107 protein-coding genes (2 of these 107 only partly in view) are annotated in these 109,372 nt (G+C 70.4%); 60 read left to right on the top strand and 47 right to left on the bottom strand.

Features of this window, described 5'->3' with window-relative positions:
• Positions 1-621: the 3' portion of a metallophosphoesterase gene (locus ABIC63_RS06835; RefSeq protein WP_354319176.1), read on the top strand. The gene continues 564 nt to the left of window position 1, outside the view; only the last 621 of its 1,185 coding nucleotides appear in the window; its start codon lies beyond the left edge, outside the window; it ends in the stop codon at positions 619-621.
• Here the strand turns inward: ABIC63_RS06835 and ABIC63_RS06830 are convergent.
• The 5 genes from ABIC63_RS06830 to ABIC63_RS06810 form a co-directional block, all read right to left on the bottom strand.
• Positions 596-2,155, bottom strand: coding sequence for a UdgX family uracil-DNA binding protein (locus ABIC63_RS06830; RefSeq protein ID WP_354319175.1), 1,560 nt, complete (start codon positions 2,153-2,155; stop codon positions 596-598). The two genes, ABIC63_RS06835 and ABIC63_RS06830, sit on opposite strands and share 26 nt — an antisense overlap.
• A 166-nt stretch (positions 2,156-2,321) precedes the next feature.
• A complete protein-coding gene (locus tag ABIC63_RS06825) occupies positions 2,322-3,605 on the bottom strand; it encodes a putative DNA modification/repair radical SAM protein (RefSeq protein ID WP_354319174.1) in 1,284 nt (427 codons plus the stop codon).
• A gap of 50 nt (positions 3,606-3,655) precedes the next feature.
• Positions 3,656-4,633 (bottom strand): lysylphosphatidylglycerol synthase domain-containing protein, encoded by a 978-nt coding sequence (locus ABIC63_RS06820; protein WP_354319173.1) that lies wholly within the window; start codon positions 4,631-4,633, stop codon positions 3,656-3,658.
• Between the two features lie 5 nt (positions 4,634-4,638).
• A complete protein-coding gene (gene clsB, locus ABIC63_RS06815) occupies positions 4,639-5,928 on the bottom strand; it encodes a cardiolipin synthase ClsB (protein WP_294366069.1) in 1,290 nt (429 codons plus the stop codon).
• Positions 5,929-5,955: 27 nt separating this feature from the next.
• Positions 5,956-6,738, bottom strand: a complete 783-nt coding sequence (locus tag ABIC63_RS06810; protein WP_354319172.1) for an endonuclease/exonuclease/phosphatase family protein — start codon at positions 6,736-6,738, stop codon at positions 5,956-5,958.
• A gap of 263 nt (positions 6,739-7,001) precedes the next feature.
• Between ABIC63_RS06810 and ABIC63_RS06805 the strand changes: the two genes are divergently transcribed.
• Positions 7,002-7,421, top strand: coding sequence for a hypothetical protein (locus ABIC63_RS06805; RefSeq protein ID WP_017757197.1), 420 nt, complete (start codon positions 7,002-7,004; stop codon positions 7,419-7,421).
• A gap of 87 nt (positions 7,422-7,508) precedes the next feature.
• Here ABIC63_RS06805 and ABIC63_RS06800 read toward each other — a convergent pair whose 3' ends face one another.
• Complete coding sequence (locus tag ABIC63_RS06800; protein WP_294366075.1) at positions 7,509-8,039, bottom strand: Spy/CpxP family protein refolding chaperone; 531 nt, start codon at positions 8,037-8,039, stop codon at positions 7,509-7,511.
• Between the two features lie 191 nt (positions 8,040-8,230).
• Positions 8,231-9,310 carry a flavodoxin family protein gene (locus ABIC63_RS06795; RefSeq protein ID WP_354319171.1) on the bottom strand — a complete coding sequence of 360 codons (1,080 nt, stop codon included), beginning with the start codon at positions 9,308-9,310 and terminating at the stop codon, positions 8,231-8,233.
• A 257-nt stretch (positions 9,311-9,567) separates the two neighbouring features.
• On the opposite strand from ABIC63_RS06795, the gene ABIC63_RS06790 reads away from it, so the two are divergent.
• The gene (locus ABIC63_RS06790) at positions 9,568-11,439 is read left to right on the top strand and encodes an adenylate/guanylate cyclase domain-containing protein (RefSeq protein ID WP_354319170.1); all 1,872 of its coding nucleotides are present in this window, start codon (positions 9,568-9,570) and stop codon (positions 11,437-11,439) included.
• A 66-nt stretch (positions 11,440-11,505) separates the two neighbouring features.
• On the top strand, positions 11,506-12,705 hold the full coding sequence (ubiM, locus tag ABIC63_RS06785) for a 5-demethoxyubiquinol-8 5-hydroxylase UbiM (RefSeq protein WP_354319169.1): 1,200 nt from the start codon (positions 11,506-11,508) through the stop codon (positions 12,703-12,705).
• Between the two features lie 126 nt (positions 12,706-12,831).
• On the opposite strand, the gene ABIC63_RS06780 is transcribed toward ubiM, so the two are convergent.
• Positions 12,832-13,335 (bottom strand): hemerythrin domain-containing protein, encoded by a 504-nt coding sequence (locus tag ABIC63_RS06780; protein WP_294366082.1) that lies wholly within the window; start codon positions 13,333-13,335, stop codon positions 12,832-12,834.
• A gap of 144 nt (positions 13,336-13,479) precedes the next feature.
• Positions 13,480-13,791, bottom strand: a complete 312-nt coding sequence (locus tag ABIC63_RS06775) for a plasmid stabilization protein (protein WP_354319168.1) — start codon at positions 13,789-13,791, stop codon at positions 13,480-13,482.
• Between the two features lie 144 nt (positions 13,792-13,935).
• On the opposite strand from ABIC63_RS06775, the gene ABIC63_RS06770 reads away from it, so the two are divergent.
• From ABIC63_RS06770 to ABIC63_RS06760, 3 genes are all read left to right on the top strand, one after another.
• A complete protein-coding gene (locus tag ABIC63_RS06770; RefSeq protein WP_114801701.1) occupies positions 13,936-14,340 on the top strand; it encodes a phage holin family protein in 405 nt (134 codons plus the stop codon).
• Positions 14,341-14,571: 231 nt separating this feature from the next.
• Entirely contained in the window at positions 14,572-15,339 is a 768-nt protein-coding gene (locus ABIC63_RS06765) for a hypothetical protein (protein WP_354319167.1), read from the top strand.
• A gap of 39 nt (positions 15,340-15,378) precedes the next feature.
• Entirely contained in the window at positions 15,379-16,176 is a 798-nt protein-coding gene (locus ABIC63_RS06760) for a hypothetical protein (RefSeq protein ID WP_354319166.1), read from the top strand.
• Between the two features lie 14 nt (positions 16,177-16,190).
• Here ABIC63_RS06760 and ABIC63_RS06755 read toward each other — a convergent pair whose 3' ends face one another.
• Together ABIC63_RS06755 and ABIC63_RS06750 are read right to left on the bottom strand one after the other, a co-directional pair.
• Entirely contained in the window at positions 16,191-17,417 is a 1,227-nt protein-coding gene (locus tag ABIC63_RS06755) for an MFS transporter (protein WP_354319165.1), read from the bottom strand.
• A gap of 82 nt (positions 17,418-17,499) precedes the next feature.
• Entirely contained in the window at positions 17,500-19,551 is a 2,052-nt protein-coding gene (locus tag ABIC63_RS06750) for an acetoacetate--CoA ligase (protein WP_354319164.1), read from the bottom strand.
• 159 nt (positions 19,552-19,710) lie between these two features.
• Here ABIC63_RS06750 and ABIC63_RS06745 point away from each other — a divergent pair, with 159 nt between their 5' ends.
• From ABIC63_RS06745 to fahA, 7 genes are all read left to right on the top strand, one after another.
• Positions 19,711-20,451, top strand: a complete 741-nt coding sequence (locus ABIC63_RS06745; protein ID WP_354319163.1) for a TetR/AcrR family transcriptional regulator — start codon at positions 19,711-19,713, stop codon at positions 20,449-20,451.
• A complete protein-coding gene (locus ABIC63_RS06740; RefSeq protein WP_354319209.1) occupies positions 20,448-21,395 on the top strand; it encodes an ABC transporter substrate-binding protein in 948 nt (315 codons plus the stop codon). Before ABIC63_RS06745 ends, ABIC63_RS06740 begins: the two co-directional genes overlap by 4 nt.
• Before the next feature lie 45 nt (positions 21,396-21,440).
• Positions 21,441-22,250 (top strand): ABC transporter ATP-binding protein, encoded by an 810-nt coding sequence (locus tag ABIC63_RS06735; RefSeq protein ID WP_294366764.1) that lies wholly within the window; start codon positions 21,441-21,443, stop codon positions 22,248-22,250.
• Complete coding sequence (locus tag ABIC63_RS06730) at positions 22,243-23,118, top strand: ABC transporter permease (RefSeq protein ID WP_354319162.1); 876 nt, start codon at positions 22,243-22,245, stop codon at positions 23,116-23,118. Before ABIC63_RS06735 ends, ABIC63_RS06730 begins: the two co-directional genes overlap by 8 nt.
• Complete coding sequence (locus tag ABIC63_RS06725) at positions 23,115-23,891, top strand: ABC transporter permease (RefSeq protein ID WP_354319161.1); 777 nt, start codon at positions 23,115-23,117, stop codon at positions 23,889-23,891. The genes ABIC63_RS06730 and ABIC63_RS06725 overlap by 4 nt, the downstream gene beginning before the upstream one ends.
• 150 nt (positions 23,892-24,041) lie before the next feature.
• Positions 24,042-24,848: a cyclase family protein gene (locus tag ABIC63_RS06720; protein WP_017760699.1), complete on the top strand. Its 807-nt coding sequence runs from the start codon at positions 24,042-24,044 to the stop codon at positions 24,846-24,848.
• A gap of 12 nt (positions 24,849-24,860) precedes the next feature.
• Positions 24,861-26,183 (top strand): fumarylacetoacetase, encoded by a 1,323-nt coding sequence (fahA, locus tag ABIC63_RS06715; protein WP_354319160.1) that lies wholly within the window; start codon positions 24,861-24,863, stop codon positions 26,181-26,183.
• Positions 26,184-26,266: 83 nt separating this feature from the next.
• Here fahA and ABIC63_RS06710 read toward each other — a convergent pair whose 3' ends face one another.
• The 5 genes from ABIC63_RS06710 to boxC all read right to left on the bottom strand — a co-directional run bounded on the left by ABIC63_RS06710 (position 26,267) and on the right by boxC (position 31,843).
• Entirely contained in the window at positions 26,267-26,701 is a 435-nt protein-coding gene (locus ABIC63_RS06710) for a MaoC family dehydratase (RefSeq protein ID WP_354319159.1), read from the bottom strand.
• Between the two features lie 16 nt (positions 26,702-26,717).
• Positions 26,718-27,077 carry a cupin domain-containing protein gene (locus tag ABIC63_RS06705; protein WP_294366105.1) on the bottom strand — a complete coding sequence of 120 codons (360 nt, stop codon included), beginning with the start codon at positions 27,075-27,077 and terminating at the stop codon, positions 26,718-26,720.
• A 123-nt stretch (positions 27,078-27,200) separates the two neighbouring features.
• Positions 27,201-28,481 carry a benzoyl-CoA 2,3-epoxidase subunit BoxA gene (gene boxA / locus ABIC63_RS06700; RefSeq protein WP_354319158.1) on the bottom strand — a complete coding sequence of 427 codons (1,281 nt, stop codon included), beginning with the start codon at positions 28,479-28,481 and terminating at the stop codon, positions 27,201-27,203.
• A gap of 105 nt (positions 28,482-28,586) precedes the next feature.
• Positions 28,587-30,014, bottom strand: coding sequence for a benzoyl-CoA 2,3-epoxidase subunit BoxB (gene boxB / locus ABIC63_RS06695; RefSeq protein WP_354319157.1), 1,428 nt, complete (start codon positions 30,012-30,014; stop codon positions 28,587-28,589).
• Between the two features lie 140 nt (positions 30,015-30,154).
• Positions 30,155-31,843, bottom strand: a complete 1,689-nt coding sequence (gene boxC, locus ABIC63_RS06690) for a 2,3-epoxybenzoyl-CoA dihydrolase (protein ID WP_354319156.1) — start codon at positions 31,841-31,843, stop codon at positions 30,155-30,157.
• A gap of 295 nt (positions 31,844-32,138) precedes the next feature.
• Here boxC and ABIC63_RS06685 point away from each other — a divergent pair, with 295 nt between their 5' ends.
• Both ABIC63_RS06685 and ABIC63_RS06680 read left to right on the top strand, forming a co-directional pair.
• Positions 32,139-32,402, top strand: coding sequence for an AbrB/MazE/SpoVT family DNA-binding domain-containing protein (locus ABIC63_RS06685; protein WP_502935850.1), 264 nt, complete (start codon positions 32,139-32,141; stop codon positions 32,400-32,402).
• Positions 32,396-32,716: a type II toxin-antitoxin system PemK/MazF family toxin gene (locus ABIC63_RS06680; protein WP_294366767.1), complete on the top strand. Its 321-nt coding sequence runs from the start codon at positions 32,396-32,398 to the stop codon at positions 32,714-32,716. The genes ABIC63_RS06685 and ABIC63_RS06680 overlap by 7 nt, the downstream gene beginning before the upstream one ends.
• A gap of 38 nt (positions 32,717-32,754) precedes the next feature.
• Here ABIC63_RS06680 and ABIC63_RS06675 read toward each other — a convergent pair whose 3' ends face one another.
• On the bottom strand, positions 32,755-33,717 hold the full coding sequence (locus ABIC63_RS06675; protein ID WP_354319155.1) for a helix-turn-helix transcriptional regulator: 963 nt from the start codon (positions 33,715-33,717) through the stop codon (positions 32,755-32,757).
• Positions 33,718-33,959: 242 nt separating this feature from the next.
• Here ABIC63_RS06675 and ABIC63_RS06670 point away from each other — a divergent pair, with 242 nt between their 5' ends.
• The 9 genes from ABIC63_RS06670 to ABIC63_RS06630 all read left to right on the top strand — a co-directional run bounded on the left by ABIC63_RS06670 (position 33,960) and on the right by ABIC63_RS06630 (position 43,419).
• Positions 33,960-34,433 carry a DUF4863 family protein gene (locus ABIC63_RS06670; RefSeq protein WP_354319154.1) on the top strand — a complete coding sequence of 158 codons (474 nt, stop codon included), beginning with the start codon at positions 33,960-33,962 and terminating at the stop codon, positions 34,431-34,433.
• Positions 34,434-34,436: 3 nt separating this feature from the next.
• Positions 34,437-35,990: a 3,4-dehydroadipyl-CoA semialdehyde dehydrogenase gene (locus ABIC63_RS06665; protein ID WP_354319153.1), complete on the top strand. Its 1,554-nt coding sequence runs from the start codon at positions 34,437-34,439 to the stop codon at positions 35,988-35,990.
• Between the two features lie 92 nt (positions 35,991-36,082).
• A complete protein-coding gene (locus tag ABIC63_RS06660) occupies positions 36,083-37,633 on the top strand; it encodes a benzoate-CoA ligase family protein (protein ID WP_354319152.1) in 1,551 nt (516 codons plus the stop codon).
• A gap of 157 nt (positions 37,634-37,790) precedes the next feature.
• Complete coding sequence (locus ABIC63_RS06655; RefSeq protein ID WP_354319151.1) at positions 37,791-38,612, top strand: alpha/beta fold hydrolase; 822 nt, start codon at positions 37,791-37,793, stop codon at positions 38,610-38,612.
• Positions 38,613-38,677: 65 nt separating this feature from the next.
• Positions 38,678-39,847 carry an ABC transporter substrate-binding protein gene (locus tag ABIC63_RS06650; RefSeq protein ID WP_354319150.1) on the top strand — a complete coding sequence of 390 codons (1,170 nt, stop codon included), beginning with the start codon at positions 38,678-38,680 and terminating at the stop codon, positions 39,845-39,847.
• A 192-nt stretch (positions 39,848-40,039) separates the two neighbouring features.
• Positions 40,040-40,912, top strand: coding sequence for a branched-chain amino acid ABC transporter permease (locus tag ABIC63_RS06645; protein WP_294366123.1), 873 nt, complete (start codon positions 40,040-40,042; stop codon positions 40,910-40,912).
• A 20-nt stretch (positions 40,913-40,932) separates the two neighbouring features.
• On the top strand, positions 40,933-41,940 hold the full coding sequence (locus tag ABIC63_RS06640; RefSeq protein WP_502935849.1) for a branched-chain amino acid ABC transporter permease: 1,008 nt from the start codon (positions 40,933-40,935) through the stop codon (positions 41,938-41,940).
• Positions 41,937-42,701 carry an ABC transporter ATP-binding protein gene (locus tag ABIC63_RS06635; protein WP_354319148.1) on the top strand — a complete coding sequence of 255 codons (765 nt, stop codon included), beginning with the start codon at positions 41,937-41,939 and terminating at the stop codon, positions 42,699-42,701. Before ABIC63_RS06640 ends, ABIC63_RS06635 begins: the two co-directional genes overlap by 4 nt.
• A 16-nt stretch (positions 42,702-42,717) precedes the next feature.
• Positions 42,718-43,419 (top strand): ABC transporter ATP-binding protein, encoded by a 702-nt coding sequence (locus ABIC63_RS06630; protein ID WP_354319147.1) that lies wholly within the window; start codon positions 42,718-42,720, stop codon positions 43,417-43,419.
• 18 nt (positions 43,420-43,437) lie between these two features.
• Here the strand turns inward: ABIC63_RS06630 and ABIC63_RS06625 are convergent, their stop codons facing one another.
• A complete protein-coding gene (locus tag ABIC63_RS06625; protein WP_354319146.1) occupies positions 43,438-44,217 on the bottom strand; it encodes a Crp/Fnr family transcriptional regulator in 780 nt (259 codons plus the stop codon).
• Positions 44,218-44,288: 71 nt separating this feature from the next.
• Between ABIC63_RS06625 and ABIC63_RS06620 the strand changes: the two genes are divergently transcribed.
• Genes ABIC63_RS06620 through ABIC63_RS06605 form a run of 4 tightly spaced genes read left to right on the top strand, consistent with a single transcriptional unit; the run spans position 44,289 to position 49,247 of the window.
• Positions 44,289-45,230, top strand: a complete 942-nt coding sequence (locus tag ABIC63_RS06620) for a beta-keto acid cleavage family enzyme (RefSeq protein WP_354319145.1) — start codon at positions 44,289-44,291, stop codon at positions 45,228-45,230.
• Between the two features lie 26 nt (positions 45,231-45,256).
• Entirely contained in the window at positions 45,257-46,465 is a 1,209-nt protein-coding gene (locus ABIC63_RS06615) for an ABC transporter substrate-binding protein (protein WP_354319144.1), read from the top strand.
• Positions 46,462-47,409 carry a 3-hydroxyacyl-CoA dehydrogenase NAD-binding domain-containing protein gene (locus ABIC63_RS06610; RefSeq protein ID WP_354319143.1) on the top strand — a complete coding sequence of 316 codons (948 nt, stop codon included), beginning with the start codon at positions 46,462-46,464 and terminating at the stop codon, positions 47,407-47,409. The genes ABIC63_RS06615 and ABIC63_RS06610 overlap by 4 nt, the downstream gene beginning before the upstream one ends.
• Before the next feature lie 32 nt (positions 47,410-47,441).
• Positions 47,442-49,247 (top strand): feruloyl-CoA synthase, encoded by a 1,806-nt coding sequence (locus ABIC63_RS06605; RefSeq protein ID WP_354319142.1) that lies wholly within the window; start codon positions 47,442-47,444, stop codon positions 49,245-49,247.
• Between the two features lie 46 nt (positions 49,248-49,293).
• Here the strand turns inward: ABIC63_RS06605 and ABIC63_RS06600 are convergent, their stop codons facing one another.
• The 3 genes from ABIC63_RS06600 to ABIC63_RS06590 form a co-directional block, all read right to left on the bottom strand.
• Positions 49,294-51,615: a N,N-dimethylformamidase beta subunit family domain-containing protein gene (locus ABIC63_RS06600; protein WP_354319141.1), complete on the bottom strand. Its 2,322-nt coding sequence runs from the start codon at positions 51,613-51,615 to the stop codon at positions 49,294-49,296.
• Positions 51,612-52,589 (bottom strand): tripartite tricarboxylate transporter substrate-binding protein, encoded by a 978-nt coding sequence (locus ABIC63_RS06595; RefSeq protein WP_354319140.1) that lies wholly within the window; start codon positions 52,587-52,589, stop codon positions 51,612-51,614. Before ABIC63_RS06595 ends, ABIC63_RS06600 begins: the two co-directional genes overlap by 4 nt.
• Before the next feature lie 135 nt (positions 52,590-52,724).
• Positions 52,725-54,158, bottom strand: coding sequence for an aminotransferase family protein (locus ABIC63_RS06590; RefSeq protein ID WP_354319139.1), 1,434 nt, complete (start codon positions 54,156-54,158; stop codon positions 52,725-52,727).
• 73 nt (positions 54,159-54,231) lie between these two features.
• Here ABIC63_RS06590 and ABIC63_RS06585 point away from each other — a divergent pair, with 73 nt between their 5' ends.
• Both ABIC63_RS06585 and ABIC63_RS06580 read left to right on the top strand, forming a co-directional pair.
• Positions 54,232-55,149, top strand: a complete 918-nt coding sequence (locus tag ABIC63_RS06585) for a LysR family transcriptional regulator (RefSeq protein ID WP_294366145.1) — start codon at positions 54,232-54,234, stop codon at positions 55,147-55,149.
• Positions 55,150-55,267: 118 nt separating this feature from the next.
• Positions 55,268-55,981, top strand: a complete 714-nt coding sequence (locus ABIC63_RS06580; protein WP_294366147.1) for a glutathione S-transferase N-terminal domain-containing protein — start codon at positions 55,268-55,270, stop codon at positions 55,979-55,981.
• A 4-nt stretch (positions 55,982-55,985) separates the two neighbouring features.
• On the opposite strand, the gene ABIC63_RS06575 is transcribed toward ABIC63_RS06580, so the two are convergent.
• Positions 55,986-56,318: a hypothetical protein gene (locus tag ABIC63_RS06575; RefSeq protein ID WP_294366149.1), complete on the bottom strand. Its 333-nt coding sequence runs from the start codon at positions 56,316-56,318 to the stop codon at positions 55,986-55,988.
• A gap of 248 nt (positions 56,319-56,566) precedes the next feature.
• On the opposite strand from ABIC63_RS06575, the gene ABIC63_RS06570 reads away from it, so the two are divergent.
• The 6 genes from ABIC63_RS06570 (at position 56,567) to phaP (ending at position 60,971) form a co-directional block, all read left to right on the top strand.
• Entirely contained in the window at positions 56,567-56,989 is a 423-nt protein-coding gene (locus tag ABIC63_RS06570; protein WP_076505104.1) for a PaaI family thioesterase, read from the top strand.
• 58 nt (positions 56,990-57,047) lie between these two features.
• Positions 57,048-58,340, top strand: coding sequence for a solute carrier family 23 protein (locus ABIC63_RS06565; RefSeq protein WP_354319138.1), 1,293 nt, complete (start codon positions 57,048-57,050; stop codon positions 58,338-58,340).
• Positions 58,341-58,452: 112 nt separating this feature from the next.
• On the top strand, positions 58,453-59,199 hold the full coding sequence (minC, locus tag ABIC63_RS06560) for a septum site-determining protein MinC (protein ID WP_354319137.1): 747 nt from the start codon (positions 58,453-58,455) through the stop codon (positions 59,197-59,199).
• 74 nt (positions 59,200-59,273) lie between these two features.
• Positions 59,274-60,086 carry a septum site-determining protein MinD gene (gene minD / locus ABIC63_RS06555; RefSeq protein ID WP_294366158.1) on the top strand — a complete coding sequence of 271 codons (813 nt, stop codon included), beginning with the start codon at positions 59,274-59,276 and terminating at the stop codon, positions 60,084-60,086.
• A gap of 5 nt (positions 60,087-60,091) precedes the next feature.
• On the top strand, positions 60,092-60,376 hold the full coding sequence (gene minE, locus ABIC63_RS06550; protein WP_017759337.1) for a cell division topological specificity factor MinE: 285 nt from the start codon (positions 60,092-60,094) through the stop codon (positions 60,374-60,376).
• A gap of 76 nt (positions 60,377-60,452) precedes the next feature.
• On the top strand, positions 60,453-60,971 hold the full coding sequence (gene phaP / locus ABIC63_RS06545) for a TIGR01841 family phasin (RefSeq protein WP_354319136.1): 519 nt from the start codon (positions 60,453-60,455) through the stop codon (positions 60,969-60,971).
• Positions 60,972-61,210: 239 nt separating this feature from the next.
• Here phaP and ABIC63_RS06540 read toward each other — a convergent pair whose 3' ends face one another.
• Positions 61,211-62,104, bottom strand: a complete 894-nt coding sequence (locus tag ABIC63_RS06540) for a transporter substrate-binding domain-containing protein (RefSeq protein ID WP_354319135.1) — start codon at positions 62,102-62,104, stop codon at positions 61,211-61,213.
• Between the two features lie 305 nt (positions 62,105-62,409).
• Here ABIC63_RS06540 and ABIC63_RS06535 point away from each other — a divergent pair, with 305 nt between their 5' ends.
• Entirely contained in the window at positions 62,410-63,648 is a 1,239-nt protein-coding gene (locus ABIC63_RS06535) for a D-amino acid dehydrogenase (RefSeq protein WP_354319134.1), read from the top strand.
• Between the two features lie 73 nt (positions 63,649-63,721).
• On the opposite strand, the gene ABIC63_RS06530 is transcribed toward ABIC63_RS06535, so the two are convergent.
• The 3 genes from ABIC63_RS06530 to ABIC63_RS06520 form a co-directional block, all read right to left on the bottom strand.
• Positions 63,722-64,462 (bottom strand): OmpW/AlkL family protein, encoded by a 741-nt coding sequence (locus ABIC63_RS06530; RefSeq protein ID WP_354319133.1) that lies wholly within the window; start codon positions 64,460-64,462, stop codon positions 63,722-63,724.
• Between the two features lie 84 nt (positions 64,463-64,546).
• Entirely contained in the window at positions 64,547-65,461 is a 915-nt protein-coding gene (locus ABIC63_RS06525) for a LysR family transcriptional regulator (RefSeq protein WP_354319132.1), read from the bottom strand.
• Positions 65,462-65,470: 9 nt separating this feature from the next.
• A complete protein-coding gene (locus ABIC63_RS06520) occupies positions 65,471-66,055 on the bottom strand; it encodes a cob(I)yrinic acid a,c-diamide adenosyltransferase (RefSeq protein ID WP_294366164.1) in 585 nt (194 codons plus the stop codon).
• 80 nt (positions 66,056-66,135) lie between these two features.
• On the opposite strand from ABIC63_RS06520, the gene ABIC63_RS06515 reads away from it, so the two are divergent.
• A complete protein-coding gene (locus ABIC63_RS06515) occupies positions 66,136-67,560 on the top strand; it encodes an FAD-binding oxidoreductase (RefSeq protein ID WP_294366167.1) in 1,425 nt (474 codons plus the stop codon).
• A gap of 81 nt (positions 67,561-67,641) precedes the next feature.
• Here the strand turns inward: ABIC63_RS06515 and ABIC63_RS06510 are convergent, their stop codons facing one another.
• From ABIC63_RS06510 to ABIC63_RS06460, 11 genes are all read right to left on the bottom strand, one after another.
• Positions 67,642-68,526 carry a CsgG/HfaB family protein gene (locus ABIC63_RS06510; RefSeq protein ID WP_354319131.1) on the bottom strand — a complete coding sequence of 295 codons (885 nt, stop codon included), beginning with the start codon at positions 68,524-68,526 and terminating at the stop codon, positions 67,642-67,644.
• A 143-nt stretch (positions 68,527-68,669) separates the two neighbouring features.
• A complete protein-coding gene (locus ABIC63_RS06505; protein ID WP_354319130.1) occupies positions 68,670-69,638 on the bottom strand; it encodes a ParB/RepB/Spo0J family partition protein in 969 nt (322 codons plus the stop codon).
• Positions 69,638-70,216, bottom strand: a complete 579-nt coding sequence (locus tag ABIC63_RS06500; RefSeq protein WP_294366172.1) for an RBBP9/YdeN family alpha/beta hydrolase — start codon at positions 70,214-70,216, stop codon at positions 69,638-69,640. The genes ABIC63_RS06505 and ABIC63_RS06500 overlap by 1 nt, the downstream gene beginning before the upstream one ends.
• A 20-nt stretch (positions 70,217-70,236) precedes the next feature.
• A complete protein-coding gene (locus ABIC63_RS06495) occupies positions 70,237-71,130 on the bottom strand; it encodes a ParA family protein (RefSeq protein WP_294366174.1) in 894 nt (297 codons plus the stop codon).
• A 39-nt stretch (positions 71,131-71,169) separates the two neighbouring features.
• Positions 71,170-71,784, bottom strand: a complete 615-nt coding sequence (locus ABIC63_RS06490; RefSeq protein WP_114801741.1) for a LysE family transporter — start codon at positions 71,782-71,784, stop codon at positions 71,170-71,172.
• 81 nt (positions 71,785-71,865) lie between these two features.
• Positions 71,866-72,519 carry a 16S rRNA (guanine(527)-N(7))-methyltransferase RsmG gene (gene rsmG, locus ABIC63_RS06485; RefSeq protein ID WP_354319129.1) on the bottom strand — a complete coding sequence of 218 codons (654 nt, stop codon included), beginning with the start codon at positions 72,517-72,519 and terminating at the stop codon, positions 71,866-71,868.
• Positions 72,516-74,462 (bottom strand): tRNA uridine-5-carboxymethylaminomethyl(34) synthesis enzyme MnmG, encoded by a 1,947-nt coding sequence (gene mnmG / locus ABIC63_RS06480; RefSeq protein WP_354319128.1) that lies wholly within the window; start codon positions 74,460-74,462, stop codon positions 72,516-72,518. The genes rsmG and mnmG overlap by 4 nt, the downstream gene beginning before the upstream one ends.
• A gap of 35 nt (positions 74,463-74,497) precedes the next feature.
• Complete coding sequence (locus ABIC63_RS06475) at positions 74,498-74,917, bottom strand: type II toxin-antitoxin system VapC family toxin (protein WP_294366180.1); 420 nt, start codon at positions 74,915-74,917, stop codon at positions 74,498-74,500.
• 3 nt (positions 74,918-74,920) lie between these two features.
• On the bottom strand, positions 74,921-75,172 hold the full coding sequence (locus ABIC63_RS06470) for a type II toxin-antitoxin system Phd/YefM family antitoxin (protein ID WP_017760147.1): 252 nt from the start codon (positions 75,170-75,172) through the stop codon (positions 74,921-74,923).
• A 154-nt stretch (positions 75,173-75,326) separates the two neighbouring features.
• Entirely contained in the window at positions 75,327-75,512 is a 186-nt protein-coding gene (locus tag ABIC63_RS06465; protein ID WP_294366182.1) for a hypothetical protein, read from the bottom strand.
• A 5-nt stretch (positions 75,513-75,517) separates the two neighbouring features.
• Positions 75,518-75,703 (bottom strand): DUF1328 family protein, encoded by a 186-nt coding sequence (locus ABIC63_RS06460; RefSeq protein WP_114801744.1) that lies wholly within the window; start codon positions 75,701-75,703, stop codon positions 75,518-75,520.
• A 229-nt stretch (positions 75,704-75,932) separates the two neighbouring features.
• On the opposite strand from ABIC63_RS06460, the gene gstA reads away from it, so the two are divergent.
• Together gstA and ABIC63_RS06450 are read left to right on the top strand one after the other, a co-directional pair.
• Positions 75,933-76,541 (top strand): glutathione transferase GstA, encoded by a 609-nt coding sequence (gene gstA, locus ABIC63_RS06455; protein ID WP_294366183.1) that lies wholly within the window; start codon positions 75,933-75,935, stop codon positions 76,539-76,541.
• 177 nt (positions 76,542-76,718) lie between these two features.
• Positions 76,719-77,828, top strand: a complete 1,110-nt coding sequence (locus ABIC63_RS06450; protein ID WP_354319127.1) for an alkene reductase — start codon at positions 76,719-76,721, stop codon at positions 77,826-77,828.
• Positions 77,829-77,897: 69 nt separating this feature from the next.
• On the opposite strand, the gene ABIC63_RS06445 is transcribed toward ABIC63_RS06450, so the two are convergent.
• The gene (locus tag ABIC63_RS06445; RefSeq protein ID WP_354319126.1) at positions 77,898-80,180 is read right to left on the bottom strand and encodes a heavy metal translocating P-type ATPase; all 2,283 of its coding nucleotides are present in this window, start codon (positions 80,178-80,180) and stop codon (positions 77,898-77,900) included.
• A gap of 178 nt (positions 80,181-80,358) precedes the next feature.
• On the opposite strand from ABIC63_RS06445, the gene ABIC63_RS06440 reads away from it, so the two are divergent.
• From ABIC63_RS06440 to ABIC63_RS06415, 6 genes are all read left to right on the top strand, one after another.
• The gene (locus ABIC63_RS06440; protein ID WP_294366188.1) at positions 80,359-80,565 is read left to right on the top strand and encodes a heavy-metal-associated domain-containing protein; all 207 of its coding nucleotides are present in this window, start codon (positions 80,359-80,361) and stop codon (positions 80,563-80,565) included.
• A 31-nt stretch (positions 80,566-80,596) separates the two neighbouring features.
• Complete coding sequence (cueR, locus tag ABIC63_RS06435; protein WP_294366190.1) at positions 80,597-81,043, top strand: Cu(I)-responsive transcriptional regulator; 447 nt, start codon at positions 80,597-80,599, stop codon at positions 81,041-81,043.
• Positions 81,044-82,212: 1,169 nt separating this feature from the next.
• Entirely contained in the window at positions 82,213-83,016 is an 804-nt protein-coding gene (creB, locus tag ABIC63_RS06430) for a two-component system response regulator CreB (RefSeq protein ID WP_294366192.1), read from the top strand.
• On the top strand, positions 83,013-84,560 hold the full coding sequence (creC, locus tag ABIC63_RS06425) for a two-component system sensor histidine kinase CreC (RefSeq protein ID WP_354319125.1): 1,548 nt from the start codon (positions 83,013-83,015) through the stop codon (positions 84,558-84,560). Before creB ends, creC begins: the two co-directional genes overlap by 4 nt.
• Positions 84,561-84,621: 61 nt before the next feature.
• On the top strand, positions 84,622-85,011 hold the full coding sequence (locus ABIC63_RS06420; protein ID WP_294366195.1) for a nuclear transport factor 2 family protein: 390 nt from the start codon (positions 84,622-84,624) through the stop codon (positions 85,009-85,011).
• 93 nt (positions 85,012-85,104) lie between these two features.
• A complete protein-coding gene (locus tag ABIC63_RS06415; RefSeq protein ID WP_043118541.1) occupies positions 85,105-85,383 on the top strand; it encodes a DUF2798 domain-containing protein in 279 nt (92 codons plus the stop codon).
• Between the two features lie 69 nt (positions 85,384-85,452).
• On the opposite strand, the gene ABIC63_RS06410 is transcribed toward ABIC63_RS06415, so the two are convergent.
• Positions 85,453-87,906 (bottom strand): penicillin-binding protein 1A, encoded by a 2,454-nt coding sequence (locus tag ABIC63_RS06410; RefSeq protein ID WP_354319124.1) that lies wholly within the window; start codon positions 87,904-87,906, stop codon positions 85,453-85,455.
• Between the two features lie 344 nt (positions 87,907-88,250).
• On the opposite strand from ABIC63_RS06410, the gene ABIC63_RS06405 reads away from it, so the two are divergent.
• The 6 genes from ABIC63_RS06405 to proC all read left to right on the top strand — a co-directional run bounded on the left by ABIC63_RS06405 (position 88,251) and on the right by proC (position 94,817).
• Positions 88,251-90,317, top strand: a complete 2,067-nt coding sequence (locus ABIC63_RS06405) for a VIT and vWA domain-containing protein (RefSeq protein ID WP_354319123.1) — start codon at positions 88,251-88,253, stop codon at positions 90,315-90,317.
• Between the two features lie 17 nt (positions 90,318-90,334).
• A complete protein-coding gene (gene xrtQa / locus ABIC63_RS06400; RefSeq protein WP_354319122.1) occupies positions 90,335-91,219 on the top strand; it encodes an exosortase Q in 885 nt (294 codons plus the stop codon).
• A complete protein-coding gene (gene xrtQb, locus ABIC63_RS06395) occupies positions 91,206-91,784 on the top strand; it encodes an exosortase Q subunit 2 (RefSeq protein WP_354319121.1) in 579 nt (192 codons plus the stop codon). The genes xrtQa and xrtQb overlap by 14 nt, the downstream gene beginning before the upstream one ends.
• Positions 91,785-91,811: 27 nt before the next feature.
• On the top strand, positions 91,812-93,092 hold the full coding sequence (locus ABIC63_RS06390) for a biosynthetic peptidoglycan transglycosylase (RefSeq protein WP_294366208.1): 1,281 nt from the start codon (positions 91,812-91,814) through the stop codon (positions 93,090-93,092).
• Positions 93,093-93,327: 235 nt separating this feature from the next.
• Complete coding sequence (locus ABIC63_RS06385) at positions 93,328-93,681, top strand: alpha/beta hydrolase (RefSeq protein WP_114801753.1); 354 nt, start codon at positions 93,328-93,330, stop codon at positions 93,679-93,681.
• A gap of 320 nt (positions 93,682-94,001) precedes the next feature.
• Positions 94,002-94,817, top strand: coding sequence for a pyrroline-5-carboxylate reductase (proC, locus tag ABIC63_RS06380; protein ID WP_354319119.1), 816 nt, complete (start codon positions 94,002-94,004; stop codon positions 94,815-94,817).
• A gap of 96 nt (positions 94,818-94,913) precedes the next feature.
• On the opposite strand, the gene ABIC63_RS06375 is transcribed toward proC, so the two are convergent.
• A complete protein-coding gene (locus ABIC63_RS06375) occupies positions 94,914-95,714 on the bottom strand; it encodes an alpha/beta fold hydrolase (RefSeq protein ID WP_354319117.1) in 801 nt (266 codons plus the stop codon).
• Between the two features lie 25 nt (positions 95,715-95,739).
• Positions 95,740-96,723 carry a Bug family tripartite tricarboxylate transporter substrate binding protein gene (locus ABIC63_RS06370; protein ID WP_354319116.1) on the bottom strand — a complete coding sequence of 328 codons (984 nt, stop codon included), beginning with the start codon at positions 96,721-96,723 and terminating at the stop codon, positions 95,740-95,742.
• Between the two features lie 125 nt (positions 96,724-96,848).
• On the opposite strand from ABIC63_RS06370, the gene ABIC63_RS06365 reads away from it, so the two are divergent.
• Positions 96,849-97,829 carry a LysR family transcriptional regulator gene (locus ABIC63_RS06365; RefSeq protein WP_354319115.1) on the top strand — a complete coding sequence of 327 codons (981 nt, stop codon included), beginning with the start codon at positions 96,849-96,851 and terminating at the stop codon, positions 97,827-97,829.
• Between the two features lie 18 nt (positions 97,830-97,847).
• Here the strand turns inward: ABIC63_RS06365 and ABIC63_RS06360 are convergent, their stop codons facing one another.
• Entirely contained in the window at positions 97,848-98,747 is a 900-nt protein-coding gene (locus ABIC63_RS06360) for a LysR substrate-binding domain-containing protein (protein WP_354319114.1), read from the bottom strand.
• Between the two features lie 207 nt (positions 98,748-98,954).
• Between ABIC63_RS06360 and ABIC63_RS06355 the strand changes: the two genes are divergently transcribed.
• Positions 98,955-100,154: an acyl-CoA dehydrogenase gene (locus ABIC63_RS06355; RefSeq protein WP_294366222.1), complete on the top strand. Its 1,200-nt coding sequence runs from the start codon at positions 98,955-98,957 to the stop codon at positions 100,152-100,154.
• Between the two features lie 2 nt (positions 100,155-100,156).
• Entirely contained in the window at positions 100,157-101,395 is a 1,239-nt protein-coding gene (locus ABIC63_RS06350; RefSeq protein WP_354319113.1) for a CaiB/BaiF CoA transferase family protein, read from the top strand.
• On the opposite strand, the gene ABIC63_RS06345 is transcribed toward ABIC63_RS06350, so the two are convergent.
• Genes ABIC63_RS06345 through ABIC63_RS06335 form a run of 3 tightly spaced genes read right to left on the bottom strand, consistent with a single transcriptional unit; the run spans position 101,396 to position 104,525 of the window.
• Positions 101,396-102,292, bottom strand: a complete 897-nt coding sequence (locus ABIC63_RS06345; RefSeq protein WP_294366226.1) for a DMT family transporter — start codon at positions 102,290-102,292, stop codon at positions 101,396-101,398.
• Positions 102,293-102,338: 46 nt separating this feature from the next.
• Complete coding sequence (locus tag ABIC63_RS06340) at positions 102,339-102,809, bottom strand: CopD family protein (protein WP_294366228.1); 471 nt, start codon at positions 102,807-102,809, stop codon at positions 102,339-102,341.
• A 57-nt stretch (positions 102,810-102,866) separates the two neighbouring features.
• Positions 102,867-104,525 (bottom strand): hypothetical protein, encoded by a 1,659-nt coding sequence (locus ABIC63_RS06335; protein WP_354319112.1) that lies wholly within the window; start codon positions 104,523-104,525, stop codon positions 102,867-102,869.
• A 176-nt stretch (positions 104,526-104,701) separates the two neighbouring features.
• Here ABIC63_RS06335 and bla point away from each other — a divergent pair, with 176 nt between their 5' ends.
• Both bla and ABIC63_RS06325 read left to right on the top strand, forming a co-directional pair.
• On the top strand, positions 104,702-105,631 hold the full coding sequence (gene bla / locus ABIC63_RS06330) for a class A beta-lactamase (RefSeq protein WP_354319111.1): 930 nt from the start codon (positions 104,702-104,704) through the stop codon (positions 105,629-105,631).
• A 154-nt stretch (positions 105,632-105,785) separates the two neighbouring features.
• On the top strand, positions 105,786-106,211 hold the full coding sequence (locus ABIC63_RS06325; RefSeq protein WP_295530645.1) for a DUF1330 domain-containing protein: 426 nt from the start codon (positions 105,786-105,788) through the stop codon (positions 106,209-106,211).
• Between the two features lie 9 nt (positions 106,212-106,220).
• Here the strand turns inward: ABIC63_RS06325 and ABIC63_RS06320 are convergent, their stop codons facing one another.
• Positions 106,221-106,511 carry a hypothetical protein gene (locus ABIC63_RS06320; RefSeq protein ID WP_294366238.1) on the bottom strand — a complete coding sequence of 97 codons (291 nt, stop codon included), beginning with the start codon at positions 106,509-106,511 and terminating at the stop codon, positions 106,221-106,223.
• Positions 106,512-106,625: 114 nt separating this feature from the next.
• Between ABIC63_RS06320 and ABIC63_RS06315 the strand changes: the two genes are divergently transcribed.
• Positions 106,626-107,528 (top strand): LysR family transcriptional regulator, encoded by a 903-nt coding sequence (locus tag ABIC63_RS06315; protein WP_354319110.1) that lies wholly within the window; start codon positions 106,626-106,628, stop codon positions 107,526-107,528.
• Between the two features lie 68 nt (positions 107,529-107,596).
• Here the strand turns inward: ABIC63_RS06315 and ABIC63_RS06310 are convergent, their stop codons facing one another.
• Positions 107,597-108,775, bottom strand: coding sequence for a citrate synthase (locus ABIC63_RS06310; protein WP_354319109.1), 1,179 nt, complete (start codon positions 108,773-108,775; stop codon positions 107,597-107,599).
• An 86-nt stretch (positions 108,776-108,861) separates the two neighbouring features.
• Between ABIC63_RS06310 and ABIC63_RS06305 the strand changes: the two genes are divergently transcribed.
• Positions 108,862-109,372 carry the 5' portion of a citrate synthase/methylcitrate synthase gene (locus ABIC63_RS06305; RefSeq protein WP_354319108.1) on the top strand. Its footprint extends 620 nt past the window's final position, so only the first 511 of its 1,131 coding nucleotides appear in the window; it begins with the start codon at positions 108,862-108,864; the stop codon falls past the right edge of the window.

The raw sequence follows: 109,372 nt of genomic DNA, 5'->3' as shown, positions 1-109,372 counted from the left end.
GCCATCACCGGCGACCTGGTCGACGGCTCGGTGGACGAGCTGCGCGCGCATGTGGCACCGCTCGCACGGCTGCGGGCGCGCCACGGCACCTTCGTGGTGACCGGCAACCACGAGTACTACGCCGGCGCCCATGCCTGGATCGACGAACTGCGCCGCCTGGGCCTGAAGGTGCTGCTGAACGAGCATGTCGTACTGCAGACGCGCAGCGTGCACGGCGCGCAGACCGACGAGGAGATCCTCGACAGCGCGTTGCTGGTGGCCGGCGTGACCGACTACACCGCCGGCCACTTCGACGCCGCGCATGAAAGCGATCCCCAGGAGGCGCTGCGCGATGCGCCTCCGATGGTGGCGACGCGCATCCTGCTCGCCCACCAGCCCCGCAGCGCGCCTGCGGCGGCCGAGGCCGGGTTCCAGCTCCAGCTGTCGGGCCACACGCATGGCGGACAGTTCTTTCCCTGGAACCTGTTCGTGCCGCTGCAGCAGCCCTTCACGGCAGGCCTGCACCGACTGCAGGACATGTGGGTCTACGTGAGCCGGGGCACCGGCTACTGGGGACCGCCCAAGCGCCTGGGCGCCCCCTCCGAAATCACGCTCGTCACGCTGCGGCGCGCGGACGATTGAAGGCCGGATCCTCTCCGCGCAGATAGCGCCCGGCGAGGGCGAGGTCGTCCAGCCAAGCGCGCCAGGCCGTCTCCCGGTCGGCGGGGTCGCCCCGCAGCAGCGCCGAAGGATGCAGCGTGACGAGCACCGGCAGATCGTCCGGTCCGGTGAGCCACTGCCCGCGCTCGCTCATCACCGGCACGGCGCGCCCCACCAGCGCACGGGCGGCGGTGGCGCCCAGGGCCACGAAGGCCTGGGGACGCACCAGCGCGATCTCCCGCTCCAGCCACTGCTGGCAGGCCAGCACTTCGCGCTGGCCCGGGCTCTTGTGGATGCGGCGGGTGCCGCGCAGCTCGAACTTGAAATGCTTCACCGCATTGGTGAGGAAGAGCGCCTCGCGCGGCCAGCCCAGCTCCTCCAGTGCACGGTCCAGCAGGCGACCGGCCGGACCAACGAAGGGATGACCCGCCAGGTCCTCCTGGTCGCCGGGCTGTTCGCCCACCAGCATCAGCGGCGGGCGCAGCGCGCCCTCGCCGAACACGACCTGCGTGGCGTGCTCGCCGAGCGGGCAGTCGCGGCAGCGATCTGCAGCCTTGGCGAGGGAGGTGAGCGTCAGCGCGGGGTCCTGGGCCGTGTCCACCGGCGGCAGCGGGGCGCGGGCGGGAATGCGGCGACGCGGCTCGGCCGGCACGGTCTGCACCATCCGGCCCGTGCGCTCAGCCGCCTGCGCCGCCAGGGGCGCGATGAGTTGCGCCTCGGGCAGGTTCGCCCAGTACTTGCGCGGCATCTCCCGCGCCATCATCGACAGCTTGAGCCGGGCGGGATTGAAGATGTGGGCGTAGTAGGTGAGCCACAGCGCCTCGCCCTCATCCGGCCCTGGGGCCTGGGCCCGCGAGGCGCCGGGGCCGAACTCCAGTTCGCCGGGCAGGGCCTCGTCACCCGCCAGGGGCGGCGTGTCCTTGGGCGCCGGCGTCCAGCGGACGGAGCACTCGGGCGTCAGGATGGCCCAGTGCATCTGCGTGAAGCGCCGCACGAAGAAGGGCGCCACCGCTTCGACGATGTGGTGCTCCGGCTCGAACCACGCCACGGAGAGCGCCGGCTCGCCTTCGGGCTGGCCGACGGGACGGAAGCGCACGAAGGCCTTCATCTTGTGCATGTCGCGCCGCACGGACTGGAGCATCTGCCGCGCGCGCAGGCGATCGGGGTCCAGCGGGTCCTGCCGCAGTCCGCGCTCGTGCACCAGCCGCCACAGCAGGCGGTAGAGCAGCGCGAAGCGTTGCGGGTCCTGATGCAGCACCACCTTCTCACACAGCGTGATGAAGGCGGGTGGCACCACCAGCCTCCCGGGCCGCGACGCACTGAGCGGACGATGCGCCGCCGCAGGGGCGAGAGGCGCAGGCGCGGCCTCGGCCTGCCACAGCTGCGGCGCGGGGTGGCCCGGCGTCTGCCACACCACCTCGTCGGGCGGGACCAAGGACGCCAGCAGCGTGCGTGCCTCACGACGGAAGCCCGGCCAATCGATCTCGCTTTCCAGGGTGATGACACGGGGACTCATGGCATGCAAGGTAGGGAGGCGGAAGCGCCCGTTCTGTAGGCAGGTGACCCGCGGCGCACAGGTCGGATTCATGCACCCGGGTCAGCGGGGGACTGCAGCGCGTGCGCGGACCTGCACGCTGCGCCCGAACGTGGCGCCCGCCGCCCTGACGCGCCACGCCGGATGCTCAGAACAGGCGGGCCTGGACGGGCGCCGCGGGCGCGGCGAGCGTGGCGCGCAAGGCGGGCGACTCCAGCGCCCGTGCGGGACGATGGCCATCGAGCTGCACGAAGGGCATCACGCGCGCCACGGGCACGCGCAGGCGGCGCAGGTCCTCGGCCCGCAGGCGCCGGTGGCGCCGCGCCGCCAACAGCTGCTGCACGGCCCGCACACCGAGGCCGGGCACGCGCAGCAGCAGCTCGCGCGGGGCGGTGTTGAGGTCGATGGGAAAGCGCTCGCGGTGCGCGAGCGCCCAGGCCAGCTTGGGGTCGACGTCCAGCGCCAGCATGCCCTGCTGCGAGGCCGGCACGATCTCGTGGTGCTCGAAGCCATAGAAGCGCATGAGCCAGTCGGCCTGGTAGAGGCGGTGCTCGCGCATCAGCGGGGGCGCTGCGGGCGGGAGGCGGCTGGCCGCATCGGGGATGGGGCTGAAAGCCGAGTAGTACACGCGCCGCAGCCGATAGGCGCCGTAGAGGTTGGCGCTGGTGTCGAGGATGGCCACGTCGGTGGCCGTATCGGCGCCGACGATCATCTGCGTGCTCTGGCCGGCGGGCGCGAAGCGCGGCGCCTTGCCGCGGCGCGGGCCGGTGACGGGCAGGGAGACGGCCTTGGCCGCGGCCACCGCGTCGTCGCCGGCCTGGCCCTTGGCCTCGCCGATGTGCACCGCCATGCGGGCCATCGAACGGCGGATGGCCGTGGCGTCCTTTTCCGGCGCGAGGGCCTCGAGGCCGGCGGGCGTGGGCAGCTCGACGTTGATGCTCAGCCGGTCGGCATAGCGCCCGGCGCGGGCCAGCAGCACCGGATCGGCATCGGGGATGGTCTTGAGGTGGATGTAGCCGCGGAAATCGTGCGCCTCGCGCAGGATGCGCGCCACCTCGACCAGCTGCTCCATGGTGTAGTCGGGGCTGCGGATGATGCCGCTGGACAGGAACAGGCCCTCGATGCAATTGCGGGCGTAGAAGTCGAGCGTGAGTTGCACCACCTCGTCCACCGAGAAGCGGGCCCGAGGCACGTTGCTGCTCACGCGGTTGATGCAGTAGAGGCAGTCGTACTGGCAGAAGTTGGTGAGCAGGATCTTCAGCAGCGAGATGCAGCGTCCATCGGGCGCATAGCTGTGGCAGATGCCCATGCCCTCGGTCGAGCCCATGCCGCGTCCGCCGCGCGAGTCACGCTTGTCCGTGCCGGAGGAGGCACAGGAGGCGTCGTACTTGGCCGCGTCGGCGAGGATGGCGAGTTTGCGCTGGAGGTCCACTGGATGAATATACAGCTCTCGGCGCCGCAGTGCGAAGGCCCCGCGCGGGGTCAGGTCTTGCGCCGGTGGCGCGCCCGCCATTCGGTGGCGCCGTAGAGCACCACGGCCATCACGAGCGGCAGCAGGTAGTACACCGCCCGATAGGCGAGCAGCGCACCCAGCAAAGGGGCCTGCGGCACCTGGTGCGACAGCAGCGCGACGAAGACCGCCTCCAGCACGCCCAGCCCCGCGGGCACATGGGTGATGACGCCAGCCACGGCCGCGACCAGCAGCACGGCCAGCACCTGCGGATAGTCGACACGCCCCTGCAGCAACAGCCAGACGATGGCGCCCATCAATGACCAGTTGGCCGCGGACAGCAGCAGCTGGAGCGCACCCATGCGCAGCGAGGGCACTTCCAGCGCATGGCCGCGCACCGTCATCGAGCGCCCGCCCGCGAAGGCGCACAGCAGCAGGTAGACGAGGGCCACGGCCGCCAGCACGACGCCGAGCACGCGAAGCCCACCACTGTCGATGCGCCACTCCGGCGGCAGGGCGAGCGGCGACAGCGCGAAGGCGGCGCCCGCCACCAGCAGGTAGCCGATCCAGTTGGTGAGCATCGAGAAGCCCAGCACCCGCGTGATGTCCGAGGCGCGCAGCCCGAGCCGCGAATAAAGCCGATAGCGGAAGGCCACGCCGCCCACCAGCGAGCCGAAGTTCAGGTTGAAGGCGTAACTGATGAAGGCCACGCCCATGACGGTGGGCGCGCGCAGGCCATGGCCGCTAAGGTGACGGCCGAGCAGGTCGAAGGTGGTGTAGAGCGCAAAGCTGAAGGCCGCAAGGGCCGCCGCGGCGGCCACCAGGGCGAGCGGCAGCGCTTGCAATGCGTCCAGCACCTCGTCCCATTCGATGGTGCGGGCCTGCCGCACGATCAGCCATCCGACCCCCAGCAGGAAGGCCCACAGCGCGCCGCGCTTGAGCCAGGGCCACCAGCGTCGCTCGGACGCCGCCGGCCGGGCTGGCGCGCGGGCAGAGGCGGCCGTCGGCATGGCCGTCAGACGGCGTCGGCCGGCTGCGCGCCCAGGGGCGCGGCCGCAGCCGGCGGCACCGCCGGCTTGAGCTGCGGCGCATGGCGCGGCAGCCAGCTGGTGAGCGAGGGATACCAGCGCAGGAAGTGAAAGACGAAGAAGCTGCGCACCAGGCGCCAGCCGCTCCACTCCTCGGCCAGGTCTTCGGGCGCGATCTGCTTGCAGCTGTGGCGCATCAGGTGCTCCAGCCGCTCGGACAGCACGCGGTTGAAGCCCTCGCCGCGCAGCACCACGTTGGCCTCGAGGTTGAGCGAGAGCGACAGCGGATCGAGGTTGCTCGATCCCACGGTGCTCCATTCGTCGTCCACCAGCGCGACCTTGCCGTGCAGCGGGCGCTCGCAGTATTCGTAGATGCGCACACCGGCATGCAGCAGGTGGTGGTAGAGCATGCTCGCCGCCTTCTTCACGATGGGCATGTCGGGCTCGCCCTGCAGGATCAGCCGCACATCCACGCCCCGCCGCGCCGCCTGCCGCAAGGCCTTGATGAAGCGGTAGCCCGGAAAGAAATAGGCATTGGCGATCACCACGCGCCGACGCGCCTTGCGGATCGCCTCCAGGTAATGGCGCTCGATGTCCGTCGTGTGATGGCGGTTGTCGCGCGTGACCAGCAGGGCCTGCATGCCCTGCGACGCCTGCGGCCCGCGCAGCCGGGTGGCCGTGGGCGGTGCGTCATGGTGGGCGGGCGACTGCTGCAGCGCCTGCACCCGCTTCATGCGCCGCCGGTACCAGCGCGGCTTGCGTGCCCCCAGCGCGATCTCGCGCAGCACGAAGCGGTGCAGCTCGCCCACGATGGGGCCACGCAGTTCGACCGAATAGTCCTGCTTGGCCTCGGGGCCGAAGTCGGCCAGGTGGTCGGCGGAGTAGTTGATGCCGCCGATGAAGGCGCGCCAGCCATCGACCACGACGATCTTGCGATGCATGCGGCGGAACACGTTGAGCCGCTTGCCGAAGAAGCGCTCGCCGGGGTCGAACACGCGCACCTTCACGCCGGCCGAGGCCAGCTCGCCGAGGAAGCGCGCCGACAGGTCGGGCGAGCCGAAGCCGTCGATCATGAGGTCGACGCTCACGCCACGGCGGCCCGCCTCGCACAGTGCCTCATGCAGCGCGAGGCCGACCTTGTCCTCGAAGAGGATGAAGGTCTCGATGACCACCTCGCGCTCGGCGCGGCGGATGGCCTCGAAGACACGCGGGAAGAAGGCCTCGCCGTTCTCCAGCAGTTCGACGTCGTTGTCAGCGTGCCATGCGGGCGCGGTCATGAGGGCAGTCGCTCCATGGGCAAGGGATCAGAAATGGATTTCGGCCACCAGCGGCGCGTGGTCCGACAGGTGGGACCAGGGCGTGCGCGGCAGCACCACCGGCGAAGAGACGCCGGCATTGCGCACGTAGATGCGGTCCAGCGGCAGCAGCGGAAAGCGGGCCGGGAAGGTGCGGGCGGGCTTGCCCGTGGCGGTCATGAAGACCTCCTTCAGGCCGGCGCCGTCTTCCAGCACGGCATTGGCGCGGCTGCGCCAGTCGTTGAAGTCACCCGCCACGACCAGGGGCGCATCGGCGGGCACCTCGTCGCGGACGATGTGGCACAGCAGCTCCAGCTGCTGCTGCCGGTGCGCCTCGGCCAGGCCCAGGTGGGCACAGATGGCATGCAGGTCGCCCGCCAGGCCGGGCATGCGGATCACGCAATGCAGAAGGCCGCGCTTCTCCGGCCCCGCCACCGACACGTCATGGTTGCGATGCTGGACGATCGGGAACTTGGACAGCAGCGCATTGCCATGGTGGCCGCGCGGATAGACCGCATTGCGGCCATAGGCGAACTGCGGCCACATGGTGTCCGCGAGGAATTCGTAGTGCGGTGCCTCGGGCCAGTTGTCGACGCGGCGGGCATGCCGCTCGTGCGTGCCCAGCACCTCCTGCAGGAAGACCACGTCGGCACCGACCGTGCGCACGGCCTCGCGCAGTTCCGGCAGGATGAAGCGCCGGTTGAAGGTGGTGAAGCCCTTGTGCGTGTTCACCGTCATCACCTTGAGGCGACGCGCGGGCGCGGGCGCCGCGGCCGGCTCGGGCGGGGGCATGGACAGATCGGATCGGAGCAGTGAGGACACGGGCCGTGTTGTAGGCCGAGGGCCGGAAACGCCCTGTAGGAGCGCGTCCGGTTCCCCACGCCCATTTTTTCGCCAGCCGGTTTCGCTTCGGCAGCGGCCCTTGCGGATGCGGCTCCTACAGGGGCGCGCAGCCGACGCCCACACGGGTGTCGCAATCGGCCCCGCTACGGTGCTTGCACGTCGTCGGGATGGCGACGTCATCCCGCAACTTCATCCAATCGAAGGAGAGACCCATGACCCGCACCACTCGCACCCTGTCCGCACTCGCCGCCGCCGGCCTGATGGCCATCGGCGCCAGCGCCATCGCGCAGACCACGGTGCCCGCGACGCAAGGCCAGGCCAGCACCATGACGCCGGCTGGCGTGCCCAACCCCACGCAGCGCCCCGACGGCACCATGCCCGCCCAGCGCGACAACGTGCGTGCCGAGGCCCGGGCCAACAACCGCATGCCCGACAACACCACGACACCCAGCGGCCAGCCGAGCACCGTGATGAACGGCCAGCCCAATCCGACGCCTCCGGTGAACCAGAACACCCGCGCCGAAGTCCGTGCCGACACCAAGGCCGACATGCAGCGCCGGCCCTATGGCAACACCGGCGAACGTCCCGACGTGCCCACCAACCCCAAGAACATGACCGGCACGCCGAAGTGATCGGCATCGGCGCCGCACCGCGGTGCCGCACGAAAAAAACCCCGGCCGATGGACCGGGGTTTTTTTCATGGGCAGCCGCTCAGCGTGTCAGCCGCGGGGAGCGTCTCCAGGGCGCGGACCGTGGCCGTGCGGATGCTCGCCCCGTGCATGCATGCGCGGCAGCGTCTCGGCATCGAAGGTCTGGCGCTGCTGCGGCGACAGCTGCGCATAGAAGCCGCGGGTCGCATCGGCCACCTTGGCGAAACGGGCCTGGCGTTCCGCCTGGCGGGCCTGCATGCGGTCCAGCCGCTCGGGGGTGCTGAGCTTGGCCAGATCTTCACGCGCCGCCGGGGGACGCGCTGGCGGCGTGAAGGCGCTGGCATAGGCGTCCCAGGCGGGCTGCTGGGCCGGCGTCAGCTGCAGCTTGGCCTTGAGGGCCTCCATGCGCTTGGCATGGTGCTCCTTCATGCGCTCCATGCGCTGCTGCGGGTCCATGGCCTTGCCATGGCGCTGGCCGTGCATGCCGGCCGGCGGCGGGGCGCCCTCTGCCGGGGCCGACGGCGCGGGCTGCGCGGAGGCGGCGAAGGCGGCACAGGCCAGCAGGCCGGCCGCGAGGAGGGAATGACGACGGGATTTCATGGTGCTTCCTTTCCGAAGACCGCCACCGGATCGGCAGCGTGGAGACGACTGTGCGCCCCGCAGGTCAAGACGGCGTTCGCCCTCGGTAAGCGACAGGTGTGTCGAGGTAAAGAAGCGTGAAGCCTGCCGCGTGATCGGGCAGGAATCGAGGAGCCGCAACCCCGCGACCCTCGCGCGGGCGTTGCAGCTGCTTACTTGGGCCGCGGCCTCTTCAGGCGCGCATCGGGCGGGGAAAGGCGACCGGCGCGCAGCATCCCTACGGCCGTCGCCACCGCGCGGGCGGCATTGCGGGCCTCTTCCTGCATGGCCTCGTCGGCGTCCAGTGTCTGGTGGCTGGTCGCGTACGGCTCGTAGTAGCCGATGTAGCGGTCGAGTCTGGCCTGGGTGCCCGCGTCGATGAGGCCCATCCAGTCGAGCCAGTCGCAGAGGTTGCGACGCAGGCTTTCGATGCCCGCCACGTCGCCATGCACCACCACGCCATAGGCCCGACCTTCCAGGTGCTTGGGATAGTCCCAGCCCTGGAGCTCCAGCGCCTTGGCTTGCGCGGCCTTCTTGCCGTGGGTGGACGTGGGATCGGGATTGCCACCATCGGCACAGACCAGCCGGTCGATCATCGCCTTGAGCGGCGTGGGCGCCTGGTACCAGTGGGTGGGCGTGAAGATCATCACGCCGTGTGCCGCCACCCAGCGCTCGTAGATCTCGTTCATCCAGTCGCCCGTCTGCCGCAGCGAATGGTTGGGATAGCAGCTGCAGGGCCAGTGGCACAGCGGCATGGCGGTGGAGGCGCAGCCCTTGCACGGATGGATGTGCCGGCCATAGTCGGAGGTGACCCGGCTCAGGTCCAGCACGTCGCACTGCAGGCCCTGGCCCTCGAGCACCTCGCGCGCCAGCTGCAGAAGGCGCCAGCTCTTGGACATCTCGCCGGGGCAGCTGCCGTCGTTGCGCGGCGAGCCGTTGATCAGCAGCACGCGCGAGCGCGTCTCGGGCCGGCTCCATGCGGCCTGCGCCGCGTCGATGCGCGCACGCGCCTCGATCCAGTCCACGGACAGCGCATAGTCCGGATCGGCATACCCCGGCCCCGCCTCCCGCGTCACCGGCGCCTTGCGCCCGTCTTCGTACGCCTCCCAGGCCACCTGTTCGATGCGGCCGATCGCCTCGGCCTCCGCGCGGAAGGCCGGGTCGTGGAAGACCTGCATGAACTGCACGTGGAAGGCCTCTCGCGAGAGGGTGGGCGGCGCCTGGCCGGTGCGGGGGGCGTGGGGATCGTTCATGCGCGGCAGCGTAGGAGTTGTTCCGGGGCCGCGGCCGGCGCGCGTGCCGCCTTGCGCGGTAAGCCCGCGCCGACAGCCTGGAGAACTGCAAACACGCGTCCGCCCTCCTCCACCTCTGTTGACGCTGCGTCTGCACGAGCCCACGACGCCTTGCGCCATCCGGCCCGCACCGCTGCGGAATCAGCAGGACGGCGGTCCGCGGCCCGCAAGATCATGGGCCGCCGACGGTCCTGCTGCGGCAACCCTGCCCCGCTCGCATGTCGCTCGCGTCCCCCCTGCCCCGCTCCCGTCGCTTCCGGGTCGACGTGGGCACCCTCATCGCGGCCCTGGTGCTGGCGCAGTCGCTCGTGCTCATCGCGCTCGTGGGCTGGGGCGCGCAACGGCTGGTCTCCTCCTTCGGCGAGGGAGCGCAGCGGGCCAGCCACCAGCGGGTCCAGGAGAAGGTCGAGGCCTTCCTGGAGCGGGCCGCCACGGCGGTGGACGCGATGGTGCAGGCGCCCCACCTTGCGCCTGCCGGCAGCAGCGCCGACGACACCGCCGAGCTGCTGTGGGTGCTGCTGCAGCAGGCGCCCGAACTCGACAGCCTGTACGTGGCCGACGCGCGCGGCCGCATGCTGATGGTGCAGCGCTACCCCGACCTCGCCGTGCGCCGCATCGTGCGCGCGCACGACGCCACCACCGAAACCTGGGACTACAAGGTGCGCCCCGACCTTCGGCTGATGCCGGCGCAGCGCTTTGCCACCACGCGCAGGCGCATGCTCACCAGCAGCTACGACCCGCTGGCGGCTCCCTGGTATCGGCAGGCCACGCAGGCGGGGCGCCCGGTGTGGACCGCGCCCTACGAGTTCCAGGTGGCGCACGAGCTGGGCGTGACCTACGCGCGGCCCGATCTGCGCACGCGCGACAACGACGCCCCGGACCAGGTGGCGGCGGGGGACGTGACCCTGGGCCGGCTGTCGGACTTCGTGCGCCAGTTCGCCCGCGCCGGCGAGGGCGACAGCGCGCTGCTCAGCGCCGACCTGCGCGTGCTGGCGCGCAGCGACCGGCCCGGCCGCATCACCCGGCTGGAGTCGCCCGCCGACGGCGTGCTCGCGGCCCTGCGCGAGCCGCTGGCCCGCGCAGGAGCCGCGAGCTTCACGATCACCTACCGCGGCGAGCGCTACCTCGTGCAGAGTTCGGTGATCGTGGCCACCGGCTGGCGGCTGGTCAGCTGGGTGCCCGAGGAGCGCGTGCTGGGCGGCGTGCACCGGGCGGTCGGCGGCGCGATGGCCACCGCGCTGGGCTTACTGGGCGTGGTGCTGCTGCTGTCGCTGCGCCTGGCCCGCCGCGTGACGGCGCCGGTGGAGCGCCTGGCCGAATTCGCGCGCCGGATCGGACGGCTGGAGCTGGACGGCCCGGCACCCGCACAAAGCCGCGTGCTGGAGATCCAGCACCTGGCGCAGGCCCTGGACGACTCCGCCCGCGGGCTGCGCGCCTTCCGGCAGTTCGTGCCCGTGCAGTTGGTGCGGCAGCTCATGGCCGAAGGGTTGCCCCTGGGCGCCAGCGGCCGGCTGCGGCGGGTGACGATCATGTTCACCGACATCGCCGGCTTCACCGGGCTGGCCGAAGGCACCCCCGCGCCGGTGCTGGTGGCGCAGCTCACGGACTACTTCAACCTGACGGCGGCGGTGATCGCGCGCCATGGCGGCACCATCGACAAGTACATCGGCGACGGGATGATGGTGCTGTGGGGTGCCCCCACCGCGCTGCCCGACGCGGAGCTGCGCGCCTGCCGCGCCGCCCTCGACCTGCAGGCCGAGGTGGACGCCCTCAACGACCGTGCACGGGCCGCGGGCCGCGCGCCGCTGCCCACGCGCATCGGCATCCACACCGGGCCGGTGATCGCGGGCGTGCTGGGCTCCAACGACCGGCTGGCCTACACGGCCATCGGCGATGCCGTCAACGTGGCGAGCCGGGTGGAAGAACTCAACACCGCGCTGGGCACGCGGATCCTCATCTCCGAGGCCACCTGGCAAGGCGTGGCCGAGCGCCTGCCCGTGCGGCGCATCGCCACCGAAACCCTGCTGCGCGGCCGGCAGGCGCCCCTGACGGTGTACGAACTGCTCGAGGACCGGGCTGCCACGGGTTGAGGCCGGTCAAGCCGATGCGGCAGGGCGCTGGCCACAATGGACGGCCCGACTTCCGCCGCGAGACCCATGCGCTCCACCGATCCGCTCGACATCGCCATCGTGGGCGCCGGCCCCACCGGACTCGCCCTGGGCATCGCCCTCGCCCGCCAGGGCTACGGCGTGGACGTGCTCGACCATCAGGACGCCGACGCCCTCGCCGCGCCCGCCGACGACGGCCGCGAGATCGCCCTGACCCACGCCAGCGTCGGGCTGCTGCGCGAGCTGGGCATCTGGCCACACCTGCCGGCCGCGGCGATCGGCCGCATCCGCGAAGCCCGGGTGACGGACGGCGGCCCCGCCTCGCCCGCCCTGCGCTTCCACACGGCGGGAACAGGCTGCGAGGCGCTGGGCGCCATCGTTGCCAACCATGCGATCCGACGGGCATGCTTTGCGGCGGCCGCATCGCAGGAGCGCCTGCGGCTGCATCCCGGCCAGCGCGTGCAGCAGGTGCACATCGACGCGGACCATGCCCACATCGCCCGCGAAGGCGGCGCGCCGCTGCGCGCACGGCTGCTGGTGGCGGCCGACAGCCGCTTCTCGGGCCTGCGGCGCCAGCTCGGCGTGGGCGCTGCCTTGCAGGACTTCGGCCGCACCATGGTGGTCTGTCGCGTGGCCCACGAGGCCGCGGACCATGGCGAGGTGGCGCACGAATGCTTTGGTCCGGAGCGCACGCTGGCCATGCTGCCCCTGCCGGGCCGCTTCAGCTCTGCCGTGCTGACGGTGCCGGGCGCGCAGGCCTCTCGGCTGTGCAGCCTGCCGGCCGACGCGTTCGCGCAGGAGATCCAGCGCCAGTTCGGCGACGGGCTGGGCCCGCTGCGCGTGGCCGGCGAACGCAACGCCTATCCGCTTGTGGCGACCTATGCCGAACGCTTTGCGGGCCACCGCTTCGCGCTGGCGGGCGATGCCGCCGTGGGCATGCACCCGGTCACTGCCCATGGCTTCAACCTGGGGCTGCAAGGCGTGCGCAGCCTGTGTGCCGCCCTCTCGCAGCGGCCCCTGTCCGACGACCCGGGCCGGGCGGACCGGCTGCAACGGTACGAGCGGGTGCACCGCCGCGAGACGGCGCCGATCTACCACGGCACCAATGCCGTGGCGCGCCTCTATGCCGGACAGACCGGCCCGCACCGGCTGCTGCGCAGCCTGGTGCTCGAAGCCGCACGCCGGCTGCCGCCGGTGCGCGCCGCCATCACGCGGCAGCTGATCGGAGCCGGTCCCGCACGTTTCTGAGCGACTGAAGAGAGGAAATGTCGAGGGCTTCGCGCCTTCGGCCGCGGGCAACCGCTGCGGGCACGCGTGCCGCGCAAGGCGCGAGGCATTCCCTGCCGCCGGCGCGCACGCCAGCGCCAGCCCGCCTCAGGCGGGCGTCGCCACCGCCTCTTCGGCAGCGGGCGAACAGGCCGTGGAGCCACAGCCCTTCATCGGCTCTGCCGGCAGCGCGTGGGGCCGGCCGACCTCGCCGGTCTCCATGTCGAAGCCCACGCTGCGCAGATGCAGCGCGAGGCCGGCGTCCATGGTCTGCGCGTGGTGCACGAACCAGGCGCCCAGCTGGCGCGCCAGCTCGCGCACCAGGGCGAGATCGCCGCGCTGCCCGGCCGCCAGGCCATCGCGCATGGCGTGCAGCACCACCTTGTGCTGCACGCTGTGGCAGTTGGCGACGGAAAAGCCCGTGGCCTGCATCCATTGGTCCTCGCGCGAGAAATGGGCATCGGTGTGGTCGATCAGCCCGCTCCAGCACGCCAGCAGTTGCTCGTCCGGCGCCTGCTCGACGTCGGCCAGCAGCAACACGAATTCCTCATGGGTGCGGTCCATCACGGGGGCGTCCAGCACCAGGGCTTCGGACCATTGCAGGGTGGCCATCGTCGTCTCTCCACGCAGTTGGTTGGGGGAGATTGCAGGGTAGGCCGGCATGGCAGCCACCGCCTTGACGGGGCGCAAGGCAAGCCAAGCCGCTGTCCACACCCAGCCCCGCGCCGCCTCGCTGCCAAGCGGGCCGACGGACGCTCAGTGCTTCGCTGCGGCGTTGCGCTTGCGCGTGGCCGCGGCCTTCTTTGCCGAGGCGGAACGCTCCGCCGCCGTGCGCGAGGCCGATGCCTGGCCTCCGGCATGGCCGCCCTTGCGCGAGGGTGCATGGTTCGTGGCATGGCCGCGGCCCGAGCCGCTCGACTCGCCGCCCCCGGTCTCCTTGTTCACGGTGGCCCAGGCGCGGCGCTCGGCCTCTCTCTCGGAGACGCCACGCGATTCGTAGCCTTCCTCGATGTGCTCGGCCTGGCGTTTCTGCTTGCCGGTGTAGGCGGACTTGTCGCCACGGGGCATGGTGATCTCCTGTGTTGCAAGAAAGCACATGCTCGCCCCGTGGCCGTCTGCGCCTGTAGGCCGAAGCGAAACGGCCCTGTGCGCGGGTGGCGGGGTACGGCGGGCGCGGCGCCGCCTGCCGGGACGCCGACCTATCATCGGCCGATGCTCGCGAACCTCACGCCCTTCCTCCTCCACTGGGCCATCACCGCCTTCTCGCTCTGGGTGGCCAGCCACATCTTCCGCGGGCTGCAGTTCGACGGCACGGGCTCGCTGGTGGTGTCGGCATTGCTGCTGGGTCTGGCCAATGCCATCGTCAAGCCGCTGCTGATCTTCCTGACGCTGCCGCTCACGCTGCTGACCTTCGGCCTGTTCCTGCTGGTCATCAACGCACTGATGATCCTGCTGGTAGCGGCGCTGGTGAAGGGCTTCAGGGTGTCGGGTTTCTGGACCGCCCTGTTCGCCAGCATCTTCATCTCGCTGCTGAGCATGCTGATCGGCACGCTGGTGGACGGCGGCGACCCGGCCACCCGCATCCAGCTGCCGCAAGGCACGGGCAACTGGCTCTAGCGCCCGCCGCGCCTGCCGCGCCTGCAGCGGGGCACGGTCGTCACACACGTCACGCCCGCCCGCTTTCCGTTCACCAATCTGCAAGCCTGTTAAAGAAGCGACGCGTGTGCGCGCCGCTTTTGACGGTGTTGGGCCGCCGAGTGCGGCTTTCACGACATCAGGCCATGGCGATCGCCGTGCAGCTGCCCAGAATCGACAGAACGATTCACAGGGAGCCGGCAAGGAGACGTCATGAGACGCGCCATTTCGATCTGCGTGGTCGCTGCGATGCTCGCCGCATGCGCGGGCCGACCACAGCCAGACAACACGCCCGTCAGTGCCACCCCGGGCCATCCGCTGCCGCATCCGCGCGTGGAGATCTTCTACAACGCCGAGCCCGAACTGGTGGTGCGCGACTCGGGGGCCATTCCCGCCGTGGGCCTGATCGGGCTGCTGGGCCCCGTGGGTGCGCTGGCGGCGATGGGCGTCGATGCCCTCAGCCGCGGCAACGCGACCCAGCAGGCCGGCGAGCGCAGCCAGCGCTTCACGCAGGCCGTGCGCGGCGAGGGCAGTGACCTCGCCCTCAACCACGAGTACGCGCAGCGCCTGGCCGAGGCGCTGCGTTCGACCGGCCGCGAGGTCAAGCTCACGCCCGCCGCACGCGCCCTGGGCACGGCCGGGGAACTGCACCTGGAGGGGCTGACGCCCACGCCGGGCCATGACGTGCTGCTGTTGCGCATCTCCACCGCCTACTGGGCGCCCGACCTGGGTTCGAGCTTCCGACCCTATGCCCGGGTGGAGTACGCGCTACGCGACGACCAGCTGGCGCCGCTGGCCTGGGATTCGGTGTCGTTCCGGTCGGCCGAGCCCCGCTACTACGCCTACGACACGCTGCTGAAGGAGAACCGCACCGCCTACGACGGCCTGCGCCAGGCGCTGTTCGCGACCCTTCCCGGCGTGATGCGCAAGAACTTCCCCAGCCTCCCGACGCCCGCGCTCCGCACCGCCGGAACACCCTGACCGGCCCCTCGCGCCTCACCCCGATTCCCTTCCATCCCCATGATCGACTCGCCCCCCTCACCCACTCTCGAACGCACGGGCCCCTTCGTCCCGGACGGCTGGCGCAGCCTGGTGGAGCCGCTGTGCGAACTCAAGGAGGCGCTGGACCATGCCGTGCGCTGGCCCGAGCACATGCCCCGGCACGGCCGTGCCGCACAGGTCCTGGCCACGCACGGCCTGACGCTGCAACAGGCCGCCGCGCTCCGGACCTCCCACCTGCCCGACCGCTTTGCCCGGCATCTGCTGGGCGACTGGTTCGCCGCCACCGGCGAGCCCGTCGGCACCTGGGAGCGCAGCAGCCTGCCCCCCTGGTGCACGCTCGGCTGGGTGCGCAAGGACGCCTATCGCCTCACGCCCGAGCGGCCACAGGCACGGTTGCGCGCCCTCGTGGACGAACTCCATGCGGACCCCGAAGCCATGGACGCCACCGCCCATGGCCTGGCCGGCATCCCCCTCTTCTGGGCCGGCGAGGGCAAGAACCGCTGTCAGCTCTACCGCCTGGCCGGACGCGCACGGGTGGGCAGGCTCAGCCTGTACGCGGCGCCCGACCTGTCCGCCTGGCGCCTGGCGCCGGTGATGGGCGCCCGGCATGTGGTGGCGCTCATCGCGCCCGACGGGCGGGTGCAGCTGCTGCCGTTCGGCCGGGCCTCCAGGCCGCTGCTGCTCGCACTGGGCGTGACGTGGCGGCCCCGGCCCGTGCTGCGGCCCTGGATCGAGACGCTGCAGCGCGGCCAGCCCATGCCGCATGTCCAGGCCGAGTACCGGCTGCGCGCGTCGATCCTCGCGCCGGCGGCCTGAGAAGAGCACCTGACTCAGGACGGGCGCGAGGGCGCCTCTTCCACCGGCGGAGGGCTGAACAGGTAGGGCAGCAGGCCCGCCAGCAGCAGCGCCGCCGCACAGCCGAAGATGGCGGCGAAGGCGCCATCCACCGGCCAGCCGCGGCGCTGGCCCGCCTCGGCGATCAGGCCGAAGGCCCAGGAGGCGCCGGCGGAGCCCAGGAAGACGCAGGTGTTCAGAACGCCCAGGCCCCGTCCGCGCAGCGCCGCGGGCACCAGCGCGCGGCCGTGGCTCATCACCAGCGGATGCAGCATGCCGGCCGTGACCACGAAGGTCAGCAGGGTCAGGTCCAGCGCCAGACCGACCGCGGGCCAGGCCGTGAGCGCCAGGGCCGCCGAGAACGAGAAGGCCGTCCAGCCCGCCACGGTGGCACGCAGCGAGCTGCGGCGCACCACCAGCGGAATGGTCAGCGCGCCCAGGATGCCCCCAGCGCTCACCACCATCAGCGCCAGTCCCCGCGCATCGGCCCCCAGCCCGAAGACCTGCGCGAAGTAGGGCCCGCCCCAGGCATTGCGGAAACTGGTGCCTGCCGCCATGGCGATGCACATCGGGATGAGCGTCCACAGCGCCCTGCGGCGCAGCAGGCCGGCGCTGGCCAGCACCATGGCGGCCGGGCTTTCCTGCCGGGCCAGGGCATGGCCCTGGTCGCGCACATGCCGCCACACGCCGATGCAGGCGAGCAGCATCGCGACGCCGCCGAGCGCGATGGCCGGCCGCCAGCCGATGCGATGCGCCGCCCAGCCCAGTGGCGCCGTGGCCACCAGCGAGCCCACCATGCCCACGGCATTGGCCCGGCTGATGAAGGCGGCGAAGCGCGCGGGCGGCAACTGCTCGGCCGCGTAATGCATCAGCCCCATGAAGACCGGTGCGCAGGCCAGCCCCAGGCCCGCCTGCGCCACCATGGCGGCGGCGCCATTGGGCGCCCCGACCAGCAGGGCCGCCGACACCACGCCGATGGCCAGCAGCCAGCGGCTGGGACGGCCCACGCCCCAGCGGTCGAAGGCCACGCCCACCGGCACCTGCGCGACGGCGAAGGCCAGGAAGAAGCAGGAGGACAGCGCGCCGAAGCCCGCGGGCGACAGCGCGAGGTCGTGCTGCAGCTCGGGCGCGATGACCGCGAGGCAGCTGCGGAAGAACTGGCTGAGGGAGAAGGCGAAGGTCAGCGCGACGAGGCCGCGCGAAGTGGCTGACGGGGACGGCATGTGGAGGGCCATTGTCCGGCCCCCGCCGCAGCGCCATCGACCACCGGTGCGACAGGCCGGGCGGCCGGCCGCCGTCGCTGGCTCAGGCTGCGGCCTGCGCCCGCCGTTCCGCCAGCGCCACGTACCAGCCCAGGCAGCCCGGGTTGGCCATGGCCTCCTTGTTGACCACCTTGTCGATGGGCTGCCCCAGCAGCAGCTTCTTGATCGGCAGCTCCTGCTTCTTGCCCGAGAGGGTGCGCGGGATCTCGGCCACCTCGAAGATGTCATCAGGCAGGAAGCGCGGCGACAGGCTGGCGCGGATCGCGTCGTTGAGCTTGTGGCGCATCGCGTCGTCCAGCGCCACGCCGGGGCGCAGCACCACGAAGAGCGGCATGTAGCTGTCGCGGCCCAGGTACTCCAGGTCGACCACCATGGAGTCGAGCACCTCGGGCAGCGACTCCACCGCGTTGTAGATCTCGCTGGTGCCCATGCGCAGGCCCTGGCGGTTGATGGTGGCGTCGCTGCGGCCGTAGATGACGCAGCCGCCGTCGGTGCCCACCTTGAGCCAGTCGCCATGCCGCCAGACGCCGGGATAGGTGTCGAAGTAGCTCGACAGGTAGCGCGCGTTGCCCGGGTCGTTCCAGAAGTACAGCGGCATGGAGGGAATGGGCTCGGTGCAGACCAGTTCGCCCACCTCGCCGATCACGGCCTGGCCGTTCTCGTTCCAGGCATGGACGGCGGCACCCATGAAGCGGCACTGCATCTGGCCCGGCACCTCGGGCAGCTCGCGGTTGCCGCCGACGAAGGCGCCGCAGAAGTCCGTGCCCCCAGAAATGTTGCACCACCAAGCCTCGCCATCGGCGCCGCCCTTGAGCGCGCCGGCCTTCGGCACGAGGCCGGCGGCGAGCTTCGCTTCCTGCATCTGCGCACTGCCCCAGCGCTGCACCTCCTCCGCCAGTGGCGAGCCGGTGCTGCCCAGCACGCGCACGCGCGAGAGGTTGCCGCAGTCGACGGCGCGTACGCCGGCCTTCATGCAGTTGCTGAAGTAGGCCGCGCCGGCACCGAAGAAGGTCACGCCGTGGCGCGCCACGAAGCGCCACAGCACCGACCAGTCGGGCTGCTCCTTGCTGTGGGCCGGATGGCCGTCGTAGAGCACACAGGTAGTGCCCGACACCAGGCCCGACAGCTGCGCGTTCCACATCACCCAGCCGGTGGAGCTGAACCAGTGGAAGCGCTCGCCGAAGCTGTTGGCCGCATAGCTGCTGCCCAGGTCGTAATGGATCTGCGACAGCGCCATCGACATCAGGATGCCGCCCTGGCCGTGCACGATGGGCTTGGGCAGGCCGGTGGTGCCGCTGGAATAGACGATCCACACCGGATGGTCGAAGGGCAGCCATTCGGGCGCGAAGGCCGCGACCTCGGCATCGTCCCGGCCGCTGGCGGTGGTCCAGTCGATGTCATGCGGCAACGGCTCGGCCGCATGCGGCGTGCGCAGCAGCAGCAGGCGCTCGGCGGTGGGCAGCTGCGCGCGCAGCTCGCGCACCACCGCGCTGCGGTCCAGCGCCTTCTGGCCGTAGTGCACGCCGTCGACGGCGATCAGCACCTTGGGCTCGATCTGCCGGAAGCGGTCGGCCACGGCGGCGGTGCCCATGTCGGGCGCGCACACGCTCCACACGGCGCCGATGCTGGAGCAGGCCAGAAAGGCCACCATGGTCTCGGGGATGTTGGGCAGGTAGGCCGCCACGCGGTCGCCGCGCCGCACGCCCAGCGCCCTGAGCGTCAGCGCCACCGAGGCGATCTGGCGCTGGAGCTCGGGCCAGGACATCTCTCGCACCTCGCCCGCCTCGTTCTCGCTGACGATGGCCGGCATGCCCGCCGCATGCGCGGGCTCGACGTGGCGCAGCACCTGCCACGCGTAGTTGACCTGCGCGCCCGGGAACCACACGGCCCCCGGCATGCGTCGGTCTGCCAGCACCGCGCGGTGCGGCGTGGGCGACTGGATGCCCGCATAGTCCCAGATGGCCTGCCAGAAGCCATGCAGGTCGGTCACCGACCATTGCCACAGCGCGTCGTAGCTGTCGAACACCAGGCCGCGGTGGTCGCGCAGCCAGTTCTGGAAGAGGCGGATCTGGGGAACGTAGGCGGGAGCGGTCATGCGGGCAGCGTAGTGCGGCGGTGCAGCACGCTCAATGCGGATTGGCCCCAGCCGCGTCGTCTGCGCGACTGGCGCCGCCCACCCGGTGCCGTGGCAGGGAGCGGCGGCTCATGGTTTGTACGTGTGTGCAAGACTGTTGTACGGTCGTTCAATAGGCGCATGAGTGCCCGGCCGACCTCCGCTCCTCCCGCGCGCCGCGCGGCCCGTGGCGCAGCCGCCGAGCCCCGTCCGGACCGCCGCCACGCCATCCTGCTGGCGGCCGAAAAGCTATTTGCCCGCCACGGATACCACGCCGTGAGCATCCGCCAGATCGCCGACGAAGCCGGCGTGCCACTGGCGCTGGTGGGCTATTACTTCGGCCCCAAGAATGCGCTGTTCGAGGCCATCTTCGAGCACTGGAACCAGACCATCGAGCGTCGGCTGGCCGCGCTGGCCGCGGTGCCCATCGACCCGGCCAACGCAAAGACCCTGCCACGCATCATCGACGCCTTCACCGCGCCGGTGCTGGCCCTGCGCGCCAGCAGCGAAGGCGAGTACTACGCGCGGCTGGTGGCCCGCGAGCTCTCGCACGTCACCGAAGAGGCCGACCGCGTGCTGCGCCATTACTTCGACCCGCTGGCCAACGCCTTCATCGACGCCCTGCAGCGCGCCCTGCCCCATGCCACGCGGGCGCAGGTGGCCTGGGGCTATCAGTTCGCGCTCGGCGCGCTGCTGCACCACCTGACCGATACCCGGGTGGAGCGCCTGTCCGGCGGGGAGGCTCAGGCCAACGATGCGGCCGGCAGCGCACTGCTGGTGGCCTTCATCGCCGGCGGGCTGCGCGCCGCCATGCCCCGTCCCCGCGCCGCCCGCACGACCGCGGCGCCTGCCAAGAAGACCAACCCACGGAGACAAGCCTGATGAAAAGACGCACCGCACTCTCGGCGCTCGGCGCCGCCACACTGACCGCCGCGGCGCTGCCCGCCCGCGCGCAGGGCACGACGAAGATCGTGTTCGGCTTCACGGCCGTGACCGACTTCGCCACGGTCTTCGTGGCCAAGGAAGAGGGTTACTTCACCAAGCGCGCGCTGGACGTGGAGCCCAAGTTCATCCCGCTCAACTCGACCATCCCGGCCGCTTTGCAGTCCAACTCGCTCACCATCGGGGGGCCCACGCCCTCGGTCTTCCTGCAGGCGGTGGATGGCGGCCTGGACCTGGTGCTGGTGGCCGGCGGCGGCCTCACGGCCAAGAGCATCACGGGCTTCGGCCTGGTGGCGCGCGCCGGCTCGGGCATCAAGAATGCGCAGGACTGCGTGGGCAAGAAGATCGGCGTGCCGGGCCTGGGCGCCTTCCTGCACGTGACCTTCCGCGCCTGGCTCAAGGACCAGGGCGTGGACTACCGCAAGGTCAACTTCGTCGAGGCCGCCTTCCCGCAGCATGCGGACCTGCTGCGCGGCGGCTCGGTGGACGCGGTGGTGTCGGCCGATCCCTTCATGAGCCGCATCACCGAATCGGGCGCGGGCTACGTGGCGAGCTACTACTCCACCTTCCTGCCCGAGGGCAACCAGACCATCGTGCACGCCGCCCGCCGCGACTGGGCCGAGAAGAACCCGCAGGCGGTGCGCGCCTTTCGCGAGTCGCTGGTGGAGGCGGCGGCCTTCATGGGCCAGCCCAAGAACGACGCCCGGGTGCGCGCGGCCATCGGCAAGTACATCAAGCTGCCGCCCGAGGTGTTGGCCAAGGTACAGATCTCGCCGCCCGGGCCGGTGGTCACCGACAAGCAGCTGGCCTACTGGGTGGGGCTGATGAAGGACCAGGACATGCTCAAGGGCGCGCCCGACGTGGCGCGGCTGATCGCGCGCTGAGGCGGTTCGCACGTCATGGGAGCTCCCGACTTCATGGCCACCCGGATGGCCGCCGAGGCGACGCCGGCGACGTCCTCCAAGGCCGCGCCGCTGCTGCGCTTCGACGAAGTGAGCATCCGCCTGGGCGGCCGCGAGATCCTCTCGCCCACCAGCTTCGAGGTGCGACGCGGCGAGTTCGTGTGCATCGTCGGCGCCAGCGGCTGCGGCAAGACGACGCTGCTGCGCACCGCCAGCGCACTGGTCGCGCCCACGACGGGCCGCGTGCTGCGCCACGGCGTGCCCATCACCCAACCCGCGCGCGAGATCGCCTTCGTGTTCCAGGACTACGGCCGCGCCCTGCTGCCGTGGCGCACGGTGGAAGGCAATGTGCGCCTCGCGCTGGAGGCCGCGCACGTGCCCTCGGCCGAACATGCCGCCCGTGCGGCCAAGGTGCTGGCCAAGGTCGGCCTGGCGGCGCATGCGCAGAAGTTTCCGCTGCAGCTGTCGGGCGGGATGCAGCAGCGTGTGCAGATCGCCCGCTGCCTGGCCCAGCAGCCCGAGTTGATGCTGATGGACGAGCCCTTCGGCGCACTGGACGCGATGACGCGTCAGGGCCTGCAGGACGAGCTGGCCCGCCTGGTGCGCGACGACGGCCTGACGGTGATCTTCGTCACCCACGACCTAGAAGAGGCCATCTATCTGGGCGACCGCGTGGTGGCCCTGCAGGCCAACCCAGGCCCCGGTCGGCCCAGTCTGGCGCGCATGATCGATGTCCCCATCCCCCGGCCGCGCGACCAGCTGACGACGCGCGAGCATCCCGAGTTCGTGCGCCTGCGCCGCGAGTTGTTCACCTTCATCGAGGAAGGCCATGGCTGAGCCGGCCGCGCCACCCACGGCCGTTCGCGCTAGGCACGTCGAAGCGCCACGCGCCTCGACAACCGTTCGCGCTGAGCCTGTCGAAGCGCCGTCCCAAAGCTCGACCACTCCGCGCTTCCTGAGTCGCCTGCGCCCGTGGGTCATTCCCGCCCTGCTGCTGCTCGCCTTCGAGCTCTACGCACGCCGCGCCTCCGCGCTGGGCAGCGATTCGCTGGCGCCCGTGAGTGCGGCGGTGAAAGCCTGGTGGGGCGCAGCCCTGGACGGCTCGCTCTGGCAGGCCACCGCCTTCACCCTCGGCACTGCCGCCCTCGGCCTGGGGGTCGGCGCCCTGCTCGCCCTGGCCGGCGGCATCGCGCTGGGCCTCTCGGCACGCGCGGCCCGCATGGGCTTCATGACCACCGAGCTGCTGCGCACTGTGCCCTCGGTGGCACTCATCCCGCTGGCCATGCTGATGTTCGGCTTCGGCGTGCGCATGGAGATGGCGGTGGTCGCCTTCGCCACCTTCTGGCCGCTGATGCTGCTGGTGCAGGCCGCCGTGCGACAGGTGGAGCCGCGGCTGCTGGAGGTGAGCCGCGTGCTCGGCCTGTCGGCGCGCGAGCGCGCCTTCAAGATCGTGCTGCCGGCCATCGCGCCGCGGCTCTTCGTCGCGCTGCGCCTGGGCGTGGCCGTGGCGCTGGTGGTGGCCGTGACGGTGGAGATCGCCGCCAATCCCAACGGCATGGGCTACGCCATGATGATCGCGCAGCAGAGCTTCGACCCTGCGCTGATGCTGGCCTGGCTGGGCTGGATCGGCGTGGTGGGCTATGCGATCAACGCGGGCATGCTGCGGCTGCAGCAGCGCGTGGGTCGTCGCATGGGGGCCGCATGAACGAGCGCCTGAAGATGAGCAGCTGGCTGGGCTCGGCCCTGGTGCTCTGCGCACTGATCGCGCTGTGGTGGCTGGCCAGCAACCTGGGCTGGGTCAGCCGCGTCTTCCTGCCCACGCCGCAGGCCACCTGGGGAGCGCTGGCCGAGGGCTTCAACCTGCGCGGCAGCGGCAACGGCGAGCTGGCAGGCTGGACGCTCGACACCGTCGGCCGCATGCTGCAGGGCTGGCTGCTGGCCTCGCTCGCGGGTGTGGCGCTGGGCGTGTTCATCGGCGCCTCGGCCGCGGCCCGGGCATGGCTGCAGCCCATGCTGGAGTTCATCCGGCCGCTGCCGGCCTCGGCCGTGCTGCCGGTGGCCATCGCCATCTTCGGGCTGAGCCCGCGCATGGTGCTGGTGGTGGTGGCCTTCGGCGCGATGTGGCCGGTGCTGCTGGCGACGGTGCATGGCCTGGCGACCGTCGATGCGCGGCTGGCCGAGGTCACGCGCTGCCTGCAACTGTCCCGCACCGCCTTCATCCTCAAGATCGGCCTGCCCCATGCCATGCCCGACATCCTGGCCGGCATGCGCCTGGCCCTCACGGTCGCGCTGATCGTGGCGGTGGTGGGCGAAATGATCGCCTCGCAGGGCGGCCTGGGCCAGGCCATCCTGCTGGCGGCACGCGCCTTCCGGGCCAGCGAGCTGTTCGCCGGCATCGTGCTGCTGGGGCTGATCGGCTTCGTCAGCAATGGCTTGCTGGCCTTCGCAGAACACAAATTGCTGCGCTGGCAAAGATGACCACCCCCAGGCTCCGCGCACTTCGTTGCGCTCCGCCACCCCCTTCCAGGGGGCGCCGCCCACGGCCTGGCCAAGCCAGTTCCGTGGCGGCCGCAGGCATGGCCTGCTCCGCGGCCTCTTGAATCACTTGTTCCTCAAAGGAGACCCCCGATGCCCCGCAAATTCGTCGACCTGTCCATCTACCTCGAGAACGACGTGGTGAGCGACCCGCCGCCCTTCGCGCCCAAGATCCAGTACTTCACGCACGAGAACACGGTCGAGCAGATCGTGCCCTTCTTTCCCGGCCTGCAGAAGGCCGACCTGCCCGACGGCGAGGGCTGGGCGGTGGAGCAGGTGCAGCTGTCTACGCACAACGGCACGCACCTGGATGCGCCCTACCACTTCCACTCGACCATGGACAAGGCGCTGGGCGAGAAGAAGCCCGCCATCACCATCGATGCCGTGCCGCTGGAATGGTGCTTCCAGCCCGGCGTGAAGCTGGACTTCCGCCACTTCGCCGATGGCTACGTGGTGACGGCCGCCGACGTGGAGGCCGAGTTGGCGCGCATCGGCCACGTGCTCAAGCCGCTGGAGATCGTGGTGGTCAACACCCGCGCCGGCGAGCGCTACGGCCAGAACGACTACGTCTCCAGCGGCTGCGGCATGGGCTACGAGGCCACCATGTACCTGCTGGAGCGCGGCGTGCGCCTGACCGGCACCGACGGCTGGAGCTGGGACGCGCCCTTCGTCCACACCGCGCAGAAATACGGCGAGACCAAGGACGCCGGCCTGATCTGGGAAGGCCACAAGGCCGGCCGCGACATCGGCTACTGCCACATCGAGAAGCTGCACAACCTGGAAGCGCTTCCGCCCGATGGCTTCTTCATCAGCTGCTTCCCGCACAAGATCCGCGGCGCGTCCGCCGGCTGGACGCGCGCCGTCGCCATCTTCGACGACACCCTGATGGCCTCGGCCTGAGGAGCGGCATCGATGACACTCGACCGCACCCATGGCGCCGATGCGCGCAGCTGGCTGGTCAGCGCCAACGCATCGGGCGGTGACTTCCCGATCCAGAACCTGCCGTTCGGCGTGTTCCGCCGTGCGGGCAGCCAGGAGGCCTTCCGCGGCGGCGTGGCCATCGGCGACCAGGTGATCGACCTGCAGGCGGTGGCGGCCAGCGGCGCCTTCACCGGGCTGGCCGCGCAGGCCTTGCAGGCCGCGTCGCAGCCCACGCTGAATGCGCTGATGGCCATGGGGCCCGAGGCCTGGCATGCGCTGCGTCTTGCGCTCTTCGATGCATTGATCGACGGTGCCACGGGCCCGGCCGCCGAGGCCCTGCGCGCCGCGCTCGTGCCCCAGGCCCAGGCGGAGATGGGCCTGCCCAGCCGCATCGGCGACTACACCGACTTCTACACCTCCGTGCACCACGCGCTGAACGTGGGCCGGGTGCTCAAGCCCGACGATCCGCTCACGCCCAACTTCCGCTGGCTGCCCATCGCCTACCACGGCCGCGCCTCCAGCGTGGTGCCCAGCGGCACGGCCTTCCATCGCCCCATGGGCCAGGCCATGGCACCCGGTGCCGCCGCACCGCAGTACGGCCCCTGCCGCCGGCTGGACTATGAGCTGGAGATGGGCTTCTACGTGGGCCCCGGCAATGCCCAGGGCCGGCCCATCGGCATCGGCGAGGCCGAATCGCACATCTTCGGCATGTGCCTGCTCAACGACTGGTCGGCGCGCGACCACCAGTTCTGGGAGATGGCGCCGCTCGGCCCCTTCCTGGGCAAGAACTTCTGCACCAGCGTGTCGCCCTGGGTCGTGACCATGGAGGCGCTCGCGCCGTACCGTGTGGCCTTCGAACGTCGAGACGACGAACCGCAGCCGCTGGCCTATCTCGACAGCCCCGCCAATCGCGCGCAGGGCGGCGTGGACGTGCAGCTGGAAGTACGGCTGCAGAGCCCGCGGCACCGCGAGGCGGGGCATGCCGGCGACCGCCTGTCGGCCACCAGCTTCCGCCACCAGTACTGGACCCTGGCGCAGATGGTGGCGCAGCACACGGTGGGCGGATGCAACCTGCAGCCGGGCGACCTGCTGGGCACCGGCACCATCTCCGGCCCTACACCGGGCGAAGCCGGCGCCATCGTCGAGCTGTCGCGCGGCGGCACGCAGTCCATCGACCTGCCGGCCACCGGCGAGACCCGCACCTTCCTGGAGGACGGCGACACCGTGATCCTGCGCGGCTGGTGCGAGCGCGAGGGCCATGCCCGCATCGGCTTCGGCGAATGCCGGGGCGAGGTGCTGCCGGCGGTGGGATAGCGCGGGCGGCGCATCGACGTCAGCAGCGCCAGCCGTTCAGCCCATCCAGCACAGTGCTGGCAATGGCCGGCCGGACCGCTCGGTCAGGGCAGTCGGAACAGACTGGTGACCATGGCGTCCAGCACCTGCACGTCGTGCTGGTTGAACAGCTGCCAGCGCCAGCGCAGGATGCCCAGGTGCGCCTTGGTGTCGGAGCGGCGCGCCTCGACCACCTCGGCCCGCAGGCGCAGCGTGTCGCCGGGCCGCACGGGCCGGGACCAGCGGATCTGGTCGATGCCCGGCGAGGCGAAGGATTCGGAGTCGTGCAGCGCCGCCTGCACCACCAGCCGCATGGCGATCGCGCAGGTGTGCCAGCCGCTGGCGATCAGTCCGCCGAACACGCCCTCGGCCGCCGCGTCGGGATCGGTGTGGAACCATTGCGGGTCCCACTGGCGGGCAAAGCCAAGCACCTCTTCCTCGGTGACGGCATGCGGGCCGGCCTCGATGACCTGACCCGGGCGGAACTCGGCAAACTTCATCCGGTGCGCAACCGCCTCAGCGGGGCGCTTCCTCCAGCGGCGGCATGGCCTGCGCATGCAGCCGGGCGACCCAGTAGGTCGCACCGTCGGGGCCATAGCGCTCCTCGTGCGGCTGATCGGGCGCCAGCACGAAACGGTCACCGCGGTGCAGCACCCGGGTCTCGCCACCGACGGTGAGGGTCAGCTCGCCCTGCACCATCAAGGCTTCCACCGCGAAGGGATGGCCGTGGCTGGCGACCTGCGTGTCCGGCTCCCACATGCGTTCGGCCACCTCGTCGAAGCCGCGCTTGCGCGCCTGCGCCTCGTAGGCGGAAAAGCTGGGCAGCGCATCGGGGGCGATGGGGGCGGGGAATGTGACGCTGGCGGGAGGATTCATCAGGGGCTCCGTGGCGAGGTGGGCCGGAAACGGCGACCCGCAAGTGTCTCGCGTCGATGGCACTCTGGCGAGCTGACGTTCTCTATGGGCTCGATCGTGCACGTGCCCCCGGCCGTCTGTCCGTCAGTACGTCTCCAGGTGCAGCCGCCCTTCCTGCTTGAGCCGCGTCGCGATCTGCTCCCAGTCCAGGCCGGCCTCGTGGGCCACGTCGCGCAGGGCCAGCACCACGCCCTCTTCCATGCTCTTGAGGCCGCAGACATAGAAGTGCGCGGCCTCGTCGCGCAGCAGCAGGGCCAGGTCGGCGGCGCGGTCGCGCATCAGGTCCTGCACGTACTTCTTCGGCTGGCCGGGCGTGCGGGAGAAGGCCAGGTTGATGTCGATGAAGTCCTTGGGCAGGCTGGTCAGCGGGCCGAAGTACGGGAGCTCCTGCTGGGTGCGGGCGCCGAAGAAGAGCATCAGCTTGCCGCCCTCGAACTTGCCGCTCTTTCGCAGGCGCCGCCGCCATTCGGTCATGGCCCGCATCGGCGCGCTGCCGGTGCCGGTGCAGATCATCACGATGTGCGACTTCGGGTGGTTCGGCATCAGGAAGCTGCTGCCGAAGGGGCCGACCACCTGTACCGTGTCGCCCACCTTGAGATCGCACAGGTAGTTGGAGCAGATGCCGCGCACGGCCTGGCCCTGGTGGTCCTGCGTGACGCGCTTCACCGTCAGCGACAGGTTGTTGTAGCCCGGGCGCTCGCCGTTGCGCGCGCTGGCCACCGAGTACTGGCGCGGCTGGTGCGCGCGGCCAAGCGCATCGGCGCCCGGCGGCACGATGCCGATGGACTGGCCCTCCAGCACCGGGAAGGGCATGGCGCCGAAATCGAGCACGATGTGGTGCGTCTCGCTGTCGAAGCCCGCTTCGGTGCAGTTAAAGTTGCCCGTCACCGTGGCGGTGATGGGGCTCTTGGGCGCATGCAGGTTGGTGTACGGATGCGCGGCCGACCAGGGCGGGCGGGTGGCGCCGTAGCTGGCCGAGTGGAAGGGCGCGGTGCCCGGCTCGGCCACGGCGTCCGCATTCGCCGGTGCAGCCGCGGGCGCGACCTCGGCGGCATCGGCGGGCACGCCTTCGGCCGCCAGTTGCTCTGACGTGAGTTCCGCGGGCAGCTCATCCCACAGCAGCTGTTCCTCGATCGGGTAGGCCTTGGCCGCCGGCACCGTGCGCCAGTTGTCGATGGAGCCCGTCGGGCAGGGCGAGATGCAGGCCATGCAGCCGTTGCAAACGTCGGCCTTGACCACGTAATTGCGGTCGTCGTGCGTGATCGCCCCGATGGGGCAGGTGGCCTCGCAGGTGTTGCAGCGGATGCAGATCTCGGGGTCGATCAGGTGCTGCTTGATCACGGCCACGTCCACAGCCATGTCCATCGTGTGTCTCCTTGCCGGCCTTGGCGACCGATGTGGGGGTGGGCCGGAAGTCCGAGCCCCGGCCTCGGCCATCCCTCTTCAGGACGGCCTCGGCGCATTGTGGGTTCAGGCGAAACGCACGTACTCGAAATCGACGGGCTGGCGGTTGATGCCCATGACCGGCGGTGCGATCCAGTTGGCGAACTTGCCGGGCTCGACCACGCGGCCCATCAGCGAGGCCACGAAGGCGCGGTCCTCGTCGGTGGGCAGCCATTCCTTCTTCTTGGCCTCCCATTCGGTCTCGCTCACCACGCGGCCGTCCGGCGACATGCGGATGCCGGCCAGGGCACCGATGGCGCGGTTGAAGGCCTTGTGCGGCACCGTGAGGCGGAAGGGAATGCCCGCCTTCTCGATCACCTTGTTCCAGCGGCTCACGCCGGCCACCGAGTCCTTGATGAAGTCGTCGCGCAGCACCTCGTTGAGGGCATTGAGCATCGGCACTTCCTTTTCCACCAGCTGGCCGTCCTTGACCTCCAGGACCTTGTAGGTCTGGTTCTTGAGGACATGGTCGTCGGTGCGCTTGCCTTCTTCATAGCGGCCCTTGAGGCCCGAGCTGTAGAAGGTGGCAGCGTTGCTGGACTGGTCGGCGCCGAACAGGTCGATGGTCACCGAGTAGTGGAAGTTCAGGTAGCGCTGGATGGTCTCCAGGTCGATGGCGCCGGCCTCGCGCACCTTCTTCGGGTCGTCGGTCTTGAGCTCGTTCATCACCTGACAGGTGCGCTGGATCACGCGGCTGACGCCCGACTCGCCCACGAACATGTGGTGGGCTTCTTCGGTCAACATGAACTTGGTGGTGCGCGCCAGCGGATCGAAGGCGGACTCGGCCAGGGCCGACAGCTGGAACTTGCCGTCGCGGTCGGTGAAGTAGGTGAACATGAAGAAGGCCAGCCAGTCCGGCGTCTTCTCGTTGAACGCACCCAGGATGCGGGGGTTGTTCTCGTCGCCGCTCTGGCGCTCCAGCAGCGCCTCGGCCTCCTCGCGGCCATCGCGGCCGAAGTGCTTGTGCAGCAGGTAGACCATGGCCCACAGGTGGCGGCCTTCTTCCACGTTGACCTGGAAGAGGTTGCGCAGGTCGTACTGGCTGGGCGCCGTGAGGCCCAGGTGGCGCTGCTGCTCGACGGAGGCCGGCTCGGTGTCGCCCTGCGTGACGATGATGCGGCGCAGGTTGGCGCGGTGCTCACCGGGCACGTCCTGCCAGGCCTTCTCGCCCTTGTGGTCGCCGAAGTGGATCTCGCGGCTGGCGTCGCCCGGGTTCAGGAAGATGCCCCAGCGGTAGTCGCGCATCTTCACGTGGCCGAACTGGGCCCAGCCGTTGGGGTCCACGCTCACGGCCGTGCGCAGGTAGACGTCGAAGTTGGTGGAGCCCTCGGGGCCCACGTCGTCCCACCAGTTGATGAAGTTGGGCTGCCAGCCCTCGAGCGCGCGCTGCAGCGTGCGGTCCTCGGCCAGGTTGACGTTGTTGGGGATCTTCTCGCTGTAGTTGATGCTGCTCATGTCTCGACCTCGTTGAGAGAAAGAAGGAAGTGGGAACGCCGTCTTCGCGGGAGATGCCGCGGAACCGGCTTTGCCGGGCCGCAGGCGTCGCCCCCTGCAAGGGGGTGGGCGGCGCGGACGCAGTCCGCGGAGGCTGGGGGTTAGACCCTTTTCATGTCGAAGCCCGCCTTCTGGCCGGTGCCGTAGACCTTCAAGGCGCCTGCCTCGCCGACGGCGTTCGGGCGCTGGAAGATCCAGTTCTGCCAGGCCGACAGCCGCCCGAAGATGCGGGTCAGCATGTTCTCCTGGCTGGCAAAGCGCAGGTTGGCCTCCAGGCCGGTCAGGGCGTCGGGCGACATGGCGGCGCGCTCTTCCAGCGCGATGCGCAGTTCGTCCTCCCAGTCGATGTCGTCGGGCGCAGCGGTGACCAGGCCGAGCGTCATCGCCTCGTCGGCATCGAGCGGACGGCCGGCAGCCGCGCGGACGGCTTCCATCGGGCCGGCCTCTTCGTAGAAGCGACGCTGCAGGCGGCTCTGGTCGTTGACCAGGGGCAGCAGGCCGAAGTTGAGTTCGTCCAGCACCAGCTTCGGCGCCTTCTCGGGCGCGTCCGGCAGGGCCAGCATGTACGTGCGGTCGGCGGCGAAGGCCAGCTCGGCGAACAGGCCGGCGAAGCAGGAGCCCTCGTCGACCACGGCGAACAGCGTGCGCGAGGACACGTCCAGCCGCGCGAAGGTGCGGCGCAGCGCGCCCAGCGTCTCGCGGGCCAGCCAATGGTCCTGGTGGGCCAGCAGCTGGCGGTCGGCGGCCAGCACGGCCTCGGCATCGCCGCGGGTATTGAGCAGCCAGGTACCGATCTCCGGCTCGTTGGTGCGCAGGTGCAGGATGGCGTCGTCCAGCTCGCGGGCCAGGGCCAGCGGCCACCAGCCGGCGCCGGCCGCCTCGATGGCGGCGATGTCGGCCGGTAGCGCGGACTGCGGCGCCTGGAGCGTGAGCGTGGCGGTGCGCTTGGCGCGGTCCACCGACACCTCGACATGCGAATAGCGCACGCTGTCGGCGGCTTCTTCGCGCTGCAGGCGCGGCAGCGCGATGCCACGGGCACCGGCGGGGCGGGTGCTGCCTTCGGCCAACTTCATGGCCCGCTCCTGCACGGCGGCGCCGAACTGCGCCGGCTTGGCCACGGCATCGACCAGGCGCCAGTCCACGGCGCGCTGGCCACGCACGCCTTCGACGCTGGTGCAGAAGATGTCGGCCAGGTCGTGGCGCACATGGCGCTTGTCGGTCACGCGGGTCAGGCCACCGGTGCCGGGCAGCACGCCCAGCAGCGGCACCTCTGGCAGGCTGACGGCCGAGGAGCGGTCGTCCACCAGCATGATCTCGTCGCAGGCCAGGGCCAGCTCGTAGCCACCGCCGGCGCAGGCGCCGTTGACGGCGGCCAGGAACTTGAGGCCGGAGTGCTTGGAGGAATCCTCGATGCCGTTGCGCGTCTCGTTGGTGAACTTGCAGAAGTTCACCTTCCAGGCATGGCTGGAAAGGCCGAGCATGAAGATGTTGGCGCCCGAGCAGAAGATGCGGTCGCGCGCGCTGGTGACGATGACGGTGCGCACTTCCGGGTGCTCGAAGCGGACGCGGTTGAGCGCATCGTGCAGCTCGATGTCCACGCCCAGGTCGTAGCTGTTGAGCTTGAGCTTGTAGCCGGGGCGCAGGCCGCCGTCCTCGGCGATGTCCAGCGTCAGCCGGGCAATGGCGCCGTCGGTGCTGAGCTTCCAGTGCTTGTACTGGCTGGGGTCCGTGCGGTAGTCCACCGGCGCCTGGGCCGCGGTGGTGCTGCTTGCTGCTGCGCTCTCGCTCATGGGGTGTCTCCTGGGTGGGTCAACCGGAAGCAATTTGCATGTTGCTTCGCCGATGACATGCATCATCATGCATGTTTACGGGCGCGTCAAGTCAAGGCGGAGAAGGCCTGCCGGGTTTCGGGCTGGGGGAATCCCGAGGGAGCAACCAGGGCCGCGACGTGATCCGAGGCACTTCCTTCGCCTGCGCGCCGAGCCATCTTCGACGAGCTCAGGGCGAACGGCAGCAAGGCCAGATGACGTTGTTGCAAGGGGCTCTGGACAGGCCGGCGCTGGACGTAATAACATTGTTATTACTATGCCCGCTATCGCCGTCACCATTCGCGCCATCGGCAACAGCAAGGGTGTCGTGCTTCCCAAGACTGTGCTGGCTCAGGCCGGTCTGGAGGACGTCACTGACGCCGAATTGCTTGTCGAGAACGGCGTCATCCTGCTGCGCAAAGCCGCCCCCCGCGTCCGGGAAGGCTGGGCGGAAGCAGCAGCCCGCGTGAGCACCCAGGGCGGCGATGCGCTGGTCATGGGCGAATTCGGCAACGAAGGCGACGAGGACCTGGCCTGGTGAAGCGCGGAGAAATCTGGTTGGTCAACCTCGACCCCACAGTGGGCAGCGAGATCCAGAAGTCCCGGCCGTGCGTCATCGTCTCGCCGGCCGAGCTGAACGATCACCTGCGCACCGTGATCGTGGCGCCGATGACGTCCAAGGGCTTTGCCGCGCCCTTCCGCATCCCCGTGACGCACGCGGGCACCGAAGGCCTGATCCTGCTGGACCAGCTTCGCACGGTGGACAAGGTCCGCCTGGTCCGCAAGATGGGCGCGCTGTCCGCGAAGACCCTCGCCAAGACGCTGGCAACGCTGCAGGAAGTGTTCGCCCCCTGAACGGCGCGGGACAGGCAGGACGCTGTGCCCGCAGTTCGTCAGCCGCCCACCGGCTCCGCCATCACCTTCTGCACCGCCGTCCGCAGCGCCTCGAAGGCCTGCTGCAGCGTGGTGCCGCCGGTGTCGACCGTGAGGTCGGCCTTGGAATAGAAGGCCGCGCGGCCGTCGAGGATGCGCTTGAGGTCGTCCATGGCCTCGCGGCTGGCCGCCATGGGACGCATGTCGCCCTGGGCGATGACGCGGCCCATGTGTTCCTCTGGCCTTGCCTGGAGCCACACCGTGGTGCAGTGGGCCAGCAGTTCGTTGAAGGTGGCGGGGTCGGACACGATGCCGCCCGGCGTGGCAATGACCACCTCGCCGTAGATCTGCACCGTCTCCTCCAGCGCGCGGCGCTCGTAGCGGCGGTACGCGTTGGTGCCGTACAGGTCGTGGATCTCGCGCACGCTGCAGCCGGCAAATTTCTCGATCTCGCGGCTGAGCTCGATGAAGGGCAGCCCCAGGTCCTCGGCCAGCATCTGGCCCAATGTGGACTTGCCCGCGCCGCGCAGGCCCACCAGCGCGAAGCGGCGCTTGCGGGCGGGGTCAATGCCCGCCGTGCCCAGCAGCTCCCCCAGCGCCATGCGCGCGCGCCGCAGGTCGGCCTCGCTGCGGTTCTCCAGCAGTTCGCGGATCAGCAGCCATTCGGGCGAGCTGGTGGTCGCGTCGCCCAGCAGCTCGGCCATGGAGCACTGCAGCGCCCCCGCCACCTGCTGCAGCACCAGGATCGACACGTTGCCCATGCCGTATTCGAGGTTGGCCAGGTGGCGCTCCGACACGTCGGCCGCCTGCGCCACCGCCTTGCGCGTGAGACCGCGGCGCGCGCGCAGGCTGCGGGCACGCTCGCCCACGGCCGCCAGCAGCGGATGGCGGTTCTCGCCGCCCGCCGCGGTGTTGGCCGCCTCCGGCGGATGCGCGCCTGCCTCCGCCACGCGGGGGAGCAGCGCGCTCTCGGGTTCGCTCATTGCATCGTCCTTCACAACGCCATTGTCGCGAGGCGCCACTGGCCCTCGCGTCGGCGGATTCATCGCCGGCCTTTCCGTCTTCGCCGAACCTAGGGATAACACCCAACATGCACTATGTTGCTTGACATGCATCAGGCGCGCTTCTATGGTTCGTACGCAAGCAAGATACTGCACATCAACGACGCCGGCAAGCACTGGCGTCAACCCGCAGAGAGACAAGCATTCCGCCAGCGAGACCCACGATGTCCAAGGAAGCCTTCCATGCCCAGGTGGCCGCACTGACGGCCCAGATCGCCGGCCGGCCGCTCGATGCCGCGCTGGACGCCTGGCTCAACGCCGAGCACGGCGCGGGCAGCGCCACCTATGCCCAGCTCAAGGCCATCTGCGAAGAGGGCGTGGCCGAGGGCTGGCTGTGCGAGCGCGAGGGCGGCGGCATCCGCTACGGCCGCGTCTTCAAAGCCGAGGACGCCCTGCATCGCTTCTCGGTTGACGTGGTCGACATGCAGGACATTGCCGGTCCGCACCATGTCCACCCCCACGGTGAGATCGACCTGATCATGCCGCTGGCCGACAGCCGCGCCGCCTTCGACGGCCGGCCCGCCGGCTGGTGCGTCTATCCGCCGGGCAGCGCTCACCGGCCCACCGTGAGCGACGGCCGCGCGCTTGTGCTCTACCTGCTGCCCGAAGGGCGCATCGAATTCACCAAGACTGCCTGAGCGATGACCACCGAACTTCTCCAGAACCACGTCGCCGGCCGCTGGCAGGCGGGCACCGGCGCCGGCACGCCGCTCCTCGACCCGGTGCTGGGCACCGAGCTCGTGCGCGTCGACGCCACCGGACTGGACCTGCCCGCCGCCTTCGCCTTCGCCCGCCGGACCGGCGGCGCCGCCCTGCGGGCGCTGAGCTACCGCGAGCGCGCCGGGCTGCTGGCCGCGGTCGTGAAGGTTCTCCAGGCCAACCGCGATGCGTACCACGAGATCGCCACTTCCAACTCCGGCACGGTGAAGAACGACTCGGCGGTAGACATCGACGGCGGCATCTTCACACTCGGCCAGTACGCCAAGTGGGGCGAGTCTCTGGGCGACGCCCACGCCCTCCGGGATGGCGAGCCGGTACGCCTGGGCCGCGAACCGGTCTTCCAGTCGCAGCATGTGCAGGTGCCGGTGCAGGGCGTGGCGCTGTTCATCAATGCCTTCAACTTCCCGGCCTGGGGCCTGTGGGAGAAGGCCGCGCCGGCCCTGCTCTCGGGCGTGCCGGTGATCGTCAAGCCTGCCACGGCCACCGCCTGGCTGACGCAGCGCATGGTGCGCGACGTGATCGAGGCCGACGTGCTGCCGCCGGGCGCGCTGTCCGTGGTGTGCGGCAGCTCGGCCGGGCTGATGGATGCGCTGATGCCCTTCGACCTGGTCTCCTTCACCGGCTCGGCCGACACCGCGGCGCTGATCCGCGGCCATGCGGCCGTGGCCCGCCATTCGGTGCGCGCCAACATCGAGGCCGACAGCCTCAACAGCGCCCTGCTGCTGCCCGGCGCCGCGCCCGGCGATGCGGTGTTCGAGCTGCTGGTCAAGGAAGTGGTGCGCGAGATGACGGTCAAGTCCGGGCAGAAATGCACCGCCATCCGCCGCGTTCTGGTGCCCGAGGCGCTCTATGCGCCGGTGGCCGAGGCCGTCTCCGCCCGGCTGGCGAAAGTGAGCATGGGCAATCCGCGCAACGAGTCGGTGCGCATGGGTTCGCTGGTCAGCCGCGAGCAGTTGGCCTCCGTCCAGCAGGGTCTGCAACAGCTGGAGGCCGCGACCGAGGTGCTGCACGACGGTCGCCGCGCCGCGCTGGTGGACTGCGACCCGGCCGTCGCCGCCTGCATCGGCCCGGTGCTGCTGGGCAGTCGCGATGCGGATGGCGCGGACGTGGTGCACGACGTGGAGGTGTTCGGGCCTGTGGCCACGCTGCTGCCCTACCGCGACCTGCCGCATGCGCTGGCCCTGGCCGAACGCGGGTTGGGTTCGCTGGTGGCCTCGGTCTACGGCGATGACCCGGCCGAGATCGGCCGCGCCGCGCTCGCGCTGGCGGCCAGCCACGGCCGCGTGCATGCCGTCACGCCCGAGGTGGCGCAGGCCCACACCGGCCACGGCAACGTGATGCCCATGTCGCTGCATGGCGGCCCGGGCCGCGCCGGTGGCGGCGCCGAACTGGGCGGCCTGCGGGCACTGGACTTCTACCACCGCCGCGCGGCGGTGCAGGCCAGCCCCGCGGTATTGGCCGCGCTGGGCGTGTGACATGACCGCGACCGCCCGAGACGATCAAGACCCTCTCCCACAAGGGGGAGGGAGCCTGACAAGAGCCCCCAGGGAGTGACTAGGAGACAACGATGAGCCTGCCCGCCCGCTTCAACTTCGCCGAACACCTGTTTGCCCTCAACCGCGGCCGTGCCGCCAAGGCCGCCTACATCGACGACCGCGGCGTGCTCAGTTATGGCGAGCTGGAGGACCGCGCCCGCCGCCTGGCGGCGGCCCTCACCGCCGCCGGTGTGCGGCGCGAGGAGCGCGTGCTGCTGCTGATGCACGACACGCAGGACTGGCCCGTGTGCTTCCTGGGCAGCCTCTACGCGGGTGTGGTGCCGGTGGCCGTCAACACCCTGCTGACGGCCGACGACTATGCCTACATGCTCGAGCACAGCCGCGCCCAGGCCGCGCTGGTGGGCGGCGCGCTGCTGCCCGTGCTGCAGAGCGCCATGGAAAAGGGCACGCACGAGTTGCAGTCGGTGATCGTGGCCCAGCCCACGGGCGAGCTGCCGCGCGGCATGCAGGCGCTGGAAGACGCCATCGCCGCCGCCGACCCGCGGCCCGCCCCTACGCCCACCACGCCCGACGACCCGGGCTTCTGGCTCTATTCCTCCGGCTCGACCGGCAAGCCCAAGGGCACCGTCCACACCCACGGCAACCTGTGGTGGACGGCCGAGCTCTACGGCAAGGCGGTGCTGCAGCTGACCGAGCAGGACGTGTGCTTCTCGGCCGCCAAGCTCTACTTCGCCTACGGCCTGGGCAATGCGCTGACCTTCCCGCTGTCGGTGGGTGCCAGCGTGGTGCTGATGGCAGAACGGCCCACGCCCGAGGCCACCTTCAGGCGCTGGACGCAGGCCGCGCACCGGCCCACGGTCTTCTTCGGCGCGCCGACGGGCTATGCGGGCATGCTGGCCTCGCCGCAGCTGCCTGCCCGCGATCAGGTCGCGCTGCGCATGGGCTCCTCGGCCGGCGAGGCGCTGCCGGCGGACATCGCCCAGCGCTTCAAGGCGCACTTCGGCTGCGACATCATCGACGGCATCGGCTCCACCGAGATGCTGCATGTCTTCCTCTCCAACCGGCCCGGCGACGTGCGCTACGGCAGCACCGGCCGCCCGGTCGAGGGCTACGAGGTGGAGCTGCGCGGCGAGGACGGCCGCCCCGTGCCCGACGGCGAGGTGGGCGACCTCTACATCCGCGGCCCCAGCAGCGCGCTGATGTACTGGGGCAACCGCGAGAAGACGCGCGAGACCTTCCTGGGCGGCTGGACCAAGTCCGGCGACAAGTACGTGCGCGATGCCGAGGGCTACTACACCTACGCCGGCCGCAGCGACGACATGCTCAAGGTCAGCGGCATCTATGTCTCGCCCTTCGAGGTCGAGGCCACGCTGGTGCAGCACCCAGCCGTGCTGGAGGCCGCCGTCATCGGCGTGGCCGATGCCGAGGGCCTCACCAAGACCAAGGCCTACGTGGTGCTCAAGCCCGGCCAGCCCGCCACCGATGCCGAACTCAAGGCCTTCGTGAAGGACCGGCTCGCGCCCTACAAGTACCCGCGGCTGATCGAGTTCATCGACGAGCTTCCCAAGACCGCCACCGGCAAGATTCAGCGCTTCCGGCTGCGAGAGCGGGAGCAGGCATGAGTCGAATGGCCATGCACGATCACGCGCTACCGAGAGCAGGCGCGCTGTCTTGCTCCCTCCCCCGCTGGGGGAGGGCTGGGGTGGGGGCCGGCAGCGCCCCTTGCGTCCGCACGGGCCCCCATCCCCACCTTCCCCCAGCGGGGGAAGGAGCAAGACCATGAGCACCGTCGACTTCGCCGACATCGACTGGCGCGGCAGGTCGGTGCGCATCGAGCACCGCCTCATCGTGCCGCCCGGTGCGGAGGCGGCGCCTCTCGTCGTCTTCCTGCACGAAGGCCTGGGCTCGGTGGCGATGTGGAAGGACTTTCCCGACCGTCTGTGCCAGGCGATCGGCGTGCGCGGGCTGGTGTACTCGCGGCCCGGCTATGGACGCTCCACGCCGCGGCCGGCCGAAGAGCGCTGGGACGTGGACTTCATGCATCGCCAGGCCCACGAGGTGCTGCCGGCCTTCCTCGCAGCGCTGGGCATCGACACGCCCGTGTGGCTCTTCGGGCACAGCGACGGCGGCTCCATCGCCCTGCTCTTCGCCGCACGCCATCCGCAGGCCGTCGCCGGGCTGGTGCTGCTGGCGCCGCACCTCTTCGTGGAAGACATGACGGTGCACAACATCGAACTCGCCCGCCAGGCCTACGAGCATGCGGACCTGCGCGCGCGCCTGGCCCGCTACCACGACGACGTGGACTCGGCCTTCCGCGGCTGGAACGACATCTGGCTCGCGCCCGCCTTCCGCGCCTGGAACATCGAGGCAGACATCGAAGGCATCCGCTGCCCGGTGCTCGCCATCCAGGGCCTGGACGACGAATACGGCACGCTGGCGCAGATCGAGGGCATCGCGGCGCGCGTGCCCGGCACCCAGCTGCTGCCGGTGCCCGGCTGCGGCCACTCGCCCCATAGGGATCAACCCGAGCAGGTGATCGAGGCCACAGGCCGCATGCTCGCGCCTTCCTTGCGCGGGGCAGCCGCCCGCGCGCCCAGGTAAACACCGAAGCCGCCCACATTACTTTAGTTGTAAAGTAATTTCACGACAATCCAGGAGACAGACGCATGCCCATCCGCTTCCCCCGCAACACCCTCGCCGCCTTTGCCCTGGCCGGCCTGGCCGCCGCCGCGTCGGCCCAAGGCACCGGCAAGCTCAAGGTCGGCCTGATGCTGCCCTTCAGCGGCACCTACAGCGCGCTGGGCGTGGCCATCGAGAACGGCTTCAAGCTCTACGTGGACGAGCAGGGCGGCAAGCTCGGCGGCCGCGAGATCGAGTACTTCAAGGTGGACGACGAGTCCGACCCGGCCAAGGCCACCGACAACGTCAACAAGCTGATCAAGCGCGACAACGTCGACGTCATCATCGGCACCGTGCACTCGGGCGTGGCCATGGCCATGGCCAAGGCGGCCAAGGAAAGCGGCACGATCCTGATCGTGCCCAACGCCGGCGCCGATGCGGTCACGGGCCCCATGTGCGCGCCCAACATCTTCCGCAGCAGCTTCAGCAACTGGCAGCCCGCCTACGCCATGGGCGTGGTCGCAGCCAAGGAAGGCAAGAAGACCGCCATCACCCTGACCTGGAAGTACGCGGCCGGCGATGAGTCGACGGCCGGCTTCAAGGAAGGCTTCGAGAAGGGCGGCGGCAAGGTGGTCAAGCAGCTGACCCTGCCCTTCCCCAATGTGGAGTTCCAGGCCCTGCTGACCGAGATCGCCGCGGCCAAGCCCGACGCGGTGTATTCCTTCATGGCCGGCGGCGGCGCCGTCAAGCTGGTGAAGGACTATGCGGCCGCCGGCCTGAACAAGACGATCCCGCTGTACGGCCCCGGCTTCCTCACCGACGGTACGCTGGACGCCCAGGGCGACGCCGCCGCCGGCATGCTGACCACGCTGCACTATGCCGACGGCCTGAACACGCCCAAGGACAACGCCTTCCGCACCGCCTACGCCAAGACCTTCAAGCTGCAGCCCGACGTCTACGCCGTGCAGGGCTACGACGCCGCGCAGATGCTGGGCGTCGGCCTGGCCGCGACCAAGGGCGATGCCAGCAAGAAGGCCGAGTTCGCCGCCGCGGTAGAGAAGGCGAAGATCGACAGCCCCCGCGGCGCCTTCACCGTGGGCAAGTCGCACAACCCGGTGCAGGACATCTATCTGCGCAAGGTGGAGGGCAAGGAGAACAAGCTGGTGAATGTGGCGATCAAGGGCCTGGCAGACCCTGGGCGTGGATGCCGGATGTAAGAGACCGCCCCCAGCCTGCGCGGACTGCGTCCGCTTCGGCAACCCCCTCGCGGGGGCACCGCCTGCGGCCCGGCAAAGCCGGTTCCGCGGCGGTTGCTGGCTTGGCCTGCTCCGCGGCCATCCGATTGATCTGCGCCTTGCCTTCCCTGTAGCCAGCGCTTTCTCCACTTTTCATTGCCCGCGAGGCCGACCTTGGATCTCTCGACCTTCCTCGTCCAATGCCTGAACTCGGTGCAGTACGGGCTGCTGCTGTTCCTGCTTGCCTCCGGCCTGACGCTGATCTTCGGGATCATGGGCGTCATCAACCTGGCGCACGGCAGCTTCTACATGATCGGCGCGTACATGGCCTTCTCGCTGGCGCCGCTGTTCGGCGACAGCTTCCTGCTGATGCTGGTGGCCGGCGTGCTGCTGGCGGCGGCGCTGGGCTATGCGCTGGAATGGGCCTTCTTCAGCTACCTCTACCAGCGCGACCACCTGCAGCAGGTGCTGATGACCTACGGCCTGATCCTGGTGTTCGAGGAGCTGCGCTCCATCCTGGTGGGCAACGACGTGCACGGCGTGCCGCTGCCGGGCTGGCTGGCGGGCAGCTTCGCGCTGGGCGACGTGATGAGCTACCCCTGGTACCGCATCTTCGCCTCGGTGGCCTGCATCGTGCTGGCCGTGGCCATGTATGCCGTCGTCAACCGCACCCGTCTGGGCATGATGATCCGCGCCGGCGCCAGCAACCGCGACATGGTGCGCGGCTTGGGCATCGACATCCGCAAGCTCTACCGCATCGTCTTCGCAGCCGGTGTGGCGCTGGCGGCCCTGGCCGGAATGATCGCGGCGCCCATGTCCTCGGTCTATCCCAACATGGGCGCCAGCGTGCTCATCATCTGCTTCGTGGTGGTGGTGATCGGCGGCATCGGATCCATCACCGGCGCGCTCGTGGCCTCGCTGCTGGTCGGCTTCGTCGACACCTTCGGCAAGGTCTTCTTCGCCGAGCTGAGCGGCATCGGCATCTACCTCCTCATGGCCATCATCCTGATCTGGCGCCCCGAGGGTTTGATGGGCAAGCGCGCATGAACACCTCCACGTCTTCCGCGATGACCCCACCCTTGCCCTCCTCCACCCCAACCCGCACCGGCGGCCTGCCGCAGGGCGCACTGCTGCCGCTGGCCGCCGCCGTGATCCTGGCCATCACCGGGCCGCTGCTGGGCGGCTATGCGGCCGACCTGGTGGTGAAGGTGATGATCCTTGCCATCTTCGCGCTCAGCCTCGAACTGCTGGTGGGCATGACCGGGCTGGTGAGCCTGGGCCATGCGGCCTTCTACGGCATCGGCGCGTACATCACCGTGCTGGCCTCGGGCAAGGACGGCGGCAACCTGCTGGTGCTGCTGGTGCTGGCCATGGGCGGCGCGGCGCTCTATGCGCTGGTGGTGGGCGCCTTGAGCCTGCGCACGCGAGGCGTCTACTTCATCATGGTCACGCTGGCCTTCGCGCAGATGGCCTTCTTCGTCTTCCACGACACGCCGGTGGGCGGCGGCAGCGACGGCATCTACCTCTACATCCGCCCAGCCATCGGTGTGCTGGACATGGAGAACCGCCTGGTGCTGTTCTATGTGGTGCTGGCCGCGCTGGCGGGCACCTACGGCCTGCTGGCGCTGATCCGCCGCTCGCGCTTCGGGGCCGCGCTGGCGGGCATCCGCGTGAGCGAGCAGCGCATGCGTGCGGTGGGCTTTCCCACCTATGCCTACAAGCTGGCGGCCTTCGTCATCGCCGGCGCGCTGGCGGGGCTGGCGGGCTTTCTGGTCGCGGCGCGCGACGGCGTGGTCAACCCCGAGCTGATGGCCTGGCACAACTCGGGCGAGGTGCTGCTGATGATCATCCTCGGCGGCCTCGGCCACCTGCGCGGCGCGGTGCTGGGGGCGGTGGCCTTCACCCTGCTGAAGGAAGTGCTCTCCACCCACGGCCTCGTGGGCCCGCTGGCCGATCACTGGCAGCTGAGCCTGGGGCTGGTCATCATCGTCTTCGTGGCGCTGCTGCCCAAGGGCCTGATCGGCCTGCGGGAGCGGCTGTCGCCGCTGGGCGCCAGCAAGGGAGCGGCACGATGAACGCCGTTGCATCCACTGGGGCTCTGCTGGGCGTGCAGGGCCTGACGCGCCGCTTCGGCGGCCTCGTGGCGGTGAGCGAGGTTTCGCTCGACCTGCACGTGGGCGAGGTGCATGCGGTGATCGGCACCAACGGTGCCGGCAAGTCCACGCTGATCAACATGCTCTCGGGCGAGATCGAGGCCTCGGCCGGCCGCATCACGCTCGATGGCCGCGACATCACCGCCCTGCCCCAGCCGCGCCGCGCGCTGGGCGGCGTGGGCCGCAGCTACCAGCGCACCACCATCTTCGGCGAGTTCACCGTGCTGGAGAACTGCCGCCTCGCCGCGCAGGCCGCCACGCCGCGGCCCTGGGCCTTCTGGGAATCGTCGGCCCGTTGCGAAGCCAGCAACGCCGCCGCGCGCGAGGCCCTGGAGGCCGCGGGCCTGAGCACCGAAGTGCACCGCATCGCCGGCACGCTGAGCCACGGCGCCAAGCGCCAACTCGAAGTGGCCATGTGCCTGGCCACGCGCCCGCGCGTGCTGCTGCTGGACGAGCCGCTGGCCGGCATGGGCGCTGAAGAGACCGACCGCATGCTCGCGCTGCTGCAGCGGCTCAAGGCGCGCCACGCCATCCTGCTGGTGGAGCACGACATGGACGCCGTCTTCCGCGTGGCCGACCGCATCACGGTGATGGTCAACGGCGCCGTCATCGCCACCGGCACGCCCGAGGCCATCCGCACCAATCCCGACGTGCGCGCCGCCTACCTTGGCGACGAGCATTGAAGAGAAGCCGCTTCCCATGCTCTCGATCCGCGACCTCAACACCTACTACGGCGACAGCCACATCCTGCGGGGCGTCGATGCGCAGATACCCGCCGCCTGCGCGGTGGGGCTTCTAGGCCGCAACGGCATGGGCAAGACCACGCTGATCCGCAGCCTGATGGGCTATGTGCGCCCCGCCTCCGGCCAGGTGCTGGCCGATGGCCGCGACGTGACCGGCTGGGCGCCCGAGAAGATGGCCCGGCTGGGCATCGGCTACGTGCCCGAAGGACGCGGCATCTTCCCCAACCTGTCGGTGCGCGAGAACCTGGTGATGGCCGCACGGCCCGGCATCGACGGCAGTCGGGCCTGGACCTTCGAGCGCGTGATGGCCACCTTCCCGCGGCTGTCGGAGCGGCTGTCGCACGGCGGCCAGCAGTTGTCGGGCGGCGAGCAGCAGATGCTCTCCATCGGCCGGGCGCTCATGACCAACCCGCGCCTCATGATCCTGGACGAGGCCACCGAGGGCCTGGCGCCGCTGATCGTGGCCGAGATCTGGCGCGTGATCGCCGAGATCCGCGCCAGCGGCATCGCCACGCTGATCGTGGACCGAGACTGGCACAAGGTGCTGCACCACACCGACCAGGCGGTGGTGATGGAGAAGGGCCGCATCGTGCTGGCCGGCGCCTCGGCCGAGTTGCTGGCGCAGCCCGACGCACTCGCACAGCGGCTGGGCGTTTAGCGCGCGGCCAGGTGCCGCTCAGGCGCCAGGCACTCGCGCACGCAGTCCCGCCAGGTCGACCACCGTGATGCCGCCGTACTCCAGCTCGACCAGCCCGTCGGTGGCCAGGCGCTTGAGCGCAGCGTTGCAGCGCTGGCGCGACACGCCCGAGAGGTGCGCGATCTCCTCCTGCGTGACCTGCAGGTGCGGGTCGCTGCCCGGATGCAGCCACGGATGGAACAGCCCCACCAGCGCCCGCGCCACGTTGCTGTCGGTGTCCAGCAGATGGTGGGCGGCGAAGTTGCCCAGGAACCAGTGCATGCGCTCGTTGATCTGGCGCAGCAGGTAGTCGGCGAAGCCGGGCTCGTGGCTGCGCAACCAGTCGAAGACCTCGGCCGGCATCAGCGCCACCCGGCTGTCGCGCAGCGCGATCACGTCGGCCGTGCGGGCGGCGCCGCGCAGCACCGTGCCCTCGCCGAACCAGCTGCCCACCGACAGGCCGCCGAGCGTGACCGAGCGACCGTCGGCACTGCCCACCGACCACTTCAGCAGGCCCTCGATGGCGCCATACCAGTGCAGCGGCGCGTCGCCCATGCGGCACAGCGCGGTGCCCGCCAGCACCTCGGCCTCGCGCATCCGCTCTCGCACATGCGACCGCGTCGCCTCGGGCAATGCCGGGTACCAGGCGCTGTGGGCCAGCAGGTCGTCGAGGCTTCTGCGCGCGGGCGCGGGACGGTGGCGAATGGGAGTCTCCTGGGATCGATGGCGCCCGTCGTGGCTCGAGGCGAGGCCGGTACTAACCCCGAGCGCAAATGTCATCGCAACGACTGAGTGCACGGGGCCCGAAAAAAATAATAGCCGCGCCTACCACGAACACATCAGGAGACACGATGAGCAAGCGCAAGGTCATCGTCACCATCGCCCCCACCGGCGGCATGGCCCACAAGTCGCAGAACCCGCATCTGCCGACACAACCCGACGAGATCGCCGCCGACGTGCTGCGCTGCTGGAACGCCGGTGCCAGCGTGGTCGCCATCCATGCGCGGCGGCCCGATGACGGCGCCACCTGCAACCCCGCCATCTACCGCGACATCAACCAACGCATCCGCGACGCGGGCTGCGACATCGTGCTGAACAACTCCACGGGCGGTGGCGTGCATGGCGACATGATCCGGCCGCTGCCCGGCGACCGCTGGGAGATCGCGTGGGAGGAGCGCATCAAGGGCATGGACGCCGGCGCCGAGATGTGCACGCTGGACGCCACCACGCTCAACCTCAGTTTCGGCGGCCGCGAGATCCTGATGGACACGCCGCTGTCCAAGGGCCGCGAGCTGGCCGCCGGCATGAAGGCGCGCGGCATCAAGCCGGAGTGGGAAGTCTTCGCGCACACGCACATCCTGCAGGACGTGACCACGCTGATCGAGGAAGGCCATGACGACGCGCCGCACTTCATCAACCTGGTGATGAACGTGCACCGCAACTTCCAGAACGCGATGCCCTTCTCGCCGCGCTACCTGCAGCAGATGGTGGACGTGCTGCCGCGCAACAGTCTGTTCTGCGTCAGCGGCATCGGCCCTTCGCAGTTGGAGGCCAACGTGGCCGCATTGCTGCTGGGCGGCCATGCCCGCGTGGGCCTGGAGGACAACCTCTACTACCGCCAGGGCGAGCTGGCCACCAACGTGCAGCTCACCGAGCGCATCGTGCGGCTGATCCGCGAGCTGGACATGGAACCGGCCACGCCCGACGAGGCGCGCGAGCTCATGGGCCTGCCGCGCACCGGCACGCCGCGGCCCGAGTTCGCGCCAGGGGCACTTGCCGACGCAGCCGCCTGATTCCGATCACCACGAGGAGACCCCCGATGACCTTCACCCGCGCCCTGCTGGCCGCGGCGGCCGCGCTCGCCTGCGCGACCGGCGCCTCGGCCCAGATCTCGGACGACACCGTCCGCATCGGCTTCATCAGCGACATGTCCGGCGTGTACCGTGACTACGACGGCCCGGCCGGTGCCGAAGCCATCCGCATGGCCATCGCCGACATGGGCGGCACCATCGCCGGCAAGAAGATCGAGCTGCTCACGGCCGACCACCAGAACAAGCCCGACATCGCCGCCGCCAAGGCCCGCGAGTGGTTCGACGTGGACAAGGTGGACATGCTCATCGGCGGCGTGAACTCCGGCGCCGCCATCGCCATGGCCAGCGTGGCGCGCGACAAGAAGAAGCCCTACTTCGTCGTCGGCTCCGGCGCCTCCAGCCTGACCAACGAGCACTGCTCGCCCTTCACCGTCATGTATGCCTACGACACCGTGGCCATGGCCCGCGGCACGGCCAGCGCCGTGGTCAAGGGGGGCGGCAAGCGCTGGTTCTTCGTCACGGCCGACTATGCCTTCGGCAACGCGCTGCAGGCCGATGCCAGCAAGGTGGTGGAGGCCGGTGGCGGCACGGTGGCCGGTGCCGTCAAGCATCCGCTGGGCGCGAGCGACTTCTCCTCGTACATGCTGCAGGCCACCAGCGCCAAACCCGATGTGCTGGCCCTGGCCAACGCGGGCGGCGACACGGTCAACGCCATCAAGTCCGCGGCCGAGTTCGGCCTGGCGCAGAAGATGAAGCTGGCCGGCATGATCATCACCATCCAGGACGTGCACGCGCTGGGCCTGAAGACGGCGCAGGGCATGTTCCTGACCGACAGCTGGTACTGGAACCAGAGCCCCGAATCGCGGGCCTGGGCGCGACGCTTCTTCGACAGGCACAAGCGCATGCCCACCTCCTTCCATGCCGGCGACTATTCAGCCGCGCTGCAGTACTTCAAGGCCGTGCAGGCGGCCGGCAGCGACGATGGCGAGAAGGTGATGGCCCAGCTGAAGAAGACCAAGTTCGACGACATGTTCGTGCAGGGTGGCTGGCTGCGCGACGACGGCCTGATGGTGCACGACATGCACCTGATGCAGGTGAAGACGCCCGCGGAGTCGAAGGAGCCCTGGGACTACTACAAGGTGGTCGAGGCCATCCGCGGCGAGGCCGCCTGGACCACGCGCGCCGAAAGCCGCTGCGCACGCTGGAAGGCATCATGAGCGGGCACCTGGACGTGCGCCGCGTCGGCATCGTCGGCACCGGCGTGATCGGCGCCAGCTGGGCGGCCTTCTTCCTGGCGCGCGGGCTGGACGTGTCGGCCACCGATCCCGCGCCCGGGGCCGAGGACCGGCTGCGCGCCGCGGTCGATCGCCACTGGCCCACGCTGCAGCGCATGGGCCTCGCCGAAGGCGCATCGCCCGCCCGGCTGCACTTCGATGCCTCGCTGGAGCGGGCGCTGGAAGGTTGCGACTTCGTGCAGGAAAGCGGTCCCGAGCGCGCCGACTTCAAGGCCGAGCTCTATGCCCGCATGGACGCCGCCACGCCGCCGCAGGTGCTGCTGGCCAGCAGCAGCTCGGGCCTGCCGGTCAGCGGCATGCAGGTGCGCTGCGAAGCGCCGCAGCGCGTGGTGCTGGGCCACCCCTTCAACCCGCCGCACCTGATCCCGCTGGTGGAGGTGGGCGGTGGCGAGTCCACGGCGCCCGATGCCATCGAACACGCCATGGCCTTCTACGCGGCGCTGGGCAAGCGGCCCATCCATGTGCGGCGCGAGGTGCTGGGCCACATCGCCAACCGGCTGCAGGCCGCGCTGTGGCGCGAGGCCTTCCACCTGGTCGAGCAGGGCGTGGCCAGCGTGGCCGACATCGACACCGCCATCGCCCATGGCCCGGGCCTGCGATGGGCGGTGATGGGTCCGTTCATGAACCTGCACCTGTCGGGTGGCGAAGGCGGCATGCAGCACCTGCTGGCGCACCTGGGCGGGCCCATCGAGAGCTGGTGGCGCGACCTGGGCCAGCCCGCCATGACGCCCACGCTGAAGGCCCGCGTGGTGCAGGGCGTGGCCGAGGCCCGCGGCGAGCGCCACGAAACCGCGCTGGCCCGCAGCCGCGACGACCTGCTGATCGACCTGATGCGCGCCAAGGCCGGGGACGGCACCCTGCCGTGACCGCACATCCCGCCCGCTTTCGAGAGACACCCATGTCCCCCATCGACTTCCTCGCCGACCCGGAGCAGGTCGCGCCACCGCGCGCCGTGCGCATCGACTTCGACGACGGCAGCTTCTCGCTGCGCTCGCCCGTCGCCCTGCAGCCCTATGCCCGCTGCGTGGGCGAGTGGCTGGAACAATGGGCCGAGCGCACGCCCGATGCCCTGGCGCTGGCCGAGCGCACGCCGGATGGCGCCGACTGGCGGCGCGTCAGCTACGTGCAGCTGCGCGCGCAGGTCGGCCGCATGGCCCAGGCGCTGCTCGACCTGCGGCTGCCCGAGGGTGCGCCGGTGGTGATCCTGTCGGACAACGGCATCGACCATGCGGTGATGATGCTCGCGGCCATGCACATCGGCCGGCCCAGCTGCTCGCTGTCCAGCGCCTATTCGCGCCTCACGCAGGACCACACGCGCCTGGCCGGCATGCTGCGGCTGCTGGGGCCCGGGCTGATCTATGCGGCCGATGCGCAGGTCTACGGCCCCGCCATCGCCGCCTGCGACCTCGACGTGCCCTGCGTGTTCAGCGCCCATGCCGGTGCCTGGCCCGGCGGCTTGGAATTCGCCGCGCTGTGCGCCACGCCTGAGACGCCCGCCGTACGGGCCGCCTTCGCGGCCGTCGGCCCCGAAACGCACGCCAAGTACCTGCTGACCTCGGGCTCCACCGGCCATCCCAAGGCGGTGATCAACACCCACCGCATGCTGTGCGCGAACCAGCAGATGATGGCCCAGACCTGGCGCTTCCTGACGCAGGAGCCGCCGGTGCTGGTGGACTGGCTGCCCTGGAGCCACACCTTCGGCGCCAACCACAACCTCAACATGGTGCTGGCCCATGGCGGCGCGCTCTACATCGACGAAGGGCGACCCGCGCCGGGCCTGGTCGAGAAGACGGCACGCAACCTGCGCGAGGTGCGCCCCACGCTGTGGTTCAACGTGCCGCGCGGCTTCGACATGCTGCTGCCGCTGATGGAGGCCGACGCCGCGCTGTCCGCGGACATCCTCTCGCGGCTGCGGCTGGCCTTCTACGCGGCGGCCGCGCTGTCGCCCGCCACCTGGCAGCGACTGCAGGCACTGGCCGAGCGCGTGCGGCCGGGCCGGCCGCTGTGGCTCACCACCTCCTGGGGCTGCACCGAGACCTCGCCGGCCATCACCTCGGCCCACTGGGCGCTCGACGGCGCCGGCTGCATCGGCAATCCGCTGCCCGGCATGGAGGTGCGCTTCGTGCCCAACGGCGGCAAGCTGGAGATGCGCATCCGCGGCGTGACGGTGACGCCCGGCTACCGCCACCAGCCGCGCGAGACGGCGGCCGCCTTCGACGCCGAGGGCTACTACCGCATCGGCGATGCCGGCTACCTGGTGGATGCCGCGCGGCCCGAGCGCGGCATCGTCTTCGACGGTCGTGTGGCGGAGGACTTCAAGCTCGGCAGCGGCACCTGGGTGTCGGTGGGCCCGCTGCGCATCGAGCTGGTGTCGCAGCTCGCGCCCTGGGTGCAGGACCTGGTGCTCACCGGCCACGACCGCGAGGCCGTGGGCCTGCTGGTCTTTCCCAGTCCACAGGGCGCCGCCGAACCGGCGAAGCTGCGCGAGGCCTTGCAGGCCGCGATGCGCCAGCGCATGGCCTCCGGGCTGGGCTCGGCCCGCTGCCCCACCCGCGCACTGGTGCTGGGCACGCCCCCCGATGCCGACCACGGCGAGATCACCGACAAGGGCTACCTCAACCAACGCGCCGTGCTCACGCGGCGCGCCGATGCCGTGGCGCGGCTGCATGCGGCGATGGCGGATGCCGAGGTGATCGCCGCTTGAATCGAGCGATGCCGACGCGATGGTCCGGCTGCCACCGCGCGTGCGATCAGCCGGTCGGGCCGCCGGGTGGGCGCCTGCCATGCGGTGCAGGCACGTCGAAGTGGTGCAGCACGTTGCGCAGCAGCCGGTCGAAGGCTGGATCGTGCCCCACGACCCAGGCCGCGCCGACCGCGCCGGCATGGAAGACCCGCCCGCCCTGGGGCCGCTGCCAGTCGATCATCTCGGCCGACAGGCCGCCGTCCAACGCCTCGGTGGGTCGCGAGAACCAGTCCAGGTAGGCGTCCAGGGCGCCTGGCACGCGGCGGCGGCCCTGCGCGATCACCTGCAGGCCCGAGGGCGGCTCGGGCAGGGCCTCGCCCGCCGGAGGCGCAGTGCCCGTCATCCGCCGCAGGCTGGCCACCGTCAGGTCCCATTCGTGGCCGATGGCGCGCGGCAGGCCGCCACCGGGCGCATGGCCGAAGGTGTCGCCCTCGGCCAGGCCGACGGGCAGCGGATTGGCGAAGAAGGGATGCTGCGCGGCCGTCACGTGGTACACGCCGAAGTCGCCGGCATCGGCAAAGCCCCAGCCCGCGGTCTCCAGCCCGATGATGCTCGCGGCCGAACGGCCCACGCCGCGCAACTGGCCGCCGCGCATCCAGTCCTGGCTGTGGAATTCCTCGCCGAAGGGACCCGCGGGCGGGCGCAGCGCGGCCTGGGCCGGATCGGCGCCGCGCTCCTCGTTCTTGCGCTGCTCCATCACCGCCATGTCCTCGTCGAAGCTCACGCGCAGGTACATGGTGTTGCCCGACAGCACGAGCGCGCTGCCGCCGCGCCGCAGCAGGGCGTCGAAGGCGTCGACCACGGGCGTGGACCAGTACTCGCTGTGGCCATTGACCACCACGGTGCCGTAGTGCGCCAGCAGCGCAGGGTCGCGATGCACGTCCAGATCGGCCAGCAGGTCGAAGTCGTAGCCTTCCTTCTCCAGCCAGACATGCAGGCGGCGCTCCAGCCGCGTCCATTGGGCGAAGCCGCTGCCGGCCGGGTCGTAGAGCGCCGCCGGGCTGGCGTTGGGCCAGGGCATGCGCAGGCCGGTGAAGTAGCTGGGCTGGCCTGCGCGGTGGAAGGTGTAGCTGCAGTAGGCCGGCGCATCGGGATGGCTGTTGGGCAGGCCGGTGGATCGGCGCGGCCAGACCGGGTCGTCCACGGTGTTGCGTGCGAAGGGCGTCGCGGCATAGGCCAGCCAGCTGCTCATGGCGCACAGCACCAGCAGCGGCGCCGCCGCGGCACCGGCCGGACGCCTGACCAGGAAGGTGATGTCGTACACCGCCTCGCGCCCGTCCAGCTCGAAGCCCAGCCGCGCCACATGCAGGCCGGGCTGCGCGTTCACCGGCAGCGTCACGCGATGGGTGATGGCCCATCGGCAGTCGTAGAGGTCGTCGGCCGCCAGCCGCAGACCTTGGTGCTGCCCGGCAGTGGCGAAGGGGTCGCCGTCTCGGGCAGCCACGGCCTCGTCGAAGCCAGGGCCGCGGATCATCCAGGTGCCGTGGTTGACGATGCGGCCGTTGCGCTGATGGCCGCTGGCATCGGCGACCGCCTCGCCCCGTCCCTCGCGCAGCGGCCAGCAGGCGCGCAGGGCGGGATGGGCGGGCAGATGCCGGCCGCGGTCGGTCACGCGCTGCGCCAGCGCCTCGGCCGGCAGCGCGCATTCGTGGATGGCCGGCAGGGCGAGGTCGACATCGGCAAAGGCCTGCGCCACGCCACCGTCGCCGCAAGCGCCCAGCCGCAACGGCGCGGCGCCGGGACGAAGCGGACCGGTCCAGGCCTGGCGTCCGACGCAGATGCCGTCGATCCACAGCGCCGACGTGCGGCCGTCCCAGGTCGCGGCCACATGCTGCCAGGCGCGGGCCTTCAGCCGGCCGGCGGTCCAGCGATGGGTCGGGACAGCGCCGGCCGACGGCGCTCCGGCATCGGCCAGGCACAGGCCCAGCGCACCGTCCGATGCGATGAAGAGGCCGAAGCCGCCCTGTGCCGGGTCATCGCACTGCGTGATCAGCGCCTGGCGCGGACCGTCCACGCGCCAGGGCATCACCCAGCACTCCAGGCTGAGGCCCGGCAGGGCAATGCCGGCCGGCAGCCCACGTGGCACATGCACATAGGAGCCGGGATGAATCGGCTGGATGTGCGGCTGCACCCTGCCCAGGTCGGCCACCAGGCGATCGCTGGCGCGGTCCTCGGGATCGTCGCCCAGGCGGTAGATGCCCAGCCGGCAGGGCCGGTCCACGCTCAGGTGGAGGTCGATGGCCTCGCCGGCATGCACGGTCTTGGCGCCCGTGTAGCCATGGACACCCGGCAGCGCCAGCGCACGGTGGGGCGGGATCGCCGCCGTCATTCGGTGGAGAAGCCCGAGGCCTTGATGACGGGCCCCCAGCGCTGCAGGTCCTCGGCGATCAGGCGCGTCAGGGCCTCGGGCGTGCTCGGGTTGGCGTCGCTGCTGAGCTTGGCCAGCCGCTCCTTCACGTCCGGCTGCGCCAGCGCCTTGCCGAGCGCGGCATGCAGCTGGGCGACCGTGGCGGCGGGCGTGGCGGCCGGCACGAACAGGCCGGTCCATTCCAGATTGTCGAAATGCGGCTGGCCCAGCTCCTTGAGCGTGGGCACGTCCGGCAGCTGGGCCGCGCGCTGGGCGCCGTTGACCGCCAGGATCCTGATCTTGCCGGCCTGCTGGTACTGCACCAGATCGGCGATGGGCGTGATGCCGGCCGCCACCTGGTTGCCCAGCAGGTCCTGCACCAGCGGCGCGGCGCCGCGGTAGGGCACGGCGGTGAGCTTGACACCGGCCTCGCTGCCCAGGCGGAAGCCGATGAACTGCGAGACGCTGCCCGGCGCCGGCACGCCGTAGCTGCCGCGCGAGGCGTCGGTGCGTGCCAGGGCCAGCCATTCGCGCACGTCCTTGGCCGGCAGGGCGGCGGGCACGGCCAGGCCTTCGTAGAAGGTGGCGATGCGACCGACGGCGGCGAAGTCCTTGACGGGGTCGTAGCGCACCGAGCGCGAGGTCAGCGGCAGCATCACCATCATGTGCATGTTGGCCAGCAGCACCGTCAGGCCGTCGGGTGCGGTACCGCGCACGTAGTCGGCCGCGATCTGGCCGCCGGCGCCCGTGCGGTTCTCCACCACCACGGCCACGCCGAGGTCGGCCGCCAGCTTGTCGGCGAGCGTGCGCGCCTGCACGTCGGCAGAGCCGCCGGCCGGATAGCCGACGACGAGGCGCAGCGGGCCCTTGCCCGTGGGCACCTGCGCCGGTGCGGCGCAGGCGAAGGCCAGGCCGGCGCAGGCCAGGCCGAGGCGGAGGAAGGCAGGCAGTGTCATGGTGTTTTTCGCGGGTCGTGGAAGAAAAGGCGGGATCGGCCCGTCGGCGTGCTGGCAGCCGGGGCCGGCAAGGGCGCCGTCCCTGCAAGGAGCGCGAGACGGCTGGTTGTAGGGTTGTCGATGGCCGATCCGGGCTCAGGCGAGACCGCGCCGGACCACTTCGTCCGCCAGATCGTCCAGCGCGCGGCCCAGGCGGTCGACCAGCTCGTCGAGTTCGAGCTCGCTGATGGTCAGCGGGGGCGTGATCATCTGGAAGTCGCCGAAGGCCCCCATGTTGGCGCGGCGGTTGTAGAGCGCGATGCCGTGGCGCAGACCGTGTTCGGTGAGCCGTGCCGGTGCGTTGAAGTCGGCCGGCAGTGAACGCCGCGTGGCCTTGTCCTCCACCAGCTCGATGGCGCTGAACAGGCCCAGGCCGCGCACATCACCCACGAGCGGCGAGCGCGCAGCGACGGCCTCCAGGCGGCGGCGCAGGCCGACACCGCGCTCCCGGGCCCGCGCCACGAGGTCCAGACGCTCGACCTCGTCCATCACCGCGTTGGCGATGGCGCAGGACATCGGATTGGTGAAGTAGGTATGGCCGTGCACGAACCCGCCCGCGCCTGCCACCGCGTCCACGATGCGCGCCGGTGCCAGCAGGCAGCCCAGCGGCGTGTAGCCGGCCGCCAGGCCCTTGGCCAGCGTCACCAGGTCGGGCCGGGCGCCCGGCCAGTGGTGCGCGGCGAGGAATTCGCCGGTGCGGCCGGCGCCGCTCATGATCTCGTCGTAGATCAGCAGCACGCCGTGGCGGTCGCAGATCTGCCGCACCCGCTGGAAGTAGGCGGCCGGCGAGACCACGGCGCCGGTGGAAAGCCCTCCGATGGGCTCCAGGATGAAGGCCAGCACGGTCTGGGGACCTTCCTGCTCGATGGTGCGCTCCAGCGCGTCGGCGCAGGCCATGGCGTAGCTCTCGGCCGTGTGGCCTTCCGGCAGGCGATAGCTCAGCGGCGCCGGCACCTTCGGCATGGGCTTGACCATGGGACCGTAGATGGCCTGGGTGTGCGCGTCCCCGGTCACGGCCAGCGCGCCCAGGGTGGAGCCGTGGTAGCTGGGGTCGCGCGAGATCACCTTCCAGCGCCCCGCCTGGCCCGTGACCACGGCGTACTGCCGCGCGAGCTTGAGGGCCGATTCGTTGGCCTCCGACCCACCCGAGACGAAGAAGGCCCGGTCGAAGCCCTCCCCGGCCAGCGCACAGAGCCGATCCGCCAGCGCGATGTTGTGCTCGCTTTCGAAGAAGCGCGGATAGGCGAAGCTCACGCGCTCGGCCTGCGCCTGCATGGCCGCGATCACATGCCGGTTGCCATGGCCGATGTTGGCGACCACGGCACCGGCGGTGGCGTCGAGGTAGCGGCGGCCATCCGCATCCCAGAGCCAGACGCCCTCGCCCCGGCCCACGAGCGGCGGTCGCGCCGCGCCGCGGGGACTGTAGAAGCTGAGCACGGAGCCGCCGCGCGGCGTGTCGCCGATCAGGCGGGCAGGTTGCGGGGCAGCGCTGGCAGGCAGCGGGTCGATGTCGGAGGCGGCGCGGTTCATGGGGCCGCACGATAAGGCGGGCCCGGCAATTGCAGTAGTCGCATGGAACGATGAAGTCCTATACGCTCGCCGCATGAAGCCGATCCATGACCGCCTCGACCTGCTCGACACCTTCGTGCGTGTGGCCGAGGCCGGCTCGCTCAGCAAGGCCGCCCGGACGCTCGGCATCACACAGCCCACCGCCAGCCGCCGCCTGCTGGAGCTGGAACGCATGCTGGGCTGCAAGCTCGCCCTGCGCACCACGGCCAGCTTTTCGCTCACCGACGAAGGGCGGCAGCTGGTGGCCGAGGCGCGCGCGCTGGCCGACCGGTGGGCTGGACTGGCCGAGCGCATCTCCGGCGCCCGCAGCCGGCCGGAGGGCACGCTGCGCGTGATTGGGCCATCGGGCTACGGCACGGGCTTTCTCACCGATGCCGTGACCGACCTGCGCGCCGCCTGGCCGCAACTGCGGGTCGAGCTGACGCTGACCGACCGCGTGGTGGACCTCGCTGCGTCAGGTGCCGAATGCTGGGTGTGCGTGGGCGAGGTGCGCGACCCCGGGCTGGTCAGTCGTGCGCTGGGTTCGATGGAGCGTGTGCTGGTGGCCAGTCCGGCCCTGCTGGCACGAACCGGTCCCGTCACGCTGGCACGCCTGCCCACCCTGCCCTGCGTGGGCCTGGTGCCGCATGTGATGGGCACGCTGCGGCTGCTGGACAGGAGCGGCCGGGCGCAGATGGTCCCCATCGACACACCGCTGCGCACCGACAGCCTGCTGTCCAGCTACCGCGCCATCCTGAACGGCGACGGCATCGGCGCCGCAGCGCCCTGGATGTGCCAGGCGGATATCGACGCAGGCCGCGTCCGGCGCGTGCTGCCGCGGTGGTGGCTGGAGCCGGTGAGCATCCATGTGGCCATGCCACCGGGCGCCTATCGGCCCGCGCGCGTCACGGCCTTCATCGATGCGCTGCGGCGGCGCATGCACCGCCTGCCCGGATTCCGGCCCGCGGCCTGAGCGCCTGCAGCGCGGGCCGGGCAGGAGGTCGCCGCGTGGGCGCTTTGGCAGCCATGCCGGCACCGCAACCGGCCTTCTGGCATGCTGGCGCGCTCGCTCCCCAAGACTTCGACTCCCCATGTCCAACGACCTTTCCGCCTTCCCCATCACCCGCAAGTGGCCTGCCACGCATCCGGACCGGCTGCAGCTCTATTCGCTGCCCACGCCCAACGGCGTGAAGGCGTCGATCATGCTGGAGGAGTGCGGCCTGCCCTACGAGGTGCACCGCGTGGACTTCGGCGCCAACGACCAGACCTCGCCCGAGTTCCTGTCGCTCAACCCGAACAACAAGATCCCGGCCATCCTCGACCCGAACGGGCCGGACGGCCAGCCGCTGGCGCTGTTCGAGTCGGGCGCCATCCTGGTCTACCTGGCCGACAAGACCGGCCAGTTCATCCCCAAGGACGCCCCCGGCCGCTATCACGCACTGCAATGGCTGATGTTCCAGATGGGCGGCATCGGGCCCATGTTTGGCCAGCTGGGCTTCTTTCACAAGTTCGCCGGCAAGGACTACGAGGACAAGCGGCCGCGCGACCGCTATGTCGCCGAATCCAAGCGGCTGCTGGGCGTGCTGGACAAGCACCTGGCGGGCAAGGACTGGGTGCTGGGCAGCAACTATTCGATCGCCGACATCGCGATCTTTCCCTGGGTGCGCAACCTGGTGGGCTTCTACGAGGCGCGCGAACTGGTGGGCTTCGGCGACTTCGCGCAGGTGCAGCGCGTGCTGGACGCCTTCGTGGCACGGCCTGCGGTCGTGCGCGGCCTGGGCATTCCGGGCGCGCCCGCCAAGTAGACGATCAGCGCAGATGCAGCCGGCGCCGCACCACGGGCCGGCTGATCGCGGCGATGGCCAGGCCTGCGATGGCCGCCGAGGCGATCAGCGCGAAGGACTTGGACACGACCAGCCCCTTGACGGGCCGACGCATGCCTTGCTCCCGCTTGCGTGGCGGTGGGCTAACAGTCACCGACACCGGGTCGCTGGCCGGGAAGGACTCGGCAATGCCCTGGTCCAGGGCGTCCTCGTCAGGTTCGCGCTTCTCGGGCGGCGCCACCTTCTCCGCCGCCTGCGGGTCGGCGGCCGTGGGAAAGCGAAAGGCGTCGGGCTGGGTGTTCTTGTCGTCCTGGCTCATGGGGGCTCCTCGTTCCATGGGGTGTAGAGAACCCGCAGTGCGGGTTGGCCGACCAGCCTAGCGCGTCCGCGGGCGCGGACTGTGGGACCACGCCGCGAACCGGGTAGGAACCGTGCCGCGTCTGCGGGCCGCGGGCGATGGCAAGCCCGCCACCGGCGGCGGCCACCCGCAGGCGACTGCACCGCCGAGGTGCGCTGGCTATAGTTCCGCGGCTCTTTCATCCAACCCGACAGCCGACGGAGACACCCATGCGTATCTGGCAGAAACCCATCTCGATCGAGGAACTCACCCGCAGCCATGTGGGCACCGTGGGCGGCCACATCGGCCTGGAGTTCGTGGAGATCGGCGACGACTACATCGTCGGCCGCGTGCCGGTGGACGCCCGCACCATCCAGCCCTACGGCATCCTGCACGGCGGCGTGTCGGTGGTGCTGGCTGAGACGCTGGGCTCCTGCGGCGCGCACTATTCGGTGCCCGAAGGCGAACGCACGGTCGGGCTGGACGTCAATGCCAATCACCTGCGCGCGGCCTCCAAGGGCTGGGTCACAGGCACCGCCCGGCCGGTGCACCGCGGCCGCAGCACCCACGTATGGCAGATCGAATTGCGCAACGACGAGGGCGAGCTGACCTGCGTCTCCCGCCTGACCATGGCGGTGCTGCAGCCGCGCTGAGCGGCCGGCGCCGCGCCCCCACCGAACAACCAACAACAAACACCCCGAGGAGAAACCCATGAGCCTTTTCCAGTGGCGCGAAGTCGCCATGACGGGCAACACCGTCGTCGCGCCCGATGAGCGCCTGTCCTGGCCGCAGACCGGCGCCATGGGCGTGCAGCACGTCATCGCCATGTTCGGCGCCACGGTGCTGGCGCCCATCCTGATGGGCTTCAACCCCAACGTGGCCATCCTGATGAGTGGGCTGGGCACGCTGATGTTCTACCTGCTCACCGGCGGGCGCGTGCCGAGCTACCTGGGCTCGAGCTTCGCCTTCATCGGCGTGGTGATCGCCGCCACCGGCTACGGCGGCCAGGGGCCCAATGCCAACCTGCCGGTGGCGCTGGGCGGGATCATCGTCTGCGGCCTGGTGTATTTCGGCATCGGCCTCCTGGTGCAGGCCATCGGCACCGGCTGGATCGAGCGCTTCATGCCGCCTGTGGTCACCGGCGCGGTGGTGGCCGTGATCGGCCTCAACCTGGCGAGCGTGCCGATCAAGAACATGGCAGCCGGCAACTTCGACAGTTGGATGCAGGCCATGACCTTCCTGTGCGTGGGCCTGGTCGCCGTGTTCGCGCGCGGCATGCTGCAGCGCCTGCTGATCCTGGCCGGTCTGCTGCTGGCCAGCGTGGTCTATGCCGTATTGGCGAATGGCCTGGGCCTGGGCAAGCCGCTGGACCTGTCGGGCGTGGCCGCCGCGGCCTGGGTGGGCATGCCGGCCTTCACCGGCCCGCGCTTCGACACCGGCGCCATGCTGCTGATCGCGCCCGTGGCCATCATCCTGGTGGCCGAGAACCTGGGCCACCTCAAGGCCGTCACGGCCATGACCGGCCGCAACCTCGACCCGCTGATCGGCCGCGCCTTCATGGGCGACGGCTTGGCCACCATGGTGAGCGGCGCGGCCGGCGGCACGGGCGTCACCACCTATGCCGAGAACATCGGCGTGATGGCCGCCACGCGCATCTATTCCACCGCCGTGTTCGTGGTGGCGGCCGTGATCGCGCTGGTGCTGGGCTTCAGCCCCAAGTTCGGCGCGCTGATCCAGGCCATTCCGCTGCCGGTGATGGGCGGCGTGTCGATCGTGGTGTTCGGCCTGATCGCCGTGGCCGGCGCCAAGATCTGGGTCGACAACCGGGTGGACTTTGCGGACAACCGCAACCTGATCGTGGCCGCCATCACGCTGATCCTGGGCACGGGCGACTTCACGCTCAAGTTCGGCCAGTTCGCGCTGGGCGGCATCGGCACCGCCACCTTCGGGGCGCTGCTGTTGTGGGCCATGCTGGGCCGCAACGCAAACGCCCGGTCACATTGAGGGCCCCTTCGCGGCGCCGCCGGGCGGTGCTGCGCCGTTAGACTTCGAAGGTTTCGCCAGTGTGGCGAAACCTTTTTTTCATTCACCCTCCATTTCTCCCCACCGTCCCTCGATGGCCGATGCTTCCGCCGCACGCGCACGCGCGGTTTTCGAATTCAAGAGCGCCACGCTGCCCCTGGTGGCGGTGATCCTCAAGACCGCCGACCTGTCCGTGCTGACGGCCGCGCTCGACGCGCAGCTGGCCGATTCGCCCGATTTCTTCGAGCAGGAGCCGGTGGTGATCGACCTCTCCCAGCTGCCCGAGGACGAGGCCGCCCGCAGCATCGACTTCAGGAAGCTGCGCACCATCCTCTCGCGGCACCAGACCCAGCCCGTGGCCGTGCGCGGCGCCGATGCGCGCCACGCCCAGGCGGCGCGCGCCGCGGGCCTGGCCATCGCTGCCCTGCCCGGCCCGGCCCCCGCACGGCCGCCCGAGCCGCCCAGCCCCGCGCCGCAGATCGTGCGCGAGGTGCCGGTGCCGCAAGGTGGCACGCTGCTGATCGACCGGCCGTTGCGCTCGGGCCAGCAGGTCTATGCCCGCGGCGGCGACGTGATCGTCACCGGCCTGGTGAGCTTCGGCGCCGAGGTCATTGCCGACGGCAATGTGCATGTGTACGCGCCGCTGCGCGGCAAGGCCATCGCCGGGGCGCGGGGCGACACCGGCGCGCGCATTTTCACCACCTGCCTCGAAGCGCAGCTGGTGGCCGTGGCCGGCGTCTACCGCACCTCCGAAGTGGCCCTGCCCCCCGACGTGGCCGGCAAGCCCGCGCAGATCCGCCTGCAGGACGACAAGCTTCTGCTGGAAGCCATCACCGGTTGATGGCTCCCCGCAAAAAACCCCCCATTCCCCAGCGCAACAAGCGGCGCGAACCAGTCAAAAAAGGATTCAGGCAAATGACCAAGATCGTGGTGGTGACCTCGGGCAAGGGCGGCGTCGGCAAGACGACCTCCAGCGCGAGCTTCTCGTCGGGCCTGGCCCTCGCGGGCAAGAAGACGGCCGTGATCGACTTCGACGTGGGCCTGCGCAACCTGGACCTGATCATGGGTTGCGAGCGCCGCGTGGTGTACGACTTCGTCAACGTGATCCAGGGCGAGGCCAACCTGACGCAGGCCCTGATCAAGGACAAGCTGTGCGACAACCTGTTCGTGCTGGCCGCCTCGCAGACGCGCGACAAGGAAGCGCTGACGCAGGAGGGCGTGGGCCGCGTGCTGGAAGAGCTCAAGACGATGGACTTCGACTACATCGTCTGCGACTCGCCCGCCGGCATCGAGACCGGCGCGCTGATGGCCATGCACTTCGCCGACGAGGCGCTGGTGGTGACCAACCCCGAGGTGTCCTCCGTGCGCGACTCCGACCGTATCCTGGGCATGCTCAGCTCCAAGACCAAGCGGGCCAAGGACGGCGCCGAGCCGATCAAGGAGCATCTGCTCATCACCCGCTACAACCCCAGCCGCGTGGCCGACGGCCAGATGCTGTCGCTGGAGGACATCCAGGACATCCTGCGCATTCCGCTGATCGGCGTGATCCCGGAGTCGGAGTCGGTGCTGCAGGCCTCCAACCAGGGCATCCCGGCGGTGCACGACAAGGAGAGCGACGTGGCCCAGGCCTACCTGGACGTGGTGGCGCGCTTCCTCGGCGAAGACCGTCCCATGCGTTTCACCGAAGCGGCCAAGCCCGGCTTCTTCAAGCGAATCTTCGGGAGGTAAGGCGCATGTCCTTCCTCTCCTTCCTGCTGGGCGAGAAGAAGAAGTCCGCGGCCGTCGCCAAGGAACGGCTGCAGATCATCCTGGCCCACGAGCGCGGCATCAACGCGCGCCGGCCCGACTACCTGCCGCAGTTGCAGCGCGAGTTGCTGGAGGTGATCTCCAAGTACGTGTCGATCAAGGCCGAGGACATCAAGGTGCACCTGGAGAAGCAGGACGCACTGGAAGTGCTCGAGGTCAAGATCGAGCTGCCCGACCTGCCGACCGCCGGCTCCACGCCCGCCGCCCGCTGACGCCCGGGCTTTGCGCCCGCGGCGGCTGCGGTTATCGTGGCCGCTCCACCGTATTCACCGAATGGAGAGACGCCCGATGGCCACCCGCAAGACCTCCTCGTCCACGTCCGCCGGCGGCGCCGGCCCGCTGCCCGATCCCATGGCCGCGCTGGCCGGCATGCAGGAGGCCGCGACCAAGTCGCTGCAGGAGATGGCCCAGCGCATGCAGGGCATGGACGTGACCGGCACCGCCGCCCTGCTGCTGGAGAACGGCCGCAAGGACATGGAGGCGATGGTCAAGGCCAGTTCGATGGCGCGCGAGGGCCTGCAGAGCGTGGTGCAGCGCCAGACCGAGATGCTCAAGCAGTCCATCGAGCAGTGGCGCGACACGCTGCAGGCGATGCCCGGCCAGGACATGAAGGCCCAGCTCGGCAAGATCGACAGCATGGGCCGCGCCGGCTTCCAGCAGGCGCTGGAAGACATCCGCGAGCTGGCCGACCTCACCGCGAAGTCCCAGGCCGAAGCCTTCGAGATCGTGCGCCAGCGCGTCAACGAGAACGTGGAACAGGCCCGCCAGCTGCTGGCCCAGGGCATGGACGCGCACAAGAAGCGCTGAGTCTGCAACCCTCAGACCCCATGAAAAGAGCCTCCCGCGGGAGGCTCTTTTATTTGGTTGGTAGAGAACGCACGATCATCCGCTCGCCGACAACCTCGACCCCACGACTGCACGAGAGGCCGCGGAGCAGGCCACGCCAGCGGCTCCCGCGGAACCGGCTCTGCCGGGCCGCTGGGAGCGCCCCCCGGCAGGGGGGTCGGCGAAGCGGCACGCAGTGCCGCGCAGCCTGGGGGGCGAGCTCATGTCGCTGGCTTGTCGCTCAAGGCCTGGAGGTTGTCCTTGAGCTCCTTGCTCATCGGCAGCCCGATGGCCTGGTTCTTCGGCGGGATCGGGCCCATGAACCACTTGGCGTACATCTTCTCGAACTCGCCCGACTTCATGAGGCCGGTGAAGACGCCGTCCACCAGCGCCTTGAACTTCGGATCGTCCTTGCGCAGCATGCAGGCATAGGGCTCCACCTGCAGCGCCTCGCCCACCACCTCCAGGCTGGCCGGATCCTTGGCGTTGGCCTTCAAGCCGAAGAGCAGGATGTCGTCCATCGGGAAAGCCGCGGCGCGATCGCTCTCGACCAGCAGCAGCGCATCGGCATGGTCCTTGGTGCCGATGATGTCCAGGTCCAGCTTCTTCTCCTCGTTGTACTTGCGCACGACCAGCATGTTGGTGGTGCCGGTGGTGATGGCCACCTTCTTGCCCTTGAGGTCGGCCCAGTCCTTGATGTTGGAACTCTTCTTCACCAGCGCGCGGGTGCCGGTGTAGAAGTGGTTGATGGCGAAGGCCACGTCCTTGCCGCGGGCGGTGTTGTTGGTGGTGGAGCCGCACTCCAGGTCGATGGTGCCGTTGGTCAGCAGCGGGATGCGGTTCTGCGAGGTGACGGGCATCAGCGCCACTTCCAGGTTGGGCTTGTTGAGCTGCTTCTTGACCTCGGCCACCACGGCATTGCTCAGTTCCACCGCGAAGCCGATGGGCTTGCCGGGCGCTTCCAGGTAGCTGAAGGGCACCGAGGACTCGCGGTAGGCCAGGGTGATCTTGTTGTCCTTGTCGATCTTGGCCAGCGTGTCCTGGCCCTGGGCCTGGGCGGCCTGCAGGCTGGCGATGCCCAGCAGGGCGGCGGTCATGAGGGGGGAAAGCTTCATGGAAACCTTTCTGTCGAAGATGCGTGTGAAGGAAGCGAGCACGACGGAAGAAGACGGACTCGTCAGGGACCCAAGCAAGGCGCCGGCCAGTGTGGCCGCAGGACCGGGCCGCCGCTCATGGTTTTTTCGCGGCCGGCCATGCCCAAAGCTTATGGATGCGCGCCGCGCCCCATGAGCTCGCGGCATGGCCCTGGATGGCTTTGGCATTGGCGGCGCGCAGGCACGCTCCGTAGAGTGCGGGTTCACCCTGACGGGCCAGCCCGCCGCCCTCTTCCGCGTCCCCTCTCTTCCGTCCGCACACTACCATGCACATCTGCATCCTCGGCGCCGGCATCGTCGGCCTGGCCACCGCGTGGGAACTCCAGGCCCAAGGCCATACCGTGACGGTGCTGGACCGTGCAGCGCCCGGAAGCGGCACCAGCAGCGGCAATGGCGCGCAGCTGAGCTACTCCTATGTGGCGCCGCTGGCCGATGCCTCCATCTGGGGCCAGTTGCCGCATCTGATGTTCTCGGCCGATTCACCGCTGAAGCTGCGCCCCCAGCTGGACCCGCAGCAGTGGCGCTGGGGACTGGGCTTCATGGCGGCCTGCAACGACCGCAGCGCGGCACGCACGACGCAGGCCCTGCTGCAGCTGGCCGCTGCGAGCCGCGAGGGCTTCGAGGCCATGCGCGCGCAGCTTCAACCCGACTGCGACTTTGCCGAGGCCGGCAAGCTGGTGCTCTACGGCAGTGCCGCGGGCGTGGAGGCGGCACGTCGGCAGGTGGCGCTGCAGCAATCGCTGGGCGGCGCGGCGCAGCGCGTGGTGACGCCGGACGAGGCCGTCGCGCTGGAACCCGCCCTCGCCGGCTATCGCGGCCGCTTCGCCGGCGCGGTCTACACCGCGAGCGAGTGCGTGGCCGATTGCCTGAAGGTGTGCCAGGCACTCGCTGCGGCGCTGCAGGCGCGCGGGGTGCAGTTGGTCACGGCCGAGGTGCAGGGCTTCGAAGCCTCGCGTGGCCGTGCCAGGGCGGTGCGCACGCGCGAGCAAGGCGCCATCGCCGCCGATGCCTTCGTGATCGCCGTCGGCACCGCCGCGGCGCGCTTCGGCCGCATGCTGGGCGCCTATTTGCCGGTCTACCCGCTCAAGGGCTACAGCATCACGCTGCCGGTGCACGACACGCCCGGCGCCGCGCCGGTGGTGAGCGTGACGGACACGACGCGCAAGACGGTGTTCGCGCGCATCGGCCAGCGGCTGCGCGTGGCCGGCATGGCGGAGCTGGTGGGCGAGGACCTGCGCATCCCGCCCGCGCGCATCGCCACGCTGCAGGCGGCCACGCAGACCGTGTTTCCGCATGCCGCGGTGCAGGGCGCCGACCCGCAGCCCTGGGCGGGCCTACGGCCGGCCACGCCCAGCGGACTGCCGCTGGTGGGCCATGCCGGGCGCGCACCGGCCAACGTGCTGTTCAACGTCGGCCATGGCGCGCTGGGCTTCACGTTGGCCTTCGGCACGGCGCGCCAGGTGGCGCACCGGCTGGCGGCCGACACGGCCCTGGTACCGGCCTGAAGGAACCACGGGAACGGCGCCGGCACGCCCGTCCGCGGGCACGACGCAGGCCTGCGCACGCCCCTGGGCTGCGTCAGAAGCGGTAGGTGGCCGACAGGTAGGTCACCACGGGGTTCAGCTTGAGCCGCGCCTCGCTGGTGAGCAGCGGCAGGCCGGTCGCCGTGGTGGTGGTCAGCGTCGCCTTGGTCTTGAGCGGGATGTACGAGACCGACAGCGAGATGCCCCAGTGCCGGTCGAACTGCCAGGCCGCGCCCACGTTGAACACCGGCGCGAAAGAGCTGTCGAGCTTGGCCGAGGTCACGGTGCTCAGCGGCGGCCGGCCGGCCAGGCCGCCGACCGCGCTCTGCAGGCCCGGCGTCAGGCTCACGTCGCTGTACCAGACATAGGTGCCCCCTGCGCCGACGAAGGGCCGGAAGGCGTCGTTGCCGTTGCCGAAGTAGTACTTGCCCAGGATCGTGGGACTCCATTGCCGCGCCTCGCCCAGCTGGCCGACCCGCGCCAGCGTGCCTTCGCCATTGAGCTTGAACTTGGGCGGCACGCCGAGCACGCCTTCCACGGCCCAGTTCGGGTCGATGAAGTAGACGGCGCTCAGCCCCAGGGTGTCGGCACTGCTGACACCGGCGCCGGAGCCCGGTACCACGCTGGGAATGGGCGAGGTCACCGTCAGCGGCTTGCTGGAGTCGCGCGGGGAGAAATGGAGCCAGCCGGCGCCCATGACCCAGTCGCCCGCCTGCTGGGCCAGCGCCGGGGTGGTGGCCAGGCCGCCCAGGGCGGCGAGGATCAGAGTCTGGAGGAGTCGTTGTTGTCTCTGCATGGAAGAGTCCTTTGGATGAGGGATGCGTGCCGTCCCCGGGTCGGCTCCGGGGCGGAGCCGACGATGCGAACGACCGTTCGCTTTTTATCCCAATTCCGGGGTGGACGCCGTCAGGACTTGTCTTACACACGCGAGCAGCGTGCGCATGGGCACCGACTCGCCGGCCTGCTCGGCCCGCAGCACGCGCACCGGCACCGGCAAGGCCGGCGCCAGCGCCAGGCGGTCGACCTTGGCCGAGTCGGCCGACAGCGCCGTGCAGCCGTCCACCAGCGCCGCGCCCAGGCCGTGGTGGGCCATGGCCAGCGCCGCGTGGTAGGTCTGCACCGTGACCACCGCCTGCAGGCCGACGCCGGCCTCGCGGCAGGCCTGGGCCACGCCCAGGCCCAGCGGGTCGCGGCCATCCAGCGCGATCACAGGCACGTCGGCCAGATCGGGCAGCGAGAGCCGGCCCGCCTTCACCAACGCCGCCGGCAGCAGGCCGCGCGGTGCCACGCAGACCATGCGGCTGTCGGCCACCGGCTCGTTCACCAGGCCCGCATGCGGCAGCGCACTGAAGGCGAAGCCGATGTCCGCCTCGCGCAGCAGCAGGGCCGAGACGATCTGCGGCGTGTGCAGGGCCTCCACGCGGATCGCGACCGCCGGATGCCGGGCGCGGAAGGCGACCAGCGCCCTCGGCAGCACCTCGTGGGTCAGCGCCATCACCGCCAGGATGCGCAACTCGCCCGCCACTTCGCCGCCATGGCGCAGCTGGCTGGCCAGGCGCTGCACCTCGTCGAGCTGCGCGAACAGCCGCTCGATGCGCGGATACAGCGCCTGCGCCTCGGCCGTGGGAATGAGCCGCCCCTTGGCACGCCGGAACAGCGCGAAGCCCAGCTGCAGCTCGGCATGCTGCAGGGTGCGGCTGACCGCCGGCTGCGTGACGTTGATCAGCCGCGCCGCCGCGCTCACGCTGCCGGTGAGCATCACGGCATTGAAGACCTCGATGTGGCGCAGGCGCATGCGGCGCTGTCAGTCGCCGGAGGCCGACGCGTCCTGCGCCGCGCGTGCCATGCGCTCGCTCTTCCAGTAGACGTCGTCGCCGCCATCCATGCGGTTGAGCACCCGGGCCAGCACGAAGAGCAGGTCCGACAGCCGGTTGAGGTAGCGCCGCGGCGCATCGTTGACCACCTCCACGGCACCCAGCGCGACGATGGCGCGCTCGGCCCTGCGCGCCACGGTGCGGCACACATGGGCCTGCGATGCGGCGCGCGTGCCGGCCGGCAGGATGAACTCGGCCAGGCGCGGCAGCGCGGCGTTGTGTGTCTCCAGCGCCTGGTCCAGCTGCAGCAGCGCCTCGTCCTTGAGCAGCGTGTAGCCAGGCATGGCCAGTTCGCCGCCAAGGTTGAAGAGCTGGTGCTGCACATCGACCAGCAGCTCGCGCACGTCAGCGGGCAGCGGCTCGCAGAGCAACAGGCCGATGTGGGAATTGAGCTCGTCCACGTCGCCCATGGCATGCACGCGCAGGTGGCCCTTGGAGACGCGGGTGTTGTCACCCAGGCCGGTGCTGCCGTCGTCGCCGGTGCGGGTGGCGATCTGGGTGAGGCGGTTGCCCATGCGGAATCCTTCCTTGACTGCGGTTCCTAGAATGGTAGACCCGCGCCGGCATACGCCCGGCCGCCTGAAGGAGACACCCCATGAACGCCCCCGCCGACCTCGCCCGCCTGCATCCCGCCGTGGCACCGCGCCCGGTGCCCGAGTCGCTGCTGGCCGCGCTACGCGAGCGCTTCGGCACGCAATGTTCCACGGCGATGGCCGTGCGCGAGCAGCATGGGCGCGACGAGTCGCCCTTCGACGTGCCGCCGCCCGCGGCCGTCGTCTTTGCCGAAAGCACGCGCGACGTGGCCGATGCGGTGAAGCTCGCTTCGGACGCGGACGTGCCCGTGATCCCCTTCGGCGTGGGCTCTTCGCTGGAAGGCCACCTGCTGGCCGTGCAGGGCGGCATCAGCATCGACCTGTCGCGCATGAACCAGGTGCTGGCGGTGAATGCCGAGGACCTCACCGTGACCGTGCAGCCGGGCGTGACCCGCCGGCAACTCAATGAGGAGTTGCGTTCCAGCGGCCTCTTCTTTCCCATCGACCCGGGGGCGGATGCTTCCATCGGCGGCATGACCGCCACGCGCGCCAGCGGCACGAATGCCGTGCGCTACGGCACCATGCGCGAGAACGTGCTGGCGCTGGAGGTGGTGACGGCCAGAGGCGAGACGATCCGCACCGGCACGCGCGCCCGCAAGTCCTCGGCCGGCTACGACCTCACGCGGCTGATCGTCGGCAGCGAAGGCACGCTGGGCATCGCCACCGAAATCACGCTGCGCATCTATCCGTTGCCCGAGGCGGTCTCGGCCGCCATCTGCTCCTTCCCGAGCATCGAGGCGGCGGTGCACACCACCATCCAGGTCATCCAGCTGGGCGTGCCGATCGCGCGGGTGGAGCTGATCGACGTGAACTCGGTGCGCATGGTCAATGCGCATTCCAAGCTGAGCCTGCGCGAGCAGCCGATGCTGCTGATGGAGTTCCACGGCTCGCCCGCCGGCGTGCAGGAGCAGGCCGAGACGGTGCAGGCCATCGCCAGCGAGATGGGCGGCAACGACTTCGAATGGGCCACGACGCCGGAGGAGCGCACCCGGCTGTGGACGGCGCGGCACAACGCCTACTTCGCGGCCGTGCAGTCGCGCCCCGGCTGCCGCGCGGTGACCACCGACACCTGCGTGCCGATCTCGCGCCTGGCCGACTGCCTGCTGGCCTCGGTGGACGAGGTGGACGCCAGCGGCATCCCCTACTTCCTGGTGGGCCACGTGGGCGACGGCAACTTCCACTTCGGCTACCTGATCGATCCGCACGACCCCGACGAGCGCCTGCGCGCCGAGCAGCTGAGCCACAACCTGGTGTCGCGCGCCATCGCGATGGGCGGCACCTGCACCGGCGAGCACGGCATCGGGCTGCACAAGATGGGCTTCCTGATCGACGAGGCCGGCGAAGGCGCGGTGGCGATGATGCGCACACTGAAGAAGGCGCTGGACCCGAAGAACATCCTCAATCCGGGGAAGATCTTCAGTCTGTAGCGCATGCCGCGGCGGACCCCGGCTTCTACAAGCTCAGCCTGAACGGTGGTGGGAAGAAGCCGGCGTCCACCGGCTCCGCCCTTACTTCTTCTGTCGCGGCGCCGAGGTCTGCGACGGCGCCACACCGCCATCCACGCCCAGCCGGCCACCGCCGCCCAGGCCCTGGCCGCGCACCGTCTGCGCCTGGTAGTTGCGCAGCGACACCACCATCTGGTTGTAGGCGTCCATGAAGGCGGCGCTGATCACCTTGCCCTGCGCCGTGTTGGCATAGCCGCCCACCGCACCGCCCGCCCGGCTGCCGAAGAGCGAGCCCATGGCGCCGAAGTCGGTCTTGGAGGCGCTGCCTTCGGCCGCCGCGATCTGCACGCCCGAGCGGTTGTCGATCAGGGTCAGCATCGTGCTGGCTTCCTTGGTCTGCATGCTGCCGCCCACGGCCGCCAGGGCACGGCCCCGGTTGCCGCCGATCAAGCCGCCCAGCGTGCCGCCGATGCCACCCGCGTCGTTGTTGTTGAAGACGACCTCGGGCGACAGGCCGTAGTCCGAGGCCACCATCTGGCCGCGGCCGAAGTTGCTGCCCTGGCGCATCTCGCCCGACTGCATCAATGCGCGCTCGCGGCTCATGGCGTTCATGCCGGCGGCGCCGCGCTCCACCACCACGAAGCAGTTGGACTGCTGGATCATCAGCCGCAGCAGGTTGGCCGTGGGCGGCAGCTTGTACTGGTTGGTCAGCACCGTGTACCAACCGGCCGACTGGTTCTCGATGAGGGAGACGGTGCCCAGCGGCGACTCGCAGCGCTCCAACTGGCCGCTGGCGTTGACGCTGGTGCCACCCGCCGCGCCGCCGGTGGCCACGGTCTTGGCGGACTGGCTGCCCATCTGCAGGTCGGTGGTCTGGCAGCCGGCCAGGGCCAGCAGGCCGGTCAATGCCAGGGCAAGGCGGGGAAGAATGGGCGTCGTCGAATTCATGGTCGGCCTCTCGCGGGTTGGAGACATGCCGTCGTGCCAGGGCAGACGGTGCGGCCGCAGCTTATCGGTGCGCCTGTGCACCACGCATCCGACGAAAGTGGAAGGCGGCGGCATAGAACTGCCGCGCCCATCTTGCGGGTCGCCTATCCCGCCGTGGAGCCACGCAGCCGTTCGATCAGGCCATTCAGCGCATCCAGCGAGCCGAAGTGGATCGCCAGCTCGCCGCTCATCTGCGTCTGGCCGCCGCGCTTGCTCTGCTTCTTGATGCGCACCTCGACGGCGGCGGTGAGCAGGTCGGCCAGTTCCTCCTCCACGCGCTGCAGGTCGCGCGGCTTCTCGGGCGCGGCGCGCTGGGCCTGGGGCTGCAGGCTGAATTCGGCCGACAGCTTCTTGACCAGGCCCTCGGTCTCGCGCACCGACAGCTTGCGGGCCACGATCTGGTTGGCGGCCGTGATCTGCGCGGCGCGGTCCAGCGCCAGCAGCGCGCGCGCATGGCCCATGTCCAGGTCGCCGGCCATCAGCAGGCCCTGCACCGGGTCGGCCAGGTTGAGCAGGCGCAGCAGGTTGCTGGCCGCGCTGCGCGAACGGCCCACGGCCTGGGCGGCCTGTTCGTGCGTGAGGCCGAACTCGCTCACCAGCCGCTGCAGGCCCTGCGCCTCTTCCAGCGGATTGAGGTCCTCGCGCTGGATGTTCTCGATCAGCGACATGGCCGCGGCGGCCTCGTTGGGCACGTCGCGCACCAGCACGGGCACGCTGTCCAGGCCAGCGATCTTGGCGGCGCGGAAGCGGCGCTCGCCGGCGATGATTTCGTATTCGGCGTTCTTGGCAGCGGCCTGCTCGGCATCGAGCCGGCGCACCAGGATCGGCTGCATGATGCCCTGGGCCTTGATGCTCTCGGCCAGCTCGTACAACGCGCCCTCGTCCATGCGGGTGCGGGGCTGGTAGACGCCCGCCACCATCTGGTTCAGGGCCAGGGTGCTGGGATTGCCGTCGCGCCGCGGCGTGGCGGACTCTGCCTCGGCCGTGGCCGCGTCGTCGGTATTGCGGCCTGCGGCGGGGCCCAGCAGGGCTTCGAGGCCGCGTCCGAGGCCCTTGGGTTTCTTGGTTGCCATCAGCAGGAAGAAGAAGTGGGTTGCGGGGGCTGGATGAGCGCATCCAGCAGGGCGCGGCCTTCCGGCCAGTCACCCAGGCCCGAGTCGGCGTTGAGATGGCCGCGGGCGCCGGCATCCACGAAGCGGGCGCCCCAGTGGCGCGCCAGCTCGCGGGCCTTGTCGGCGTCGCAATAAGGGTCATCGGTGGCGCCCACCAGCACGGCCGGGAAGGGCAAGGCCTGGCGCACGATGGGCGCCCAGCCGGGAATCTGGTGGCGCAGCGATTCGCGCTCGACGTCGCCGGGCGCCACCAGCAGCGCGCCACGCACACGGGCCGTGTGGCGCGAATGGGCGGCCCAGGCCGCGGTCAGGATGCAGCCCAGGCTGTGGGCGGCCAGTACCACCGGCCCGGGCGCCGCGAGGATCTCTTCCTCCAGCCGCGCACACCAGTCGCCGCGCAGCGGGCGCATCCAGTCGTGCTGCTCGACGCGGTGGTCGCCATGCAGCGCCTCCCAGCGCGTCTGCCAGTGGCCGGGTCCGCTGTTCTGCCAACCTGGCAGCAGGAACACGGTGGCCGGCTCGGTAGGATGTGGATTCATTGCTATGAAAAGCGTAGCGATCAGGCGGCCGGCGGAGGCACGTCGCCCGCCTCGTCCGGGGCCGCGTCCGCCTGCTCCTCGCCCGCCACGGCATGCAGCACCGGCACCGTCTGCGGTGCGGGCGGCGTGGGCGCGGCCGTGGCGCTGGCCGGCGGCATCTTGCGCACCAGTTCCTCGGCGAAGGCCACATAGGCCTGGCTGCCGCGCGCGCCGGCGTCGAAGACCACGCCGGGCAGGCCATAGCTCGGCGCCTCGGCGAGGCGCACATTGCGGGGAATGACGGTGTCGAACACCTTGTCGCCGAAGTGCGCCTTGAGCTGGTCGCTCACCTGCTGCTGCAGCGTGATGCGCGGATCGAACATCACCCGCAGCAGGCCGATGATCTGCAGGTTCTTGTTGAGGTTGGCGTGCACCTGCTTGATGGTGTTGACCAGATCGGTCAGGCCTTCGAGCGCGAAGTATTCGCACTGCATGGGCACGATCACGCCATGGGCGGCGCACAGGCCATTGAGCGTCAGCAGGCTGAGCGAGGGCGGGCAATCGATGAGCACGAAGTCGTACTCGGCGCCAACGGCGGCCAGCGCGGTGCGCAGACGCTTCTCGCGGCGGTCCAGGGCGACCATCTCCACCTCGGCGCCCGCCAGTTCCCGATTGGCGGCGAGAACGTCATAGCCGCAGGCCTCGACCGATACGCGGGCTTCGGCCACCGAGGCCGATTCGAGCAGCACGTCGTAGACGGTGTACTCGGCGTTTCGCTTGTCGATGCCCGAACCCATGGTCGCGTTGCCCTGCGGATCCAGGTCGATCATCAGCACACGCTGGCCGACCTTCGCCAGGCCGGCGGCGAGGTTGACGGTGGTGGTGGTCTTGCCCACCCCACCTTTCTGGTTGGCGATGCAGAAGATGCGGGCCATGTCGCTGGATTCCTGATGTCGGCGGCGGGGTGGGAGGGTTTACTGGCTCAGTGCCAGCTTGACGCCGAAAGCCACCAGCACGCCGCCCGCCGTCTTTTCGAGCAGGCTGGACAGGCGGCGGTTGGCGCGCAGCTTGTCGGCCAGATGGCGGGTGAGCAGCACGGCCACCAGTCCGTAGCCGAAGGTGAGGGCCGCGATGGTCAACGACATTGCAGCGAAGGTCAGCATGCCGCGGTGGTGAGCGGGATCGATGAAAAGGGGAAAGAAGGCCATGTAGAACACGATGGCCTTCGGATTCAGGAGGGTGATCGCCAGCGACTGCCGCAGGTAATGGCCGGGACGGATGTCGATCACCGCCTTGTCACCGGGACGTGCCCGCAGCATCCGGAGCCCCATCCACGCCAGGTAGCCGGCGCCCAGCCATTGCACGGCGTGGAAGGCTGCCGGGTAGGCCGCCAGCAACGCAGCCACGCCCGCGACGGCGGACCACATCAGCACCTGGTCACCCAGGATCACGCCCAGCGTGGCCGCCAGACCCCCACGCACGCCGCCCTTGGCCGTGGAACTCACCAAGGCCAGGTTGCCCGGACCGGGAATGGCCAGGAACACGAGGATGGCGGCGACAAAGGCGCCGTAGTCGGAGATGCCGAACATGGGAGTGAGCTGCGGGAGGGAGCGGGGAGTCTACGCGAGCAAGGCGACGGAGCTGCCGTTTGGCAGCCGCTTGCAGGCGAGTCAGCTTTGTTTTTTGCGCATCCAGACGATGCAGCGCTCGGCATCCAGGCCGGGGACGACGAGTTGTTCCACGTGAAACACATCCACGGAGGTCTGAAGGCGCTCGATCTCCTCTTCTGGCCGCTTTCCCTTCATCGCCATCCAGACGCCTTCGGGAATCAGAAGCTGGGCAGAGCCATCCACGAAATCGACCAGCGACGCAAAGGCCCGCGAAGTAATCACGTCGTAGCGACCTTCCAGTGTCTCCACGCGCGCGTGGAGGCCGCGAAGTCGAGGCAGTTGCAGAGCGCCCGCCATCTGCTGCACAAAGGCCATCTTCTTGGCGACGGCATCCAGGCAATGCACTTCCAGGTCGGGCCGGCAGATGGCAATCACGACCCCAGGCAGGCCGGCACCCGAGCCCACGTCCAGCAGGCGCCCTGCCCCCGGCTGCTGTCGCCCCAGGGCCGGAACGGCTGCGAGGCTGTCCAGCAGGTGGTGGGTGATGACAAGCGTGGGATCGCGCAGTGCCGTGAGGTTGTAGACCTTGTTCCACTTGAGGATGGCACTGCCGTAGTCCAGCAGCTGACGGATCTGCGCATCGGTCAGGTCCAGTCCCAGCGTCCGCGCGCCCTCCTCCAGTTGTTCGCGTTGCGCTTGGCTCACGACACTCATGCGGGCACCGTCCCCGTGTCCTTCTGCTGGAAGGCCTTGTAGCCACCCTTGCGCAGATGAATCATCAACAAGGAAATCGCCGCAGGCGTGATGCCGGAGATGCGCGACGCCTGCCCCAGGGTTTCCGGCCGGTGCTTGCTGAGCTTCTGCCGCACCTCGATGCTGAGTGCCTGAACCTGCATGTAGTCGAGGTCGTCCGGCAGGCGCAGGCTCTCGAAGTGCGCCGCGCGCTGCACCTCCTCGTGCTGCTTCTCGATGTAGCCCGCGTACTTGGCCGCGATCTCCACCTGCTCCACTTCGTCCGGTGCCAACGGCTGCGCGGGCCGGTACTTGCCGCCGTCCAGCGACAACAGGCTGTCGTAGCTGATGTTCGGCCGGCGCAGCAGATCGCCCAGGTTGTATTCGTGCTCGATGGCCTTGCCCAGAACCCGTTCGGACTCGCTGGCCGGCAGGTTGCGGGGATTCACCCAGGTCGATTTGAGCCGCTCTGTTTCACGTGAAACAGCGTCGCGCTTCCGGCAGAAAGCGTCCCATTGCGAATCGCCCACCAGCCCCAGCTGACGGCCCGCTTCGGTCAGGCGCATGTCCGCGTTGTCCTCGCGCAGCTGGAGTCGGAACTCGGCCCGGCTGGTGAACATGCGGTAGGGCTCGGTCACGCCCTTGGTGATCAGGTCGTCCACCAGCACGCCCAGGTAGGCTTCGTCCCGCCGGGGCACCCAGGCCTCCCTCTCCTGGCACAGCAGCGCGGCGTTCAGACCGGCGAACAGGCCCTGCGCCGCGGCCTCCTCGTAGCCAGTGGTGCCGTTGATCTGCCCGGCAAAGAACAGTCCCTGGATCGCGCGCGTCTCGAAGCTGCTCTTCAGACCGCGCGGGTCGAAGTAGTCGTACTCGATGGCATAGCCCGGCCGCAGGATGTGGGCGTTCTGCAGGCCCGGCATGCTGCGCACCATGGCCAGCTGGATATCGAAGGGCAGGCTGGTGGAGATGCCGTTGGGGTAGTACTCGTGGGTCGTCAGGCCTTCGGGCTCCAGGAAGATCTGGTGGCTGTCCTTGTCCGCGAAGCGGTTGATCTTGTCTTCCACGCTGGGGCAGTAGCGGGGGCCCACGCCGTCGATGCGGCCGGTGAACATGGGCGAGCGGTCGAAGCCGGAGCGGATGATGTCGTGCGTCTGCGCATTGGTGTGCGTGATCCAGCACGGCATCTGCTGCGGATGCATGTCGGCCCGGCCCATGAAGCTGAACACCGGCATGGCGGGATTGCCGCCGCCGGGCATGCCGTCGCCCGGCTGTTCCGTGCACTGGGAAAAGTCGATGGTGCGGCCATCGATGCGCGGCGGCGTGCCGGTCTTCAGGCGTCCCTGCGGCAGCTTGAGTTCCTTGAGCCGCGCCGACAGGCTGACCGCAGGCGGGTCCCCTGCCCGGCCGGCCTGGTAGTTGTCCAGGCCGACGTGGATGCGGCCATCCAGGAAGGTACCGGCCGTCAGCACGACGGTCCGCGCGCGGAAGGCAATGCCCACCTGCGTGACCGCGCCGACCACGCGGTCACCCTCCAGCAGCAGATCGTCCACGGCCTGCTGAAACAGCGTGAGGTTGGGCTGGTTCTCCAACCGATGCCGGATCGCGGCCTTGTACAGGATGCGGTCCGCCTGCGCCCGGGTGGCGCGCACGGCCGGTCCCTTGCTGGAATTGAGGATGCGGAACTGGATGCCCGCCTCGTCGGTCGCGATGGCCATGGCGCCGCCCAGGGCGTCCACTTCCTTGACCAGATGGCCTTTGCCGATGCCGCCGATGGACGGATTGCAGCTCATCTGGCCCAGGGTTTCGATGTTGTGCGTGAGCAGCAGCGTGCGGCAGCCCATTCGGGCCGCGGCCAGCGCCGCCTCGGTGCCGGCGTGGCCGCCACCGACGACGATCACGTCGAAGGAATCGGGATGGATGTACATGAGGAATGTCTCGAAAAGAAGGTGTCGGAGGTGGCTCAGGCCTCGATCAACTCGGTGCGCAAGCCGACGGCGGCGGCTGCGGCCGCCTGGCGCCGATCGGCCGTCACGAACAGATCCACACCCGCCGCCTGTGCCGTGCCGATGGGCAGCGCATCGAAGGCATGGAGCCGGGTCGCTTCCATGGCCGCCATGGCCAGCGCCTCGACGCGCCGGTCCATGGCCATGCATTCCAGCTCGGCAAAGTCTTCGTGGATGATCGCCATAATGCGGCGGTAGTCCTCATCGGCCAGCACGCCTTCGTGGCGCTGCCGGTTGAGGGCGCTGGCGATCTCGGCCTTGCAATGGGCCGCCACCACCACGGCGGAGGCCTGGTCGCTCAGTGCGAGCAGTTGCTCCCGGCCGGGTTCGGCGATGTAGCGCTTGGCCAGCGCCGAGGCATCGAACAGCACGCGCATGGCTCAGGCGCCCCGCTCGCGCTCGTCGATGATGAGCTGGGCGCCCGTGCGGCCATCGGGGCGCACCAGCTGCAGCGGTTCGATGGGCTGCTTCCAACGCGGAACGCGGGCCACCGGCTCGGCCGCCTCGCCCACCGGCACCAGATCGGCCACCGGCCGGCCGTGGCGCAGGATGCGCACGCGCTCGCCACGCTCGACGAGATCGAGCATGGCCGACGCATTGGCACGGAACTCACTCAGAGGAAGGGTGTGCATGAATGTACAAAATCGGCGTTTTGTACATTCTAGGAAAGACCGCAATCCCTTTGCCGGCCTAAGGGTGCGCGGACCGGCCCCAAAAACAAAAGAGCGCAGGGATCACCTGCGCTCTCTTATCGGGGAGGGGACCTCGGCCCCCAGGTCCGGCAACTCAGGCCGTGGCCAGTTCGCGGACGGGCTGAGCCGCGGTGGTCGCCGCGCGCTTGCGGCGGCTCACAGGCAGCTGCCAGTTGCGCTGGGTGACCTCGATCACATGGCGCACCCGGTCCTTTGGAGACACCAACGCGCCGATCCGGCGCGTCCCTGCAATGGAACGGAGGATGTCCAGCGTGTCCACGGTGTTCAATCCAGCACCTTCTTGGCGGCGCCCACGCCCAGCGCGGCCAGCACCACGAACACCACGGCCATCAGCAGGAACAGGCCGAACAGCAGCTTGGCGATGCCGGCGGCACCGGCGGCCACGCCGCCAAAACCCAGGGCACCCGCCACCAGAGCGATCAGGGCAAAGATCAGTGCGTACTTGAGCATGGTTGACTCCTTTGTCGTCTCGTTGTGCGGCGAGCATTCGACTGAGCCTGCCGCGGTGCCTGAAGCGTAGTTGCGGCCTGTGCACCAAGCTGGACAGTGCCGCCCGCATGACCCCGTAGGACAAGCTCGCGCGCCGATCCAAGTACATTCGCGCTGCCGTGCAGGCCGCCACCGGACTGCACGCCACGCTCTCGCTTCCAGACCTTTTCCAACAGAAGGAGCCCTCTCCATGAAGCTGTATTACTCCCCCGGCGCCTGCTCGCTCTCCCCGCACATCGCCCTGCGCGAAGCCGGCCTGGCCTTCGAGCCGGTGCTCGCCAGCACCAAGTCGCACAAGCTGCAGGATGGCACCGACTACTACGGCATCAATCCGCTGGGCTACGTGCCGATGCTGGAACTGGACGACGGTACCCGCCTGCGTGAAGGCCCGGCCATCGTGCAGTACATCGCCGACCAGGTCCCCACCAAGAATCTGGCGCCCGCCAACGGCACGCTGCAGCGCTACCGCCTGCAGGAATGGCTGACCTTCATCGGCACCGAGATCCACAAGGGCTTCAGCCCGCTGTTCAACCCGGCCGTGCCCGAAGACACCAAGAAGGTCTTCGCCGACAAGCTGCGCACGCGCTTCCAGTGGCTGGACAGCCAGCTTGAAGGCAAGGACTACCTGATGGGCGAGCACTTCAGCGTCGCCGACGGCTACCTGTTCACCACCGTCAACTGGGCCAAGCCGATGAACATCGACCTGAGCGCCTACAAGCACCTGCTGGCCTGGCATGCGCGCGTGGGCGCGCGTCCGGCCGTGCAGGAAGCGCTCAAGGCCGAAGGACTGCTGAAGTAAGGCAGGGTCCATTGGCCGATCAGGGCGGGCGACGTGCCAAGCGCGACGCCCGCCTTTTTTTGGGCGGCCCGGCCGGCACGCCTACACCGAAAACCACAACCCTGCCGTAGCGCCGTCACTGGCCGTGACCTACCCTGCCGCCTTCGTCTTTCTCATCCCCACTTCAACACCCGAGCCATGAGTTCTTCCCTCTTCGACCCCGTCCAGGCCGGCGACCTCCAGCTCGCCAATCGCATCGTGATGGCACCGCTGACGCGCAACCGTTCGCCCAACGCCATCCCCAAGCCGATCACGGCCACCTATTACGCGCAGCGTGCCACCGCCGGCCTGCTGATCACCGAGGCCACCGCCATCAGCCACCAGGGCCAGGGCTATGCCGACGTGCCGGGCCTCTATGGCACCGAGCAGCTGGACGGCTGGAAGCGCGTCACGCAGGCCGTGCACGAGGCCGGCGGCAAGATCGTCACCCAGCTGTGGCACGTGGGCCGCGTGTCGCACGACAGCCTGCAGCCCGACGGCCAGCCGCCGGTCGCGCCCTCGGCCATCGCCGCCAAGACCAAGACCTACCTGATCGACGCGCAGGGCAACGGCAGCTTCGCGCCCACCTCCACGCCCCGCGCGCTGGACCTGGAAGAGCTGCCCGGCATCGTCCACACCTTCGCCGCCGCTGCCCGCAACGCCGTGGAGACCTGCGGCTTCGACGGCGTGGAGATCCATGCCGCCAATGGCTACCTGCTGGACCAGTTCCTCAAGGACGGCGCCAATAAGCGCACCGACGACTACGGCGGCAGCATCGAGAACCGCGCACGCCTGCTGCTGGAATGCACCCGTGCCGTGGTCGACGCGGTAGGCGGCGGCAAGGTGGGCATCCGCCTGTCGCCGGTCACGCCGGCCAACGACATCGTCGACAGCGATCCGCAGCCGCTGTTCGACCACGTGGTCCGCCAGCTGGGCCCGCTGGGCTTGGCCTATGTGCACGTGATCGAAGGCGCCACCGGCGGCCCGCGCGACGTCGAGGGCCGGCCCTTCGACTACGAGGCGCTGAAGAAGGCTTATCGCGAGGCGGGCGGCAAGGGCGCCTGGATGGTCAACAACGGCTACACCCGCGAGCTGGCCGAGGAAGCGGTGAAGAAGGGCGCCGATCTGGTCGCCTTCGGCCGCCCCTACATCGCCAACCCGGACCTGGTGCGCCGCCTGAAGGAGAACGCCCCGCTCAACACGCCGGACACCAAGACCTTCTACGGCGGCGGCGAGAAGGGCTACACGGACTATCCGACGCTGAGCTGAAGCGTCAGAGACTGCCGGCGTGCGCGCTGGCAGGCATGGACCGGAAGGGCAGCCTCGGCTGCCCTTCTGTCATTCCGACCGCTGGCCCGACGAAGCCGGCCGCCAACGCCGCAGCAACAAGGCATTGGCCATCACGCTGACGCTCGAGGCCGCCATGGCCGCACCGGCCACCACCGGGCTGAGCAGGCCGAAGGCCGCGAAGGGGATGCCGACCACGTTGTAGGCGAAGGCCCAGAACAGGTTCTGCCGGATCTTGGCCACCGTGCGGGCCGACAGGTCGAAGGCCTGAGCCACGAGGGCCAGATCGCCGCGCATCAGGGTGATGCCCGCGGCTTCCATGGCCACGTCGGTGCCGTTGGCCATGGCCAGGCCCACATCGGCCGCAGCCAGCGCAGGTGCGTCGTTGGCGCCGTCGCCCACCATGGCGACCACGCGTGCGCCGCCTTCCTTCAAGGCCGCCACGGCGGCCGCCTTGTCGGCCGGCAGCACCTGTGCCCGCACGTCCTCGGCCGCGATGCCCACGCGCCGGGCCAGCGCCTGCGCGGCACGCGCGTTGTCGCCGGAGATCATCACCACCCGCAGCCCGCGCGCACGCAGGGCCGCCACCGCCTCCGCCGCCCCCGGCTTGGGCTCATCGGTGAAGCCGAGCAATGCCTCGACCGCCTTCACCCGCTCACCCTCCGCATCGAGGCTCAGCAGCGCGGACACCGAGGAACCTGTGGACAACAGCGCCTCGACCTTTTCCGGTGGCAAGGCAGCACCCAATTCCTCGCACCAGCGCAGGCTGGCGAGCGCCCAGGGCGCGCCGTCGATCACGGCGCGGATCCCGCGGCCCGGCACGGCGCGAACTTCGAGTGCCTCGTCGGGCGCGAGGCCCCGCGACTTCGCGGCCTCCATCACCGCCCGGGCCAGCGGATGTTCGCTGCCCTGCTGCAGCGTGGCAGCGATGCGCAGCACCTGCCCTTCGTCCAAGGTCCCCGTCGCGTCGAGCCGGCTGAGCTGCGGCTGTCCGCGCGTGAGCGTGCCCGTCTTGTCGAAGGCCACTGTATCCACCCGGTGCGCGCGCTCCAGCGCCGTCGCGTCCTTGATCAGGATGCCGTGGCGTGCGGCGACGCCGGTGCCGGCCATCACCGCCACCGGCGTCGCCAGGCCCAGCGCGCAGGGGCAGGCGATCACCAGCACGGCCACCGCGTGGATCAGCGCCGTTTCAAGCGGCGCACCGCCCAGGAACAGCCAGCCCAGCAGCGTCAGCAGCGCCAGGCCCAGCACGACCGGCACGAAGACGGCAGCCACCCGGTCCACCAGTCGCTGGATGGGCGCCTTGGCGGCTTGCGCGTCCTCCACCAACCGGATGATGCGGGCCAGCACGCTTTCCGTGCCGACAGCCAGCACCTCCACCACCAGGCGGCCGGCGCCATTGACCGAACCGCCCGTCAGCCGGCTACCGGCCGACTTGGCCACGGGCAGAGGTTCGCCCGTGAGCATGGATTCGTCCACTTCCGACTCGCCTTCCAGCACGCGGGAATCGGCCGGGATGCGTTCGCCGGGCCGCACGGCCAGCCGGTCGCCCACCATCACCTCGACCAAGGGAACATCGCTTTCCTCGGTGCGGCGACCACGCGACTGCAACAGGTGCGCCGTCTCGGGCCGCAGTTGCTGTAGCGCACGGATGGCCGACGTGGCCTGCCGCTTGGCGCGCGCCTCCAGCCACTTGCCCAGCAGCACCAGCGCGATCACGACCGACGAGGCTTCGAAATAGAGATGGGGTTCGCCGCCGTGCGCGCCATGCAGGCTGGCGCGCCACCAGAGCCACAGCGACAGCCCGAAGGCAGCGCTGGTGCCCAGGGCGACCAGCAGGTCCATGTTGCCGGTGCCAGCCCGCGCCGCATGCCAGCCTGCGCGGTAGAAGCGCGCGCCCAGGACGAACTGCACCGGCGCCGCCAGCAACAGTTGCAGCCAGGCGGGCAGCATCCAGTCCAGCCCGAAGGGCATCCCCAGCATGGGCAGCACCAGAGGAGAGGACAGCAGCAGCGCCGCGGCCACCGGGCCGAACCCTGCCCATGGCCCCGCCTCCGCTTCTGCCTGCGTCGCCTCGGCACTCCGCGGTTCGTAGCCGGCTTGCCGGACGGCGCGCCGCAGCCGGAGTGCGGCATCGGCACCGTCGTCGCCCGACCAGCGGACGCGGGCCGATTCCGTTGCCAGGTTCACGCTGGCCTCCTGCACACCCGGCACCTGGCGCAGGGCCTTTTCCACACGGGACACACAGGAGGCACACGTCATGCCGCCGATGCCGAGGTCCAGCGTCTGCGCTGCCCCCGGGACGGGCGCGGTGTCGATCGAAGATGCATTCATGGACGCAAGCCTACGGCTTGACACGGTGGCAAGGTCAAGACGTCCTCGCCACGTCGACGGACATCGGAAATGCGCAGCACGGCGCCAAAAGGGTTTTGTTGCCTTGACCTTCACATCGTGTCAAGGTCCACACTCCAGGGTGTTCCCTTTTTTTTAGGCCCTCTCACAGGTTTTTTTCATGACTTTTCCTCTCCACGTTTTCCAGGTCAGCGGAATGAGCTGCCAACACTGCGTCCGTGCCGTCACCCAGGCGGTCCAGGATGTCGATCCCGATGCCGAGGTGCGCATCGATCTGCCCGCCGGTCGCGTGGAGGTGCAGAGCGCCGAAGCCCCCGCCGCACTGCAGGACGCGATCCGCGAAGCGGGCTATACCGTCCAGGGCTGACGCCTTTTTCCTCACGGAACCCGGTCCGGCCGTGGCCCCCCGTTCCTCCTCGCCGTCCACAGCGACGGCCCCACCGCTCACCATCGGCCAGGCCGCCGCCCGCTCCGGCGTGTCGGCCCGCATGGTGCGCCACTACGAGACGCTGGGGCTGCTGCCCGCCGTCTCGCGCACCGACGCCGGTTATCGCCTCTACGGCGATGCCGACGTCCATTCCCTGCGTTTCATCAAGCGGGCCCGCGACCTGGGCTTCTCCATCGACGAGATCCAGCAGCTCGTCGGCCTCTGGCATGACCGCAGCCGCCCGAGCGCGGCGGTGAAGCGCATTGCCCGCACCCACCTGGACGACCTGGACCGGCGCATTGCCGAACTCCAGGCCATGCGCGGCACGCTCGCCCACCTGGTCCATGGCTGCCGGGGCGACCATCGGCCCGACTGCCCCATCCTCGAAGACCTGGCAGGAAGCGGCCTACCGCGCTGAACACGCGTCGGATCGCCCAGGCCCGGTGATCCGGCCGGGCAATGTGCCCATCGTGTCTCTCGATCACGCCACACGAACGCTTGCGCGAAGCCGCGGAAAGCCTCCGTTTGTGGAAAAGCGGCCGCCCTACCCCCCGGACGGCGCTCAAGACGCCGTGTTATCCGCTTCTCCCCAGCTGGACTGGATAACTTTGTGGGCAACTCGCGCGTTGTCTTGTAAAGCCACTGCAAGTCCTTGATATCAATGGATTTTCAACAATTTGCACAAATAATCAGCAGTGCATATTTAAGGCGTCCAGAGCCCAATCCCACATTTGCACCCCCCTTGTCAAAGGACAACTGTGGGGATGAATCCGGCACAACTGCCCGGTTATCCACACCCGAGGACGGACGGCCGGCATTTGTCCCCATCGGTGCGACATCCACGAAGCAACCCTGCCCACATGGGCCAAGGAAGGCCAAATGCCTGTCCGGCCGAGGGATTTGTGGGTTTTCCACACGCCGGTGGCTTCCTTATCTATTACGACTATTCAGATATTGAAGATGAAGGAAGGAAAACCGGGACAACGGGCGCCCGCAAAAAAAAGTGGAGATGTCGCGGCGCGCCGATCCGATGGCGCGCCGCAACCGGTCCGATGGAGAACGACCGAAGCGACGCCGGCTGGGGGACGCCGAAACCGCCGTCTGTCCCCATATTCGTTGGACAACTTTGTGGGCAACTGTCGGACTGCCTTGTAAAGCCATCGCAACTCTTTGATTTACAACAAGTATCTTTGGGCTGCTCATTTTTTTGGCAGTGCATAGTTTGAGCCGGTATCGGCGCTTGGCAGCCAGAAAGCAGACGTCCTGTCAAAGAACAACTCTGGGGACGGCTGTGGAACAAGCGCCGTCTTATCCACAGCCAGGGCGCTTCGGCCGAGGTTGTTCGCCCGCCCACAACAGCACGGACGCAGGGTTGCCCACATCCGTCGCTCGGCGCCAAATCCTTGGCAGGCCGGGGAAAACCATGGTTATCCACAGGCCGGGTGCATCCTTATCTATGACGACTAATGTTGAAATAAAAGAAAAGAACAAAGTCAGGACAACTCCTGCGCCGGGCGTCAAAGCGCAATTCACGGTCTTTCCGAAATCGCTGGGTGCCCTGCGTCCGCACCGCTACGATCCGCCCCCATGCCGAATCCACCCCCTGCCGTTGCCACGGCCCCGACCGCGCCATCGGTCGGGGTTCGGCCGCGCATCCTGGTGGCGGAGGACGAGCCGGGCATCGCCGACACGGTGCAGTACGTGCTTCGCAGCGACGGCTTTGCGCCGGTGTGGTGTGCCACCGGTGGCGCAGCCCTGGCGGAATTCGCCGCCGAGCCGCCGGCGCTCGCCATCCTGGACATCGGCCTGCCCGACATGAACGGCTTCGATCTCTTCCGGCGATTGCAGGCCCTGCCGGGCGCGGCGGACGTGCCCATCGTCTTCCTCACGGCGCGTACCGACGAGATCGACCGCGTGGTGGGGCTGGAGCTGGGAGCCGACGACTACATCGCCAAGCCCTTTTCGCCGCGCGAACTGGTGGCCCGGGTGAGGGGCATCCTGCGGCGCAGCCAGCGGGCGGGTCCGGTGCCTTCGATGCCGGTGACGACACTGGCCACGGCGCCGCAGGCACCCGCCCTGCCCTTCGTGGTCGACGACGAACGCCTGCAGATCCGCTACTACGGCCGCGTGCTCGAGCTGTCGCGCTACGAATTCGGCCTGCTGCGCCTGCTGGTGCAGCGCCCGGGCCGCGTGTTCAGCCGCGAGGAGCTGCTCGACCGCGTCTGGGGCGGCGACAGCGAGAGCCTGGACCGCACCGTCGACGCCCACGTCAAGACGGTGCGCGCCAAGCTGCGCGCGGTGGCGCCCGAGGTCGAGGCCATCCGCACCCACCGCGGCACCGGCTACGCGCTGCACGAAGACCTGCCGCCTTCCACGTCCCTCGTTCCATGAGGCGTTCGCCGAGCCGGCGCACCCGCATCTTCCTGGCCGTACTGCTGATCTACGTGGCCGGTATCACCTGGCTACTGTGGCGGGTGGTCGGCGACATCGATCCGCGCTACCGCGAATCGGCCGAGGAAGCGCAGGTGGAGATCGCCCAGCTCATGGCCACGCTGGTCGAGCAGGACGTGATCGCCGGCGCCATCGACACCCGGCGGCTGGAGCCGCTGTTCCGCGCCCTCTATGCGCGCGAGTTCTCGGCCCAGATCTACAACCTGCACAAGCAGAAGGTGGAATTGCGGGTCTACGTCACCGACCGCAGCGGCCGGGTGATCTACGACTCCACCGGCCGCGCCGTGGGCGCCGACTATTCGCGCTGGATCGACGTCAGCCGCACGCTGGCAGGTGGCTATGGCGCCCGCGCCACGCGCGCCGTGGGCGCCGACTATTCGCGCTGGATCGACGTCAGCCGCACGCTGGCAGGTGGCTATGGCGCCCGCGCCACGCGCGACGTGGAGTCCGACCCGCTCAGTTCGGTGCTCTATGTGGGGGCGCCCATCCGCTGGGCGGGCGAGATCGTCGGCATGGTGGGCGTGGGCAAGCCGGTACAGAGCTTCGGCCAGTTCGTGCAGGACGCCCGCCAGCGCGTGATCTGGGTCGGTGCCGGCTCGGCGGCGGCATTGCTGGTGCTGGCGCTGATCGTCTCGGTGTGGCTGGTGCGCCCCTTCGGCCTCACGGCCGATTACATCCGCTGGCTGCGCACCCAGCGTGGCTTCCATCCGCTGCGCATGCTGCGGCGTGCCGCCGCCATGGCGCGCGGCGCCGTGCAGGAGATGGGCGACGCCTTCACCGGCCGCAACTACGTGGCCGACTACGTCCAGACCTTCACCCACGAGATCAAGAGCCCGCTGTCGGCCATCCGCGGCGCCGCCGAGCTGCTGCAGGAAGCCGGCATGCCGCCCGAGGAGCGCGTGCGCTTCCTGGCCAATATCGGCCGCGAGAGCGAGCGCATCCAGCAGCTGGTGGACCGCATGATGGAACTCACGGCCCTGGAGACGCGCCGCGTGCTCGACCAGGTGCAGCCCGTGGCCCTGGGCGCCCTGCTGCGTGAGGCCGCCCAGGGCGTGGCGCCGGCCGCCGCGCGCCGTGGCGTCGTGATCGACGTGCAGGGCCTGCGCGAGGACCTGGGCGAGGTGCATGCCGACGGCGACCCGCTGCTGCTGCGACAGGCCGTGGGCAACCTGCTGGACAACGCCATCGACTTCTCGCCCGAGGGCGGCACCGTGCGGCTCAGCCTGCGGCTGCAGGGCCGGCGCGGCGTGATCGCGGTGCGCGACCAGGGGCCGGGCATCCCTGCCTATGCGCAGGCGCAGGTCTTCCAGAAGTTCTATTCGCTGGCGCGGCCGCACAGCCAGAAGAAGAGCACCGGCCTGGGCCTCGCTTTCGTGCGCGAGATCGCGGCGCTGCACGGTGGCAGCATCGCGCTCGGCAATGCGGAAGGCGGTGGCGCGCAGGCCACGCTGACCTTGCCGCTGATCAGTGGGCAGCTGCGATGAGGCGACCCGGCCGATGTCCGCCAACCCGCACCTTCCCCGCCTGCCGACGATCCACGCCGCCATGACCCCCGACGACCCCCAAGACCTGTGCGCCCACCTGCAACAACTGGAGGTGGAACTGCACCATCCCGGCACGCCCTGCGACGCGGGGCGGCTGGAGGCCCTGCTCCATGCCGATTTCCACGAGGTGGGCCGTTCCGGCCGGCCCTACGACCGCGCCACTGTCGTGCGCTACCTGTCGCAGGTGCTGACGCCGCCGGCGGTGCATTCCAGCGACTTCCGGCTGGAACGGCTGGCGCCGGATCTGGCACTGCTCAGCTATCGCTCGGCGCAGCGGGCGGCCGACGGCGGCCCGTTGTTGCAGACGCTGCGGGTCTCGCTGTGGAAGCGCGAGGGTCTGGCGTGGCAGCTGCGCTATCACCAGGGAACGCCAGCGGCGTCCGCTGACTGAGGGTGGGGGCGCCCCGATTCGGGCCTGCGCCGGCCCGGCATTTGCATGGCCGGAGTCATCCAGGCCCGCGGGCCGCGTTCTCCCCTCTCTCCCATGCGTGCATCCTCTCCCTCTTCGCGGCCGACCATCGTGGCCGGCATTCCCAAGCTGCCGGCACGCAGTGCCGCCATCGTCGTGCCCCTCCTGCTGTCGCTTCTGATGAGCGGCGTCGTGTCGGCCATCAGCACGTTGCGCGGCGCGGGCTGGACGCCCGATTTCCTGCATCTCTGGCTGGGCGCCTGGATGCTGTCCTGGGCGGTGGCCTTTCCGCTGGTCGTGGTGCTGCTACCCACGGTGCGCCGCCTGACCGGGCTGGTGGTCGACCTGCGCTGACGACGCAGCCGCGTGCCATGAAAAAACCCGGCCGAGGCCGGGTTGTCGGGGCAAGCGGCGCGGGGCGCGTCAGCGGAACATATTCAGGATCCGGTTGCGCTCGTCCGGCTGCGCAGGCGCTGCAGGTTGCCCAGGCTGGGCTGGCTGGCCGGGCATGGCCGGGATGACCGGCTGGTTGCCCCACGACGGCGCAGGGCCGGTCGTCGGGGCGCCGCTGTTCACCTCCACCGGCGTGATCGGCGTCAGGGCGGCTTCCACCCCGAGGGATTGCACGCCCTGGCCGTTGGCGTATTCGTCGTACATCCATTCGCCGCTGGCGTTGGTCACGCCCGGCGGCACGTCCAGCTTGGCCACTGGCACGCCCTTGAGCGCGCCCTGCATGTAGCGCGTCCAGGCCGGCAGCGCCAGGCTGCCGCCCGTCTCGCCGCGCACGCCCAGCTGACGCGGCGTGTCGTAGCCGATCCAGGCCACGCCCACGCGGCTCGGCTGGAAGCCGGCGAACCAGGCATCGTGCGAATCGTTGGTGGTGCCCGTCTTGCCGTACAGGTCGTCGCGGCGCAACGTGCCGTAGGCGCGGCGGGCGGTGCCGTTCTTGACCACGCTGTTCAGCAGCGTGTCGATCACGAAGGCATTGCGCGCGGGAATGACGCGGCCGGCCTCGTCGCCGGGTTTGGGCGGGGTGTCCTCCAGCACCTGGTCGCGCGCGTCGGTGATGCGGGCGATCAGCCGCGGCTCCACCTTCAGGCCGCCGTTGGCGAACACCGAGTACGCCGCGGCCATCTGCAGCGGCGTCACCGAGCCGGCGCCCAGGCCCATGGTCAGGTACGCGGGATGCTTGTCGGCCGCGAAGCCGAAATGCGTGATCCATTCCTGCGCATAGGCGGGCGTGATGGCGTCCAGCACGCGGATGGTCACCACGTTCTTCGACTGCTCCAGCGCCTGGCGCAGCGTGATCGGGCCGGCATAGGTGTTGTCGTAATTCTTGGGCTCCCAGGGCGCACCGCCGGTGGCAGCGGCGTCGAAGGACAGCGGCGCGTCGTTGACGATGGTGGCGGGCGTGAAGCCCTTCTCCAGCGCGGCCGAATAGATGAAGGGCTTGAAGCTGGAGCCCGGCTGGCGCCAGGCCTGCGTGGCATGGTTGAACTTGTTCTTGTTGAAGTCGAAGCCGCCCACCAGCGCCTTGACGGCGCCGTCGCGCGGATCCATCGCCACGAAGGCACCTTCGACTTCCGGCAGCTGGGTCACTTCCCAGCTGTTCTGCGGGCCGGTGCGGGCGATGCGCACGATGCTGCCGCGGCGGATGCGCAGCGGCTCGGCCGCCTTCTCCACCAGGCCGCGCTGCACGGCCTGCAGGCCACGGCCGGTGATCTCCACCGAATCGCCGTTGGCACGCACCGCCACCACCTTGCGCGGGCCCGCCTCCAGCACCACGGCGGCCATCATGCCGCCGCTGTCGGGCTTGTCCGAGAGCGCATCGTCCACTGCGTTGTCCACATCGGCACTGTCGGTGGGCAGTTCGACGAAGCCTTCGGGGCCGCGGTAGGGCTGGCGCTGTTCGTAGTCGACGATGGCCTCGTGCAGGCCTTCGTAGGCCGAGCCCTGGTCGTTGCGCGTGATGGTCGTGTAGACCTTGAAGCCCTTGGTGTAGGTGTCGTCGCCGTACTTGGCCACCATCTGCTGGCGCACCATCTCGGCCACGTAGTCGGCATGCAGGCCCGATGGCTCGGCGGCGTCGCGCAGCTTGAGCGGCTCCTGGCGCGCCTTCTCGGCATCGGCCTGGCTCAGGTAGCCGGTCTCGACCATGCGGCTGATCACGTACTGCTGGCGGGCCACCGCGCGGCGCGGGTTGGCGATGGGGTTGTTGCTGCTGGGCGCCTTGGGCAGGCCGGCCAGCATGGCGGCCTCGGCCACCGTGATGTCCTGCAGCGGCTTGCCGAAGTAGGTCTGGGCGGCGGCCGCAAAGCCGTAGGCGCGGTTGCCCAGGTAGATCTGGTTCAGGTAGATCTCCAGGATCTGGTCCTTGGTCAGCTCGTCCTCCAGCCGCCAGGCCAGCAGTGCTTCCTTCAGCTTGCGGCTGAAGGTGCGCTCCGAGCTGAGGAACATGTTGCGCGCCACCTGCTGCGTGATGGTCGACGCGCCCTGCCGCACGCCGCCGTGCAGCGCGTTGGAGACCACCGCCCGCGCCAGGCCGATGGTGTCGAGTCCGCCGTGCTGGTAGAAGCGCGCGTCCTCGGTGGCCAGCACCGCGTCCTTGAGCACCCTGGGGATCTTGTCGATGGGCACCAGCTGGCGGCGTTCCTCGCCGAACTCGCCGATCAGGTCGCCGTCGGCGGTGAACACGCGCAGCGGCAGCTTGGGCTGGTAGTTCTGCAGCGTGCTCACGTCGGGAAGCTGGCGCGACATCAGCGCCGCGGCAATGCCGACGATGGCGGCGCCGCAGACCACCGCGGTGGCACTGCCGATGGCGGTCCACTTGGCGGCTCGGCGCAGGCGGGGATCGGACAGACGGTCTTTGAAGGACATGGGAAAGAAACAGGAAGAGGTCGGCCGGCGGGAGGGAACGCGAGCATGCCCGCCCGCCGGAAGGCCGCCGTAACAAGGCGTTGCCTGCACGCCGGCAGGCGCGCAAGCCTCGCGCTGTCACGGCAGCCACGCTGTCGGACGGCGGCAGCATTCTCGGTGCGGCGGGTGCCACGCCGTCGGCAGGGCCATCGTCGCCGCGGATCTTGAAAGGAGGCTGAAGGGCGCTGCACACGGACTTCACACAGGCTTCACATGGCGCGTGGGGCTTCATCGGCCCTTCCTTCTGGCTTCGGATGCCGCGCGGACAGTCCTTCCCATCGCACACCCCGAGGAAGGAACCGACCATGAATCCGAACTTGTCCTGGCGCCGCCGGCGCAGTCCCGAAGCCCGCGGCTGCGGCCTGTGGGCGTTCACGGCGCTGATGGCGCTGGCCGCCTTTGCGTTGCTGGTGTGCCGGCCTGTCCTTGCACAGGAGGCTGGCAACGATGCCACCGCGAGTCCCTATCTGGTGGTGCAAAGCGACACCCCCGGCACCGACCGCCTGCCCCTCAAGCGCACCGACGTCGACGTGCGCATCGCCGGTGTCATCGCCGACGTGCGGGTGACGCAGACCTACCGCAACGAAGGCGAGCGCACGCTGGAGGCGCGCTACGTCTTTCCCGGCTCCACGCGCGCCGCCGTCGGTGGAATGAACGTGCGCATCGCCGAACGGCTGATCACCGCGCAGATCCGCGAGAAGCAGCAGGCGCGGCTGGAATACCAGGAAGCGAAGCAGGCCGGCCAGACGGCTGCGCTGCTCGAGGCCGAGCGGCCCAACGTCTTCCAGATGAACGTGGCCAACATCCGGCCGGGCGACGAGGTGCGTGTGGAACTGCGCTACAGCGAGCTGCTGCTGCCGCAGTCGGGCCGCTACCAGTTCGTCTACCCCACCGTGGTGGGCCCGCGCTACGTGGGCACCGGTGGTGGCGGGGGACCGTGGAGCGCCCAGCCCACGCTGCCCGCCGGCACGGCCAGTGCCGCGGCCTTCTCGCTCAAGCTGAGCCTCGATGCGCCGCTGCCGCTGGCGGACATCCGTTCGTCCAGCCATGCGCTGGCCATCCGACCCGGGCCCGACGACCGGCATGCCGCCCTCACCTTGCGCGAGGATGGCCGGCCGCTGGCCAACCGCGACTTCGTGCTCGACTTCGCCCTCGCCGGTGAGCGCATCCAGTCGGGCCTGATGCTCTATCCGGGCAGCGGGCCGGATGCGGAGAACTTCTTCCTCGCGATGGTCGAGCCGCCGCGCGCCGTGGCCGCCGAGCGCATCGTGCCGCGCGACTACCTCTTCGTGGTGGACATCTCCGGCTCCATGCACGGCTTTGCGCTGGACACGGCGCGCGCCCTGCTCGACCGGCTGATCGGCGGCCTGCGGCCCAGCGACACCTTCAACGTGATGCTGTTCGCCGGCAGCAACCGCATGCTGTCGCCCAGGCCGGTGCCGGCGACACGGCCCAACATCGAGCGGGCGCTCAGGACGCTCACTGACATCCAGGGGGGCGGCAGCACCGAGCTCATCCCGGCGCTGCGCCAGGCCTATGCCCAGCCCAAGGCCGAGGGCGTTTCGCGCAGCATCGTGGTGGTGACCGACGGCTATGTCACCGTGGAGCGCGAGGCCTTCGCGCTGGTGCGCGAGCATCTGGACCAGGCCAACCTGTTCGCCTTCGGCATCGGCTCCTCGGTCAACCGGCACCTGATCGAGGGTCTGGCTCGCGCCGGCCGTGGCGAGCCCTTCGTCATCACCGATGAACGGCAGGCGCCCGAACAGGCAGCACGCTTTCGCCGCATGGTGGAGTCGCCGGTGCTCACCGGCCTGAAGGCGCGCTTCGACGGCCTGGAGGTGTACGACGTGGAACCGGCCCGGCTGCCCGACGTGCTGGGCGAGCGGCCCGTGGTGCTGTTCGGCAAGTGGCGCGGCACGCCGCGCGGCCAGCTGGTGGTGGAAGGCCGCAGCGCCGAAGGCCCGTGGCGCCAGGTGCTGCCGGTGGACGCAGGCAGCCTGGCCCCTCAGGCCACGGCCTTGCGCGCCCTGTGGGCCCGCGACCGCATCGCGGCGCTGGACGACCAGGAGGGCCTGGAAGGCAGCGGCCAGCAGCGCGAGGCCATCACCGCGCTGGGGCTCAAGTACAGCCTGCTCACCGCCTACACCAGCTTCATCGCCGTCGACCAGGTGGTGCGCGGCACGGGCGATGCCGGCACGACGGTCGACCAGCCGCAACCCTTGCCCGAAGGCGTGAGCGAACTCGCGCTGGGCATGCCGGTGCCCGCCACGCCCGAGCCCGAGACGCTGGGTGCCGTGGCCGTGGCGCTGGGCATGCTCGCCATGCTGCGCCGCCGGCTGCGTCGGCACGACGCGCGGCGCATGACCGCCTGATCGAGGGAGCAACGCCAATGAACCTCGTCGATTGGGCGGGCCGCCATCCCCGCAGCCTGGAGGCGGCGATCCGTCTCGACCGCCTGCCGCCTGTGCTGTGGCTGCTGGCCACCGCCCTGGTGCTCTGGCCCACCTGGGGCTGGATGGGCGCCCGCATGCTGGACCGTTCGGACGATCCGCTGGGCCTGCTGGCACTGGGTGCGCTGGGCCTGTTCGCCTGGCAGGGTCGGCGGTCGCTGCGTGCCTCGCCGCGGCTGGGGCTGCTGTCCGTGGCGGCGTTCGGCGTGCTGGCCTCTTCGCTGCTGCGGGCCGGCGTTGCGCTGCCGCCGCTGGCCACCGGCCTGCTGGCCGTGCTGGCCCTGGCCTGCGTGCTGCTCGCCTTTCTGCCCAATGGGCAGCCTGCCCTGCCGGTGCTGGGCCTGGCGGTGCTCGCCCTGCCCCTGCTGTCCTCGCTGCAGTTCTATGCGGGCTATCCGCTGCGGCTGGTCACGGCCGAGGCGGCGCGCTGGCTGCTGGCGCCGTTCTTCGTCGTCGAGCGTGCCGGCAGCAGCCTGTGGGTCGATGGCCGGCTGGTGATCGTGGATGCGCCCTGCTCCGGCGTGCAGATGGTGTGGATGGGCTACTTCACGGCCTGCGTGGTGGCGCTGTTCATGACGCGGATGGACGACCGCGCCTTCCTGCGCCGGCTGCCCGTGGTCGGACTGGTGGTGCTCGGCGGCAATGTGCTGCGCAATGCCCTGCTGGTGGGCCTGGAGGGCGCCGGCCATGCGCCCGGGCCGCTGCTGCACCAGGCGCTGGGGCTGGCGCTGCTCGCCGTGGTGTGCGGTGCCATCGGGCGGCGGATGCTGCGCGCGGCACCGCAGGGCCTTGCCCTCGGAGAGGATCGCCATGCGCTGGCCTGATGTCTTCGCGCCTTCGCCATGGCGCAACCACTTCGCGCACCGGGTGCTGCACAAGCTGGCGTTCGCGCTCGTGCTGGTGGTGAGCCTGGTGGCCAGCCTCTGGCCGCTGGCGCAGGACGGTGTCGTGCCGTCTTCGTCCCATGCGGCCTCGCCCGAATGGCCCGCCACCTGGGACGGCGTGCCGTTGAGGCCGCAGGCGCTGGGCGAGGTGGAAGCCCGCTTCGTCCGCCACTTTCCCGGCCACATCGCCCGCTTCACCGGCGGCCGGCAGGTGCTGGTGATGCGGCAGGTCGAGCGTCCCACGCGCCTGTTGCATCCGGCCGAGGACTGCTGGCGCGCGCTGGGCTACCGCATCCTCCAGGCCCGGCTCGAACACGATGCGCGCGGTCGGCTGTGGCGCTGCTTCCACGCCGAGCGCGCGGGGAGCAGCACCCAGCGCGTGTGCGAGCGCATTGAGGATGCCGCCGGCCGATCTTTCACCGACACTTCCGCCTGGTACTGGGCCAGCTGGCGCGCGAGCGCCGCCGGTCCCTGGACGGCGGTGACCGTGGTCTCGCCGCCATGAACGACACGACAGACAACGGGACGCGATGTGAACAAGGGGCTGCGTTTGCTGCTGTGGGGCCTGCTGGCCCTGCTGCTGACGGCAGCGGTGGCGGCCGTGGCGGTGGTGCGCATCGCGCTCGCGCCGGCGAAGGACGAATGGGCGGTGGACTGGCGCGTCGGCCCCTTCACGGTGCCGGTGGGCGTGCCCACGGTGCTGCGGCTGGCCACCTCGTCCTGGATCGCGCCGCGACTGGACGGCCGCCGGCTGCAGACGGCCCAGGGCCCCATCGACCTGCACTGGGACGCCCCGCGTACGCAACTCGGCCTGCGCTGCGCGCCCTGTCGCCTCGGGCTCGCGGCGATGGGCTCGCAGCCGCTTCAGCTGACCGAGCTGCGCCTGACAGCACGGCGCGACGTGGATGTGCTGCGCGGCGAGCTCGACGCGGTGCCAGCCAGCGCGAGTACCGAAAGCCTGCACGGCCGCTGGCAGGGCCGGCTCACGCAGCGTGACCTGCACATCGATGCCAGCTTCGACGAGGCACCCATCGCGCGCTGGTATGCCGTGCTGGCCACGGGCCTGCCCGAGCTGGAGCGCGCCCGCATCGGCGGCACGGCGTCGGGCCGCCTGCAAGTGCAGCTGCCCTCGGGCACGCTGGGGCTGCAGCCGCGCATCAGCGGCTTCACCGTGGAGGGCCTGGGCACCGAGGCGCTGCTGAATGCGCGCAGCCAGTGCGGGCCTTCCGCCCAGCTCAAGGCCGACAGCTGGCTGGCCCGCGCGGTGATCGCGGCGGAGGACCAGCGCTTCTTCCAGCATCCCGGCTTCGACCTGATCGAGCTGCAGGCCGCCTTCGACCGCAACCAGCACAAGGGTGCGGTCGAGCGCGGCGGCAGCACGCTCACCCAGCAGTTGGCCAAGGTGCTGGTGACCGGCAGCGAGCGCAGCCTGCAGCGCAAGCTGCGCGAATTGCTCTACGCGGTGGACATGGAGCAGCAGCTGGGCAAGGCGCGCATCCTGCAGCTGTACCTGGACCATGCGCCCTGGGGCCGGGTCTGCGGCGCCGAGGCGGCAGCGCGCTTCTATTTCGGCCGCCCGGCGGCGCGGCTGGAGCCGGCCCAGGCGGTCTGGCTGGCGGCCATGCTGCATGCGCCCAGCGCCGCCGCCGAGCGCTGGCAGCGTGAGGGCAGCCTGGACCCGCAGCGCGTGCAGTGGGTGGCCGAGGGCATCCGCGGCATCAGCCGCGGCCAGCGCGAGGCCCTGCTGCGCAATGTGACGCAGGCGCGCTACCCCTGGCCGGGCAACCTGCCGCCCTCCCCGCCCGCGCGCTGAATGCCACGGCTGGGGGCCGCCCCCCGCGCCAGGCGGGGCGACGTAGGAACAATCCCACAGGCTGCCTGGCCTCATTGTTTCCTGATCGTGAACAGCGCGTTCGGCAACGACCAGGGTTTTCCCTAGCTCAACGGTCCACAATTCATCTCACGGGCCAGCGATTGAACGCAGACCCGAAGCCGGTGAGGCAGGTGCCCCGCCCGCTCTGTTCAACGCTCTGCTTAGGAGAAAAATCATGACCAAGACCTCGAAGATCATCGCCCTCGCCGCTCTGTCGTTCGCCGCTGTTGCCGGCGCCAGCGCCGAGGAATACCAAGGCGTCATCGCCCCCGTGTCGGCCTTCAGCCGCGCCGAAGTGAACGCCCAGGCTGTGCAGGCCGCTCGCGCCGAGCAGAACCTGGAATACGTCGGCCAGCAGGTCGCCGTGGCCCCGGCCGCTCCCCGCAGCCGTGCCGCCGTGCAGGCCGAAGCCGTCGCCGCTGCCCACAGCCCGACCTGGAACCTGGACTCCAAGGCCTTCGTGAACAGCACCATCCCGGCCCAGTACACCCAGGGCAGCCTGTCCGTCTACCGCAAGGCCGGCCTGTAATCAGGCCGCCACGCCACGCCGTGCGATTCCTGAGGGATCGGCCGCGCGTGGCGAACCCCGGCAGAACGGGATGGAGGCGGACCGGGCCTGACACCGGGTTCGTCTTCGTCCCCTCAGGCGGGCACCGCCTGTGAAAGAGGTCCGGGATGGGGCCTGGGAGGCGCCTGACTGCAGCCGGCACGTGAAAGCGTGCCGGCTTTTTCGTTGTGGGCAAGGCCTCGGTGAGCAGCCGGCGGGGCCGGCGGCAGGAAGCGGCAGGCGCGGGGCGCACGACAATGCCGACCGACCCCTTTCCTCCCCTCCTTCTCACGGCACCCCTCATGAAAGTCCTGTTCCTCGGCTACGGCAACATGGGCCGCGCCCTCGGCGAGGCCTGGCGCGACAGCGGTCGCATCCAGACCCTGATGGCCATCGATCCCGCGCCTCTGCCTGAAGGCGCTGCGCCGGTACCCGGCCGGCATGCCAGCGTGCAGTCGCTGCAATCGGCGGGCGATGCGGCGGGCGGTGTCGACCTGGTGGTCGTGGCCGTCAAGCCGGCCATGGCGGCCGACGCCTTGCGCGCCCTGCCCGCCGACTGGCTGGCCCAGGCCGTGGTGGTGAGCGTGGCCGCCGGTGTCACCGTCGCCACGCTCGAAGCAGCCCTGCCCCTGGGCACGCCGGTCATCCGCGTCATGCCCAACACACCGGCCATGCTGCGCGCCGGTTGCACCGGCCTTTACGCCGCGCCCGGCGTGGACGAGGCCCGGCGCGAGCAGGTCGGCGCCCTGTTCGCCACCGTGGGCAGCGCGCATTGGGTGGACCAGGAATCGCACATCGACCTCGTCACCGCCATCAGCGGCAGCGGTCCGGCCTACTACCACCTGTTCAGCGAGGCGCTGGCGCAGGCCGGCATGGCGCTCGGCCTGTCGCCCGAACTGGCCCGTGCCCTGGCGGCCGACACGGCCTGGGGCGCCGCCGCGCTGCAGCACCAGCCGGACGCCGACTTCGCGGCCCTGCGGCGCGCCGTCACTTCGCCCAACGGCACCACGGCGGCGGCCATCGCCGTGTTCGAAGAGGGGGAGGCGCTGCGAGTGCTGGTGAAGAAGGCGGCCCAGGCGGCGCACCGGCGCGCCGTCGAACTCTCGGCGGGCGGCTGAGCGTACGTCTGCGCTGCGGCTCGCGACTCCTGCGGCTCTCGTCAAGCGGCATGCGGCCGGCCCGCAGGCCGCGGGCTGAACGCAAGCGCTGGAAGCTCAGATCGCGCGCCGCGCCAGAAAGTCCAGCACCGCGGTGTTGAACGCGCGCGGCTGTTCGAAATAGGCCGAGTGCCCCGCATCGGCCACCACCACCAGTTCGCTGCCGGCCACGCGCTCATGGAACTCGCGGGCCACGGCCAGCGGGACGATCGGATCCTGGTCGCCCACCACGAACAGCGTGGGGCAGGCCAGCGATTCCAGCGCCGTCAGTGGAATCAGCCGGTCCGGCGCCATCAGCCCCTGCAGTGCCGCACCCCAGTCGCTGGCGGGAATCGAATGGGCGCTGGGGTTGAAGTGGTTGATCTGGGCGTAGAGCGCGGCCTTCTCGGGTTCGTTGTCGAGGAACCAGCGGCCCAGGGAACGTTGCTCGATGCTCACCGCCTTCTGCGACAGCTGGCGCGTGGCCAGGATGTCCAGCAGCACGGGATGGTCCACCGCCATCGACGTGTCGCAGGCCGCGAAGGCTGCCACCCGCCCGGGATGCGAGAGGGCGAGCTTCAGCCCGATCATGCCGCCGAGCGACTGGCCCACCAGCCTCACACGGTCGATGCCCTCGTGGTCGAGGATGGCGATCACGTCGTCCACGAACAGCCCAAGGTCGAATTCCGCCAGCGGCGCGGCCGAGCGGCCGAAGCAGCGGATGTCCATTGTCAGGCAGCTGTATCGGGACGTGAACGCGGGCAGCTGTTGCCACCAGGTGGCGGCATTGGAGCCGGCGCCATGGCAGAACAGCATGGCCGGGCCGTCGCCCTGGCGTTCGTAGTAGATGGCGCGGCCGTGGGAAGTGACGAAGGGCATGGTCGGAAAGGCGAAGGGAGGAGGCTCAGTTGGCCTTGAGGTTCAGGCTGCGGACCAGCTGGCCCCAGCGTTCGGTATCGCTGCGCACCAGCTGCGCGTACTGTTCCGGCGTGGTGGACAGCGCGGTCATGCCCTCGAACTCCAGCTGCTTGCGTGTGGTCGGGTCGGCCTGCGCGGCCGCGAGTGCGGCATGCAACCGGCGCACGATCGGCGCGGGCGTGCCCTTGGGCGCGGACAGACCGATCCAGGCGCTGATCGTCAGCTGCGGATAACCCAGTTCGGCGAAGGTGGGCACTTGCGGCGCCAGCGGGCTGCGCTGCGCGCTGGAGACCGCCAGCACCTTGAGCTTGCCCGCCTGCACCGGAGCCAGCGCGCTGTTCAACGGAATCACGGTCAGCGGCACCACGCCCGCCAGCACGTCCTGCAGGGCGGGTGCGCCGCCCTTGTAGGGCACATGCGTCAGCTTCACGCCCGTGGCGCGCTGCAGCTGCTCCATCACCAGGTGGCCGGTGCTGCCGGCACCCGAGCTGGCGTAGTCGAACTTGCCGGGCTCGCGCCTGGCCTGCTGCAGGAGGTCGGCGAAGTCCTTGACGCCGGCGTCGGGCCGCACCACCAGCCACTGCGCACCTTCGCCGATGGTGCCGATGTGCTCGAAGTCGCGCACGATGTCGAAGCCGATGCCGTCGTACATGGACTGGGCGATGGTGTTGAGCATGCCGGTGGCCACCAGCGTGTAGCCGTCCGGCGGCGCCGCGGCGGCCATCTGCGTGCCGACGATGTTGCCGGCACTGGCCTTGTTGTCGATCACCACCGGCTGCTTCAGCACCTGGCTCATGTGCTGGGCCAGCGGTCGGATGGTGCGGTCATAGGGGCCCCCGGCCGGGGCCGGCACGATGATGCGGATGGGGCGGCTGGGCCAGTCGGCGCTGCCCTGGGCCTGCGCCGTGGTGGCCGTGGCGAGCAGGGCGCCCAGCGTGGCGAGCGCGCGCCGGCGATCGAAGGAATGCATGGTCATGTCTCCTGGGATGGCGCGTGAACGCGCTCGTGTGTCTGCGGATCGAGCCGGCATCTTCATCGTCCCAGCGATCAGTGACCAATTAAATCGGGTGGCTGGTCATTAGACTTTGCGATGGCATGACCCCTCCACCTCCGGCTTCCACCCTGCTCAATCGCCTGCTTTCCCGCGGCAAGTTCCGCCATGTGCAGGTGTTGCTCCAGCTGGCCGAACTGGGCAGCGTGCAGCGCACGGCCGATGCCATCGGCATGACGCAGTCCGCCGTCACCCAGACGCTGGCCTATCTGGAACGGCTTCTCGACGTGCGCCTGTTCGAGCGCCACGCCCGCGGCGTGCGGCCCACGCCCGCCTGCACCGACCTGCTGCCCGTGGCCCGTCAGCTGATGCTGGGCATGGCCGACGTGGCGGGCGCGGTGGATGCGCGGCGGCGCCAGGGCCTGGGCTTCGTGCGGGTGCTCGCGTCGGTCTCCGCCATCCACGGCGTGCTGGTGGATGCGTTGCCCGCGTTCGCGCAGGCGCAGCCGGCCATCCGGGTGCAGCTGGCCGAGGCTGAGGGCGAGGACCAGTTGCTGGCCATCGCCCGTGCCGAGGTCGATCTGGTGGTCTGCCGCCGGCCGGGCGCCATGCCCCAGGGCTGGGAATTCCACGCGCTGCGCGAAGACCGTTTTGCCGTCGTCTGTGGTGCGGACCATCCGCTGCTGACGAATCCGCCCAGCTTCGGGACGTCGACCGTGGCCGATCTGCCCGCCGAACAGGCCTGGTCAGCGCTGGCGGCCCATCGTTGGCTGCTGCTGCCTGCCGGCGTGGCCGCGCGGGGGCATTTCGACGCGCTGTGCGAGCGCTTCGGCCGCACGCCGCCGATCTATCCGGTCAGCACCCGCTCGCTGCCGCTCATGGGCTGGCTGTTGCGCCACCAGCCGCTGCTGGCACTGCTGCCGTTGAACCTGGCGCGGCCCTGGCTGGCCACCGGTGAGCTGCGCGAGCTGCCGCTGGCCGACATGGCCGCCATCGAGCCCATCGGCCTCCTGCAGCCACAGTCGGGCATGGGTGAGGCGGCCTCGGCGCTCAGCGACTTCCTGCGCGGGCGCGTGGACGGCTGAGCGATCGCAGCCTGCCTCTCAGCCTGCCGCCTGCGCCACCAGCCACTGCCGGAACAAGGCCAGCGCCGGCCGCGCATCGTCCACCGCCGGCTCCACCAGGTAGTGGCTGCGTTCGCCGCGCAGCGGACGCGGGCAGGCGATGGCCAGTTCGCCGCGGGCCAGTTCGGCTTCGATCAGCAGCGGCGGCAGCAGCGCGATGCCCAGCCCGTGCGCTGCCGCCACCGCCAGCATCGAGAAGAGCTCGTAGCGCGGCCCGGCGCCGCCGCGCGGGTTGTCCACGCCCTGCGCCTCGAACCACTGCCGCCAGCCGTCGGGCCGGGTGCTCTGCTGCAGCAGCGGCAGGCGCGCCACCTGCGCGGGCGTGAGGGCGGTGCGGCCCTCCATCAGCGCGGGACAGCACACCGGCACCACCTCCTCGTGCCGCAGCAGCGTGTGGCGCGTGCCGGCCCAGGTCGCGGCCTGCTGCGGCGTGCCGGTGTAGAGCGCGGCATCGAAGGGCGTGTCGTTGAAGAGGAAGGGCCGCGTCTGCGTCTCGATGTGGACGGTGATGTCCGGATGCGCCTTCGCCAGCAGCGGCAGCCGCGGGATCAGCCAGCGCGTGGCCAGCGTTGGCACCGCCGCCAGCTGCAGCGAACCGCCCGCGCCCTGGCGGGCCATGGCGTCGAGGGTGTCGCGCTCCATGGCGTCGAGCTGGCGGCGGATCTGCCGCGCATAGTCGGCACCGGCCGCCGTGAGCTGCACGCCGTGGCGGGTGCGGCGGAACAGCGCGAGGCCCATGAAGGCCTCCAGCGCGCCGATCTGGCGCGAGACGGCGCTTTGCGTCAGAGCCAGCTCTTCGGCGGCGCGGGTGTAGCTCTCGTGCCGGGCCGCGGCCTCGAAGCAGGCCAGCGCCTGGGTGGAGGGGATCTTGCGTCGCATGGTCCAGTTCAACGGTGAAGGTATGCCGTCGCTACATAGTTGATGACGGCTCTCCGCACAGCTGAGCCGCGGCACATTGTCGCGAGATATGAGGGACGCGCATGCCTGGGTGCCGATTTCTCGTTTGCGCCGCCGCTGGCGCCGGGCGTACGATGCCGCGCATCCCCCGCAACCTGCAGCCGCTCACGCGCACGGAGACCGCACGCCATGGCCACCAAAGCCGCCTTCCACTGGGACGATCCCTTCCTCCTCGACCAGCAACTGACCGACGACGAACGCGCAGTGCGCGAGGCGGCCAATGCCTACTGCCAGGACAAGCTGGCGCCGCGCGTGCTCGAGATGTTCCGCGGCGAGAAGACCGACCTGTCGATCTTCCGCGAGATGGGCGAGCTGGGCCTGCTGGGCCCGACCATCCCCGAGCAGTACGGCGGCCCCGGCCTCAACTACGTCTGCTACGGCCTGATCGCCCGCGAAGTGGAGCGCGTCGATTCCGGCTACCGCTCCATGGCCAGCGTGCAGTCCTCGCTGGTGATGGTGCCCATCTACGAATTCGGCACCGAGGCGCAGAAGCAGAAGTACCTGCCCAAGCTGGCCAGCGGCGAGTTCATCGGCTGCTTCGGCCTGACCGAGCCCGACCACGGCTCCGACCCCGGCAGCATGGCCACCCGCGCCTACAAGACCGACGGCGGCTACCGCCTCAAGGGCAACAAGATGTGGATCACCAACTCGCCGGTGGCCGACGTCTTCGTCGTCTGGGCGAAGGAAGTGAGCGAAGGCGGCGCCGTCGGCCCGATCCGAGGCTTCGTGCTCGAGAAGGGCATGAAGGGCCTGTCGGCCCCGGCCATCCACGGCAAGGTCGGCCTGCGTGCCTCCATCACCGGCGAGATCGTCATGGACGACGTCTTCGTGCCCGAGGAGAACGCCTTCCCCGAGGTGCAGGGCCTCAAGGGCCCCTTCACCTGCCTGAACAGCGCCCGCTACGGCATCAGCTGGGGCGCCATCGGCGCGGCGGAGGACTGCTTCCACCGCGCCCGCCAGTACGTGCTGGACCGCAAGCAGTTCGGCCGGCCGCTCGCCGCCAACCAGCTGATCCAGAAGAAGCTGGCCGACATGCAGACCGAGATCACGCTGGGCCTGCAGGGCAGCCTGCGCCTGGGCCGCATGAAGGACGAGGGCATCGCCGCGGTCGAGATCACCTCGATCATGAAGCGCAACAACTGCGGCAAGTCGCTGGACATCGCCCGCCTGGCGCGCGACATGATGGGTGGCAACGGCATCAGCGACGAGTTCGGCGTGGCGCGCCACCTGGTGAACCTGGAGGTGGTCAACACCTACGAGGGCACGCACGACGTGCACGCGCTCATCCTCGGCCGCGCGATCACGGGTATTGCAGCATTCAGCAACTGAGCATGCCCAGCAGCCCAGCCGCGCTCGACGGCATCAAGGTCCTCGACCTGTCCCGCGTGCTCGCGGGCCCCTGGTGCACCCAGATCCTGGCGGACCTGGGGGCGGACGTGGTCAAGATCGAGCGGCCTGGCGTGGGCGACGACACCCGCAGTTGGGGCCCGCCCTTCCTCAAGGACGCCGAGGGCCAGGACACCACGCAGTCCACCTACTTCACCGCCTGCAACCGCAACAAGCGGAGCATGACGGTGGACATGGCCTCGGCCGAGGGCCAGCAGATCCTGCGCCGGATGGCGGCCGAGGCCGACGTGGTGGTCGAGAACTTCAAGACCGGCGGCCTGGCCCAGTACGGGCTGGACTACGCCAGCCTGCGGGCCCTCAACCCGCGGCTGGTGTACTGCAGCGTGACCGGCTTCGGCCACGACGGTCCTTATGCCGAGCGGGCCGGCTACGACCTGATGATCCAGGCCATGAGCGGCATGATGAGCATCACCGGCCGGCCGGATGCGGAGCCCGGCGGCGGTCCGCTGCGGGTGGGCGTGGCGCTGATCGACCTGTTCACCGGCTGCTATGCCTCCACCGCCATCCTGGCCGCGCTGCGCGCGCGCGAGGCCAGCGGCGAGGGCCAGCACATCGACATGGCGCTGCTGGATGTCTCCATGGCCATCCTGGCCAACCAGGCCACCGCCTTCCTCAACACCGGCAAGCCGCCGCAGCGCCAGGGCAACACGCACCCCAGCCTTGCGCCGTACCAGGACATCGCCACGCAAGACGGATCGATGCTGCTGGCCATCGGCAACAACGGCCAGTTCGCGCGCTTCTGCGAGGCGGCCGGCCATGCCGAATGGGCGGCCGACGAACGCTTTGCCAGCAACACACTGCGCGTGAAGCACCGCGCCGAGCTGATCGCGCTGATGGAAGCCGTGACCCGCACCCGCACCACCGCCGAGTGGGTGACCCTGCTCGAAGACAAGGCCGTGCCCTGCGGCCCCATCAACGACATCGGCCAGGCCTTCGGCGACGCGCAGGTCCAGGCGCGCGGTCTGGCCGTCACGCTGCCGCGCGATGCGGGCGACGGGATCGAAGCCATTACCGGCGTGGCCAGCCCGCTGCGCCTGACCGCCACGCCGCCCGTGCTGCGCCGCGCGCCCCCGGCGCTGGGGCAGCACACGGACGAGGTGCTGGCGGAGCTGGGCTTTTCGGCCGACGAGGTCGCCCGGCTGAAGTCCAGCCAGGTCGTCTGATCAGGCGGCCGCCCGCGGCGCCTCGCGCCGCACCAGGTACAGCCCGCTGGCGATGATGATGGCGCTGCCCGCCAGCGTCCACGCGTCGGGCGTGGCGCGCCAGATCAGCCAGTCCAGCAGCAGGCCCCAGGCCAGGGCGCTGTATTCGAAGGGCGCCACGGCGGCGGCCTGGCCGTGGCGGAAGGCCTCCGAAATGGCCAGCTGCGCCAGGAAGCCCGCGACGGCCAGCGTCGCAATGGCCGGCACATGCTGCGCGGACACGGGCGTCCACACGGGCAGCGCCAGTGCGCCGCCGCCCACGGCCAGGCTGACGGTGGTCCAGAACACCAGCGCGCTGCTCGGCTCGGTACGGCTGGCCAGACGGCCCAGCACATTGCTCAGTGCATAGCAGGCGGCGGCGCCCAGCACGGCCAGGGCGCCGGTCGTGAGGAAGGCCTCGCCGTCCGGCCGCAGCGCCACCACCACGCCGCCGAAGCCCGCCACGATGGCCACCCAGTGCCGTGGCTGAATCCGCTCGCCCAGCAGGGGCACAGCGAGCAGGCTGATGAGCAGCGGCGCGACGAAGCTCAGCGTGTAGGCTTCGCCCAGCCCCATCGTGCGCAGACCGGAGGTGTACAGCACCAGCATCAACACGCTGAGCACGCCACGCATCAGATGCAGGCGCCAGCGCATGCCGCGGTGGAACACCTGCCCGCCCTCGCGTCGACACAGGATGTACAGCGCGATCATGGGCAGCGAACTCCAGCCCCGCAGCGCCACCACCTGGGCCGGCGCGAAGTGGCCGCCCAGCACCTTGAGCATGGCGTCCACCACGCCGAAGGCGGCACAGGCGGCCAGCATGGCGACGATGCCGCGCAGCGTGCCCGACAGGCGGGTGGCGACGAAGGTGCCGCTCACCGACCCGGCCCGCCGTGCCAGGCGGGATGCGCGTGCGAATGCGCCCTCATCCAGCGCGACCCAGCAGCGCGACGACGAAGACCAGCACACCCAGCACCAGGTTGAAGGCCACGCGCAGCCGGATGCGGTTGAGCGCCGCGCCGGCCTCGGGCCACTGGTGGGCAGCCACCGCGCGGCGCAGTGCCGGGAAGGCGCTGGCGCGGATGGTGATGTAGATGAGCGTCATCACCGCCGCCAGCCCCGCCATCGCATGCACCCGCCAGTGGGCGTTCGCGAAGCCGCCCATCTGCCCCAGCATCGCGAAGCCGCTGAGCCACAGTGTGGCGATCGCGATGTCCACGCCGATCAGGAAGCGGCGCAGCACGGCGGTCATCAGCGGCAGTCGCTGCGGCGGGGCCAGCAGCGCGGCCGCGGCCGGCCGCACGGCGAGGTGCAGCGTGGCCATGCCACCCACCCAGAAGGCGGCGGCGAGCACATGCAGCAGAAGAAGCAGGGCGTAGAGGATGGTGGGGCTCATGGGGGGTCGGGTTCTGGGGGAAGGTGGGGGATGCCTCGAAGGGCATGGGTCGGCCGATCATCCCATTGCCGCGCGTCGGACGGCACGCCGTGGCGGTGGCTCCAGCGCCAGCAGCTCGGCGGGCAGCGCGTCGTTCCAGACGTCGCGAAAGTAGGCGCGGTCGCTGGCCACCAGCTGCGGCAGCACGGCGCGCAGCCGGGCGAGGGCCGCGGCCGCGGTGCCCAGGTCGCGGCCATGGGCGGCGAACCAGGCCTGCTCGAACAGCAGGCCCGCCAGCTGCAGGCCGGGGTAGCGGCGCTGGCCCGCGTCGTGATCGGCCAGATGTTGCGCGGCCACCCCGGCCCAGCCGCCGCGCATGGCGGGGCCGTCCAGGCCGGGCGCGAGGCGGTCCTCCGCGCTCTCTTCGGCAAGGGCGCGGGGCGTGAGCGGTCGCAAGGCCGCGAACTCGGCCAATGGCAGGCCGGGGCGCGGCTGGCAGTCGCCGCGAGCGATGCGCATCAGGTAGATGGCATTCCACGCCGAGCGGCCCTGCCCATCGGCCAGGCTGCACAGCCATTCGCTGAACGCGATCCACTGCACCGCATGCCGGCGCGCCTGCGCACCGCGTGCCTGCGCCGCCGCCTGCACGCCCAGGCCCACGCGGTCGAACAGCCACACGGCCATGCCCATGTTGGCGGCCACGTGCTGGGCGGCGTTGAAGGCATGCGATTCGAAGGCCGCGGCCAGGGCGCGGCCGAAGTGCTGCATGGCCTCGTCGGCCTGCAGTGTGGCGGTGGCGGCGTCCGTGGTGACCAGGCCCAGCGCACGCGAGCGGCAGGCGAGCGCCCACAGGTTGCTCCACTCGAAGCGCACCTGCGGATGGTGGCGCAGCAGCGGCGCCTGCTGCGCATCGCGCGTCATGGCGGCCAGCTGGGTCTGGGCCTGCGGCAGATCGCGGGCGGTGTAGCTGCACCACGCGCCCACGATGGCGGCCATCGCGCCCAGGTAGTCGTGGCTGGCCACCTGGCGGGCCAGGCGCTGGCGTTGCAGGGCGGCCAGGCGCTTGCGGGCCTGTGCGTCGTCGCCCAGGCGGCGCCAGAGCAGCGCCTCGTTGAGCGTGACCAGCGCGCGCTGGTAGTCGTCCTGGGCCAGGTCGGCCGCCTGGCGCATGGCGGCCAGCGCGCTGGTGGGCGCTTTGGCATCGCGCCGGCCTTGCACCGGAGCGGCCCAGCGGCCCTGCCGCATGGCCTGCTGCGCGGCGGCGAGCTGGTGCCAGAAGCGGGCGTCCTGCAGTTGCACCGCGCTGGCCTGTGCTTCTGCGGCGCTGGTACGAGCGCGCCGCGGCGATGCGGAAAGACCCAGGAACGCCGCCACATCGGCCGGCCGGGCCACCTGCTCGTCGACGCGCAGACGCAGGCGCCGCGCCTCGGCGGCAGGCAGCCAGAAGGGACCCTGGCTGCGGCCCTCGGCATTGAGGAAGCGCGGGTCGCGCGCCGCGTCCGGGCCCCAGCCCACGCGTAGGCCCCAGGCCTTGAAGTCGCGGAAGGCGCGACTGACCACCATGCGCAGGGTTCGCGCGGACGACACCTGCCCGCGCAGGGCATCGAGCGCCACCACCTCGCCAATTCGCTGCGCATGGTGCAGCCGCACCAGCAGCCACAGCGATTGATAGGCCGCCGGCCGGCCGCCCACCGACTGGGGCGAGCTGAGTTCGATGTCGATGGAGGGCAATGGCATGGGGAAGACGGCGATGTGACAGGTGTGACAGCAGTGCGGCGCGGGCGGCCCCGCGGGCTTGGTGGCCGGGGCGGGCCTTCCTACGATGCGGGCTCGTCGCGACGCCCTTGCCCTTGACCGCCTGCCCCGCATTGTGGGCGGCCTTCCCGCACCCATCATCTGTCCACAGGATCTCCATGACCTTCCGCTACCCGGCTGCTTCTCTTGAACTCGCGCAGCGCCGTCGCCTTCTGTCCGCCCTCGCCGCCGCGCCGCTGGTGCTGGCCACGACGGCATGCGCCACCGCCGCCGCGCCCGCCGACCGCGAGGCGCAGGCCGCGCTGAAAGCCCTGGACGAGGGCTTCGATGGCCGGCTCGGCGTGTTCGCGCTCGACACCGGCTCCGGCGCCACGCTGGGCCATCGTGCGGGCGAACGCTTTCCCATGTGCAGCAGCTTCAAGGCCGTGCTGGCGGCGTCCACGCTGGACCGCAGCCGTCGGCAGCCGGACTGGCTGGCCCACCGCGTGCGCTATGCCAAGGCCGACCTGGTCAGCTATTCGCCCGTCACCGAGCGCCATGTGGGCGAGGGCATGACCGTGGCCGAACTCTGCGCCGCCACGGTGCAGTACAGCGACAACGGCGCCGCCAACCTGCTGATGGCCCAGAGTGGCGGCCCGCAGGCGCTCACCGCCTTCGCGCGCAGCCAGGGCGACAGCATCTTCCGGCTCGACCGCATCGAGCCCGCACTCAACAGTGCCATTCCGGGCGACGAGCGCGACACCACCACGCCCGAGGCCATGGCCCGGCTGCTGCAGCGGCTGGTGGTGGGCGAGGGCCTGCCGCCGCGCGAGCGCCAGCAGCTGGCCGACTGGCTGCGTGGCAACACCACGGGCGCGCGACGCATCCGCGCGGGCGTGCCGGCGGCCTGGACCGTGGGTGACAAGACGGGCACCGGCGCCCACGGCTCGGCCAGCGACATCGGCATCGTGTGGCGTCCGGGCATGGCACCGCTGGCCCTGGCCATCTACACGACGCGGCCGAAGGCCGATGCACCGGCCGACGAGGCCGTGATCGCCGAAGCGGCGCGCATCGTGGCCCGCTGGGCGGGCGCGGGACGGCCGGCCTGAGCCCGCGTTCGCCCAACAGGGCCATCGGGCGTTCGCGTCGATGCCGCGCCGCCCGCGCTGTCACGGGCGCAACAGCGCCGGGCGCGTGCGCCGGTCAACATGGGCGAGCGCCCATCCACGGCCCCGCGTGGAGGCACCTTGAACGGAGACCTGAATGTCCATGTCGCTGCCTTCCGACCGCGTCGCCATCGATCCGACGCGCGACAGCTTCAAGCAGTTGTTCGACCAGGTGCCGGCGGACACCCCGGTGCTCATGCTCAACCTGCTGGCCTTCCGCGCGCAGGCCGCCGATGCACCGGGCGCGCCGGTGCGCTCGGGCCGCGCCGCCTACGCCACCTACAGCGAGGCGGTGGTGCCGCTGCTGGCGAAGGTCGGCGGGCAGGTTCGCTGGGTCGGCGATGCGCGCCATGCGCTGGTGGCGCCGCCCGGCGAGGCCTGGGACGAAGTGCTGCTGGTGGAGTACCCCACGCGCGACGCCTTCGCCGCCATGATCCAGTCGCCCGAGTACCGGGCCATCGTGCATCACCGCACGGCGGCGCTGCGCGATGCGCGGCTGATCGCCACCACGCAGCGGCCCTGAGGCTCCGCCTCAGCGGCCCAGATGGCCGAGCAGTTCGCAGCGGCCCACGCCCAGGTCGTTGAGCTCGTGCTGGCCCATCGCCATCAGCAGCGCGCCCTCTTCCCGCAGGCGTCGCGCCTGGATGCGGCGAACGCGCTGCTGCGCTGCTTCATCGCGCAGACGCTGCAGCAGGCCGGCGCGGGCCGGCTTCGCCGTAGCCTCGACCATGGCCTCGCGCGGCACGGCACCCGGCACGATGGCGCGACGGGGTGTGGCGGCGCTCGGGCAGGCGGTGGCGGGTTGCAGCACGAGGGTGTTCATGATCGGCTCCTGGCGTGTGTTTCTGGCACGAAGTGGTGAAAGGAGCCGCGATCATGCGCCGCGGGGCAGCATCGGAGAAGTTGAGAGTTCTGAGGGCTGCGATCAGAATGCCTGATGCGCCAATTGAACCTCGACCAGGTGCGCACCCTGGTCGCCATCGCCGACCTCGGCAGCTTCTCGGCCGCCGCCCAGGCCCTGCACCTGGCCCAACCCACCGTGAGCTTGCATGTGAGTGAGCTGGAGTCGCGGCTGGGCGTGCCGCTGCTGCTGCGCTCACCGCGGCATGTGCAGCCCACGCCAGCGGGGGCCGAGCTGGTCGAGCGTGGCCGTCGCCTGTTGCGCGATGCCGACGAAGCCATGGACGCCGCCCGGCGGCGGCATGCGGGCCTGGAGGGGCGGGTGCGCATCGGCGTCTCCACCACCAGCGTGGTGGTCGACCTGCTGCCGCCGGTCTTCGAGGCGCTGGCCGCCCGCTATCCGGGCATCGAGCTGTCGCCGGTGTTCGTGGGCTCGGCCGACTCGGCCACCGGACTGGTGGCGGGTTCGGTCGATCTGGCCGTCGTCGCCCTGCCCCAGCCGGCCCTGCCCGGCGTGCGCTTCACGCCCTGGCTGCGGCACGAGATGCGGGCGCTGGTGCCCGCAGCCTGGCCCGGCCTGCCCAAGCGCGCCACCCCCGCCTGGCTGGCGCAGCGGCCGCTCATCATGAACGAGCCCGGCACGCGCATGCAGACGCTCACGCTCGAATGGTTCGGTCGCGCCGGCTTCTCGCCGCGGGCCCGCATCGAGCACAACTACGACGTCGCGATGCGCGGCCTGGTCGAGGCCGGCTATGGCGCCGCGCTGCTGCCGCTGCGGGCCAGCCATGAGGAGGCCGCCGGCTCGCGCGTGCGGGTGCTGCCGCTCAGCCCCCGGCTGGTGCGTCAGCTGGTGATCGGACACCGAACCCAGGAGCCCGCCGGCGGTCCGGTGCGGCGGGTGGTGGACATGCTGATGGAGATGGCGGGCCAGGTGGGTTGAAGGGCGCGCCGGCTCGTGCCGTCCATGCAATCACGCCGTGCTGGTCCGCGTCGGCTGCGGGGCATCGTTCAATGCCCGACGGCGGCGCCCGGCGCCGGCCCGGTATAGCGTGCACGCGGCCGGATCAGCGTGCCCGTGGCCTGCTGCTCCAGCGCATGGGCGATCCAGCCCACGGCACGCGCCAGGGCGAACAGCACCAGCGGCGCATGCGCCGGCAGCCGGTGGGCGGTGGTGAGCGCTGCGAGTGCGAAGTCCACGTTGGCCTTTTCGCCCATCAATCGCTCGCCCACCTCCCGCAATTCGGCATAGGGCGCAGGCAGATCGATGCGGGCGAGCAGCGCCTGGCATCGCACGTCGCCCTGCGGATAGAGCGGATGGCCGAAAGCGGGCAGCCGCCGGCCCAGCGACAGCCATTCGTGCATCGCCGCGTCCACGCCCTCGCGCTCGGCCGCGCGGACCAGGCCCAGCGTGGCACGGGCCGCGCCGCCATGAAGTGGGCCGCTCAGCGCCGCGAGGCCACTCAACACGCTGGCAGCCAGCGAGGCGCCGGTGGAGGCCGTGACGCGCGTCGCGAAGGTGGAGGCATTGAGTTCGTGGTCGGCCAGCAGCACCAACGCGCGCCGGATCAGGTCGGCGGCCTTCGGCCGGCGCCAGACGGCGGCCAGGCGCTCGTGCACCCGCTCGCCGCGCGACGGGCCGGCCAGTGCATCGGCCAGCAGGCCCATGAGTCCTGCTGCTTCATGGAGCAGCGCGAGGCGGCCCCGCCCCCGCCCTGGCGGATCCGCCGCGGCCCTCACGGCCAGCGCCGTCATCGCGCTCGCGAGCGGGGCGGTAAACGAAGCCGGTGCGCCCGTCGGTCCCGGAGAGGCAAAGGGATACGCCGGCCCGTCCCACAGCAGCGCGGACACCTGCTCCAGCGTGCCCTCTTCTGCCAGCGCACAGGCATCCTGCCCGCGGTAGTAGAGCCGCCCGGCCACCACCGTCGAAATGCCCGAAGCCAGCACCGGCTCGCCCCACTGGATGGCCTCTCCCGCCAGCGCTGCGTCGCTGCGCCGGCCCTGCCGGCGCGCGGCCAGGCGTTGCACGTCGTCGCGGTGGTAGAGGCTGCGCCGCGGGTCGGCCGTGTCAGCCCGCGTGCGGATGCGCCCGCGGCTCACGTTGGCATAGAGCGTCTGCGGACGCACTTTCAGCAAGGCCAGGGCATCGGCGGCAGGCAGCCACAGCGGCAGCTTCTCGGCAGCGGTCATGTTGATGAAATGAATCAAGATTGACGTCAACATTGTGCGGTTTCCACAATGCCTCGCATCCCCAACGACACACGAAAGGCGGCGACATGACGGACGATGACAACAACGGGCTCGAGGGCGTGGTGGCGGCCCACACGGTGCTGTCCGAGGTGGACGGCGCCGCGGGCCGGCTGGTGCTGCGCGGCCATGCGCTGGACGATATCGCTGGCCGCTGGCGCTACGAAGAGGTGCTGGCGCTGCTCTGGCAGGGCTTCTTCGCGCAGCTGCCTGCGGCGCCGGAGCTGGCCCTTGCGCTGGGCCGTGCGCGCACCGACGTGGCGGCCCTGCTGCGCGCGGACGATCGCGCCGCGCTGTCGGCCCTGACGCCGCTGGAAGCCATGCGCGCCCTTCTCGCCCGCGTGCCCGACGGCGACGATCTGCCTACGGCCTTGCGCCTGGTGGCGGCGCCCGTCGTCTTCACGGCAGCGGTCCTGCGCTGGAAGGCGGACGAGTCGGCCCTTGCGCCCGAGCCCGAGGCTTCCCATGCGGCCGACTTCCTGCGCATGGTGTCTGGCCGGCCGGCCACGTCGGCCCAGGCGGCGGCGCTCGACGCCTACC

It is taken from the genome of Pseudacidovorax sp. 1753 (assembly GCF_040544975.1).
GTDB lineage: Bacteria > Pseudomonadota > Gammaproteobacteria > Burkholderiales > Burkholderiaceae_C > Xenophilus.
This window is presented reverse-complemented; position numbering and strand designations above follow the sequence as displayed.

Excerpts from the sequence above, each read along its gene's own strand:
- ABIC63_RS06830 (WP_354319175.1), bottom strand. The coding sequence starts at position 2,155 with ATGAGTCCCCGTGTCATCACCCTGGAAAGCGAGATCGATTGGCCGGGC.
- ABIC63_RS06820 (WP_354319173.1), bottom strand. The coding sequence starts at position 4,633 with ATGCCGACGGCCGCCTCTGCCCGCGCGCCAGCCCGGCCGGCGGCGTCC.
- clsB (WP_294366069.1), bottom strand. The coding sequence starts at position 5,928 with ATGACCGCGCCCGCATGGCACGCTGACAACGACGTCGAACTGCTGGAG.
- ABIC63_RS06810 (WP_354319172.1), bottom strand. The coding sequence starts at position 6,738 with ATGCCCCCGCCCGAGCCGGCCGCGGCGCCCGCGCCCGCGCGTCGCCTC.
- ABIC63_RS06805 (WP_017757197.1), top strand. The coding sequence starts at position 7,002 with ATGACCCGCACCACTCGCACCCTGTCCGCACTCGCCGCCGCCGGCCTG.
- ABIC63_RS06800 (WP_294366075.1), bottom strand. The coding sequence starts at position 8,039 with ATGAAATCCCGTCGTCATTCCCTCCTCGCGGCCGGCCTGCTGGCCTGT.
- ABIC63_RS06795 (WP_354319171.1), bottom strand. The coding sequence starts at position 9,310 with ATGAACGATCCCCACGCCCCCCGCACCGGCCAGGCGCCGCCCACCCTC.
- ABIC63_RS06790 (WP_354319170.1), top strand. The coding sequence starts at position 9,568 with ATGTCGCTCGCGTCCCCCCTGCCCCGCTCCCGTCGCTTCCGGGTCGAC.
- ubiM (WP_354319169.1), top strand. The coding sequence starts at position 11,506 with ATGCGCTCCACCGATCCGCTCGACATCGCCATCGTGGGCGCCGGCCCC.
- ABIC63_RS06780 (WP_294366082.1), bottom strand. The coding sequence starts at position 13,335 with ATGGCCACCCTGCAATGGTCCGAAGCCCTGGTGCTGGACGCCCCCGTG.
- ABIC63_RS06775 (WP_354319168.1), bottom strand. The coding sequence starts at position 13,791 with ATGCCCCGTGGCGACAAGTCCGCCTACACCGGCAAGCAGAAACGCCAG.
- ABIC63_RS06770 (WP_114801701.1), top strand. The coding sequence starts at position 13,936 with ATGCTCGCGAACCTCACGCCCTTCCTCCTCCACTGGGCCATCACCGCC.
- ABIC63_RS06765 (WP_354319167.1), top strand. The coding sequence starts at position 14,572 with ATGAGACGCGCCATTTCGATCTGCGTGGTCGCTGCGATGCTCGCCGCA.
- ABIC63_RS06760 (WP_354319166.1), top strand. The coding sequence starts at position 15,379 with ATGATCGACTCGCCCCCCTCACCCACTCTCGAACGCACGGGCCCCTTC.
- ABIC63_RS06755 (WP_354319165.1), bottom strand. The coding sequence starts at position 17,417 with ATGCCGTCCCCGTCAGCCACTTCGCGCGGCCTCGTCGCGCTGACCTTC.
- ABIC63_RS06750 (WP_354319164.1), bottom strand. The coding sequence starts at position 19,551 with ATGACCGCTCCCGCCTACGTTCCCCAGATCCGCCTCTTCCAGAACTGG.
- ABIC63_RS06745 (WP_354319163.1), top strand. The coding sequence starts at position 19,711 with ATGAGTGCCCGGCCGACCTCCGCTCCTCCCGCGCGCCGCGCGGCCCGT.
- ABIC63_RS06735 (WP_294366764.1), top strand. The coding sequence starts at position 21,441 with ATGGCCGCCGAGGCGACGCCGGCGACGTCCTCCAAGGCCGCGCCGCTG.
- ABIC63_RS06730 (WP_354319162.1), top strand. The coding sequence starts at position 22,243 with ATGGCTGAGCCGGCCGCGCCACCCACGGCCGTTCGCGCTAGGCACGTC.
- ABIC63_RS06725 (WP_354319161.1), top strand. The coding sequence starts at position 23,115 with ATGAACGAGCGCCTGAAGATGAGCAGCTGGCTGGGCTCGGCCCTGGTG.
- ABIC63_RS06720 (WP_017760699.1), top strand. The coding sequence starts at position 24,042 with ATGCCCCGCAAATTCGTCGACCTGTCCATCTACCTCGAGAACGACGTG.
- fahA (WP_354319160.1), top strand. The coding sequence starts at position 24,861 with ATGACACTCGACCGCACCCATGGCGCCGATGCGCGCAGCTGGCTGGTC.
- ABIC63_RS06710 (WP_354319159.1), bottom strand. The coding sequence starts at position 26,701 with ATGAAGTTTGCCGAGTTCCGCCCGGGTCAGGTCATCGAGGCCGGCCCG.
- ABIC63_RS06705 (WP_294366105.1), bottom strand. The coding sequence starts at position 27,077 with ATGAATCCTCCCGCCAGCGTCACATTCCCCGCCCCCATCGCCCCCGAT.
- boxA (WP_354319158.1), bottom strand. The coding sequence starts at position 28,481 with ATGGACATGGCTGTGGACGTGGCCGTGATCAAGCAGCACCTGATCGAC.
- boxB (WP_354319157.1), bottom strand. The coding sequence starts at position 30,014 with ATGAGCAGCATCAACTACAGCGAGAAGATCCCCAACAACGTCAACCTG.
- boxC (WP_354319156.1), bottom strand. The coding sequence starts at position 31,843 with ATGAGCGAGAGCGCAGCAGCAAGCAGCACCACCGCGGCCCAGGCGCCG.
- ABIC63_RS06685 (WP_502935850.1), top strand. The coding sequence starts at position 32,139 with ATGCCCGCTATCGCCGTCACCATTCGCGCCATCGGCAACAGCAAGGGT.
- ABIC63_RS06675 (WP_354319155.1), bottom strand. The coding sequence starts at position 33,717 with ATGAGCGAACCCGAGAGCGCGCTGCTCCCCCGCGTGGCGGAGGCAGGC.
- ABIC63_RS06670 (WP_354319154.1), top strand. The coding sequence starts at position 33,960 with ATGTCCAAGGAAGCCTTCCATGCCCAGGTGGCCGCACTGACGGCCCAG.
- ABIC63_RS06665 (WP_354319153.1), top strand. The coding sequence starts at position 34,437 with ATGACCACCGAACTTCTCCAGAACCACGTCGCCGGCCGCTGGCAGGCG.
- ABIC63_RS06660 (WP_354319152.1), top strand. The coding sequence starts at position 36,083 with ATGAGCCTGCCCGCCCGCTTCAACTTCGCCGAACACCTGTTTGCCCTC.
- ABIC63_RS06655 (WP_354319151.1), top strand. The coding sequence starts at position 37,791 with ATGAGCACCGTCGACTTCGCCGACATCGACTGGCGCGGCAGGTCGGTG.
- ABIC63_RS06650 (WP_354319150.1), top strand. The coding sequence starts at position 38,678 with ATGCCCATCCGCTTCCCCCGCAACACCCTCGCCGCCTTTGCCCTGGCC.
- ABIC63_RS06640 (WP_502935849.1), top strand. The coding sequence starts at position 40,933 with ATGACCCCACCCTTGCCCTCCTCCACCCCAACCCGCACCGGCGGCCTG.
- ABIC63_RS06635 (WP_354319148.1), top strand. The coding sequence starts at position 41,937 with ATGAACGCCGTTGCATCCACTGGGGCTCTGCTGGGCGTGCAGGGCCTG.
- ABIC63_RS06630 (WP_354319147.1), top strand. The coding sequence starts at position 42,718 with ATGCTCTCGATCCGCGACCTCAACACCTACTACGGCGACAGCCACATC.
- ABIC63_RS06625 (WP_354319146.1), bottom strand. The coding sequence starts at position 44,217 with ATGACATTTGCGCTCGGGGTTAGTACCGGCCTCGCCTCGAGCCACGAC.
- ABIC63_RS06620 (WP_354319145.1), top strand. The coding sequence starts at position 44,289 with ATGAGCAAGCGCAAGGTCATCGTCACCATCGCCCCCACCGGCGGCATG.
- ABIC63_RS06615 (WP_354319144.1), top strand. The coding sequence starts at position 45,257 with ATGACCTTCACCCGCGCCCTGCTGGCCGCGGCGGCCGCGCTCGCCTGC.
- ABIC63_RS06610 (WP_354319143.1), top strand. The coding sequence starts at position 46,462 with ATGAGCGGGCACCTGGACGTGCGCCGCGTCGGCATCGTCGGCACCGGC.
- ABIC63_RS06605 (WP_354319142.1), top strand. The coding sequence starts at position 47,442 with ATGTCCCCCATCGACTTCCTCGCCGACCCGGAGCAGGTCGCGCCACCG.
- ABIC63_RS06600 (WP_354319141.1), bottom strand. The coding sequence starts at position 51,615 with ATGACGGCGGCGATCCCGCCCCACCGTGCGCTGGCGCTGCCGGGTGTC.
- ABIC63_RS06595 (WP_354319140.1), bottom strand. The coding sequence starts at position 52,589 with ATGACACTGCCTGCCTTCCTCCGCCTCGGCCTGGCCTGCGCCGGCCTG.
- ABIC63_RS06590 (WP_354319139.1), bottom strand. The coding sequence starts at position 54,158 with ATGAACCGCGCCGCCTCCGACATCGACCCGCTGCCTGCCAGCGCTGCC.
- ABIC63_RS06585 (WP_294366145.1), top strand. The coding sequence starts at position 54,232 with ATGAAGCCGATCCATGACCGCCTCGACCTGCTCGACACCTTCGTGCGT.
- ABIC63_RS06580 (WP_294366147.1), top strand. The coding sequence starts at position 55,268 with ATGTCCAACGACCTTTCCGCCTTCCCCATCACCCGCAAGTGGCCTGCC.
- ABIC63_RS06575 (WP_294366149.1), bottom strand. The coding sequence starts at position 56,318 with ATGAGCCAGGACGACAAGAACACCCAGCCCGACGCCTTTCGCTTTCCC.
- ABIC63_RS06570 (WP_076505104.1), top strand. The coding sequence starts at position 56,567 with ATGCGTATCTGGCAGAAACCCATCTCGATCGAGGAACTCACCCGCAGC.
- ABIC63_RS06565 (WP_354319138.1), top strand. The coding sequence starts at position 57,048 with ATGAGCCTTTTCCAGTGGCGCGAAGTCGCCATGACGGGCAACACCGTC.
- minC (WP_354319137.1), top strand. The coding sequence starts at position 58,453 with ATGGCCGATGCTTCCGCCGCACGCGCACGCGCGGTTTTCGAATTCAAG.
- minD (WP_294366158.1), top strand. The coding sequence starts at position 59,274 with ATGACCAAGATCGTGGTGGTGACCTCGGGCAAGGGCGGCGTCGGCAAG.
- minE (WP_017759337.1), top strand. The coding sequence starts at position 60,092 with ATGTCCTTCCTCTCCTTCCTGCTGGGCGAGAAGAAGAAGTCCGCGGCC.
- phaP (WP_354319136.1), top strand. The coding sequence starts at position 60,453 with ATGGCCACCCGCAAGACCTCCTCGTCCACGTCCGCCGGCGGCGCCGGC.
- ABIC63_RS06540 (WP_354319135.1), bottom strand. The coding sequence starts at position 62,104 with ATGAAGCTTTCCCCCCTCATGACCGCCGCCCTGCTGGGCATCGCCAGC.
- ABIC63_RS06535 (WP_354319134.1), top strand. The coding sequence starts at position 62,410 with ATGCACATCTGCATCCTCGGCGCCGGCATCGTCGGCCTGGCCACCGCG.
- ABIC63_RS06530 (WP_354319133.1), bottom strand. The coding sequence starts at position 64,462 with ATGCAGAGACAACAACGACTCCTCCAGACTCTGATCCTCGCCGCCCTG.
- ABIC63_RS06525 (WP_354319132.1), bottom strand. The coding sequence starts at position 65,461 with ATGCGCCTGCGCCACATCGAGGTCTTCAATGCCGTGATGCTCACCGGC.
- ABIC63_RS06520 (WP_294366164.1), bottom strand. The coding sequence starts at position 66,055 with ATGGGCAACCGCCTCACCCAGATCGCCACCCGCACCGGCGACGACGGC.
- ABIC63_RS06515 (WP_294366167.1), top strand. The coding sequence starts at position 66,136 with ATGAACGCCCCCGCCGACCTCGCCCGCCTGCATCCCGCCGTGGCACCG.
- ABIC63_RS06510 (WP_354319131.1), bottom strand. The coding sequence starts at position 68,526 with ATGAATTCGACGACGCCCATTCTTCCCCGCCTTGCCCTGGCATTGACC.
- ABIC63_RS06505 (WP_354319130.1), bottom strand. The coding sequence starts at position 69,638 with ATGGCAACCAAGAAACCCAAGGGCCTCGGACGCGGCCTCGAAGCCCTG.
- ABIC63_RS06500 (WP_294366172.1), bottom strand. The coding sequence starts at position 70,216 with ATGAATCCACATCCTACCGAGCCGGCCACCGTGTTCCTGCTGCCAGGT.
- ABIC63_RS06495 (WP_294366174.1), bottom strand. The coding sequence starts at position 71,130 with ATGGCCCGCATCTTCTGCATCGCCAACCAGAAAGGTGGGGTGGGCAAG.
- ABIC63_RS06490 (WP_114801741.1), bottom strand. The coding sequence starts at position 71,784 with ATGTTCGGCATCTCCGACTACGGCGCCTTTGTCGCCGCCATCCTCGTG.
- rsmG (WP_354319129.1), bottom strand. The coding sequence starts at position 72,519 with ATGAGTGTCGTGAGCCAAGCGCAACGCGAACAACTGGAGGAGGGCGCG.
- mnmG (WP_354319128.1), bottom strand. The coding sequence starts at position 74,462 with ATGTACATCCATCCCGATTCCTTCGACGTGATCGTCGTCGGTGGCGGC.
- ABIC63_RS06475 (WP_294366180.1), bottom strand. The coding sequence starts at position 74,917 with ATGCGCGTGCTGTTCGATGCCTCGGCGCTGGCCAAGCGCTACATCGCC.
- ABIC63_RS06470 (WP_017760147.1), bottom strand. The coding sequence starts at position 75,172 with ATGCACACCCTTCCTCTGAGTGAGTTCCGTGCCAATGCGTCGGCCATG.
- ABIC63_RS06460 (WP_114801744.1), bottom strand. The coding sequence starts at position 75,703 with ATGCTCAAGTACGCACTGATCTTTGCCCTGATCGCTCTGGTGGCGGGT.
- gstA (WP_294366183.1), top strand. The coding sequence starts at position 75,933 with ATGAAGCTGTATTACTCCCCCGGCGCCTGCTCGCTCTCCCCGCACATC.
- ABIC63_RS06450 (WP_354319127.1), top strand. The coding sequence starts at position 76,719 with ATGAGTTCTTCCCTCTTCGACCCCGTCCAGGCCGGCGACCTCCAGCTC.
- ABIC63_RS06445 (WP_354319126.1), bottom strand. The coding sequence starts at position 80,180 with ATGAATGCATCTTCGATCGACACCGCGCCCGTCCCGGGGGCAGCGCAG.
- ABIC63_RS06440 (WP_294366188.1), top strand. The coding sequence starts at position 80,359 with ATGACTTTTCCTCTCCACGTTTTCCAGGTCAGCGGAATGAGCTGCCAA.
- creB (WP_294366192.1), top strand. The coding sequence starts at position 82,213 with ATGCCGAATCCACCCCCTGCCGTTGCCACGGCCCCGACCGCGCCATCG.
- creC (WP_354319125.1), top strand. The coding sequence starts at position 83,013 with ATGAGGCGTTCGCCGAGCCGGCGCACCCGCATCTTCCTGGCCGTACTG.
- ABIC63_RS06420 (WP_294366195.1), top strand. The coding sequence starts at position 84,622 with ATGACCCCCGACGACCCCCAAGACCTGTGCGCCCACCTGCAACAACTG.
- ABIC63_RS06415 (WP_043118541.1), top strand. The coding sequence starts at position 85,105 with ATGCGTGCATCCTCTCCCTCTTCGCGGCCGACCATCGTGGCCGGCATT.
- ABIC63_RS06410 (WP_354319124.1), bottom strand. The coding sequence starts at position 87,906 with ATGTCCTTCAAAGACCGTCTGTCCGATCCCCGCCTGCGCCGAGCCGCC.
- ABIC63_RS06405 (WP_354319123.1), top strand. The coding sequence starts at position 88,251 with ATGAATCCGAACTTGTCCTGGCGCCGCCGGCGCAGTCCCGAAGCCCGC.
- xrtQa (WP_354319122.1), top strand. The coding sequence starts at position 90,335 with ATGAACCTCGTCGATTGGGCGGGCCGCCATCCCCGCAGCCTGGAGGCG.
- xrtQb (WP_354319121.1), top strand. The coding sequence starts at position 91,206 with ATGCGCTGGCCTGATGTCTTCGCGCCTTCGCCATGGCGCAACCACTTC.
- ABIC63_RS06385 (WP_114801753.1), top strand. The coding sequence starts at position 93,328 with ATGACCAAGACCTCGAAGATCATCGCCCTCGCCGCTCTGTCGTTCGCC.
- proC (WP_354319119.1), top strand. The coding sequence starts at position 94,002 with ATGAAAGTCCTGTTCCTCGGCTACGGCAACATGGGCCGCGCCCTCGGC.
- ABIC63_RS06375 (WP_354319117.1), bottom strand. The coding sequence starts at position 95,714 with ATGCCCTTCGTCACTTCCCACGGCCGCGCCATCTACTACGAACGCCAG.
- ABIC63_RS06370 (WP_354319116.1), bottom strand. The coding sequence starts at position 96,723 with ATGCATTCCTTCGATCGCCGGCGCGCGCTCGCCACGCTGGGCGCCCTG.
- ABIC63_RS06365 (WP_354319115.1), top strand. The coding sequence starts at position 96,849 with ATGACCCCTCCACCTCCGGCTTCCACCCTGCTCAATCGCCTGCTTTCC.
- ABIC63_RS06360 (WP_354319114.1), bottom strand. The coding sequence starts at position 98,747 with ATGCGACGCAAGATCCCCTCCACCCAGGCGCTGGCCTGCTTCGAGGCC.
- ABIC63_RS06355 (WP_294366222.1), top strand. The coding sequence starts at position 98,955 with ATGGCCACCAAAGCCGCCTTCCACTGGGACGATCCCTTCCTCCTCGAC.
- ABIC63_RS06350 (WP_354319113.1), top strand. The coding sequence starts at position 100,157 with ATGCCCAGCAGCCCAGCCGCGCTCGACGGCATCAAGGTCCTCGACCTG.
- ABIC63_RS06340 (WP_294366228.1), bottom strand. The coding sequence starts at position 102,809 with ATGAGCCCCACCATCCTCTACGCCCTGCTTCTTCTGCTGCATGTGCTC.
- ABIC63_RS06335 (WP_354319112.1), bottom strand. The coding sequence starts at position 104,525 with ATGCCATTGCCCTCCATCGACATCGAACTCAGCTCGCCCCAGTCGGTG.
- bla (WP_354319111.1), top strand. The coding sequence starts at position 104,702 with ATGACCTTCCGCTACCCGGCTGCTTCTCTTGAACTCGCGCAGCGCCGT.
- ABIC63_RS06325 (WP_295530645.1), top strand. The coding sequence starts at position 105,786 with ATGTCCATGTCGCTGCCTTCCGACCGCGTCGCCATCGATCCGACGCGC.
- ABIC63_RS06320 (WP_294366238.1), bottom strand. The coding sequence starts at position 106,511 with ATGAACACCCTCGTGCTGCAACCCGCCACCGCCTGCCCGAGCGCCGCC.
- ABIC63_RS06315 (WP_354319110.1), top strand. The coding sequence starts at position 106,626 with ATGCGCCAATTGAACCTCGACCAGGTGCGCACCCTGGTCGCCATCGCC.
- ABIC63_RS06310 (WP_354319109.1), bottom strand. The coding sequence starts at position 108,775 with ATGACCGCTGCCGAGAAGCTGCCGCTGTGGCTGCCTGCCGCCGATGCC.